This is a genomic window from Lysinibacillus sp. CTST325 (genome assembly GCF_054665055.1).
On the sequence record NZ_BAAFHO010000002.1, the window covers coordinates 346030 to 461372 of the forward strand.

A 115343-nucleotide genomic window follows, 5' to 3' on the forward strand; every position below is an offset into this window, starting at 1 on the left:
CTGAGTCGCCACAAGTGTAAACATCAACAGAAGCAAATCCGTATTCTGGCCAAGTATGAATCGTTAAATGTGATTCAGCAATTATTACTGCACCCGATACACCATATGGGTTGAAATGATGGAAGCAAGATTCTACAATTGTTGCCCCAGAATAGTCTGCTGCTTCATTCATAAACTGCTCGATTAAAGCATTTTGCTCAATAATTTCACTTGGGCAACCATAAAATTCGATTAATACGTGTCTTCCTAATGTTGATAATTCAATGCTCATTTATCTATCTCCCTTACGACTGTTATATAATTTTCTTCTTTAGTTTCATTCAAAACATTGCCAAAATTAAGAAAATAGAAGTTATATAATTCTACTACTTCCTCTGAAATAATTTCTCCGGGGATAACTAGTGGTATTCCCGGTGGATAAATCATTAATGAATCTGCACTAATTCGACCTACCGCATCATAAATTAAAATTGTTTCTGTTTCTGCATTACACGCCTGTTGCGGTGTCATTGCTAATCTATTTATTTGATTAGCTGTCACATAAGCTGACTGAATCGCTTCATTTTTAGCGTGATTAAGTTCAATATCTTTTAACGCATGTACTAATTTACCAATTGTTTCATTCGTATCAGCATGACTAATGACTGCCATTATGACATATCCTTCAGCAAGTTCTAATTGAATTCCATACTGTTGTTTCAATATTGTGTAAACTTCAAAACCAGTTAAACCGAGATCGTTCACACGTATAACAAGTTTCGTCCAATCATATGATTGATTGAAATTTTGCTGTACGTATTCAGCTTTTAATACTTCATAGCGTGAATTATTTTCAATTTCTTCAATAGCCGCAACAACAATTGACTTTAAATTGCTATAACGTTGCTGTCCAAACACCGCTAAATCCCTTCGTGCTACATCTAAAGAACTCATTAATAAATAATTTGCACTCGTCGTTTGAAGCATATTTAATACTTTTTGCAAATGCTTCGAATCGATTCGTTTTTCTTGTAGTAAAAGAAGCGAACTTTGCGTTAATGAACCCCCAGTTTTATGCATACTCATCGTTACTGCATCTGCACCAGCACTAATCGCATCGTTTGCATTAGGTAAAAATGTTAAATGCGCTCCGTGTGCACTATCAACAATAACTGTTACATTTTGTTCATGTGCGAGTTTACATATTTCTTGCAGTTTATTCATCGAACCAAAATATGTTGGATACGTCACAAGCAAAGTTTTCGCTTGTGGATTTTCTGCAAGCGCTGATTTTACATTTTCAACGGAAATTCCGTGTGCAATACCAAAATATTGATCAACTTCAGGTTGAATAAATACTGGTTTTGCTCCACTTAATATAATGCCGTTCATCACTGATTTATGGCAGTTACGAGGAACGATCAATGTATCTCCTGGTTTACATGTCGCTAAAATCATCGCCAGAATACCTACAGTAGTTCCATTTACTAAAAAGTAAGCGTAGTCTACATTAAATGCTTGTGCAGCTAATTGCTGAGCTTCTTTAATAACTGATTCCGGATGACTTAATAAATCAAGCTCCTTCATCGAGTTTACGTCCATTCTTAATGTCATTTCTCCAAGCGTCCATTTTAATGGGTTATCTTGTAGCCCCATTTTATGTCCAGGTACATCAAACGGCGTAACTTCTTGTTTAGCATAATTGACCAAAGCGTCAAATAATGGCATGCGGTCTTGAGTGACTAAAAATTCCTCTTTAGCCACTCGATCTTGCACGCACTGCATTATTGTCCCATAGCAACTGCTAATAGTTGCTGTAATTCCGAAACTTTGTCTGTTTTTTCCCAAGTCACGTTTACATCACTACGTCCAAAGTGACCATAAGCTGCAACTTGTTGATATTGTGGTTTACGTAGATTTAGCATGTTAATAATGCCAGTTGGAGTTAAGTCGAATAATTGACGAATCGCTATTAAAATTTCTTCTTTTGCTACTTTTTCTGTACCAAATGTTTCTAAAGCGATACTAATTGGTTCACTTACACCAATTGCATATGATAATTGGATTTCACATTTATCTGCCAAGCCTGCTGCAACAATATTTTTCGCAACGTATCGCGCTGCGTAAGCCGCGGAACGGTCAACTTTTGTACAGTCTTTACCAGAGAATGCGCCACCACCATGACGAGCTGCGCCGCCATAAGTATCAACAATAATCTTACGTCCTGTTAAACCTGCATCTCCGTGTGGTCCGCCTACTACGAAACGACCAGTAGGATTAATTAAAATGCGGAAGTCTTCATTCATACCAAATTGCTTCGCAACATCTTTAATTACTTTTTCTGTAACGTAATCAATGAATGCTACTCGGTCAAAATCATCATCATGTTGTATTGACATTAAAACAGTATCAATTTTAGGTTGCATACTATCTGTATAATCAATTGTTACTTGTGATTTCATATCTGGGCGAGCCCATTTGAATTGACCATTTTTACGTTGCTCAGTTGCACGTTTTACAAGCATATGCGCCATTTCAATTGCTAAAGGCATATAGTTCTCCGTTTCATTAGTCGCAAAACCGAACATAATACCTTGGTCACCTGCACCAACTTCTTTTGTATCGCTTGAAGAATCAACCCCCATTGCGATATCAGGAGATTGCGTGTGTACTAAAACTTGTACATTGCAGTTATGACCATCAATGCCGAACTTATCATCTGTGTAACCAATGCCGATTAGGGTATCACGGGCAATTTTTTCGATATCTAGTTCTGCTTTTGTTGTGATCTCTCCACCAACAATTACTGTGTTTGTAGTTGTGAATACTTCACATGCCACACGTGATAGTGGATCTTGTAATAATGCTGCGTCTAATACTGCATCTGAGATTTGGTCTGCAATTTTATCTGGATGTCCTTCCGATACAGACTCCGATGTGAATAATACTTTTTCTGACAATTTTCACTGCTCCTAACAAATTATAGATTTTAGGGCATAAAAAAAAGCTCACCCAATTTTAAGGAAAGCTTCGAATACTATCAGCTGCTGTTCCTCTTATTGTTCACAAAAGTAAATTTTGTGCTCAGGTTCGGCCCACTGGATTTAATTCATGATGAACTAAATTGTTTGGCCACCGTATCTTCGACCCCTCGTCTCAACGGTTATTAATAAGAGCTATATTATTATGCTGAGACTCATATTAAGTCATAAACATTTGAGTGTCAATTAATTTTTTAATACTTTTTCTGATTAATCGTTATGAGATATAATTCATTTATCGTTTAGCACAGAAAAATACTAAGCGTATCATTTTATATTTATTATAAAAAATGAATAATAATACACTAACGGTTTTATATTAATAATAATAGAATGAACTCCTATTAAATTTGTTAATAGATACGTCAAAAAAACATATTGTAAGCATAAAAATTTTTAGATCAGCAGAGAAAATTCAGGAATTTTTAGAGTCTTTTATTTATAGAAATTATTTAAATTTCTATAATTCTGAATATTATTTCCGGTCAATTATAGGGTTCTTCTGAAGGAATATTGATAAGTGTTATTGGATAAAGGTAATCATATTTATAAATTCATTAACATATAAATGTTTCCTCTTAGTAAGTAAACGATCTAAAAGGTGATACATTAATTTGTATCACCTCTAACTATGTTTTAAAACCGACTCTATTTATGATACGGTTCACTGCACCAAGTTCTAGCTGCATTTTTTATAAAAATTTATAAACTATTTTATGCAAAATTTCGAACATCGTTATTTCGGCCAAATTTATAAACCGAGACTAGAAAAAATACGGCGGCAAACGCTAGTAGAATCAAAAAATTAAGGTAAAGACTGACAAAATCATGTCCCTGCTGTAGTTGGCTTATAGTATCAAGTACCCATCGTTGCGGCATAAAGTTGGCAATTTTCTGGATGGTCTTCGGCATAATTTCAAAAGGAAAAAAACAACCTGACAAGAGACACGATGGTGTCAAGATTAAATTTTGCAGCGCACTCGCCATCCCGGAACTGTTAGAAAAGGAAATGAGCATTAGCGATAGACCTGCTGCCACTAAAGCAAACAAGATTAAAATGATGGACATTTGCCAAATGGACACATGCATCTCAATATGGAAGATATTCGTTATAACCAGTAGCGTAAAAATGATTTGGGCAACCATTACCAGCATACTGACAGCGATATTCGCAAGTACATACTTCCTGGCATTAATCGGCGTTGATAACAAACGGAAATAGGTACGATTTTCTTTTTCCTTCATAATGATTGTCGCAAAGTTTCCTGCTGATATTAGCATAATCATTAACAAAAAGCCGATGGTCCGATTCGTCATATTTTTACCTTTTGAGGTATCTTGCAGTGTCTCTACATGAAACTTGAAATCAGCCTGTTGATAGCGGGCAGACATTTTTTGATACGCACCTTGATCACCATTTGCAGCCTTATTTAAGGCCATAACATTATCAAGATACTGGTAAAGATATGATTTTACAAAGCCGGTAACTTCAGCTCCTTTAATCGAGGCCAGCTGTATATGATCCGGGTTTCCGGTTTGAATACTTTCCGAGAATCCTTCGTCCAAAATAATAGCACAATCAAATTGCCCTGCAGCAATTTGATCCTTCATAGAAGATTCATTGACATTGACCAGGTCCATATTTTTCAAGTGTTTTAGAAAATTTACTGTATCTCCCGCAATCTGCCCCGAGTCATGATTGATTACCCCAACTTTCAGTGCTTGTTGGCCGCTTCCTACATAAGCCATAAAGGCAATGACAATTCCAATGAGCGGCCCACCAAAGTATAGAAAAATATTTCCTTTTTTTCTAAAAGCCACACTAAGAATTTTCTTCATCAGCCAGATTATATCTTTCATCATAATCCCTCCCTTCTTTGGAATGAAATGATGGCAATCGTTAAAAATAGAAGCGAAATCCCAAGATTTAAGGTGATTGGCAGCATCGCAGCCGATAGGTCATTAGCATAGATGATTTTCGTAATCCCCTGGTTTGACCATGTAAGCGGGGATAAATCCGCTATAAATTTAAGTGCCCCCGTGGTACCTTCAATTTTGAAATAGGCGCCACCAAAGTATGACGCAACCTGAACCACCAGGATGATGATTGTTCTTGAAGCCTCATGTGTTTTTGCCACATAGCTAACACCAAGGCCGAAACTGACCGCCAGAAATACTTCCGATATTAGGATAAGAAGAATCCACCCAATATGGCTTCCCCAGTCCACTTTATACACATAGTGGCTAAAGATGATAATTACAATAATACAGATCATGTTAACAAGAACACAGCCAATAATTTTCCCGAGAAAAATCTCACCTTTTCGAATCGGGGCAGCCAATAATCGAATCGAAGTATGATTGACTCTTTCATCGCGAAGAAGTCCCATTCCATACAGCGCCGTATAAAGGGCAATCATCGTCGTCATTACTATCGCATAGTAGTCCATCGAACCGGGCTCCTTCGTTGACTGCAGTGACGTTTCTTCTATAAAATCATGCTTGGCCGGGCTTGCTAAAACAGTACTGACTTTTGCTGGATCAACACTTGCTACCGCAGCCGTAAGATTATATTTATCAGCAAATGCGGTCAGCATTCCTTGGAGAATACTTTCCTCGATGCTATTTTGGCTGCTGCCATATAATTTGAGTCCTTCATTGGTCACCTCAACAAAGGCAGTGTAGTGATTTCCTTCTACCTCCTTTTCCCCATTCACCCCGTCAGCTGCCTTCTTAAAATTAATGCCGGTATCTTTAGCTTCCTTGATAAACGCTTGAAAATAGGAAGAAATCTCTGAGCTAGCAGTAGTTCTATATAAGACATGAACATTGTCGACTTTTATTATATGATCAAAATCTTTGGATAAGGCGGAACCAAGAATCAACATCAAGACAATGGGAAAAGCCATCATTAATATAAATGTATGGTAATCCCGGAAGCTTACTTTAATTTGCTTCCAAATAATGCTAAGTACATTCAAAGAAATAACCTCCTTCTAATCTCTTAAGTTCCTTCCAGTAAGTGTTAGAAATACGGTTTCCAGATTCGGTTCCTTTTCCTCCAGTGAACTGATTTCAATCCCTTGATTCATTAAATACAAAAGAATATTATTTAAATTGTTTACGTCTATTTCCGAATTGATTTTGATCAGGTTCTCTTCCAAAAGGACAGATTTTACCCCATTGATTTCCTTGATCTTCTCTAAATCGATTTGTTCAATCGATTTTGCCTCAATCCAAATATCCTTTGTATTGGTAATAATCGCGATTAATTGCTCCTTCGTGCCTTCCGCAATCACCTTGCCGTGATCCATAATGGAAATCCGTGTACAGATTTCCTCCACCTCTTCCATATAGTGGCTTGTATAAATAATCGTGCATCCCATCTCATTTAACTTGCGAATCGATTGTAGGATATAGTTCCGCGAATGCGGGTCAATTCCGACCGTTGGCTCATCCATAATAATCAACTTCGGACGATGGGCAATGGCACAAGCAATATTCAACCGTCTTTTCATCCCGCCGGAAAAGTTCTTCGGAAACTCCTTCTGCTTATCAAGCAGGCCAACAAATTCTAATGCCTTTTGAGCCAGAGCTGTTAATTCCTCCCCTCTTAGCCCATATAATCCTGCAAAAAATTTCACATTTTCAAAAGTAGTGAGTTCTTCATAGATCGCCAAATCCTGTGGTACAATCCCGATATTCATCTTTGCAAAGCGGCTGTGTTTCCCGCTGTTTTTCCCAAGAACGTTAATTTCACCCTCGCTGCAGCGCAGGAGCCCAGCAATCAGATTTATAGTGGTACTTTTTCCAGCACCATTGGGTCCTAAAAGCCCAAAAATTTCACCTTCGCTTATGGAAAAAGATATATTATCAACAGCAAGAAAATCATCAAACTTTTTTGTTAAATTTTTCACTTCAAGTACCTTCAAATGATTTCACCCCTCGTTAACTTTCTGTCTTCATTATAAAAAAAAGGATGAAGCCGCATAAGTGCAACAATTCATCCTTTTCACATGAAAAATTTCATATTTTTTTGGTTACCTTTTTCATTGGAACAGTGGTTCAGACACCATGTGTATTTTTATTTTCCACAATTATATTGTTTATTGGATTGGAATTAACATCGTTACTGAAAAGCCATCTGTTCCGTCCACAATAATCTTTCCGTTGATTGATGCGCTTCGTTCCTCCATTCCAATCAATCCAAGCCCTTTTTTTACCTTTTGGATTCCAACTCCATTATCCTTCACTTCCACTTTGATCATCGTGTTGAGGACGTGAATTTCAATGGAAACCGTCGTCGCTTCCGAATATTTTAGGGCATTTGTTAAGGACTCTGTTAAATTTTCCTGAATAATTTTCCACTGAATCGGGGTGATCCGTTCCATATTTCCCTTATAAACAAAGGGCATATTCATCGAATGTTTGGCAGAAAACTCTTCTATGAATAATTTCATCCGATTTATGCCCATTTGTTCTGTAGATGGCTTTAAATTTTTCAGGGTCATTCGGATATTTTCGATACCCAATTTTGAAATATTAATAGCATTTTGCAGCAATTCTAGAGCTTTCACCTGATCAGATCCCACCAACCGCTTGGCCGCCTCCATTTGAATGAGTGCGCCGGTCATCGAATGGCCAATTTTATCATGAAATACTTGAGCAAGGCGATTCCTCTCTTCCAATTTAAACGTATATTCAGATTGCCTGATAAATTCATTATTTTCATTCAAGTTTTTCGTTATCTTCTGAAGATTTTTCCTCATCATATCCAATTGATCCTCTTGCCTTTGCAGTCGTGTAACAAACTGCAGAAGCATCATATAAATGAGACAACTTAGAGCTGCCACCAGTCCATATTGAAAACTTAAATCATCTTGAAGCCAAATAAGCGGCAGAAATACCAAGATTAGCATCATAAACCGTTTTTCCAGATTAATAGAAAAAAATTCGCATAGATTTAACGGCAGCAGAATGATAAAAAATGGATGTACCTTATAATAGGAAAAAAGAATTTGGACCAGTGAGAGCAATAGAACAACCTTCTTTATCCTTTGTCGCTTCACGATATAGAGCACAATATTGATGATCAAATACAGCAGAAGGGAAAAAATAATCCAGGGGATATTCTGAACCGGGAATGTGACATGAATAAACCAGAGCGACAAATATCCTAATAATATGAGTTTATTAAGAATGATGAAGAATTCCATGTTAGTGAATTCTTCCCGTTAAAAAGTAAATCGCAATTTGCGTGCGATGACTCAACCCCGTTTTATTAAAAATAGAAGTAATATAGTTGGCAATCGTTCCTTCAGAAATATAAAGTTGTTTGGAAATCTCCTTATTTGAAAACCCCTTTGCTATTAAAGCCATAATATCCAATTCCCGCTCACTAAACATGCTCGTATCTACTTTACTTTCCTGCTTATTTTCCATCAAATTGGATTTTATTTTCTCCAACACAACGTCCTGCATGATGCTATTGCCATTATACACACTAGTAATCGCTTCACGAATTCGTTCCGGGTCATTATTTTTCAATAAATAGCCTTTGGCGCCATTCTTAATGGCATCCAAAATATACTCGTCATCATCAAAAGTAGTAATAATTAACGGCTTTGTCTTTGTTTGTTAACTAATTAATTTGGTTGCTTCCACACCATTCATATTCGGCATCCGCACATCTAATAAGACCACATCGATTTCATGCTGTTTACAGTAATCCACCGCCTCTAGCCCGTCATTTACCGTAGCTACCACTTCGAATTCTTCATATGTATTTAATATTATTTTCATTCCTTCACGAATAAAGGAATTATCATCAGCAATCAGCACTTTGATTTTCATTTTCTCACCATCCTCTTCCATTATCATATGGTATCATAATGCATTAATAATGCGTTAGAAAATATTCGACTTTTAGGTAAAAATTTGAAAATAAAAACAGTTCCCATATATCGATGAATTCGACAAAATGTGAGTTAAGACAGACGCTTATAGTAGCTAAAAGCGATTGCTATAGATTAGTAGCAATCGCCTTTTATAAAATCTCATTTACTTATGGTACGGTTCACCGAAACTAATATGAAATTGTATTACCTATTTTCGATTGTACGCCTATCTCTATTGTTAAATGATAAAACAGACATCTTTCATCAAGTTACCTGCACCGTTAGCACAAGAAGCATTGCTCTAATTGAACAATCGTCCCCCTTACTTTAAGTGCATTTATTCATTGCTATTTAAAGAATAAATGAAAGTACATATTATTAATTATGCCTCGGCATTATCTCTCTCCCAAAATAAAATACCACCGTCACCTGCAACTACAAAATAATTACCACTAAATGAAAATCCATAGCAATACAAAAATCCTCTATAAATGCGAACACAATTTTTATTGTGTCCTTCGACCAAACAGTCCTCAAACGCAGGTTGTTAAATTATATCTTCACAAGAGTATAGAGGAAATACTCTTTGTAAACTATCCCCAAATTTATTACTGATTGGCAGTATACCTCCACCATATTTGCCTGCCAATTTTATTGATTTATCTTTTAAAATGTCAAAGCCTTCACAAATTAAAAAGGTTTCATCTAAGTCAAAGTCATCTGAATAATCTCTAGACTTTTTTTCTACTTTTCTAAATCTATAATCCCTCTACCATTATTAGATACGACAAGTAATAAATCGGATGATTAATCAAAGCCGAAATATTTAAATCCACCAATACTAAAATTACCCTTAAAAGTCCAACCAACCGGACTTTTAGCATAAGGTATTTGTTGTAATCTGCTATATATATTTTTTCTATGTTTCTCAAATGCCTTACTTTTAAAGTAATCCATGATAGCCTCTATTATTGAACTATTTTTTTATTAAAAAACCATCTTTATTCAAAACGCCCTTGCCTTTCAGTAAGCACCCATTTTCGTACATAACCCATCTTTTCTTGAATATTTTCTATTGTTTTTTCACTTTGAAATGCCTTTTGCATGACAGTGTAGCGCAAATCCGTAGCTCTCACATTTGTACCGATATCCTTTGACATCGTTTGGAAAATTCGCTCAATTGTTTTCGTTGAAATGGCTTTTGATTGACTAGCCTCGCTTACCCAAAGCCATTCTCCTAACTTTTCTTCATGTAATTCCTCTGTTGCTTCTTTATAGTGCGTGAGCATATCCATTAATATTGGTGAAAGCTTTAGTTCTCTACGTCCATTATTGTTAGCAATGTAAACTACAGATGCATCAAAGTTAATATGAGCCCATTTCATACGTACAAGTTCTGCTGGCTTACATCCAGTTTCCATCAGTATTTGGACGATGCAGCCATTACGTCTTGCTAGCCATGCATGCTCCATAGTTTTAGCGTACCGAAAATAGGTTGGCCAGACATTTGCTATTTGCATCAATTGCTTATTTGTCAGTAATGTTAAAGCCTCTTTTTGCCTCTTTTTTGGCTGTAAAATGCCCTCATAGTCAAATGGCTCCACCCACTCTCTTAAAAAGACAAAGTCTACAAAGCCCCGTAATGTAGCAATTTTATGATTAAATGTGTTGACATTTGTATAGGTCTCTTTCAGATAATTACTATATACATATAATAATCCTTTTAAATGATGATCCACATATAAGTAGTTATTGTCATGAGCAAACGCTAAAAATTGCTGTCCATCTATATTGTACTGCTTTTTAGTAGCAGTACTTTTCTTTAAAGAATTTAATAGTAAAAAATAGCTGTTCCATGCGTCCACTAATGTGACCATCTTGTTCCCTCCTTAGTTAACTGTGCGTGTTTTAGTTTAAGTTTACTATATTTTGGGTGCGTTCGTTTATTATTAATTTATATAAATTGTAATGTCGGATAATCTGTAGTATTCAAACACTATCCTGCTTCCACTGTTCAAATGGTCCGCTAGCAGTGTCTCATATTTTTTACTTTCTTACAATAGTAATTTCACACTCGCTGTTGTAGTACAATTTCTTTAAAATGCCATTATTCTTGTATAACAGGACTTATTTACATGAAAATTCGTATAATTTAGTGTTTATTACCGTTTGTATTATATAATAAGTGTATCAACTAAAATTTGTAGGGGGCTTTTCAAGTATGCAAGTAAAAACAACTCGACTTGAAGCAGAAGACGCAAAAATTATTTATCAAGAAACAGCCGGGCTAGCCATTATTACAATCCACCGCCCACAGGCTAAAAACGCACTTACAGCAAATATGTGGGATCAATTAGCTAAAATTGCACTACGAGTATTAGAAAATCCAAAAAATAAAGTATTGATTTTACGCGGCTCTGGCGAAAACTTTACAGCCGGCTCTGATATTAAAGAATTCAACGCCATTTCTCTTGAAAAAGCCGAAGAAGCATTTGTACATATGGAAAAAACGATTTCCACAATTGAGCGTTTACCAATTCCAACGATTGGCGTAATTAATGGTCCTGCAATGGGCGCTGGCTTAGAGCTTGCATTAGCTTGTGATATCCGTATCGGCTCTGAAAAAGCAAAGCTAGGAATCCCTGTCGGTAAATTAGGGATCACCTTAAATAACAAATTTGCACAGCGTTTAGTTCAACTTGTTGGCCCTGCTACAACAAAGGATTTAGTATTTACTGGCCGTATGTTTAAAGCTGAAGAAGCCTTCAAGCTTGGCATGCTTAACTACTTAGTAACTGAGAAAGACTTAAATAAATACATGATTCGCATGGGTAAGCTTGTTGCCGGAATGTCACCTGAATCTTTACTAGCTGTGAAGAAATCTGTGCAAGAATGCGTGGACAGTGCTCCAACATTATGGCAAGGTTCAACACCGTTTGTTGGTAAAGATTTTGAAGAGGGTTGCCGTGCCTTTGTGGAAAAACGTCAACCTCACTTTACACGTCAATCAAAATAACAAACAGGTACTCTACTCGCCCTCATGCGAATGGAGTACCTGTTTGTTAGGATTTTCTTTTTAACACTACCGATTTAATGTTGAGATGAATCGCATCTAATTCATAACCAAAATGTTGATGAAATTCCTCTTGGATCATTTTTTGTAATGCATACAATCGATCTGGTAAGGAATAATTAATGGGTAGCTTTAGCTGTAATATAATTGTTGCTTGCGCTAGATCACCTAAAACGAATTGTACGTGCTCGACTTTGTGTACAATATCTTGCTTAGCACAGCAATACGTTAGTAACTGCACGTAAACATGCTTCCCAATATCGATATACTCTTGTTGAAAATCAGGGCGAACAATCGTCGTCTCTCCTATTTTTTCACGCTTTGAAGAGAAAATCTCCATCCCTCTTTGAACGAGTCGTATAAAAAAGTTTTGTTCGACTTGTCGATACGGTATTGGCATGACGTGCTTCCCTTGAGTCTGTCGAATAAAGCGAGCTTTGGCAATTTCTTTTTGGGAACGCACTTCTTCAACATAGTAATATTGATCGATAGGACCAAGCTCTAGCTGTCGGGCAATCGTTTTTGTCATTTTATCGGATGTGCCAATCAGTAAAATTGACTGTACCTTATATGTATCAAGTGCTTTTTTTACTTCCTCGCGGTGTGTATCATCTGTAAAAATAGCTCGACGAACGGCTGTTATCGTATTTTTCTCAAATTTTGCGGAGATTCCCGCTACTTTCACACCATCGATAATGAGAAGACCATCGTCAATTAAAGCCTCTACCCCGATTTTATGAGCGAAAACTAGTGCGCTTGTACTTTTCCCTGTTCCACTTGGACCACTTAAAGAATAAACGTTCATGACTAACAGCTCCTTTCTATTTCATGATAGCAAAAACATATCACTTTTTCCGCCAAAAATTATTATTCCCTCATTATCAATTATGCCTTGGCATAATTGCGTCCGGAATCGGCTTTGTGCTTAAGCCTGCAGGATGCAGGTCAGTTAGCCGTTATCGCATGGATGCGGTGATTTTAGGCTAACATCCTTTATGAACTCCTTTCTGATTCCGTGACATCCGCTGGAGGCTTTTACTTCTTTCAGCATTTTGCTGAAAAAAGTAAATTATTTCCGCTAGCCTACGCATACATCTTCTTCAATATAGAAATATATTCTTTTTTCAGAATAACTTTCCCTTTATGTGTTTTAGTATGATAAAATGTGAACTACTATTCTGTTATAGAACTATAAGGAGTGTACTAGTTTGAAAATCGTACCATCTAAAAAAATGTCTTTATTTACACCAGCAATTTTCGGAGATTTAAAAAATCATGCCAAGTTACAGGAAGCGAAAGGCATGAAATTGATTGACTTAAGCTTAGGTAGTCCAGACCTCCCCCCTGACGCTAAAATTCGCGAGCATTTATCGTATAGAGCGGGCTTAGCAGAATCCTACGGCTATACATTAACAGGCACGCAACGCTTTTATGAAGCTGTTAGTCGTTATTATAAACGTCGTAGCAATGTAGATTTAGATCCCGCTTCTGAAATCATTCAAACAATTGGCTCTCAAGAAGGATTAGTGCATTTACCAATCGCGTTTTGTGATCCAGGAGATATCGTATTATCCACAAACCCAGCTTACGTAGCCTATGATGCAGGAATTCATCTAGCAGGTGCAACCCCCTACTATATGCCTCAAACAGCTGATAACGATTATTTACCAGACTTAGACGCTGTTCCTGAAGATATTGCACAAAAAGCAAAGCTACTAATTTTAAACTTACCAGGTAATCCAGTGCCTGCAATGCCTTCATTAGCTTATTTTGAAAAAGTAATTGCCTTTGCGAAAAAGTATAATATCATCGTCTTACATGATGCGGCATATTCTGAGTTCTACTTTACTGGTGATGGCCCAATTAGCTTCCTAGCCACTCCTGGAGCAAAAGAGGTTGGAATGGAAATTAACTCATTATCGAAAAGCTTTAGCCTTGCTGGTACACGAATCGCGTATATCGCAGGTAATGCTGAAATGATTTCGATCTTAAAACAATTAAAATCTAATTTAGATTTCGGTATTTTCGAGCCAATTCAAGATGCAGCGGTCGTAGCACTTGATAATGCAGAGGAAATTACAGCAGGCCTACGCGCCACATTCTCAGAACGCCATAAAACATTGATGAACGGCTTACGTGACTTAGGATGGGATGCTGCCCCTTCTGACGGTGGCATGTTCGTCTGGGCAAAATATCCGTACGATATTGACTGCACAGAGCTTGCCTTTAAAATAATTGAACAAGTTGGTATCGTGACAGTCCCTGGTACAGTATTTGGTTCAGCTGGACAAGGTTATTTACGTTTAGCGTTAGTACAACCAAAAGAATTGTTACAGGAAGCTGTTGATCGTTTAGCACAAGTGCAAGTTACATCACAAAAATAATTGTGTAAACAATCTGAAAACCCTTCTAACTTTAATGGTTGGAAGGGTTTTTGCTATTGCTTTTTATGTAATCTTCAAGTATTGGTCTATCAGGCGGACTAATATTTTTGGGTAAATCATCTAAAGAGAAATATTGTAGCATTGTTGCCTCATTTTGATCATGAACAAGGAGGCCACTATATTCTTTACATTCAAATGCTGTAACAACGATATAAACTTCATCACCATGCGGATATTGATAATAAAAATCTTGTCCAGAATACGTATTGATTAATTGTAGACTTTTTGCCTTCAGTCCTGTTTCCTCAAATAATTCTCGATGGGCAACTTGCTCTAATGTTTCCCCCAGCTCCATTGATCCCCCAATTAACCCCCAACATCCATTATCTTTCCGAAGTTGGAATAAAACCTGTTGACGACTATTAATGACTAATACACAAGCACCGCACATAATTAATGGTCGAGTTCCAACTACTTTACGCAAATCCTTTATATATCCCATAAAATCCTCCTTTATATGTAAGTTTCATTTATACAACGCTCTTATTCGTTAAAATTGACTGGTATTTTCACTAACAAATAGTCAACAGTCCACTTTTGTGTCGACACAATCAAGCTTTCGCCATGTCTTTCAAAGAAGAGTCCATTACCATCCTTTTGTTTGAAAATCCAACTGTTTTGATCAAGCATTTCTTTGATCATTTCATCAGCTACAGATGTATCTCTTTCCTTTATCACATACCATTCTTGACCGTTTTCGTTCGACAATTTAACCATTTGTGTCTCGGAGTCATTTATTTTTTCTATAACTGCTTTTTTGCTTATATTTTCTATAGGGAGTGATGGGAGATAGAGTTTGTTGTAAAATACGAATGCTCCAACAAGGAAAAAGATTATTCCGATTATTAAAAACACCTTTTTCATAAAGCACCTCCTTCTACAAATATCCATAAACACCTTCTCTTTCCTATTTTACAGCAGATTTAAATTGAATGGATACTGCTTCAGCATATTTTTCTTTCCTATGTGATGCAGAATAAAAGAATTTCTTGATAAATACATGAGTAAAATATTAAATCAAAAATATTTATTGGAGGCCAATATAATGTTGGGAACAAGCAGACTTTCATGGATCACCAGTTTGTGCTGATCTATGAAAGTAGCATAAAGAAATGGATACGTGGAACTGATTTACACGCTTTTGTTGTTTTTCTAATGGATTGAGGAGACGAGTCCAAAATTTTGTCTGTTGTGGATTTGAAATAAAGTTGTGATGATTTATCTATAGCTGACATAGTATTTCACTTTATTCTTAAGCATCATACTCAATAAATGTGAACATTTTCATTACCTTTTTAACTACAAAAGGTAGTAAGTTAGAAGCTAAAAATGCAACCCTGTTTTTTCATATACAACCCATTTTTATTATGTAGCATCATTTTATAAATATCAACACCCGTAGTTCAATTACTTTTTCTCCGTCGCATAATAAATCATCGCAATGGTCGGTAAAGCTATTCCTATCATTAATGTTGCTTTCCAGCCAACCATAGCGTATGCCCATGCTCCTGTCGCAGAACCTACAGCACCGCCACCAAAAAAAATTGCCATGTATAAACCATTAAGTCGGCTTCGAAACTCTGCTCCCAATGAGAAAATAGCGCGTTGACCAAGGACTAGATTAGCAGAAACCCCCATGTCTAAAAGAATGGCTGAAATTATCAAGGTTACTAATGCCAAAGTTGAGTCGCTTTGGATCATAAGGGGTAGAATTACTGAAATGATAACTAACGCTAAAGCTAATCCTGTAGCTGGTCGAACCCAACCTCTATCGGCTAAACGGCCTGCCATAGGTGCAGCTACCGCTCCAGATACTCCAACCAATGCGAATAGCGCAACTTCTTTTTGGGAAAAATGGAAAATTGGACTAGTCAATAACAAAGGAACAGTTGTCCAGAATAAACTAAAAGTTCCGAACACACAAAAGTGATAGAATGCTCTTCGTTGCAGGACTGGTGTAGTTTTGAGTAAATGCAACATAGATACCAGCAGTGTTGGATATTGTGTTGTTGTCATCGGCTGCCTTGCAGGAAGCAACTTTACTAATACAAGAGCCAGAACAAAAATTATTGCAGCGGAAAAGACGTAGATAGCGCGCCAGCCCATAAACTCCGTCATAACACTTGATATTGGACGAGCTAACATGATACCAAGTAATAAACCACTCATAACATTACCCACATTGCGGCCGCGTGTGGCATCAGGCGAAAGATGAGCTGCATACGGTACGAGTACCTGAGCAGCGACTGAGCCTAACCCGATAAACAGTGAAGTTGCAAGAAATAGCGTAGCGCTTTTTACTACAGCAGCAATCGCCAACACGACTGCAGTGAAGAGCAATAACGTAACAACAAGTTTTCGGTTTTCAAGGATATCTCCCAATGGAACGATCAATAACAATCCGATTCCGTAACCAATTTGAGTCAGTGTGACGATAAGGCCCGCTGCCCCGGAAGATAATCCGAGTGTAGAACTGATGGGTCCTACCAAAGGCTGCGCATAATAAAGATTAGCAACAATCCCGCCACAAGCTATGGCCAGAATGAGTATAATCCACGATGAAACAGGTTTCTCCATTTTTTGTTTTGCGATTGAACTCATAGTAGAATCTCCTTTATTTTATTTAGGTTATATTTATCGGAATGATCATTCCAAAAATGTTAAAAAAATTTGTCTATAGCATCTCAATTACAGTATCCATCATGTCATAAATAATTTTTTTGTTGGTTTTCACCTTGGATACTACATTGATACTATGATTAAGGTTAAGCAATAGGTGTGATAGAGCATTAATATCTTTCTTTGGGTCGATTTCTCCCGTCTGCTGTCCTTTACTTAAAAGTACATAGAAAGACTGTTCTAATTCCTCAAAACCGTCTCGTATCAAATTACGTAGTTGTTCATCCGGCGAATCCAAACCAATGGTTGCGTTTGTAATGAAGCATCCTTTGGGCAAATCATCATCAAATGCGGAAGTAATATGCTGATCAAAGTACTGCCGTATTCCAACTTTCGCAGACGGCGCATTTACCAAGAGATTGCGTTTATTTCGTCCGATTTTTTTGTAATGATGTATTGCCTCAACAAAAAGTGTCTGTTTGTCCGTGAAGGTTTCGTACAAACTTGACCTGCTTAATTCCATAGCTTCTAACAAATCCGGAATACTTGTTGCATCGTAACCTTTTTCCCAAAAAACTAACATCGCCTTATGGAGTACGCACTCCTTATCAAACTCTTTTGCACGTCCGATGGTTAATTCCCCCTTTCAATAAAAATAGTATAATATTTCCGGAACGAACAGTCCAGTATAATTATTACAAAACAATTTAGTTTTTAACATAGCACCTTATAAAAAACAGCTACTGCACGTTCGCAGTAGCTGCTTCTTATTACACATCATATTTTTGATGCATCTCATCCTCGTAACGATTATAACGCTGTTTAAATAGCTTGAATAAATGTGTTACAAGCACTTTAATAATGGCATAGCCCGGAATCCCTAAAATGACACCTGGAACGCCAAATAATGAACCAGCCGTTAATAACACGAAAATAATTGTAATTGGATGGATACTAAGTGATTTACCCATAATTTGTGGAGAAATGAATTTCCCTTCAATGAGCTGCACGACCGTCCAAACAATGGCTAGCTTAATAAGCATGAATGGCGATGTGACAAGTGCGATAATGACCGCTGGTGTAATGGCGATAACTGGTCCTAAGTATGGTACCACACTCGTGATCATAGCTAGGAATCCAAGTAATAAGGCATATTTCATACCGATAATCAAAAAGCCAATAGTCACCATGGCACCTATGCACATTGACACTAAAATTTGTCCTTGGATATAGGAACTAATTTGCTTGTCCATGTCATGGAAAATTGCGTGTACTTCTTTACGCATACGTGGCGGGCACATTTTTAAAATAAAGCTTGGTAGTTTTTCGCCATCTTTAAGTAAGTAAAATAAAATAAATGGCACCGTTACTAATGATAAAACAATTCCTGTTAAGGCTGAAACGAAGCCTGTAATACCAGAAGCCACACCTTGTGCTAAATTCGCAGCCGTATCTTTTACCGTCTCCACCATATCCGTAGTAAAATTTTTCACCATTGCGTCATAGTTTAAATTAATTTTATCTAGGTACTCGTTGATACGTGCATTATTCAGATAATCCGCAATATTTTGTGTAAACGCCATAAAATATCCCGGGAATTCCTGTGCTAAATTAGTAAACTGGTCTCGTAAAAACGGATAGACAAGTACTACTAATAACGTTATTATACCAATCAGAATGATATATAGGAAAAAGATACCCCACACTCTTGGGATCCGCCATCTTTCAAAAAGCCCTACTATTGGACGTAATAAATAGTACCCAATAATGGCAAGTACCCCTGGTAGAATAACTACCTCAAATAAAACTTTTAGCGGGGTAAATATAAAGGAAACCTTTTGAAACATAAAAATAACACATGCTAGCAATAATAAAATAATCAGTGTAAAAAATAAGTTTTTACCACCTAAAAAGCGAATAAACTTCGTTGAAAAGAAGTTCGAACGCTCTTTTGGTCTTTCTTTTTCCATCTACTCACCCCAATACAAATCCTATATCCATATAGTACAGGAATATGTTGGATTTTGCGAAAAATCACTCTAGGGAAATGCCTAAAAAATTGCGTAAAAATTCTTTGTTTTTTTCTACGTCAATAACAATTGAATCCCCTACACCTCTAATGCTTTTGAAACTATAACTACCTTCAACTGGAATAGTTGCTTTTTCTATTTTGACTTTACCTTTTGACACCAATTTCAGTACTTGTTGAATCTCCCCTGCTGATGAATAATCCGTAGTTATATAACCTTGCGCTGCACCAACGAATTTTGGTAAGTTCAACATATTTTGAGGCGATAAAATTTCATTCTTTAAGGCTTCGATAACTTTTTGCTGACGTTCCACTCGTCCAAAATCCCCTTTTTCATCGTGACGGAAACGGGCAAAGCCAAGTAATTCTTTACCGTTTAAGTTATGCACACCTTGTTTTAATGAAACGCCAATTTTTTCAGACATATCCTTGTCTACATCGATTTCAACGCCATTTGGCGCAATAATATCTACAAGTGATTCAAAATTTTTAAAATCGATAATTGCATAATGATTAATCGGCAGTCCAAACATATTACCAATCGTATCCTTTAATAATTGAACACCGTCTAAATAGTATGCCGTATTAAGCTTATAGGATTTATAACCTGGAATATCCGCATAAATATCTCGCATTAGTGACACGAGCTTAACATCATTTGTTTTCTTATTCCAAGATAATACCATCATTGTATCTGTACGTGATTTTTCTTCACCACGAGTATCGATTCCTAATAATAAATAGTTTTCAACATCGCCTTTTACTGGATCCCCGGTGAAATCCTCTTGGGCTACCTTTGTTTCGCTTGCCAATTTTAGCCCACTCCGATATTGCATAACTGCATAACCTGCAATCACAATGACACAAAGTAATAACAATGTGAACAATGTTCTCCCTTTACGCAAGCGACGTTTTTTTGGACGTTGTGAGCGTCTTGAATAATCTTGCTCTTCCATAACTGTTAACTCCTCTATTTTTTATAGTTAATGTAACGATTCCATATAAAGAAAGGTTCATTTTATATGATGTTGCGAATCCTATCAACAACTATTTATAGGTTATTTTACACCCATTTTGCCAGTTATGAACAAAATAATGCTATAATATTTTCACGAAAGAAAGGATGATGAACATGATCGAAAAAGCTACGTTTGCTGGCGGTTGTTTTTGGTGTATGGTTAAGCCATTTGTTGAATGGGATGGTATACATAAGGTCACTTCTGGCTACATGGGCGGCCATTTAGACAACCCTACTTATGAGGATGTCAAAAAAGGAACTTCTGGCCATTTAGAAGTAGTCGAAATTGAATTCGACCCTAGTGTTTTTAGTTATGAACAGCTCCTTGATATTTACTGGATGCAAATCGATCCAACGGATGCTTATGGTCAATTCCATGACCGTGGTGAATCATATACGACAGCAATCTTTACCTATTCAGAGGAACAAAAGCGCATTGCAGAAGCTTCCAAGGAAAAGCTAGCAAAAAGTGGTCGCTTTGATAAACCTATTGTAACCACAATTCGCGATGCCAAGTACTTCTACCCTGCGGAAGATTATCATCAGGACTATTATAAAAAAGAGTCTGGGCATTATCAGAAGGACCGAGCAATTTCTGGTCGAGATCAGTTCATCAATGAGCATTGGGATAAAGAGTAATTCCTTCATTGAAATGAAAATAGCAAACTAAAAAACACGTATTTTGAATGATGTTTAGTCAAAATACGTGTTTTTATGTTTATATACTACCTTATTAAGTAGCCGTCTTCCTTGTACCGCACGCTATTAATAGCCTACAAAAATAATAAAAAGGAGAGATACATAAAAATAATGAAAATTAAGAGGGAAAAAAGGCAAGAAATAATAAAAATACAACGATTTGAAGGATTAAATATACCATCCTGGATTTCTTTCCTTTTCCTTGAATATTGAAAAGTAGCCAACACTCCTATTATAAAACCAATGATACAGGCGAAGATACCAAGACATATGGCTACGATATGAATATAATGAGTCGACTTAACTTTATTCGTAAAATGCAAAGAAGTGGTCAAAAATCCTACACCAACAATAGATATGCTAGTCCGTATCCAAGCTAAATACGTTCTTTCATTTGCTAAATGCTGCTGTGCATATTTTACACTATCTTCTGTCCATTTATTTAAAGCCTCCATAAACGATAACCCTTCCCTATCCCTTTTTGAAAGTCTTGTATTCTGTGAACATAACCCTTAGATAGTCCCTTTAAAAGCTTCAGCCCTCATGAAGCTCTGATGTTATTGCTTTACTAAAAATTCTGTTATCGCTTGATAAGCATCTGTTCCTTCTGATTTAGGGGAATGATAAGAAGATAATTTTACAATGACTGTATCAGCTTTTGATGTTATATGAATTCGCTGGTCAAACTTGCCTCGAGCAGAAAATCCTCCATATCGATCATGGCTAACCCACCATTGATTATGATAGGAGAATCCAGAAAGATAATTATGGGTACTTTCCGCAAGAAATTTTGCGTTCCCCCCTTTTTGAATTTCCCTAATTATATGCTCTGGAATAATTTGTTGGTCATTATAGTAACCATCGTTACACATCATATCACCAAAACGTACCAAATCACGCAATGTAGCCCGCATACCGCCACTTGCTATATCTGTACCGATTTGATCTAAGTGCATTAAAGCATTTTCTTCTGCACCCAATTTAGACCATATAAATTCTTGAATTAATTCTGCTAAATTTTTTCCTGTTAAGCGTTTGATAATCCAGCCCAACGTTTCTGTTTGCCCATTTTCATATTTAAATACAGTACCAGGACGTATATCTTCTTTGCTTGATATCATAAATTCATATAGATTTTCAGGTCCATTATAGTTATCAGGTTTTGGCATTGAGCCAGATGCAATAAAAATTGGTGTCCCACGGCCTATTCCCATTGGCGTGTTAGCTTCCATATATTTCACAGGAACTTGCATATCAAGCAATTGCTGAACAGTTCCACCACCAAGTCCTGTTCCTTTTAATTCAGGAATATAAAAGGATGCCCTTTGATTTAAATCCAAAACCCCTTCATCAGCAAGTAAACTAACAATCAATCCGACAAATGACTTTGTAGCAGAGTTCAATGCATGAGGCTGATACGATTTATACCCATTAAAATAGTTCTCGTATATAATTTTTCCTTTATATAACACTAAAAAAGCATCTGTATTCGTTCTTTCAAGATACGCTAACACACTTTCATCCTTATTTACGTATATATTTGCCAGATTTAATGAATCGTTAGCATATGATAATGTGGTGGGTTTCTGGCTTCCTCTCCAGATAATACGGCAAGGACTCAGTTCACCGCTATGACAATACCCTTGCAAATTTTTTTTTGAAGTAAACCAATTATCCTTCGTCACGATATCCGCTGAATTTGGCGGAAAAGCTTGCATTTTTTTTGTTGTTAAATTCAGCATAACAATCTCTCCCTATTTAGAAAGATGGCTCTATAAGCACATCATCTTTTGATTCTTTACCTTTATTATTAATCGTAAATGCTGCAATTGCCCCAGCCAGTGCAGAAGCGATTAAAAACCAAAAAACAGCCGTATAAGATCCGTTAAAAATAGTAAGAACAAACCCAATTACCATTGGTGAGACCCCCCCAGCAATCTGTCCACTAAAGGAAACAAATCCTGTCACAGAACCAGTTAATTCCTTATCTGAATACTTAATAATCATCGTGTATAATGAAGTTCCGATAAACGAGATGGAAATAGCATTGAAAGTCAAATAAACAATCCCGAGAGAGACAGATGTTGCATTAAACATCAAATATAGAAAGACACTGGAAGATAGTAATCCTCCCATTGCTAAGTATTTTTCTCTTCCAGTCATATATTTATCTAAAATCAAGCCACTTACATTAAACATAATAAAGGAAGCAACATACGGGATGGCCATCAAGACACTTGCAGATAACAAGTCCAAACCTTTACTTACCAAATAAGAAGGAATCCAAGTAATCATTCCCCAATTCACGATATTAGAAAAAAATTTTGCGATAAAGAATTTCCAGAAATTATCAGTTTTAAATACCATTTTGTAAGGAATCTTCTTTTTATTTTGTTCCTTATTACTTATTCGCTGATCTTCTGGAGATTTTAGATAAATCCAACTTGCCCATGCTATAAAAACTCCTAAAATCCCAATGCTAACAAACATCCACCTCCACTCAAAGGAAACTAACAAAATACCTATTGCTACGGAACCTATCACACCACCTGCAGTTTGTGCAGAAAGAAAGAATGAACTGGCCCTTCCTCTTTCATTTTCGCCAAAGTTGTCAGAAATCGATTTCATACTTGCAGGAAAGACACTGCCTTCCGCTATACCAAATAGGAAACGTATTAAAAGTAGTGAGATAAATGACCAGGCAAGACTTGTAAGTGCCGTAAAAAACGAAAATCCTAAAATGGAAAAAACCAGCACATTTCGTGCACCATACTTATCGGTAAGCCATCCCCCTATTGGGTGCATCAGAGCGTAACTGAAAAAGAAGATACTTAAAACTAAACCTGATTCAAAAGAATTTAGGTCCAAAGCGTTTTGAATTGGAATGATGGCTACGTTCATTGATGTTTTATCAATGTAACTTAATACCATTCCAATAAATAGTAAAATGATAATAATGGATTTACGCTTTTTATTAGCAGCATATACTTGCATTTTTATTCACTCCTTTTGAAGTATCGCTATATGATTCGTACCCTTTGCGAAATTCCTTTAATGATCGTAATCACCAGCATACTAAAAAAAATTTTAAAATTTATAAATGACTCCATTGCATTCTCGATTTCACAAAAAACACCAAATGAATGAATTCTAGTAAGAGCTATTATCGGTATAACTGCTTCCATTTTGCATTTTTCTAATTTACCAAACGTGCGGTTCCTTCCCAGAAAGGTTTTCTTAGTTCTTTCTTATCAATCTTCCCTACCATTGTTAACGGTAATGACGTCTCAAAAAAGACCTCTTTTGGAACCATATAAGAAGAAGTACGTTCTTTACAAAACTCGATTAATTCTTCCTTCATACAAGTTCCACCCTTACGCAGTACAACAAATATACAGACCGCTTCACCCCAATCGTTATGCGGTATTCCTATACAAGCACTTATCGCAACCTTAGGATGCTGATTCACGATCCTTTCTACTTCAGCAGGGTATACATTAAAACCGCCAGAAATGATCAAATCCTTTTTACGTTCGACAATATGAAGATATCCGTGTTCATCCAGTTTCCCAATATCCCCCGTAAAGAACCAGCCATCCCGATATGCCTCTGCTGTCAGGTCTGGTCTTTTGTAATAACCAACGGAAACTGAAGGGGTTTTGACAGTAATCTCCCCCGGTTGTAATGGTTTCACATCTCGTCCATTATCGTCAACCAAGCGAATTTGAGTGAACATACACGGTTTTCCGCAGCTCTTTAACACATCAAGATTATTCTCATACGCAAAGAGATGATCGCTTTTTGTAAGTCTCGCAATGACAATACTGCATTCAGTCATCCCATACTGCTGTCTAAAAATAGGTCCAAAGATTTCAAGCGCTTCTTTTAGACGTTCTGAAGAGATGGGCGATGAACCATAATTTATATTACGTAATGAGCTAACGTCATAGCCTCTTCGCTTGGCCTCATCTATCAATCGGTAAATAATAGTTGGAACCACAAAAGTACTTGTAATCCGTTCTGTTTGTACAATCTGCATAAATACTTCTGGATTAAATGCCTTCATGATATATACATGACATCCAGATGCTAATGACCTTTGTAGTAACACTCCTGCAGCATGAATAATGGGTGTACAGAACAAAACCTTGTCTTGATCATCGTAAGGATATTCCATACATGAAGCCATGAGTGATGCACCAAACCCCCGTTGAGAGTGCATGACCCCTTTTGGCGTCCCTGTTGTACCACCGGTGTAAGATATGATTGCCAAATCACCTAATGAGGCAACAGGGAACGCTACGCTGCCTTTATTGTCATCTAAATCAAGACAATAAAATTCTTCTGGGTATTCGACACCAAAGCCTGGCAGACCAATAACCGTTACATTGCTTTGACCTTCCTCTATTTGATAGTTAAGGACACTTTCTACATGTTTCTGAGTTGCCATAATGACCACTTGGGGTTCTGCATCTCTTAAGATAAACTCAATCTCTTTAACGCCCAACTTATCATTTAATGGGACGACGGTTGCCCCACAACGACTTACACCAAGATTATAAACGACATTTTCAATACTATTCGGAATTATTATCGCAACACGCCTTCCGGTTTGTATGCCTAGTCGTATTAACTGGCTTGCTACCGCCTCAGCTTTAACACGTAATTCCCTGTAAGTGATCGTTTCATTTGTATCAACACAAGTAAGTGCTGGCTGGTAATCAAATTTATTTATACTATTGAATAGAAAAGCCTGAAAAGTTAATGTATCCATGAAAAATTCCTTTCTCTAGTAAAATATAAAATCTCGATTTTATAATAGAATGAATTATTCTTTTTCTTTTATTTATTCAGTAATTCCTTAGCAATCATGTTTTTCTGAATTTCAGATGTACCAGTCAAAATCCTAAACATCCGTACGTTCCTGTACATTTTCTCAACAGGGTGCCCCTTCATTAACCCTTGTCCTCCAAAGATTTGAACTGCATTGTCGGCAACTCGATTAGCAACCTCAGATGAATACAACTTAGCCATCGATGCACTTTCTCTTAGATTTTCACCGTGGTCAATCTTTTCAATCACATCGTAGAGCATGCAACGTGCCGCGTATATTTCAGTCGCCATCTCCGCTAACATGTGTTGAATGGCTTGAAAATCTCCTATTGGTCGTCCGAACTGGATCCGCTGCTTAGCATGATCGATAGATAAGTCTAATAAACGTTGTGCTACCCCAATGTATGTAGCGCCCCAAGAAGCCCGATTTTCATTTATTCTGCTAAGTCCCAACATCAACTCCTTGCCTGGTTGACCGAGAATATTGGCAGATGGCACTCGGCAATGATTAAAGATTAGCTCAGCTGTGCTCCGTTCTCCGGAAATTGGAACCTGAATGTTTCCTAATTCAAAACCTGGTCTACCCTCTAATTGTTTCTCTACAATAAAAGCAGTTACTCTTTCACTAGCTGGCTCCACAACTTCCTTCGCCAATACAATAGCCCAATCTGCATATGGAGCAGCGCTAATAAAATGCTTTTTACCATGTAATATATAGTTATCACCTTCGCGTACTGCCGTGGTTTGAATAGCACGGGCGTCGGATCCTGCCCCAGGTTCTGATAGTGCAAAACAACATCCCGCATCAGCATTAATCACTGGCATTACATATTTTGCTATTTGATCCGGAGTAAATATTTTTAACATCTGACCAATGCGTAAAGGTCCGCCTATTTCACCTAAAACATGCCCCCATAAAACCGCCCCTGATTTTGCCAGTTCTTCTTTTAAGATACATAGCCCTTTTAGGCAAAGTGACTGTCCCCCTACCTCCTTTGGAAGGTTGATGCCATAAAACCCGAGCTCCTTTGATCGTTTTCTGACCCATTTAATGTGTTCCATTGGAATCTCTTGTTCTGAATCAATTTCATGTTCACTTTCAAACGGTAACAACTCGTTGTAAATGAACTCAAGTAACCTCTCTTTTAAATGTTGAATATTCTCGATTTGTACTGTTCCATGCATACTTTACTCCTTTCCAAAACACATTCTTCCTAAATAAGAAAGCGGTTTCACTTATTTGATTTTCAGAATAGTTATAATATTCTTAATGGTTATTTTATATATGGCTACGAGTAAAGTAAAATGGTAATATATCATATAAACTTGAACCAAATTCATATAAAGAGGAGGTAACATTGTGCATTTAGAGCAATTAAAATATATTGTTGAAGTAGCTAAAACACGTTCGATTTCCGTCGCTGCCCAGAATCTTCATGTTTCTCAATCTACCATTAGTAAGGCAATTACCAGTTTAGAGCAAGAATTAAGCATTCAATTGTTTACACGTTCACGGTTAGGAGCCCTGCCGACAGCAGAGGGTAAAAACATTCTTAAAAAAGCGTATGAAATTGTCATTAAACTTGAAGAAATACAAGAAGAAGCGCACGAGCAAGCCTCATTAATAAACGGAGAATTAAATTTATCGGCAAGCCCAAGCTTTTTCCTACCAATTTTACTTGGCACGTTAACAAACTTTAAAAAAGACTATCCTACCTTTCGCATTCTTATGACAGAAAAAAAGTCACCGAATATTATTGAAGATGTTATCCAAGGAAGGATTGATATTGGATTAGCTATGCTCGATGAAATCGATTGGAATGCACATGAAGAGTTGATTTTCGAAGCCTTATTAGAGGGAAAAATCATGGTATGTGTCAGCAAACACTCTCCATTCGCATTCAGTGATTATATAACGCCTGAGGAGTTAATAAATGAAACAATAGTGATGTATGATGGGGTAATATGGAAAGATTCCATTTCTTTATTTATGAATAAATACGGACCAATGAATATTTTATTTACCTCTAACAATACCGAAGTCATTAAAAAAGCAGTTGCAGATGGTTTAGCGATAAGCTTTTTGATGGATATAGCACTAAAAGATGATCATTATGTTAATAGTGGAGATATTATTCCGATTCCATTAATAAATTTCGAATCTCATCAACGATCTTTCGGATGGGTACGATCAAAGAAAAAGCATTTTTCTTTGGCAGCTCGAGAATTTTTAAAATACCTCAAATTTAATATTTCCAAGTTAGAATAACGTATTACAAAATAATTTAATGATATTAAAACCGCATTTTTTTATGGACAGTTTCACAAAGACGAAAAAACAGCTCTATACCGATTAATGGACTTAAGATTGCAATTTAAGAAAGTAAAGATTTTATTCTAAAATGTTGACTTTCCCCCGCCATGGATTCGATTTTTTTATTTTCTTATTCGAATAATCATTAGTTTTAAAAAATAAGTCATTTATATAACCATAGGCTTTTTGCTATTTTGAAGCATTTAATTAAATGTCGCTTTTTTTATCTTTTTTAAGTCGAAACTTTTTTAAAAAAAATGTATAAAAAATAATAAGCGGTCTATACTATAAAAGATTTCACTTCCAAATCCAATGACAAGGAGGGTTAACCCGATGAGTGGGGCTGACCGGTAACTCAGAAGGACCATCAAAGCTGAATGAAGCTAAAGCACAGTTGTCTTAAAATTTAAGATCAATGCGGAAGCGAGGCAGTGTGTCATGGAGCACTATAAGTAAGTGAGAATCAGGCCCGGGAATAAAATCCCGGGTTTTTTGTTTTGGTACTATAGCTTTGAAAAAGCTTAATTGTTTGAAATAAAATTTTATTAAATCACTTCTTTAGTTATTCTTTGAGGGATTCTTTTTTAATTAACGTGTATAAAAAAGAATGAACGATCTATACTATTAAAGATTTCACTTCAAATCCAATGACAAGGAGGGTTAACCCGATGAGTGGGGCTGACCGGTAACTCAGAAGGACCATCAAAGCTGAATGAAGCTAAAGCACAGTTGTCTTAAAAATTTAAGATCAATGCGGAAGCGAGGCAGTGTGTCATGGAGCACTATAAGTAAGTGAGGATCAAGCCCGGGATTTTTTAATTCCGGGTTATTTTTTTGTTTTGGTACTGAGCTCATTAAGGTAATTTTTCAATGGATATTTATGCTAAAATTATACTTGAAGAGCCTTAACAATAAATCGAAAAACTAAAATTAAAAGACAGACAGGAGTTTGCTACGATGATTAAAGGTTTCGGAGGAATATTTTGGAGAACTAACAATCTTGATGTTATTAAAAAATGGTATAGCAAAGTGTTGAAGGTTGAAATAGAAGATTGGAATGGGACTATAATTAAACCCCAATTAGGCAATGAGACGATTTTTTCTTTCTTTACTGAAGATGACAGTTATTTTCCAACAGAACAACAAGTGATGTTAAATTTCCAAGTACATGATCTAAACGAGATGATTAAGCATCTTGAACAAATTGGTGTACCTCTTGCCAAGGAACAAGAGATTAGTGAATTTGGAAAGTTTATTTGCATTGAAGATCCTGATGGTCGACTGATCGAGCTGTGGGAGAAATAGCGGGTTGTAATACGTTGCAAATATAAAGGAAGTGCCTAATTCTTTTGAATTAAGCACTTCCCTTTTTTCTTTAGTTTGATGTTGTTTTCAAAAAAGACTGAAGAGCATCGAAGAAACGCTCACCGTATTTTTCGAATTTCACTTCACCAATCCCACTTACATGACGTAAGTCTTCTAGCTCTGTCGGCTTTTTATCACATAAATCACGCAATGTTTTATCAGAGAACACTACAAATGGTGGTACCTTTTCCTCATCTGCAATCTCTTTACGCAGTAATCGTAAATGCTCAAATAGCGGATCATTATCTACAAGCTTACGCACAGTAACAGCTTCTTTTCGCATGACCTGTCGATTCCCCAGTAGAACTTCTTTGCCTTCTTCTGATACATAAATGGTTGGAAACGTGCCATGTTTAACGGCAAGAACGCCCTCAGCAATTAAAAACTCAATAAAGGTTGAGACATCCTTTGAGGAATATTGTCCTTTTAATATTCCATAGGTAGACAGCCTTGCAAAGCCAAATTCCGAGACCTTTTGGTTTTTGGAGCCAATTAACACTTGGGCCACCATTGTCTTACCAAATTTTTGCCCCATCCTTACAACACAAGCTAACACCTTTTGTGCATCTACCGTCACATCTTTGACTTCCCGTCCATCATTACAATTACTACAACGACTACAAGGAGCCCCTGCCTCGTCGTCAAAATACGTTAAGATCGCATTTTGTAAGCAACCTTCTGTATGACAATAATCAACCATCGTTTGCAGCTTGGCTAATTCCTGTGAAATGCGTGTTTCATCCTGTGTTTGTTCAATTAAAAAGCGCTGTGTTTGAACATCACCTGATGCATACAGCAAAATACAGGCACTTGGCAAGCCGTCCCGTCCTGCACGTCCCGCTTCCTGATAATAACTCTCCATATTGCGCGGCATTTGATAATGAATAACAAAGCGTACATTACTCTTATCAATCCCCATTCCAAATGCATTGGTAGCTACCATTATGCGTGCTTCGTCTTTTAAAAAACGTTCCTGCTCAGACATACGCATGTCCTCTGACAGACCAGCATGGTATTTCGCCACAGCTTCGCCCGAGCGACTTAAAAGCTCATAGATTGCATCTACAGCCTTTCGTGTAGCTGCATAAATAATGCCCGCTTCATTTTTATTTTTCATTAAATAATTTTTAATGTAGCGCTCTTTGTGTTCACCGATTAACACAGAGAATGCTAAATTATCGCGCGAAAAGCCGGTAATTACAGTTGATTGCTCATCAATATCTAATAATTGTCTAATATCATCACAAACAGCTGGAGTAGCTGTTGCTGTAAGCGCCAAGACAGTTGGCTTTTGCGGCCACAATGTAAATAATTTTTGGATTGCTCGGTAACTTGGTCTAAAATCATGCCCCCACTGGGAAATACAGTGTGCTTCATCTACAGCAAGTAAAGGTACTGATAAATTCGATAGTACCTGTAAAAATGTTGCACTCTCTAATCGCTCAGGCGCTATATAAAGAAGCTTTAAATAACCTGCACTCGCTAGCTGCATCGTTTCATTCACTTCTTGCACGGTTAAAGTACTATTTATATATGCTGCCGGAATATTTGCAGCACGTAATGCTTCTACCTGATCTTGCATAAGAGAAATTAAAGGAGATACGACGACTGTGAGGCCATCTAGCATGAGTGCCGGAATTTGATAGCAAATTGATTTACCTCCGCCAGTTGGCATCACACAAAGACTTGATTGACCTCGTAATGTTTGTTCAATAATTGGTTCTTGTCCATTGCGAAATGAATCATAGCCAAAATGATGTTGTAGCATTTGTCTTGCTTGCTCCATCCAACTTTTCACTCCTCTGTTGTTAGGCGAATTAGTTTATACTCGCCTTGTTCATTTTTATTTATTTCATATACCATCATAGAGTTCGCAAGTGCCTCTTGACCAGCAGAATTTGTTAGTACATATTCTGATTTAGCACGCACAACAATATTTTGTCCTTTCATGCTGATGTCTTTAATCAACGTATTGGTAAAATGAATTTTCGCTTGCTTCGAGGCATAGTAGGCAACCATGTTATCCAATGTGCCTTGTACATCGTCAGTACCTACGAAAGGTTTCATGACACTAGCATCTTGAATCTCAACAGCTCCTTTTAAATGCTTATGAAATGTATCTAGAAACAGCTTTATTTCATCGGCATTATAAGCAAAAATATTCTTTCCGTATTGATCAATAGCTCGCTTGACTGCTTCTTTATCGCCTTGTTCAATATATGGATATAAGTTTTTGGATTGAGTTAGTCGATCATTTGTCTTCATATTACCTGAGATCCGTTCATCTAATAACTGTTCAATATCTTTATATGGCAATATAAACGGCTGTGAAACACCGTTTTGCTTGCGTTTAAAATAGATGCCCACAAGTTCACCATTCTCTGCTTCTAGAACCGGGCTCCCTATAAGTGTATTTTCTTCTGCATCTATGTAATAAGCTGCTACGTTGTCACTATATTTTTTTATGATGTGCGGTAAGCTATCGACATAAACAGCTAACTGATTTAATTCACCGTTATAGATGGTCGGCATCTTAACCGATGCGTTATATGGTACTTCTAAAATGGCTAAATTATATGCTGTAGATATATAGTGCACATCGGCTTCCATAAGTTTATCATTATTAAATTGTACGAGCGCAGCTGGCTTTGAAGCTACGAGCGCACCATTTGTCAAAATATAAAGTTTAGCGTCTTCTTTTTTAATAATGACTCCTGCACCGATTCCGTTCTCCCCAACTACTTTCACTTCCGGTACAATTTTTTCTTGCTGCTTCGTCACAGTTTTTTCCGATTTCACATCGGACTTTTTAGTATGAAACACCTCTGCCAATGTTTCATTTCCACAGCCCGTTAATAATAAAGCTGTTGCTCCAAGAATGAGCATCTCTTTCCGCATACGTTCACCAAAACTTTCTATCAAATCTGCCTCTGCATAAGGCACGATGTTGGTCACTCAAGCATTCACACAAGATGTGAAGTTCATGGCATGAGTTCCGCTATCTCAGCGGAAATTTGTATACCCGCCAAAAAGTAACCTCACCCCACATTTATCTTATCACCAATGCTGAATGCAAGATAAACATCTTTCTTTACTATCATAAACAAGGTTACTATACGTTTCAAGTTTACATAATAATATTATCTAAGGTTTGGTGTTATAAAAATATTGCCCTCGCCTTTTACTCAATTCGTTATACCTATAAAAAACGGCTCTTTTTTAGGTTTGCTATGAAAAATGGCTTATAATTTGCGGTTAAAATGTTATTTAAAAAAGAAGTCTTCTCGTTCATTAATTTTATAGACAATACATTGTCCATTTTGTTACGATGATTTTAGACAATGTATTGTCTAAAAGAAAGGACATCTTTATGAACAAAGACTTATTTCTAATGCAACAAATATATTCAGCCCTTTTTTCTGTTGGCAATAAAATTCAAGTACAATCCGATCAATATATAGAAAAATTAACATCTAGACAATTTATGGTTATTTTAGCTATTGCTCATTTACCTGAAGATCAAACATCGTTCAACAATATCGCAAGAAAACTAGGAACGACTAAACAGAATGTAAAACAACTAGTCACTACTATGAAAAACAAAGGATATGTTGAAATTGCCCCTAGTCAGCATGATAAACGTGCGGTCAACACTACAATTACTGAGTTTGGTAAACAAGTTGCATTAGAGGCAGGAGAAAAAGGAACTTATTTTTTAGCGGATCTTTTTAAAAATTTTTCTACTAATGAACTAGAGACAATGTGGGGTCTATTAAAGAAGTTATATAGTTTTGATGGTGAAGAACAGGATGGTTTTGAAGAGCACAGTAACTTGACAATGGATGAAAATCAAAATGACGTTCAGCTGAAGGTTTTAAAGGAATTTGAAAGACGAAGAAATCATATAGAGGGAGAATGAGAAATGAAAGATAGATCCGAGAAATTAATTAATATTGAAGAATTTGTCTCGGTTAACGGTGTAAATCATTATTTATTTCATTCAGGTACTAATTATGATAACCCAGTATTACTTTATTTACATGGTGGTCCTGGTAGTGTTGAATCCCTTTTTGCTCATGCTTTTCAAGAAAAATTAGAAGAAACTTTTACGATTGTTCATTGGGATCAGCGTGGTGCTGGAAAAACACTTACTAAAAACCCCGATAAATATCCTACAATTGATGTCATGCTAGAAGATTTATATGGAATTATTCAATATTTAAAGCAGAAATATAAAAAGGAAAAGATCGTTTTACTCGGAAGGTCTTGGGGCACTATTTTAGGAAGTATATTTATTAAGAAATATCCTGTAGACATTGCTTATTATATCGGCGTGGCACAAGTTGTCTCCTTTCTTGAAAATGAGCGTGTTGCTTATGAAAAAATGAAGGAACAAATAGTAAAGGCTAATGATAAAAAAGCTCTAAAAAAGCTAGAAGCTATAGGAACTTATCCTGGAGAAAAAATAAAGTTTGATCGAGAGTTTTTAAAGAAATGTATGAAAATCCGAAAACTTCAAGGGAAATATGGTTTAGCTGCGAAGAGTGATCTTCCTGTATTTATATCAGCATTTAAAAGTCCTATTTTTAAATTATCAGATCTTCTCGCATTTTCAAAAGGACTGAAAGCAAATAGCAAGGTCCATGAATTTTTAGAAGACTTTGACCTGACGACAGAATCCTCAGATTATAAAGTTCCCATTTATTATATTTTAGGTGAAAATGACTGGCAGGCTCCCTCCATTATTGCAGAAGAATACTTTACTAAAATTAATGCTCCCCATAAAAAATTATTTATCATTCCAAATGCCGGACATAGAATCATGACAGACGAAACGAACTTGTTCTCAGATACATTATTTCAGATATATAACAATGAACATTGTATGGAGGCGTCTAGATCTTATAAAAGCTCATAATAAAAATGAGAACTCAAAGCCGATTTTTTAATAAACAAGGTGAAATCGGCTTTCTTCATATCTTATAGGTGTAGCTTTAAAAAAAGACATGCCGTATATTCGCGCATGCCTCAACATTATTTTTTCTTCAACATAAGTGTAGTAGCTATAATGCCAATCATTAATATGATAAAAATCAAATAAGTAAATGTATGGTTTCCAGTCACATCATAGCAGTAGCCGATCAGTATTGGGATGATGGAGCTTATCATAAAGCCACCTGAAAGCACCATAGATGACCAGCTATTTGCCTCCTCGTCATTTCTTGCCTCATCCAATGGTAACAATAAACCAATTGGAAATAAGCCACTTAATACGATCCCTATTATGAATACCGCAATCCATAATAAAGTCCCTGAGCCTAACCATAGCAACACAAAGCCGATCACGCCAAAGAACCCTAAAGAAAAGAGCCAAGCGATTCGACTGGACCATTTTTCCATTAGTATAGGAACTAAAATATTTCCAATCATCTGTACAATAGACATAAAAGTTAGCATAGAGCTTGCAGCCCCAAGAGAGAAGCCCTTAGCCTGTACTATCGGTACTAGCCATGACATTATTGAAAAGAACAAAGATGTTTGTATGCCAAAGTAAATTAAAATGGTCCAAGCACGAGCATTTTTCCAAGGATTTCGTGCTGCATTTTCTGTCAATACACCTTTCTCTGGCAGCTCTTCATTTTGTATTGCTAGTAACCATATACAAAGAGCAATGATAGCAAGTATTGCCCAGCTGCCAAGCGCCATCGTCCAGCTCTCCTGAAAATGATTATAAAATGTTATGGTTAGCGCTGCACTCAATGTTGCCCCTGTTCCTATTCCAAATGAATAAATACCTACAACGGTTGTAAAACGGTTCGGGAATTTTTTCTTTATATAGGCATTTAATATAGGTCCAATAAGTGCAATGGCAAATCCTGCAGCAAAGCTTGTGACGACAAGTAGTACATAACTTTCTTTTAAAAAGCGTAGCCCATTTGCTAATGCCAGGATCATAATTAAGAGCGTAATTGCAGTTTTTGTTCCGAGTTTTCTTTGTAATGGTACTGCGAATGGTGCAAAGAGACCCATACAAAACACCGGAATAGAAGTTAAAAAACTCATTTTTGTATTTGATATATGGAGTGATTCCAAAAGTACATTAAATAGTGGTCCTATTCCTGTGACTGCTGGGCGCATATTGAGTGCAACGAAGAAAATACTAACAGCCACAAGTACCATGGAAACACGCCATTGCTTTTTCTCCATACTTTCTAAAAACCTTCTCTCTATTTTTACGGTTAAAAATTCAACTAAATTTGTCAGATCTCAGAATTCTCACTATTCCCTTTTACCATTTTTTCTAGTATCGGTCAATTTCATGGCAATTAATGATGAAAAGATGCGGCTTATACACTTACATTTTTTTAGGCGCAGCCATTCCCAATAAGGCTAACGATTCTTTTAAAACAATGGCTACACAATGACAAAATGCTAATCGTAATGTTCTCTGGTTGTCATCGACCAATATTTTATTTTGAGCATAATATTTATTAAATACACGCGCTAATTGCCATGCATATTTAGCAATTTGTGATGGATCTGCTTGCTCAAAAGCCTTGGCAATTACTTTCGGAAACTGTTCTAGTAATAAAACGACTGGCCACGCATGCTCCCCTAATGCTTCAAACGATAATTCGTAACTTTGTTCATTTGCTTTTTCCAAAAGAGATGAGATACGAGCATACGTATATTGAATATATGGCCCTGTTTCACCTTCAAAATGCATCATGTGCTCAATCGAAAACTCAATATCATGAAGACGATTATTTTTTAAATCGTTAAAAATAACCGCTCCTACACCAACCTGACGTGCAATGTTCTCTTTATCCACTAGATTCGGATTTTTTCCCTCGATATTTCGCTTCGCCGTAGCAATCGCTTCTGTAAGTACATCTGCTAACAAAACGATCTTTCCTTTACGCGTCGACATTTTTTTACCCTCTTTTAGAATCATCCCAAAAGGTACATGCTGTAAGTCTTTTGTCCAATCATACCCCATCTTTTCAATGACTTTAAATAGTTGGTGAAAATGAAGCGATTGTTCATTTCCTACAACATAAAATGATTTTTTAGGGTCATATTGTTGTTTACGATAAAAAGCAGCTGCTAAATCACGTGTAGCATAGAGCGTAGCACCATCTGTTTTAGTTATTAAGCAAGGTGGCATATTATCTATTTCAACGACATAAGCACCCTCCGATTTCACAAGCAGGTCTTTTTCCACCAACTCTTTAACAACAGCAGTCATTTTGTCATTGTAGAATGCTTCCCCAGCGAAAGAATCAAAGTTAATTCCTAGTAGTTGATAAATGATTTTGAATTCTTCGAGTGATGCATCTCTAAACCATTGCCATAAAGCTAAAGCCTCTTGATCCCCATCTTCCAATGCTTTAAACGCTGTACGTGCCTGTTCGTTGAGTGTTTCATCCTGCTCCGCTTCTTCATGGAACTTCACATAAATTTTTAACAGTTCCTCGATTGGGGCAGCTTCAATTGTTTTTTGATCTCCCCATTTTCGATAGGACACGATTAACTTACCAAACTGTGTTCCCCAATCTCCTAAATGATTAATGCGAATTGCTTGATAGCCGTTTTTCTCGGCAATGTTGGCCAATGCATTGCCAATCACAGTAGAACGTAAATGACCCATGGAAAAAGGCTTTGCTATATTAGGTGAAGAAAAATCCAACACTACATTCCCCTTCGATTTCTGCTGAGTCCCGTACAAATTTTCTTCTTTTACTATTCGGCTAAGCACTTGATGTGTAATCGTCGGTTGATGGTAAAATATATTGACATACCCACCTACTACTTGAACCTCTTGTATGAAATCACAGCTTACATTGTTTTTTATGTCGGATGCGATACTGTTTGGAGATTTTCTTAATTTTTTTGCCAGTGTGAAGCACGGAAATGCCAAATCCCCTAAGTCCAAATTTTTCGGTTTTTCTAATAAGCTTTGAATGTCATTGACAGATAACTCATTATTTAATGCCACAGCGATACTTTTCGCAATTTGTGTATGCATGTTCATTCTCCTTTCAATTTAAAATCAATTACGCCTTGGCGTAATTGCGTCCGGATTTTGAATTGTGCCCGCACAATTCATTCCTTTGAAAATCCGTGACATCCGCCGGAGGCTTTGTCTTCACTCGGTAGGTGTTTGTACATTCACTGAAAAGGGACCACATCCCCTTTTCATCTTCTAGCTTTAGCAGTAAGAGACTTCTACTGAATGAAGATAAAAAAAGCCCCCGTCTCTAAAAATAGAAACGAGAGCATAGTTATCCCGTGGTACCACTCTAGTTGCCATATCAATATGACCACTTTCCATTGTTAACGAGGTGACTCCCCGATATTCTCTACTACTAATTCGAGAACCTTCTCCAAAGTGCGTTTCATTTATGGCTACTGCATTAGGCTCACACCATCCCTAATTCGCTTTCCAGTAGCTCCATAAACTACTCTCTTTTTCATTGAATTTATCCGTAATTTCCGAATACTCTACACGAACTCCAGATCGAAGTCAACAGCCTTTTCTGAATCATCAGTCAAAAAACGTGCTAGGAAGTAACTGATCTCGCCATCATATCTTTCTACACTATTTAAGCATCTTAAAATCATACGAATGAATTGACTTTCCCCTTACCGAAGTCAATATTGCATGTAATCCCTCCAATTGAATTTCACTTACCTTTTTACCACTTTTCAACGAATACACTTCTATATAATATTTATCCTTTTTCTTAGCATCATATCTTACAACATACAGTTTATCATCTTTAAAAAAAGTGGCTTCATTATGCCTTACACCATCTTGTGAAGGATTTTCAATCGTAAATTTAATATCGATGTCATCTGTTAATTTATTTAACGTAAATACTTCTCCTAGTCCGTTCATATAATAAAATTCATTTTCATATAAGTAAGTTGAATTATTTGTACTATACGGTATTAGTGATATTAAGTTATCATGATCTTTATAAGTAGCTAGGACAATCCTTTCTTGTTCCAACGTTTCTCTATTTATACGAAAAAGTATCTCATTTTCGCTATTTAAATCTACACTATCACCCTCACTAAGAACAATATAATAATATTTTTCATCACTTACGATGGAAGACGAAGGACCATATTCCATATTTTTTTCATTTTTAAGCTGAATCATATTTTCAACTTTCACTTTATTCTCTTCAAAAATCACTTTTCTTACATCATATAGATTTTTCTCTAAATCTCTTGTCAATATTAAAACTTCATTTTCCCCTACTCCAGATGTCAATATGTAATATGGAATATTCCCTATTTCAAACCCTTCCTCATTCCCGAATATTACATTTGAATTATAGCCACCTGCATCTGTAGATGTATCTATTCCCGAATTATAAATACTAAAATATAAATTTTGCTGTTTTAAATATCCTGTTATTTCTCCTGTATGTTGATATTTCATCTCAAATTCTTGATAGTTATCCCCAATTAATCTGATTTTATCTTTACTTTCTAACAAAACCTCTTCTTCATTACCTTCAGATACCGCTATACTACCTAGCTCTAAACCATTCATTTTATATGCACTAGTCTTACCTTTATCGTCAAGAAATACGGCTAAACTTACGCCTCCATTAAACATATCTTGATCCGCTGTAGTTGAAAAATACAGGATGGCTTGCTTATCTGCCAAAAATCCTTCCCTCTGAATATCTTTCTCTCCAATATACTTACTTTGAAAATAACGATTGTATATGAATATTGCTATTACTAGGATAAATAGTCCAATAATACTTATATATATTTTCCTCATCGCATCCTCCAATTCATAAAAAGACAATGAGCTAATAGTCATAACTCATTGCTTTTTCTTTTACTTAGATATTTCGAACCAACTTTGTTTTACTAGCATCTCGGACATCTCTAGGATATACGCCTAGCCCACCATCTTTATCCAAATCTAAATTGCCATTTAACATATAAGCTGACCAAATTAATTTCGAACAATTTTTGGCACCTGTATGACTTGTTGTTCTATTTGTAGCAAAATTATATGAATAGTCATCCTTTCCTACTCGACTATATGCCCAATCCGCAGCATTATTTCTATTAGATGTTGATGTCGTGACTGATTTTACACAAGCCCCACCTTTGTCTACTAGTCTAAATTTAGTAGGAATAGTACGAACCCCATCATTCGGTACAGATTCAACGATTAAATCACTGGCATAGTACATACCAACATGCCCGTGATTTAAATAGGCTGTTTGAGAATCAGTATAAAAAAAGTTCCCTTTTGTACTTGTTCCTACAGAAACAGTCCCCCCGCTACCTCCTCTTTTTCTATTTTCTTTTAAGCCTTGTAATTCATTTTGCTTCAGTTCATCATAAATTTGTTTAGCTACGTTCTCCGTTGTATCCCCTGTATTTTCCGCAATTACATTAATCTCTGAAATTAATTCTTCGACGCTGACATCTGGTTGCATCTATAAAATTTCATTTAAATAGGGCAATTCTTCACTTTCTGCAAAAGATACATTTGGCATAAGTAAACCTATCAAACTCACTGCAAATAAACTAAATAATATAATTTTCTTCATTCAAACCTCTCCTTTACTTTTTTATAGTTTTGAGTAATATACCATAGGCTATCTGAATTTAAAAATCAGTTTTTTTTGATATTTCAACGAATTTTGATAACGCTTAAACTTGACTTTTTCGATGCAGTATCTTCGACATGGAAAACTAAACAAGAACGTCCTATATAGTTTTAAGTTTTAAACGATTTCAAACTCCTATCCTATATTAGTACGATGAAATATAAGGATATCGTGTAAACAAAAAAGGCGTCCAGTTAACGCCTTTTCCTTTTCACCCACAGCAAAAATTTAAGGTCACCTTCAAAAATAGAAAGGTGACCTCAAAAAAATTTATGGTGTCAATGATTAAGTAGAATCCGATCAGAGATGAAGGAATATGGGTTCTTAACTTTTGAAAGATAATTTTATGACCATTGATAATTAAGTATGAATCAATTGGAAATAGATAAAAAGTAAAGGTTCTTTCTATTAAAATAACTTAACTTTACTGAAATATGAGCTGTCATTTAAAGTCAACAGTCTTTTCGGAATTATCAAGAAGTAAATTGTACATTAAAAATGTTCTGCTGAATAATTAACAATAACACTTCTTTCAGCCTGCCATACATTTCGCACCTTATTTTTCTTAATGTCATAGTACAAAAGTACACTCTCTTTAGGTATTTCCAAAATACTATAACTCTTTTGTTCATCAATAAAACTAGATAAAAAATAAAACCCTTCTTTTTTTTCATCGAATTTAATGGCGCGAATTTTCGAATAAACACCATTACTGTCTAGTAAGGGCTTTACGGTGTTGGATTGGATATCTATTTCTACAACATGCGAAATAGAACTGTCTACAGCTTCATCATAACTGATTATTACTGAGCTAGCATCTGGTGACAATGATGCGCCACTAATAAATCTCTCTACATCGGCTATATGTTTTATTGGTTGACCTTCTATACTATATATATCTAAACTATATTTGGTCGGTTGTGATTTCGTTTGATTTTTATTAGCCTCTGTAAGTTTCTTCTGATCTTCGTTCTCAGAGAAAGAGACTACCATTAATTGATTATTATTCGGGTTATAATTAAAATCTAAAACACTTCTGTCCTTATTGTCTTCTTCCCAAATTTGTATTTTCTTTGTTTGAAGATTGTACGTAGCTATATGAAAATTTCTAAATTCATCTCTTAATAGTATTCTCATCAAAATAATATTTTGGTCTTTGTCTATTTGGATAAAATCAACGTTCTTAAATACAGTGGTTAACTGTTCCATCTGATTCGTGTTTAGGTCATTTTCAAATAATTGTATTGTATGATCTGATATGCCATCAGCAAAATACAATTTATTAGTACGTTCAGAAAAAGCGAAAGCAGTATAATCCGCCGTTTCTTTACTAAAGAGTAATTTACTTTTATTTTGAATCTGGTCAAAAAGATAGAAGTTAAATTTTAAAGTTTTTGGATCAAACAAATTGATGTAAAGATTAGATTCAGAGGCATTAGGATCATCAATTGAAAAAATTTTTTTATTAAAGGCAATGCAAATCATTACGATGATTATCAAAATAACTAAAAATCTTTTCAAGATCCCCACCCTTTCTACTATATAGGATTAAAAGGATTTATTCTGATAAATCCCATAAAGTTTTATAGTTTTCCCTACTATTAATAGTACCCCTCACTCTAACTATCTAGAACTCCCTGTTTAGCAAACGAATACTCACAATACACATATCACTGTTTTTATATAATAAAAGTAAAACCAGTATTATTTGGCAATCGTCTAATAAATGAACACGTAAGGAGGGACGATATGGAGGAAACAATAACAGCAGGCGACTTATCACGAGATCAGGTGATTGAGGAGCTAATGACCGATTATGGTCAAGCGATTCTGCAGCTTGTTTATACATATGTACATGATACTGCTCTTGCTGAAGATTTAACGCAAGAGATTTTCATCAAGTGCTATAAGGCTCTCTCAACGTATCAGGGGCATTCCAGCTTAAAAACTTGGTTGTGGCGTATTGCTATTAATCATTCAAAGGATTATATAAAGAGCTGGTACAAGAAAAACGTCGATGTTACTGAAACAAATGTGTTAGCGGAAGCATTGGAAACGAGTGATTTGCTTGAGCAAGTTGTGAAAAATAGTGAGGACGAGGCGTTGTTTGACTTAGTAATGGCACTCCCCGTTAAGTATCGTGAACTTATTTATTTTTATTATTTTGAGGACTATTCGATCCAGGAGATTGCTAGCCTTTTATCATTGAATAACAACACGGTGAAAACAAGACTTCGTAAGGCACGTTCTTTGTTACAAAAAGCGTTAGGAGGGAATCCATTTGATGGAAACACGTTTTAAACAAGCTATGAAAAATCAATTTAAAAAGGTGCAGTTTACAGAGACACATAAGGAAGCTGTGCGCAAAGGTATTCATGAGGAACTTTCGGATCAAGTGCTGTTACCGATGTTACAAACGCTGCGCTCAGGTTATGAGATTACGCAACTTCTTTATACAAAAAACAAAGAGGTTGTTCATTTAAATGAAGGGATGATCTATGCGACGCTTCATCGACTCGAACAGCAACAACTCATCGTAAGTGAGTGGCATGAGAACGAAAAGCGGTATGTTCTCTCGCGTAAGGGCGTTAAGTTACTAACAAAGCTTAATAATGAAACGGACAAACTCCCTGCTTTTGAGCAATTACTGAAGGAGGTACGGCTATGCGAACGATTAAAGAATTTACTCAACATGTAAAGGGACATATTCGGAACAAAGAGGCACATGATGCTGTTGAAAAGGAGTTGGCCTATCATTTAGCGAAGTCGAAACAGGCTTGGCAGGAAAAGGGCTATAACGATGCAGATGCGGAACAACAGGCTGTCCGTGAAATGGGTAATGCTACAAATCTCGGCGTATCACTCAATCAGATTCATCAGCCGAAAATCGATTGGCTACTCGTAATTCCATTTATGCTAGCAGCAATGTGTAGCTTCTTACCGCTTCTGCCAGCTGAGCTCTCGTTACGAGATTTTATCATTCGTAATATCTTTATTGTTATTGGTGGCATTGCTGTAACACTCTTCTTAATGCGACTCGATTTTCGTAGACTAGAGCGCTATTCCACACATATGTATGTAATTGCATGTCTTTTATTTCTTATTATTTTAAATGGTAACTACACAATCAATGGAGTGATCTTTTTTAAAGTAGGACCAATTGGACTTAAAGGTTGGATGACGTTGCCCCTTTTTTTAATTGCTTTTGCAGGGCTTTTCGCTAAACAAAAAAAATCATTATCATTGCTGCTCATTCTTTATTTTATCGGCGCGTTCTGTTACTTGCGATTGCCGGATATTTCACTATTTTGTACATATTCAGCGATTGTTGCCACTTTATTTTATGCGAGCAGTTTTTCTCGCAAGCAAAAGCTAGTAATTACCGGAGCATTTAGTTTCCTATTTGCAGCACTAATCAGCTACTTAATGTTGGCGCCTTTTAAATCGTACCAGCTTGAAAGAATGCAGACCATCTTTACACCAGGCTTAGATGAGAATTCTTTTGTTGCAATTAATTCAACTGTAATGAAGCAACTCACTTGGTTTGGCACCAGCACTCAACCGTTTGCTGGTGGAGCGCATACTGATTTTGCATTACTCACAATTTTACAAACGTACGGGATTATTGCTGGAGTAATCGTTGTATGCATTCTTTGCTTCACCATTTATCGTATAGCGCACACATTAGGTTTCATTCATAACGAATACGGTCGTTTATTAATTGTAGGTGGCCTCGCCTTTGTCACAACTCAAATTGTCTATCACATACTTATGCTTTTCGGGCTTGTACCCTTTATGTCAATGCCAATCCCATTCATTAGCCATGGTGTTTTCCCTATGCTACTTGGAAGCGTTGCAATCGGCTTGACACTTAGTATTTATCGAAGAAAATCCTATATTTAATATTTAAAGTGTTTGAATGCTTTTTAATACGACGTAAGTGACCTTTTACCAGTCTAGCTGATAGAAGGTTACTTTATTTTTAGCCTTAGCTATAACATAAGGCTCTCCAAGCTTTTTCTAATTGTTATTTAATTACTCTCACTCTATCGTAGCTGGTGAACCCCTGTTTACAACGTTTTTATTTTGAATAATGGCTATGTCATTTCAATGTCAAAATCAATTAGTGAGGAATGAATATCTGTTGACGAGTTTTTTGTCACCGAATCTGAAATTTAGGAGAATAATAAACTCTATCATCAATTGAAATAAGAACTTCGAATAAAAAAACATAGGGAGATTTTAGTCTTCCTATGTTTTCAATCATTTTATTTATCTGTTTGTTTTTGCTTTTTTTTCAAATACTCCGCACGTATTTTTTCTAGTTGCTGCTTTTTATCAAATTTGGCAGGCTTGTTCTTTTCATGATACTTTGTCACAGCCTTCTGACCTTTGGTATCCAATTGATATTTCCCCACTTTGTTCACCTACTTTTCTTATCTTTAAAGAGAATCTATTCAACAAATATAATATACATTATTTTACTGAAGTAAACCTTTTTACTTTATTAGTATACTGCCTAACCTTGCATATATCAGTAAAAATTGTGTACAACATAAGATATTTGAGAAATAATTTGTATGCAATGCAAGAGAGAAAAGCTTAACGCACCTATTAATGTAATTATATTTATTCGATTGTAATACTAATACCATTTATTTTATTTTTATTTGCCGAACCAGCTGAACATGATAAAAATAGCATTTTTTTACTTTTTGGTATGTTTTGTAAAATTATATCTTATAATAGGAAGTGTTTATACGCTATAAAGAAATAGATTGAGAGGTATACATATGAAAAAATTTTTAAAAATTTTCTCTATTACTATTCTTGTTATTATAATCGTGTCGTTAGTAGCTTTGCTATTATTTGGACGTAACAACCATAGTAATTTATCTGGAAGCGTTTCTGAAAAAATTGATCAATATTTGACAAATGAAAAATTTCAGGGAACCGTCCTAATTGCAAAGGAAGGTGAAGTTTTATTTACAAAAGGTTACGGATCGGCGGCCACTGATTTACCTAATAGCCCAAGCACACTCTATCAGATTGCTTCATTATCTAAAACGTTCACTGCAGTAGCAGTCATGCAATTAGTAGAAAAGGAGCTTCTAAACTTAGATCATCCAATTTCGCAATACTTCCCAGACTTTCCGAATGGAGAGACTATTACAATAAGTCATCTACTAAGTCATAGTTCGGGAATTCCTGATTATCTAAAGACGGATTTCAAATTTGACTACAGCAAAGAATGGAATCCATATGATATTGTAAATACCGTTAAAGATTCTGAATTAGAGTTTACCCCAGGTAAAAGCTTTAGTTATAGTAATACAGGTTATGTAGTGTTAGGACTAATTATTGAAAAAGTCAGCGGACAGTCCTATGCAAATTATATAGAAGAACATATTTTTGAGCCGAGCAACATGTTAAATTCTATATTTACGGTTCCCGCTGATATACCGAAAGCGGAAGGACATGTAGAGGGGGAAGTCGGACCCTTCATGCATAATTCTGCAGCGTACGCAGCTGGGGATATCATTTCTACTGCTGAAGATTTAGATCTGTTTGATAGAGCCTTGCGTAATAATGTATTGATAAGCAAAGAAACATCAGAACTGATGAGTACGACCCATGCTAAAAAGTTTCCGAATCAATATGGCTATGGATGGTATACTCAAGATGTCATGGGGAAAAAAGCAGTTGGACATCCAGGAGGATATCCGAGTGGTTTCCGTCATTATGTTACACGGCTAAATGACGAGGAATTAACAGTGATCGTTCTTAGCAACGAGATGACAGTGAATTCAAAAAGAATCAACCGTAATCTTACATCTATCGTTCTTCAGCAACCAATTTGGTTATGGGAAGAGAAACTTTAATTCCTTTTCTCAAATTTGACAAAAGATAATTTATTTTCATGTTCCTTAATCCATTCTTTAAATGGTTTCTTTTCACTAGACATACTTTACACTCCCATCCACAGCTACAAATACTGTAATCTTAATGTAAGTGTAAAGTCTTTACCTAAAAAAGCCACACTCGCAATGAGTTGTGGATTTTATGCAATATAATTCAATCTAATCGAAAGCTTTCTGATTCTCTTAATCCCTAGTCTTAATAATCCACGTCTGTTTAAAAGTTGTAATGAAGGTAGTGTAGCTAGGTCTGGTACACCTTGTACTAGACCTTTGAACTCCTTTAACACCTTACCTTTCAACAACCTTAGTTCTTCGTAATCATTAAACTCATTTCTATTACGCTTAACTGCTTATCTAACTGTTTCACATTTACTTCGTAATATTCAGCAGCCATTTGTAGAGTAACCTCTAAATTCTCACCAATCATTGAAACAGCTTTTACCTTCTCTAAAACCTCATCACGATAAACGTTTTCATTTCTCATGAATTCAATTTGTACAAAAACAATTCCATTTTCCATAATTAATCTTCTTCTTAGTTATGTATTTTCTATAATTGATTCCTTTTATTTAGCTCTTCTCTTACTTTTTCTAGTACTTTACCTAAAAGGTTTAATCCTTTCCACTTTGAAGGATTTGTAGCATTAGGATTATTACAATCCATTCCGATGCCCCAAATTTTATCGTAAGGACTAGCTTCAACCATAGTTTTATCTTTTGTATTAAGAATAATCGATTTGAGTTTTGGGCTAGAGAATTTATCTAACAACACTTCATAATAAATCTTCTCCCGATTTTCTGACCAAATATTCTCATCAAACGGAATTTGACGACTTCTTCCTAACTTTTTACATTCGTCTGGAGTTTGTGCACGGATAATTTGTTGAGCAATCTTCTCTGCACCAAACAATTTAGCTTTACGATACATTACTGCTTGTTCGCTCCATTTGAATAACTGATTTTGGTGATTGAATGGTGAATAATAAAAATTTGAAAATACATCTTGTTTACCCCAAAAGAATACGAATTCATTAGTTTCTTTCATAATAACACCTCCCATCTACCTACAATTGTAAGTTAATAGGAAGCGTTTGTCATTATAACAAAATTTAATAACTAATATTAAACTACATTTGGTTCAAACAACTGCCAATCAACATCCTCACGATTACTTGGAAACCCACCTTTATCTGACATTGACCATAACTCTAATTCTTCCATGTAATTATGAATAGCTTCTAATTGTTGTCGATACGTATTTCCGAATCACATTATCCCCCCTCTCCTATTCCACTCAAACACCTGACAACCCATAAACGTTAAACGTTGATTTAATAATGTTTATAGACTCTGGTACATATTTCATGATATACTAGTGCCATTGTGAAAAAAGGAGGAACTTGCATGATTCAAGTAAGTAATGTAGGTCTTCGCTATGGCGATCGTAAACTATTTGAAGACGTAAATATAAAATTCACACCGGGGAATTGCTACGGTTTAATCGGGGCAAATGGTGCTGGTAAATCAACATTTTTAAAAATTCTTTCTGGTGAAATTGAAGCGCAGGAAGGTCACGTATCAATGGGTAAGGACGAACGTTTATCAGTCCTTAAACAAAACCACTTTGAATACGATGAATTCAATGTATTAGATACAGTAGTTATGGGGAACAAACGTCTTTGGGAAGTAAAAGCTGAAAAAGACGCTATCTACGCAAAAGAAGACTTTTCTGATGAGGATGGCATGCGTGCTGCTGAATTAGAGGGTGAATTCGCTGACCTAAATGGTTGGGAAGCTGACTCAGAAGCAGCAACATTATTAAACGGGTTAGGGATTGGCGACGAGCTTCACTATATGCTGATGGCTGACCTTGAAGGTTCTGACAAAGTCAAAGTATTATTAGCACAAGCTCTATTTGGTAAACCAGACGTTCTATTACTAGATGAGCCTACCAACCACCTTGACTTAAAAGCAATCCAATGGTTAGAAGAATTCTTAATTAACTTTGAAAATACGGTTATTGTCGTATCCCATGACCGTCACTTCTTAAACAAAGTATGTACTCATATTGCTGACCTTGATTTCTCTAAAATCCAATTATATGTCGGGAACTATGACTTCTGGTATGAGTCTAGCCAATTAGCACAAAAAATGATGGCAGACCAAAACAAGAAAAAAGAAGAAAAGATTAAAGAGCTACAAGCATTCGTTGCTCGTTTCTCTGCGAACGCTTCAAAATCAAGCCAAGCGACTTCTCGTAAGAAAATGTTGGATAAAATCGAGCTTGACGACATTAAACCTTCTAGCCGAAAATATCCATTCATCAACTTCCAAACTGGACGTGAAATCGGTAATGATGTGTTAACAGTGGATGGCCTTACAGCAAGCAATGAAGGCGAAACACTATTTAAAGATATTCGCTTTTCAATGAACAAAGAAGATAAAATCATTTTACTTGGGAATCCAATGGCAAAAACGGCTCTTCTTGATATTCTAATGGACGAAAGAAAAGCAGATGCTGGTACATTCAAATGGGGCGTAACAACATCTCAAAGCTACTTTGAAAATGATCACGATAAATACTTCGAAGGTTCAGAGAAATCATTAGTGGAATGGTTACGCCAATATTCTCCTGATGATGAAACAGAAAGCTTCTTACGCGGCTTCTTAGGTCGTATGCTATTCTCTGGTGAAGAAGTGAAAAAATCTCCTTCAGTTTTATCAGGGGGCGAAAAAGTTCGTTGTATGCTATCAAAAATGATGCTTGCAACAGCAAACGTTATTTTATTAGATGAGCCAACGAACCACCTTGACCTTGAGTCAATCCAAGCACTAAACGAAGGACTTATGCGCTTCAAAGGTGCGATGCTCTTCACATCTCATGACCATCAGTTCATCCAAACAATTGCGAACCGTGTCATCGAAATCCGTGAAGACGGCACAATTTTAGATAAACTATTAACTTATGATGAATTCCTAGAGTGGAAAGATAGCCAAGGCTTAAACTAATGAAACAAAACAGGGTTCTCCTATTCGAAAAGGAGAACCCTGTTTTCTTATTAACGAATATAGCTATTTCACTATCTTACTTTGTCGTGGTTGTCATTGCTACTTCCACTTGAGCTTCTGACATGCGTTCATGTTCTTGTGCTTTCTCGACAGTCTCTTCATATTGAGTAATCATCCTTGTATCTGGTGAAAATACTGCAAGTAACAGCGATAACAATAGCCCCGCCATCATTAATCCGCCAAATAAATACGGTGATGCCCCATACTCTGTTGCTAAAGATGTCCATAGCATTGGTCCAAAACCGACAATTGCCGCAGCGATTTGATAGCCAAAGGATAGCCCCGTATAGCGAACATTCGCTGGGAATAATTCAGAGAAAAACGTACCTTGAGTCGCGAAAATGGCTGCCCATACGACACCAAGTAAAATGACTTGCAATATAAAGAAATAAGTTGAATTGATTGGAATCAATATGAAATATGGAATCGCTAACAGTAACATTGTGATAAGGCCACCGATATAAATTTTCTTTCGACCTATAAAATCTGAAAAATATCCAACAATGGGCATTGTTACAATCATTGTTGCACAGCTTAATGTAAGGGCAAACAATGCGACATCCCTTGTGTAGCCTATATACGTAGTTGCATACACCAAAATAAATGACATTAAAAACACATTAAAGAATCCATCCCCTATTTTTAATCCTATAATGCGGAAAATATCTTTTTTATTATATTTGAAGACGTTGACAATTGGTAATTTAACTAATTCACCATTGTCTTTTTTGCGTTTAAATTCAGGTGTTTCTTCAATCCCGCTTCGAATCCATATAGCCAGTACTATTAAAACTGCGCTAAATAGAAATGGTAAACGCCAACCCCATGCCATAAATTGAGCTTCTGTCGTTAATGAAGAAATAAGTGTAAAACTAAATGTCCCTAAAACTAAACCGATTGGTACACCAAGCTGTGGAATAGAACCAAAAAAGCCACGTACCCCTTTTGTAGCCGATTCAGTAGCTAGTAACACGGCACCTCCCCATTCACCACCAAGTGCAATCCCTTGAATAAGTCGCAAAATTACTAAAAGCGTTGGTGCGAGTAACCCCACTTGTGCATATGTAGGTAATAAACCTATCAAAAAAGAACTACCGCCCATTCCAATTAAGGTAAGCATTAGTGAGGCTTTCCTTCCGACACGATCACCCATATGCCCAAAAATTAAACTTCCAATTGGACGAGCTGCATATCCAGCTCCAAACGTAGCAAATGCAATTAAAATCGAGATTGCTGGATTAGTCGAAGGGAAAAAAAGTGTTGTAAAAACTAATCCCGTTGCAGTACCATACAAATAAAAATCGTACCATTCAATGACTGATCCTGCTAAACTTGCTAATAATATCTTCACATTTTTCATAGAATCCCTTCTCTCTATATTCAATTTTTTATGGTATTCGTTTCAACTAAAAATAGCGTTACGTAAAACGTGCTTTTGAATTTTTCCAACAGGAGTACGTGGAAAATCAGTCACAAATTCAATACGATCTGGCACTTTAAATTTTGCGAGACGTTCCCGACAATGTGCAATCAAAGCCTCTTCACTTATAGTAGCGCCAGCTTGTAAAATAACATACGCTTTAATAGCTTCATCACGCATATCATCGGGTACACCAATGACGGCTGCTTCAAATACTAATGGATGCTCTGTTAATACACTTTCCACTTCATTCGCTGCCACATTTTCACCTGAGCGTTTAATCATATCCTTTATACGATCAACGAAATAAAAATAACCATCTTCATCAATACGAGCGTTATCCCCAGTTAGTAACCAATTATCTTTAACAGTGTCGTTTGTCGCTTGCTCGTTTTTAAAGTAGCCTTTCATTAAGGTTCTTCCTAGTATCCCTTTCACGGCAATTTGACCAATCTCCCCTTGATTTACAGGGATCCCCTGTTCATCTACAAGCTGAACCTCATAACCAATGCTTGGTCTACCAATGCTCATATTTTTCCGTATTCCAAATAGAGGATTTATCAGTGGAATCCCAACTGTCTCGGTCAAACCGTACAGTTGCAATAACTCCACATCAAATTGCTCCTTAAACTGTACTAATTGGTGTTCTGCAACTGTCTGTGCGAAAAGGATGAGTCGTAAAGGATTATCCTTCGCCTCTTTTTCGTAATCTTTTGCTAAAATCATACGAATAGGAGCGGCAAATAAAGAACCAACTGTTCCGCCTAATGCCTTTGCTTGTTTAAAATAACGTGAAGCACTAAATTTCTCAGTAACTGCAATGCTTGCCCCTACCATGATGGCTGACATCGTTGAATAGTATTGGGCATTCCCATGGAAAAGCGGTAAGACAATAAATGTTCGATCTTCAGGTGTTAAAGCTATTGAACGAGCCATTAACTCACCAGTGTAAATATAATTGGCATGTGTCACTTGAACGCCTTTAGGTCTTGATGTTGTTCCAGATGTATAAAGCAATGCCACAATATCTTCTGGCGAAACTGTTGGAAAATGTACATTATTATCGCTTTCATTTTTGATGAGCTCTGAGAAATTTAAGACACCTTCAGAGCTATTTTGTTGTCTCGTGATAATAATATTTTGTATAGTCGGTGTTTTAGATTTAATACTAACAAACTTTTCTATATAGTCCTCTTCCGTAATAATGAGGACAGCTTCAGAATGAGTAATAATAAAATCCATCTCATCTGCTGGTGATAAAATGTTCGTAGGCACCATAATGCCTCCAATTTCAGCTAAAGCAAACCATGCTGTAAAAAATTCCATATTGTTTGGTAAATGTAACACAACATGATCCCCTTTTTTGATGCCAAGCTTAAGAAGAGCATTACTAAAGCGTATAATTTCCTGATAAAAAACCCCATAATTTTTTTCAAAATAGTTTCCCTTATTATCCTCAAATCGAATAAAACTTTTTTCAGGTTGTTGCTCTATTCTCTCCCTTAAAACAGAGCGCAATGTTCTATTTCCAATTAAATCCATGATATCCCCCCTCTTTAACTGTTTCATAGACTATAGTCTGTATATTAATCGGCGAGACAATTATTTGTCAATGTTTTTTCTAATAATTCAGAAAACAAGTTAATCACATGAACGAGTATTATGCTAAAGTTAAGTAGAATATCAAGTAGAAATTAGGTGATTCAGAAATGAAAAAGACAAGAAAACAGCAGGCTCAGGAAACGAAAAAACATATCTATTTAACAGCACTTAAATTGTTCGAAACGAAAGGCTTTGATCAAGTAACGGTTGATGAAATTGTGCATAAAAGTAAAAGCTCAAAAGGTGCTTTTTATGGTCATTTCTCTTCTAAATACGATATTTTCTTAGAAAAATTTAATGAAATTGATCACTTCTACGAGGAATTTACAGCTACACTGCCCGCCAATCTTTGTTTCAAGGAAAAGGTCATCTCATTAATTGATGCACAAATGAAATATTTAAAAGATGATTTAGGAATGGATTTAATGCGTTCCGTTTACAAAAGTGGCTTAATTGAAAACGAAGAAAATTTCTTTTCCAATTCTGAACGAGAATTGTATAAAATTTTAAACTCATTTATACAAAAAGCTATTAAAGATGGCGAATTATCTGCACAAATAAATATTCAACAAACTGTAATTTATATTAGTCGTTGTATGCGAGGTTCCCTATATGACTGGTTAGTCTTTGGGAAAGATTTTGATTTATTACAAGAAAGCAAAGGCTATATTGCAATATTTTTAGATGGTTTGTTAACTAAGGTGAAATCCAATTAAAAATAAGTGGCCTATAAAAAGCTACCTATTCTACTTCAAAGTAAAAATAGGCCTTCCTATTCACTTTTCAAATTAGATTGGCCTATTTTCTCGTTATATTTAATTGTTCTTCATTCTCACAACATATCTTTTTGTAGGAAATTTTTCTGCGGCGAAAGTGGCGTGGCAGCTGCAAGGGGCTCTGTCGCGAAGTGCAGTGGAGCGGAACGACAGCTGCAAGTTTTCTGCGACGAAAGTGCAGTGTACCGGAACGAGAGCGACAAAAATTTTTAAGGAGCTAGCTACAGTATTAAAATATATCGAGAACTTTTGATTGTTTATTGACCAACTTTTTTAATTTATCATCTACCTTTTTAAATTTATCACCCAACTTTCGAAAAAATCGATATCTACCTTCATGCGACACGATTTGCATCGCATAAGACATAAGCATATTTTCAAGGCAAAATTAAAAAATTTTAAAAAAAAAGCGCGAGAAATCAATGTTTCTAAATTGATTTCTCGCGCTTAAGGTTTTGAACAGTTTTGTCCCAGCCTCTTTACGTTTACTTTTGCATTTCCTTCGTTGGCCCCAATACGCCCGGTACTGGTAAACCTGCTTGACGTAGGAGCACCGTCATTTGTCCACGGTGATGTGTTTGATGATCGACCATTACACGTAATAATGCACCTCTAGCTATTGGTCCAGTGAAGCCTTTTACTTCCTCCAGCAAGTCTTCATTTGATAGCTTTGCCGCTTCCTCTTTCACACCATTTGCTACATTTTCGTAAGCAGCTACAATTTCAGCAGCTGTAGATGGAATTGGATCTTCTTGACGAATCATTGGCACCTTTAACCCTGCTAAATAACTGAAATAACCAGCAGCACCCACTAAATGCCAGCCTAACCAACCTAGTGTGCTATGACCTTCCACGATGCTTTGCTCTAGCTTGTCATCTGTGTAAGCTTTTAAGACTTCACTAGTACCTTGTGCTGATGCTGACCATTCATTTAAAAAGTCATCTACATGACGATACATATAAACGCCCCCCATTTTCATAAATTCATTTCTATCATATTAAATTCTAAACTCTCTTACAAGTTTCTAACATCAAGTTTACATAATATTATTATTTCGTAATCTGCTATAACTATTCATTTCAGTTACTTTTTACATCTCTTTCGTCAAAACAAGTATACGACTCTTTAAATTGTAAAATCATGTATAATAACTTTTATCTTAAATTGAAAGAGGTATTTTATGTTTTCCCCATTAAAAAAAGGCGATACCATTGGCATATATTCACCTTCCAAACCAGCTACAACTATTGCAAAGGCTCGCTATGAACGAGGCAAGGAACGTCTACAAGCACTTGGCTTTACTATTAAAGAAGGCTCGTTAACTGGAAAAGAAGATTTTTATCGCTCCGGTACACCGAAAGAACGAGCCGAAGAGCTGAATACCCTACTTCGTGATTCCCACATCAAAATGATCTTACCTACTATGGGTGGTACTAACGCTAATAGTATGCTGCCATACCTAGACTACGAAGCATTTAAGCAGAATTCCAAAATACTTATAGGTTTGTCTGATGTTACCGCTATACTTCTCGCAATGTATGCAAAGACTAGTATTCCTGTCTTTTATGGACCTTCTGTTGCTTCTACATTTGGTGAATTTCCACCTTTTGTCCATTATACAGAGCAATATTTTAAAGATATGTTTTTACATTCATTATCGATTCCCTACACCATGCCAATCCCACCTATTTGGACAGATGATCGACTAAACTGGTTAGAAAAAACGACTGAAAAAACTCAACATCATAATTCATGGATTACAGTACAACCTGGCATTGCTGAAGGCCGTTTAATAGGTGGGAATATTAATACGATGTACGGCTCCATTGGAACACCTTACTTCCCTCTCATAAATGAAGGAGATATTTTACTTCTTGAAGATACTTCTAAAACAATTGCGGTTGTTGAGAAAAACTTTGCTATGCTAAAACTACACGGCATTTTCGACAAAGCTTCTGCGATTATTTTAGGTAAACATGAACAATATGACGATTTAGGAACCGGAAGAAAGCCTTATGATGTGTTGCTAGAGCAGCTAGATGGACGTACTATACCTATTATCGCAGATGTTGATTGTTGCCACACTCATCCCTTGCATGCCATACCCATCGGCTTACGTGTACGTGTCAATGCAACTAGCAAAGAGATTACCTTTCTAGAAACATGGTTTACATAACAATTAAATACTTATTGGCTAAAGTGAAGAGTTTATTACAGGGCAGTTGACCAAACTATTCAAACCGTTGTGGTACCCCGATGTTAATTCGTAAAGTTTAGTTCTAAAAAAACCGAACTCTGAATAGAGACACTTTTTATAAAGTGTCCACTATTCAGGGTTCAATTGATTAAATAGCTTATTTTACGTCATACCCAATGACACACGTACAATTTTTGCAAAGAGACATTAGATAATCAATGGCAAAATCTAATATGTAACCGTCATATCCGTAACAAAAGCTGGTTTTTTATACTCATATACTTTTGTTATTTCTTTATTATCCAAGTCATACTTATAGATACACTGTATTTTAGAAATTATACCGTCAAAACTAACATCTTCTGCATTTTTAGGTATACCCGAAAAATAAATAAATCGCTCATTTTTTGACAATACCGCTAACCTTCTTTGACCAATCTCTGATAATAGCGGATTCTTACTTATTTTTATCATTTGATCTGTTAATATGGTAGTTATTGTTTTGTCTGTAAGAGATAACTGATAAATGCCGCTTCCTTCATCTTCATTTATATTTTTCCCTCCAAGAATAACAGAATTCCCATTAGATCCATATGCCATCGAATCAATATTGACGGCTTTTATTTTCGTTACCAAATTCATGTCAGAGCCATCTAAATTCATTTCATATATTGAATAGACAATTTGCCCTAAAGGTACACCAGCATCATTTGCAGCCTTCCTTCTTGCTGTATTCTCTTCCTCAGAGACAAATGCACCAATAATTTTGTCTTTAGAAGTATCATACATTTCTACAGCACGGTCAGGTTGTTTTGTATCAAATACAATAGAATTCTTCTTTTGCACATCTATTTTCGAAATCTTGGATACAGGGAATGTTGCCCCTAGTATTTCACTGTAGAGGGTGTTGTTATCACCAAATCTAGGAATAAGTTGTCCTAAAGTATCATTTGTAACTTGATAAGTTTTTTTATCGTTTCTGTCTAATAAATAAATCTCCCAAGGTCCATCACCTTTGGCACTTGTATAGGCAAGATATTGTTTATTGTCTGAAAGTGATGCATGTAACCAAACAGTTTCATTAGTAACTAACTCTTCTTCTACATTTTTTTCAACATCTAGTTCCACTATGCTACTTTTGCCTTCGTTATCAAATATAGAAACAATGAGTTTTTCATTATCGTTAGTAAGCGTACTGTTCTCTTCATTTTTTTTCATAAGCGTACTGTCGTCTTCTTTCTTTTGACATCCAGACAGAATAACTAATATAGATAAAAAAATTATAGCAGTAAAACACGTTGATTTTTTGCATTTACAAACAAGTTCATACATTATGCGATTTCCCTTTGCTAAGTTATTTTTGAATTCGAAATATGTACTCTTCATTGCTAGGTGAAAAATTACACTAAGTTATAATTATCCATTTTAAGGAAATATCTGATATAAGTCAATGTAGCTTTTATGAATGGGGGGACGTTTAGTTTCCATTCATTACAAGACGCACCTCAATGTAGTCATTTGATTCATCAATAGTTGGTATTTCTTTTTCCGGAATCATCTATTTGACTTACGTGCATGTCGATGCGACTAAATAAGAAATAGCTTTATAGATTTCTGTTTTTCCTAACATTCGTATAACCTAGGAACTTCACGTATAATGAGAGAAAATAGCTGAAATAGCTTGCCTACAAGACAACATGAACTTGTACTTTCTCTTGCACTACTCGTTGGCTATAAACAATAATGTGCCAGATCACAAAACACCAGTAGGCAAACAGTCCCGTTAATCATTAAATAAATGAAAGAGTCGAACTCTTACATGAATTTCACTTCACAGGCGTTCTGCTGGACGCCTTTTCTTTTGAGGAAGGAGGGTTTTGATGAATGATATACATAGATCAACAACAGATGAAGAATTGACAGAAGAAGAATTCATTGAACTTGTCCTCGCTGAACAGCAAAAGGCGTTGGCACAAGAACAAGAAGAACAACTGCAAGGTAAAAAGCCTAAAAAACGAAAACCAATTGTCAAATGGATTGTTTGGGGTATGGCATTTGTGTTATTTTTGAATACATTTGCACTTATCTTTCAAATTTACTCTCCTCCAGCTCTTGAATTTTTGAAAGTGTCTGCTCAGCTATCAGCGCAAGAAGATATACAAACCTATAAAAAAGCTGTAGTAGAGATCTCTACAGGTTCTAGTAAAGGTACTGGTTTTTCGATTTCTTCAGATGGACTTATCGTAACCAATGCACACGTTGTAGAAGATGCTCAATCATTATTCGTCATTTTCCCTGAAGAAGGTTTAATGGGTGCCAAGGTACTACAAAGTTTCCCAGACGTAGATTTAGCATTATTGCAGGTAACTGGTGATAAGTTACCTTCCCTTTCACTTGCAGAAAATCCTAGCTATAGCAAAAATGAGCATGTTTATTTCATTGGTAATCCACTAGCCTTTACGGGCATTGCAAATGAAGGAACTTTACTTGAGTCAACATACCTTGAAGATTGGCAGGAGCCAGTTATGATGATGAAGGCACCTGTTTATCGAGGTAATAGTGGGAGCCCAGTCATAAATGCTGATGGTGAGGTGATTGGCATCGTCTTTGCAACAGCGAAAAAAGATCCATATGGTCGTGTCGGTTTGTTTATTCCTGTTGAAGTGCTGCAACGCATACTAAGTAAATAATTCCTCGAAAAGTTGCTTGTTCTCATACTAAAGAGACAAGCAATTTATTTTGTTTACATAATAAAATTATAATTTATTAATATGTACAGACATTGAGAAACTTAATTTTTGATCTGGATGAATGGTAGTATCTAAACTCTTTCATATAGCAAGTCACTAGTAAGCATATTTTGTAACTCTCAAATGTTCGAAGCATACAAAAAAAGGCATCCTATATAAATAGGATGCCTTAATTTAACGAAAGTAATTTTAATTACTGAGAATTAAAGTTTAGTTACGTTAGCAGCTTGTGGTCCGCGGTTGCCATCTACAACTTCGAATTCCACTTTTTGACCTTCGTCAAGAGTTTTGAAACCTTCGCCTTGGATAGCTGAGAAGTGTACGAATACGTCGTTTTCACCTTCAACTTCGATGAATCCAAAACCTTTTTCTGAGTTAAACCATTTTACTGTACCTTGTTTCATTTAAGAAAACCTCCAAAAAATAAAAGTGAACAATATGTAATTTCTTCAGCGAATGAGAAAAATTCACATATTACAAAGAGTACCGAACTAACGCGATCACTTTTTGTAATATGTGAATTCATGTTTCCGGTGAAGCAATTAAATTGTTAACCTAAGTATAACCGTCATTCATAATTTTGTCAAATAAAGAAAAATGTTTTTTTTAATTTCTAAATTTTATTTCTATTTTCCAGATTTTAAAGCGATAATACCGTGATATATTTGTACATCATCATCACAGGCTTCACAAAAAACACTTTCATCTTCTGACCAGAATGCCCAAAATCCCTCTTCTTTCGTTACCTCATTGTCATATGTTAATCGGAAGTGCTGCAGTTTCGTTTGCAATGCTGATTCAAATTGCTCCTCCGATTCAAATGTTTCATTTGTTTGAATAAAAGCCTCCCAGCCTTCAAACTTCCACCAAGGCTCATAATCAGCTTTCATGTAAATAATTGTATACATATTTGCCACATTCCCTGCTGTAATAAGATATTTTCATTTTAGCAAAGACATTTGAAATGTCTATTAAAACACTCTGTTATATGCTATTATTACCTTATTATACATAATTTTTGGAGGTATTTTTTTTATGTTTTCAAGTATTCGACCTAAGGCCGAACTCGATGAATTATTAAAGCGTGGTACAAATTTAAATGCTACAGGTCGTTTTAATAAAACACTTGCATTTAACCATTTCAATGCTCAAGATGAAGAGAATTTAAAAACTCTCTACAATAAATTAAAAGATATCACGCCTTCAATGAATGCTATTTTTAATAACTATTTAAGAGAAATCTCTCTTTCCTCTCAGCTAACGATTAGTGAAGAAAATATTAATCGATACTTAAATCAATTTTTCTTAGCTACTCGCGATGATGAATATGTAGATGAAACCGTTAAATTTTTCAATTTATTCAGAAAGAATCAATATGAGCCGGGTAAGTTAATCGTCGTCTTCAATCAATTTGCATTTTATATTACTACATACATTTTACATAATTTTGGTTTAAAACCTAATAAGGCATTTGAATATATGAAATCTTTCCAATCAGCTGTTAATGTTGACCAGGAATTACTTATCGAAGTATTAACAGAACGTACTATTGAAAATGTAGTCGCTGAAATTTCCTCTTTAATGGATGTCAATGCAAAAATCATGTACATGAAAGATTTAGTATTTAGCTTAGATAAACAAAACGAAGAGATCCAGTCCTCTACCGCAGCAACTGAAGAAATTGCCGCTTCTATTAACGAGGTTGCTCGAATGTCTTCCCGTATTTCTGAAAAAACAACTGAATCTGTTGATCATGCTGTACAAGGAAAAAATGCAATTGAACATGCCCTTTCTGAAATTTTTAAAACAGAAGAGACATTTACAACAATTGTTGAATCCTTTTCAGAATTACAAAAGCGGGTAAATGATATTGAAAATGTTGTAACGTTAATAAATCAAATTGCCGATCAAACGAATTTACTTGCTTTGAACGCTTCTATTGAGGCTGCACGAGCAGGTGAACATGGTAAAGGCTTCGCCGTAGTTGCACAGGAAGTTCGAAAGCTTGCTGAGGGAACGGTATCAGCGCTTAGTGAAGTAACTGCAAATGTTCATCATTTAAAGAGCTATTCAAACGATGTGTCAAACTCAATTACAGAAACGACTGAGATTATTAAAGATGCAACAGTAGAGGCTAAAGAATCGTTACCTTTATTAAATGCGATTGTTAGTGCCATTGAAGGTATTAATCTGGATGTCACTAATACAGCTGCAATATCACAGGAACAAGCTGCAGCTATTGATGAAGTATCAGCAAGAATGATTGAAATTTCTAACCTTCAAGATGACATTCGCGAATATAGTCATAACACATCTAGTGATATTCATTCATTAGGAAAAGAAATTAATCGTTTCCGCAATGATATTATTGAGAATAATAATGTTCAGCTATCGTCTATAGCACTTTTACAATTATCAAAGGCCGATCATATTTTATGGAAATGGCGAATTTATAATATGTTCCTTGGTCTTGAAAATGTCGCGCCAAGTGATGTTTCTTCGCATACAGATTGCCGTCTCGGTAAATGGTATACATCTGCTCGCACTGTAGAACGTTTCGGACACTTACAGGATTATCGTGAATTAGACGCATATCATTTACGTGTACATGAATCGGCTAAGTTAGCAGCAGAGGCTTATAAGATTGGGAATATTCAACAGGCTGAAGTTCATTTAAAAGAAGTAGATCAAGCTTCTAAGCAGGTTCTCTATTTTATCAATAATTTAATTGTATATTTAGAAAAAGAACGTGTTATGCACTAAGCACCAAGGGGGTTTTCCCCTTTTAACTAGTAGGAGGTGTTAGCTTGAACAAGCGAGCGCTAATTAAATTTTTCGGTGATGTTTACGGCACAGGCTATCGTTTTTTCATTAAACAGAAAGCGATTGAGCTAGGATTAAAAGGTTACTGTAAACTAAATAATCAAGATCAAATTGAGGTTGAAGTAGAAGGATCAAAAAAAGCGATAGATGAATTCTTAGTATTCGTTCAAAAGGGTGTTAGCCCTCAAGCAGATTCCAATTCATTTACTTTAGAGCTTTTTGAAGATTTAAAGGGTTATATACGCATGGAGTCAGACATTGTTTAGTCTGGCTTCTTTATTTTTATAGTGCAGTATGACCAAGGTTGATCAAGCTTTTCGGCTATTTTTAACATGGAATGAATACGGTTTATCTAAAATGACCTAGTGCTGGGCAAATATATTTTTTATTCATTAGGATTGGGAATAATACCCCAGCCCTTCTTATTTTCCCCTTCTACAAAAACACCTGCCAGCCGCTACTTACACCATTCCACTGTTCTCATGCCAACATTTAAGTGATTTCATCAATTTTATCCATTAAATGAGATGTTGCCTGTTGGATAACTCTTCATTGAACTATTTGTGCAGATAAACTATAAACTTTGTTATTACTTTCTAGCACTGCTTTTTCTAATATGTGTGTGGTGCTGTATGTTCTCCCTCCTCTTTTCATCTATGTTTTATTTAGTTGCTACCGCATTTAAAAGTAATTGTTTGTTGTGATTAGACATTACACGCCATTCTTTAACCGTTACTTTCATTTGCCCCCACATCCTTTCGAATTTTCACTTCCAAACACTGTATGCAAGTGTGAGCGCATGTAGGACACTCCCACATCGATTAATCGTTCAACTCACGAAGTCCATGCGATACATCAATCGGATTTCATGTCATAATAAAAAGTCACAACTCATAATGAGTGCGACCTTGAAGTCCCGATTATAATTCTTCTAAATAGATTGTAACTATGATACTTCTTGGACTGTAAGTAAAAGCTCTTTCACTCACTGCCCTGTAATTATCATCAATAGTAACTACATCACCGACGTTCGGAATCAGAGCTGATAGAGAGTTGCTGATGTCATACGTCATAATTACATCTCCGTTTGTTCACAAAAACTGATTGTAATCTGTTCTATGTTTTCTCTCATCTTTGGCACCACCTCCCATACTAATCATAGAATATATGGAATCAAATGTCATCACCGAAAATATATAACATGATGAAAAGCCACAATAAATTAGATGTGACTTGATATCAATATATTATTTAGTCGTTAATGTCTCAATGGTTTTACTGTTAGTACAGATAAGACATTTAGCTTTAAATTTTATACTCGTTGAAAGTAACTGCAACTTACTTAAGTCGTTAGTCAACTTTTCTATTTCAACTAAACCTTCACTTTGCAAATAACTAATTTCCAACTCAAGTTGTTTTAATGATTTTTGAATAAATTCTATATCTTCCTTGTATTTCTCTAACATAATTTTAGTATCCATGAGCTCAATCTTATTGTTTGTGTTTTTTGGCATATGGTAGACTCTCCCTTTTACCTATGAAGTCATCTTTATGGCGCAATCTTTGTTACATGAGAAATTGAAAAACACCTTAGGACATGAAAAAATTTTAACAATTGGATTTAATTAACACTATTATAAAGTTGTTTAACATATTTAACAATGTTATTTTTCATTCAAATGAAAATCAATTATGCCTCGGCAAAATTATTGCTGACGCTTCGCTTCCGCTACAGATAAACAATGCGTCCGGGATCGGCTTTGTGCTTGGACCTGCAGATGTTTGCTGTGCGAAAGCGCAGCAAACATCTGCAGTCAGCATGGATGCGATGATTTTAGGCTAACATCCTTTATGAGCTCCTTTCCGATCTCCATGATTTGCTTTCGTTACATAAAACACTTTTGAAAGATGTTAAAAAGTCACACCTTGTTAGATGTGACTTCCTAAAATATTTTAATCTATATATTACTTAAATAAATTGTAAATATTCTAAGACATTCCCGAAAGGATCTCTGAAGCTAATAACTTTTCCAGGAGGACAATCCACCGGCTCATTTGTAATGAACTCAACATTATGATATTTTAACTTATTGACTGTTTGATGAATATCTTCTGTTTTTAAAGCTAAAACCACACCTAAAGAATCTTTCGGAATGGATTTAGAGTATTTTGATTCTTCTAAAACTAAAGGTAAATCTCCGTGAACAAGTGTCACGATTTTGGGTCCGTATTGTTTGTTTACTTCAAAACCTAAAACAGTCGTATAAAAATCAATTGCTTTTTCAATGTTAGGTACATAGATGCTGATAACACAAACTTGACTCATAATTCATCCCCCCAATTATTCCGGTAATTACCTTTTAAATATATATAAAATAATAGAATATATGGTAATATTTTTCAACATTAGAGGCATAATTTAGGGGTTGGTGACTAACTTGATTAAGAGTTCTTATATAATTTCTAATCATCACTTATCTCTAACTGTCTTTAATAAATTTAGCGGAAGCCAAACAGCATATGAGCCTTTTCCTTCAAGATTACCCATAGAGATCATTAACCTTAATACGTATACCCTTACTATTTATCATACAGAGCAATCTTTGATAATGAATTCACTTTTATGATTTACAATTATCATTTTTCCGTTATCAACTGTAATTTGGAGAGGAAAAATGGTAGAATATTTGTGCGAAAAAATCCATTTTCTTCCAGGGTGTGCAAGGATAATGAATATCCCTTTATCTCTTACGCCCATAAAATTTAGAAATTTTTCGTTTAACGGCTTATGGCCCCTTTCAAATATATGTGCTTTACCTAATTCTTTTCCTACCTTTAACACATCATCAACAATAAGACCAATTTCACTAATATTCAAAATACTATTGATAGTAAACGGCTCCCAGCTTTCTTCGTTTATGCCATAACGAGCTATAAATTCTACAATATTACCTGAAGGGTCCTCAAAATATATTGCATGTGCTGGTAAATGTGAAAAGTTTACCTCATCTTCTCCATCCTCTGTTAAAATTTGGACTTTGTTCTTCAACCAAAATTTCGCTTCTTCAAATTGGTTTGCTGGAATATTAAAGGCAAAATGATAAAATGGTTTGCTTACTGTATCTCTATTCGTGAACTCCAAAATACTAGTGCCTGTTTGAATTTGCAAGCTATCTCTATTTTCAGAAAGCATAGGAAACCCTAATTTATTTATATAGAATTCTTTCATAGTTTGTAAATTATCAGTTTGTAAAGTAAGTGATTTAATTTCCATATACAACATCCTCCTATTTCACATGTATTTGTAAATTAATATAATAAATACAATACCCATTTACATCAATCTTTCGGCTGAAATTAACGGTGATTTTAATGAGTTGACGGCAAAGTTATTCTTACTTACAAACTGGATAGAACTTGTATAGGGAGTTGTTGAATGAAAAAGTTTTTGATAGTTGCGTTATTCATCATGTTGCTAGACCATTTTGTACAGTACAAATCAAAAAGAAACTATATGAAAAAAGAATCAAAAACTATTTGATTGAAGTTAAGTCTTATCAGCAGAAAGCTATCCAATCTATTAAATGTAAATGGCATTTTGCAGGTCTTCCAAGTTATTGGGTAAACGTTATTTTTTTCAGATGAACTAAATGTCGTCTATATCTATTTTGCTCATGATAAAAACCATTTAGGGCAATTTGAGCATTATACAATTGATGGGACGCCTCTTTCAACAGAACAATTAAAGCATTTCCAGTCTAGGGAATGACTAAATCGACGTGTATCACTACTCGATATGTAAGCGTATTTTGAGAATAAAATCTCGAATACGCTTATTATTTTTATAAAATTTTAACGCTCATGACAAGGAATTAACAACAGACGAAAAAACAATACTAATGTTTAACCTATCTAAGAGAGAAAAAATTGACTAACAACGAGTGAGCAATTCGCAAATTACTATAATTTTGAATACAATATATATAATGAATTCGATTAATCCAAAGTGGCCATTTATTACTTACCCGGGTAAAGATGAAACAGAAATGTCGGACATATAGTTTGACTTCTTTTTCGTCTATCCCCTTTTCTTCCTAATAAAGCAAAGGATTTTCTTGTTCTAAAGTAATATCATTGAGAAACTTTACAAATAGCAGTAAAATTTATGTAAGGTTTATTATTTCATTGAAACTTTATGTCGATTATTTCGTATAAGAATATAGACATATTTAAATGCTAGGAGGAAGAAACATGCTCAGTGTCGGACAGTTTTTCTCTAGACATACCGCTAGCTTCTTAATTTCTCTCACAACTGTTTCTATCACAGCAATTGCAGCAAATCCAGGATTCTTCCTTGGTGGTTTATTGTTTGCTGGAACATACGCATCGGGTACGACGTTGTTGAAACATAGACAGAAAAAGAAATTTATGCAAATAGCAGGTATAACAAAAGAAGAGTACAAACATATTGAAACACAACTTAAAGCAGCCAATAAAAACATTCAAACATTAAGTCAAAACTACTTACGTGTACGATCTGTTTCTGCATTTAAGCAATTACTCGAAATGACACGTATTTCAAAAAATATCGTGAAAATTGTTAAAACAGATCCACGTAAATTTTATAATGTAGAACAGTTTTTTTATGCACACCTTCCTTCCGCTGTCGAATTAACGGATAAATATACGATGTTATCGAGGCAGCCTGTGAAGGATAAGGAAATCCAAATTACATTATCGAAAACAAGAGAAACACTTACAGATTTAAATGATACGATTCAAGTTGATTTAAAGGATGCACTTTCCAACGATATTGACCATCTTCAAATGGAAATCGAATTTGCGAATCGTTCCAATATAAGACGAAAAGAACAATTGGAGTGGCGAGGCGATGATAAATGACAGCAAATGATCACGCATTTCAACTAAATACAATACAAGGGCTTTCCCCACTTGTGCAATCTTATTTAGAAACAACTCCAAATAATGAGGCGATGGCGACGTATGAAACGCTATCGCCTCTTGCACAAAGTCGTGCACTTCTATATGCTAGTCAGCTTGACCTGACAAACTTCGAATCAGTACTTTCTTTAGGGCAAGGTTCACAGCGAGCGCTTTCTCAATTTGCTGATCGAATGCTTGCACAAGTAAAACAGAAAGATGTCACAAAGATTGGTCAAATGTTAGACTCTTTAATGCAAACGTTAGACCGTGTGGACCCGAACGCATTAGAACCAAAAAAGCAGTCCTTTTTTCAAAAAATGTTTGGCAAAAATGAGCCTACTGTTAAGCAAACATTAACGGAGTTTGAACGTATTAGCATCCAAGTAGAACGCATTGGTGTTCAGCTTGAACGTGCACAGCTTCAAATGATAAAAGATGTGGAAATGCTAGAAGACCTTTATGCACATAATAGTGGATTCTTTGAGGAGCTAGCGACTGCTATTGCTGCAGGACAAATGAAGAAGCAGCAAACCATTGAAGTTGAGCTTCCTGAAAAAGTGACTAGTGTACAAGCGACGAAACAACCACTAGCTATCCAACAACTTAATGATTTTGCCGCTCAAATCGAACGTCTAGATCAACGAATTTATGACTTACAAGTATCGCAGCAAGTTGCTTTACAAACAGCGCCACAAATTCGCATGATTCAGCAGTCCAATCAAACGCTAGCGGAAAAAATTGAATTTTCCATTGTTACTCTTATTCCACTGTGGAAAAATCAGTTGGCCATGATGTTATCTATGCATATGGATCATCACTACGCGCAGCTAGAGGAAAGATTATCTCGTACAAATGATCGATTTACAAGCCCTTCCTTTGAACAGCAAGTATCGAAATTCAAAGAAACACAACATGAGCTGAAGACAGCTATTAAAGACGTCTTCGCCCTTCATACAGCTACAGAACAGGAGAAACAACAACTACAGGATGTAGCTGACTTGAAGACCTTTAAGAAGGAATGATTCTGTTTTTCCAACAAAGAAGGGTGGCTCAGAAAAATCTGAACCACCCTTTTTATTTTCATTCAGCAGAAGACACCCACCTTAGAAGGTGGTGATGAATGCATATGTAGCTCCCCTTTTCCAGGGATTTCCAAACACCTACTGAATGAAAATAAAGCCTCCGGCGGATGTCACGGATTTTTGAAAGGAATGAATTGTGCGGGCACAATTCAAAATCCGGACGCAATTACACCAAGGCGAAATTGATTATACTTCGAAATAATCTTTATAGTAACCACCGATATTACCAGTATTATCAATAATAAAAATGAATTCTTCTGTTTCATTTTTCACATCATATTGTTTCCCTACTGTTAATACGTTTGAAACTAAATATTTTGATGCATTTGTATGCTTACAAGTAACTGTGCGTACTGTTGGAGCATCTTTCCATTTTAAATGTAACATAATCTCTCTACCTCTCTTTACTAGCACGAAGCTAATGTCTACTGCTTATTCTATAATATTTTTGAACTTTTGTGGAGAAAAAATCCATAGAAGACCATATTTTTTCCGTAACTATTGTTTTTTTACCATATCCATAATAAAAATTTTTACTTTGAGGTGTTACTATGAGCTTTGGTGGTGTACCGCAATGGTTTTTTATACTAGCCGTTGCATTTGCAATTTGCTTTGTTTTATACGCAGAATGGAATTCTAGAAAATAAGTGAGCCCATTAATTTGGACTCACTTTTTTTGTTATTGTAACCGAACGTTATTTTAATGTTCGTTTTAAAAACTCTTTTGTCCGTTCATGCTGAGGATTTACTAGTACCCGTGATGGTGGTCCTTCCTCTACAATTACCCCTTTATCCATAAATACGACGCGATCCGCGACTTCTTTGGCAAATTCCATTTCATGCGTAACTATTAACATCGTATTCCCAGCATCCGCTAGCTGACGCATTACCTTCAACACTTCACCGACCATCTCTGGATCCAGTGCTGACGTCGGTTCATCAAATAGCATTACATCTGGGCTCATTGACAATGCTCGTGCAATCGCTACACGCTGTTTTTGACCGCCAGATAGTTGTCGTGGCTTCGCATGTACGTATTGATCCATACCAACAATTTGTAAATATTTTAAAGCAACTTCTTCTGCTTCTAGCTTTGAACGCTTTAATACTTTCATTTGACCAACTGTACAATTTTTTAGCACATTATGATTGTTGAATAAGTTAAATTGCTGGAATACCATACCTAAATGTGTACGGTATTCTTGGATGTTATGCTTCTCGTCTAAAATGTTTTCCCCTTTGTAGATAATTTGACCGCCACTTGGTGTTTCCAGTAAATTAATGCAGCGTAGTAATGTTGATTTACCTGATCCGGAAGAACCTATTAAGCAGACTACCTCGCCCTTTTCTACTTGAAAATTTACATCCTTTAACACTTGGTTACGACCAAATGATTTACTTAAATGCTCTATTTTAATAACTGTCACTTGTTCGTCCCCCTATACTGCTTCTTTCTGTTCTTTTTGGTAGGCATCTGGTCCGTCCAGTCGTTTTTCAATATAAAGTAAGATTCTTGATGCTGTGAATGTCATGATGAAATAAAGGACACAAGCTACAAAGAAGGATTCAAAATAGCGGAAGTTATTACCTGCGATCGATTTTGTTTGGAAGTATAATTCCGTAACCCCGATAACGTTTAATACTGCTGTATCTTTAATATTCATAATTAATTGGTTACCTGTTGCAGGCAATATATTTCGCGCAACTTGTGGTAATACAACATGTAGCATAATTTGAAAATGGTTCATACCAATTGCCGATGCGGCCTCATACTGCCCTTTATCAATGGATACAATACCACCACGTACAATTTCAGCCATATAAGCACCTGTGTTTAATGAAACAACTAAAATACCTGCCGTAATAAAGTGCATATCAATGCCAAATGCCATATCTAATCCGTAAAATACAACCATTGCTTGTACAATCATTGGTGTACCACGGAAAAATTCGACATAGCATGTTAGTATAAAATTAATGAGCTTTAAGCTATAGAACTTTACACCTTTTTTACGAACCTTGATGGTATGCATAATTCCGATGAAAAATCCGATGAGTGCACCAATAATTGTACTACTAATAGAAATAAGCAATGTATAATACGTACCTCGTAAAAACATTTGCCAGTTGTTCTCAACAATAGAAATAATCCATTCAAAACTCATGATGTTCCTCCTAACAACGTCGTGATGCTTGTTCGTTACAGTATCTTGTCTTGGCTGGAGCCTTGTTTCATTTATTTTATGAAACTTTTAACTCAGACATTATTATTATTTATAAAGATTATATTTTGTAATGATTTGGCACGGACTAGCAGAAAGCCCGTGCCATCATGTTATTGTGCTGCTGGTTGTTGGTGAATGGCTTCTTCCATAATTTTTTGGCGATCATCTTCAGAAATGCCTTTTAAAATTTCATTGATTTTTTCAAGGTTTGCATCGCCTTTACGTAAACCAACTGCAATGGATGTATTTGAAATATCTGTATCGAAGCCTTTTTCAAACTTTACATATGTGAACTTATCGTTTGCAGCAGCAGCGGAAATACCTTCTGGACGTTCTGCTACATAGCCGTCAATTTTCCCAGCTTCTAATGCTACACGCATAGCTGGGAAGCTATCCATTGCAGTTTGTTTTTTTACATCTTTGATTTGATCAATAACAGTGTAGTTAGATGTATTTAATTGTGATGTGATTTTTGCTCCAGAGAAATCTTGGATAGAAGTTGCTTTTTCATATTTACTACCTTTTTTAATCACCATTACAAAATCAGACGTATAGTAGTTTTCAGTGAAATCAACTGTCTGCTTACGTTCTTTAGTAGGTGACATACCAGCAACGATTGCATCGATTTTATTGGATTGTAGCGCTGGTACTAAGCCATCCCATTCCAATTTTACGATGACTAATTCCTTTCCTAAGCCTTCAGCGATTTTTTTCGCCATTTGCACATCATAACCACCTGCATATTCTGCATTATCCGCAATTTTTACTGCGCCATTTGCATCATCCTGCTGCGTCCAGTTAAACGGAGCATAACCTGCTTCCATCCCAACACGGAATTGTCCTCCGCCTTCTTCCGTATTCGTCTTGTTTCCGTCATTACTAGATGACGTCGTAGCCTTTTTGTCACCAGCACCACAAGCTGCTAGCAAAATTGCAGTCATGACGGTCAACATTAATACCAACGATTTTCTTTTCATGTAACATTCCCCTTTTCTGTAAAAAAATAAAACAACTGTACCAAAAAAGACCTAAGTACTGAACTTAGGTCTTACTTTTTTAACAGTTGCCCAAATCCTCACTAAAATTCCATCATTCCGAGATAGCACAACCTAGTAAACCTGGAAAATAATTTACTAGGACAGTCCTGCACTTATTCACTGCAGACCCAGCATAAAAGTACGAGCTCCTTTTATACTTCGGCGATAGTTCCTTCTCCATTGCGTCTTCGCTTGCTTGTACTCAACAATGAACTAATAAATACCGCGCCTCTACCTCACAATAGATTAAATGTGAGGTTTGTATATTTAATTGATATTATGATACTACTATAAAGCTAATATGTTCGTCAAGATAATTTCATCACTTTTCTGACTAATTACAATATTAGGGTTTTTTATCCTTTTAATGCCTTATATTCACTTTTACAAAGTTGAAAATGATAAAGTCCGCTGCTTTGCCGAAAGAATCTGTAAAATTGTCCATGCTTCTTTATACGAACTTCAAGCAATTTTTATACTTGGATACATTTTAGCTCTTCTTTCGGTCGCTCTGGGTCATCTATCCGTCGCTCTGAATACTTTATCCGTCGCTTCCTTTAATTGTTCCATAAAAAAGAAAAAACCCTGCAAAACAATGTTTGCAGGGTTTTAATAAACTCAGGAATTAAGAATTTAATAATAAATCTTCTGGGTTTTCAAGTAGTTCTTTAACAGTTTTAAGGAAGCCTACAGAATCTTTACCATCGATAATACGGTGGTCATAAGAAAGAGCTAAGTACATCATTGGGCGAATTTCTACTTCACCATTCACTTCAACTGGACGTTTTTTGATAGTATGCATACCAAGGATACCAGCTTGTGTACCATTCATGATAGGTGTAGACATTAATGAACCGAATACACCACCATTTGTAATTGTGAATGAGCCACCTTGAAGATCAGCTAAACCTAATTTTTTGTCGCGAGCTTTTTTAGCTAGGTCTGCAATTGAATCTTCAATTTCAGCAAAGTTTTTGCGGTCAGCGTCACGTACAACTGGTACTACTAAACCTTCTTCTGTTGATACAGCTACACCGATATCAAAGAAGTTGTTTAAGTGAATTTCATCACCAGCGATTTGTGCGTTCACATATGGGTATTTTTTAAGAGCTGCAACTACAGCTTTTGTGAAGAATGACATGAAACCAAGTTTAGAGCCAGTTGACTCGAAGAATTGGTCTTTTTTACGAGAACGTAAAGCCATAACGTTTGTCATATCTACTTCGTTGAATGTAGTTAACATTGCTGTAGATTGTTTTACTTCAAGTAAGCGTTTTGCAATTGTTTGGCGACGACGGCTCATTTTTTCAATTGTTACACGTGATTCATCTACAGCTGCAACTGCTTTAGGTGCTGCTGGAGCTGCTTGTGGTGCTGCTACTGGAGCTGTACCATGAGCTGCTACGTCTTGTACACGTACACGGCCTTGCGGATCTACTGGAGATACAGCAGCAAGGTCAATACCTTTTTCACGAGCAAGTCTACGAGCTGCTGGAGATGCGATTACACGCTCACCAGTAGTTTCTTCTACAACTGGTGCTGCTGCAACAGGAGCTGGTGCCGCTTGTGGCGCTGCTGCAACAGGAGCTGGTGCCGCTTGTGGCGCTGCTGGTGCTGGTGTTGGTGTTGGTGCTGCTACTGGTGCCGCTGGAGCTGCTGCTGCACCTTCGCCAGCTTCTACTACTGCGATTACTTGACCTACAAGTACAGTATCGCCTTCTTCAGCTAAAATTTGAGTTAAAACTCCCGCTTCTTCAGAAATGATTTCAGCGTTTACTTTGTCTGTTTCAAGTTCAACGATGAATTCACCTTTTTCAACGCGATCGCCCACTTTTTTTACCCACTGTGCGATACTACCTTCTGTAATCGATTCTGCTAATTCAGGGACTTTAATTTCAGCCACTTTCATTTCCTCCTTTAATTAACGTGCATTGTGCACATAAAAGGGCTACTGCCTCAGCAAGTAGCCCGGCTCTCAAAAATTAATATGTGATTATTATTTAACCTTTACAGGCTCAGCAACTGCTTCTTCTACAAGTGCGGCTTGAGCTGCTTTATGAGAATCTGCATCACCTTCTGAAGTAGAACTCATTGCAGGACGTCCTACATAACGAAGCTTTTTACCTTCTGAAAGTTCATGTAATGTTTCTAATGCAAAATTCCATGAACCTTGGTTTTTAGGTTCTTCTTGTACCCAAACAACTTCTTTTACATTCGGATACTTAGCAATAATACCAGCAACTTGCTCTTTTGGGAATGGGTAAAGTTGTTCTACACGAGTAATGTGTAGGTGATCGAAGCCTTCACCATCTTTAATACGATCTGCAATGTCGATCATCACTTTACCTGAACCTAAAACAATGCGCTCTACAGCTTCTGGTTTTGAACCTAGGCCTGGTTGTTCAATTACTTCTTGGAATGAACCATTTGCTAATTGATCAGCATTCGCTGCAGCTAATGGGTGACGAAGTAAGTACTTAGGTGATACAACCACAAGTGGGCGAACGCCTTCTGTACCTAATAATGCTGCTTGACGACGTAATAAGTGGTAGTAGTTACCTGCGTTTGAACAGTTTGCTACGAACCAGTTATTTTCAGCAGACATTTGTAAGTAACGTTCCATACGGCTTGAAGAGTGTTCTGGACCTTGACCTTCATAACCATGTGGTAAAAGAATAACTAGACCCGATTTTTGACCCCATTTAGCACGTGCACCTGAAATAAAGTTATCGAACATCACTTGTGCCATGTTCGCAAAGTCACCAAATTGAGCTTCCCAAACTGAAAGTACATGACCATTCTCTAAATTGTAACCATATTCAAAGCCCACTACCCCTGCTTCTGTAAGTGGAGAGTTGTGTACTGTAAATGATGCATTTGCACCTGAAATATGGTGAAGTGGCGTAAATAAATTACCATTGTTTTTGTCATGTAACACTAAGTGACGTTGAGAGAACGTACCACGTTGTGCATCTTGACCTGTAAAACGTACTGGTGTGCCATCTTGAATAATTGTTGCATAAGCTAAAGTTTCTGCATGACCCCAGTCGATTTTTGCAGAAGCAAATGCATCACGGCGTTTTTCTAAAATTTTGCCAAGCTTTTTCTGTGGTTCGAAGTTTTCTTCAAACACTAAAAGCTCTTCATTAATTTTTCCTAGACGTTCCGCACCAACTGCTGTATCAATTTGTGGGAATTCTACTTTTAATTCTTCTGGCATTTCTATATGCTTGTGTTCATCTTTATCTGCCATTTCTTTTACATGATCATAAGCTGCTTGCATTTCAGCATAGATAGCTGTATCTAATGCTGCAACTTCATCAGCAGAAACTACACCCTCAGCTGCTAATTGAGCACCGTATAAAGCACGAACTGGCTCATGTTTAGAAACTAATTTATATGTTTCAGGGTTTGTTACAGTTGGATCATCAGTTTCATTGTGACCATGACGACGGTAGCCGATAAGGTCAACGATGATATCTTTACCGAATTTTTGACGGTAGCTAGCTGCAAAACGACCTACTAAAACTACAGACTCAGGGCTATCTGCATTCACATGCACAACTGGTACTTCGTAACCTTTTGCAGGGTCAGAAGAGTAAACAGATGAGCGAGAGTCTTGTAGTTCAGTTGTAAATCCAATCATGTTGTTAGCAATGATGTGAACTGTACCACCAGTAGTGAAACCTTCAGTTTTTGCGAAGTTTAATACTTCTGTTACGATACCTTGACCTGGGAATGCAGCGTCACCGTGCACAAGAATACCTAATCCTTTTGTGCGGTTATGAACAGCTTGCCCTGGTTTAGAAGTGTCATCTTGTGCTGCACGAGCAGTACCTAAAACAACCGGATTTCCTACTTCTAAGTGAGATGGGTTGTATGCAAGCTTAACATTCATACCAGATTCACGCATATATGAAGCACCCATGTGGTACTTAACATCGCCAGTCCAGCCTTTAGTAATTTCAAGGCGACCATCTTTTGGGATAAATAACTCATTAGATACATGTGCAAAGTCAGAGAACATCATATCGTATGGTTTATTTAAAATGTGTGTTAATACATTTAAACGACCACGGTGAGCCATACCAATACGTACTTTTTCTACGTTATTTGATTCAGCTGTTTTTAAAATTTCATCAAATAAAATGATTTGAGTATCTAAACCTTCACCAGAGAAACGCTTTTGACCTACAAAAGTTTTATGAATAAACTTCTCGAAGTTTTCAACACGAGTTAAACGATCTAATAAAGCTTTTTTCTCATTAGAAGCTAATGCTTGTTTAAATGAACCTGTTTCAATTTGTGCTTGAATCCAATCACGTTCTTCTGTTGCTACTACGTGATTATATTCAAATGCTACTTTATCTGTATAAACAGATTTTAAGAAATCGATTGCATCTTTACCATTTTTCACGTTTGCTGGCACATCTTTGAAGAAGATAGCTGCAGGAATTTCAGCTAAATCTGCAGCGCTAAGGTTGAACGCGCTCTCTTCAATTTGAGCTGTTTGTAGTTCACGGTTTTTCAAAGGATAAATATCTGCTGCTAAATGACCGTTTGTACGGATTGCATCTGCTAATTTCACAGCTGCTAATACTTTCTTGTAATCGCCAGCAGGAGCTGCTGTTGCATTACTAGATACAGCTACTTCACCTTCTACTACTACTGGTGCACCAAATTGTTGGAATAATAATACTAACTCCGGTTCTACTTCTTCAGGAGACTGTAAGAATAAGTCGTATTGCTCCATCACATATCCTAGGTTAGGACCAGAAAAAGCTGACCATGGAGAACTTACAGTTGTAACGTTGTTCGACATGAAAAATGACCTCCAAATTTTGCCTTTCGGCAGTTCCATTAATTAAATTACAATTAATTATATAATAATTTTCCGTTCTTTTAAAGGATGTTTGACATCTTATCCATTATTTAAAGAACGTTTTTTCCATCTCAATCTTACTACTCTTCACAAAAAATACAACTCTTTTTAGCAAATTAAGCAATTTTTTTCCCAAAGGATGAAATAATTAAATAAAGCATGGATTTTTCTCAATATTTCAGTGGGAATTTCAGCAAGAAAACGGTTCCAACATTTTTATCACTCTTGACTTCAATAGAACTATTGTACTTTTCAAGTAACATTTTTGTAATACTAAGCCCTAAGCCTGTACCACCTATTTGACGATTTCTTGCCTCATCAACTCGATAAAAGCGATCGAAAATGTATGGAATGTTTTCTTCCGCTATACCAATGCCATTATCTTCTATCTTTACTACCACTTCCTGTTCTAATACAGATAATGAAATTTGAATCTCAGGAATTTTTTCACAATAACGAATTGCATTCTCTATTATATTACGAACAATTTGGCTAAGTGCATTTTCTGTTATAAATAATCGCCCTATTTCTCCATCTTTCGACAGCGATATTCGAGCATCCGGATGAAGGAGTCTTGTGTCCTCTATAACCGCTTCTATAACAAATACTGCATCAGCCTCACTTTTGATGTCCTTTTCTTCACGACGTGCAAGTTCTAGTAGTTCTTCGATCATTTTACGCATCCGTGCAATTTCAGTTAATGAAGTTTCAATAGATTCCTCTAAAATTTCTGGATCATCTTTCCCCCATCTTTTCAAAAGGGACAGATGTCCTTCAATTGCCTGGATAGGCGTCCGTAACTCATGAGAAGCATCCGCAACAAATTGTTGCTGCTTTGTAAATGATATTTGCAATTCATTCATCATCGCATTGTACATCTTCAATAAATCACCAATCTCATCATGAGACGTGTAAGTTAATTGAATTGGTTCATTAAATCCTTTATCCATTACGGTTTTCATGGATGCACGTAACGCATGCAATGGCTTCATCAAATAATTGGCTAGATAATAGCCAATTGATGCTGATAACACCAATCCTCCTACACCCGCTATGAGCATGGCAGTTAATAGATAATGCATTAACGACTGAAACTTAGATAATGGATGAACAACTTGAATATATCCTTTGAAGAAGCCGAGCTGAATCGGTTCATTAATAACAAAGGCATCCTTTTTATCAATTGTCATTTCTACAACTTCATTCAATGCAGTTAAGGGCGCAGCCTGCGAAGTATTATTAATGCTTAAAATCTCAATACCATCTACATTAAACATTCTGACGGTTTGATCTCGATCCACAATGGTTTTTAATAGACCCGTGTTTTCTTGAATTTGCTGTACAGTAAGATTAGGTCCTTGTGACTCTAAAAAGGATATTAAATCAGCCCTCGTTAATTTAATCTTACTTTGCTCATCATTTATTAGCCATGTATGCAATGAAATATACACGACAATACAAATAATCGTATAGCTAAAAAATATAACAGCACTAGATGTGAGCATCCATTTTCTTTGTAATGATTGATTGACTAAATAATCTTTTAATTTTTTCATTCGCGCATCACGTACCCCACACCACGAACGGTTTCGATATAGGCATTCATATCACCCGGTAGTTTATTTCGCAAATGCCGAATATATACATCTACGACATTTGTCTCTATATCCGTATCATACCCCCAAACAGAGGTTAAAATTAGCTCTCGTGTACATACTTTATTTTTATGCTCTATCAATAATTTAAGTAAATCATATTCTGTTTTCGTTAAATCAAGCCTTTTCCCTTGTACAATTACTTCGTATGCCGCTACATCGATTTCGATATCACTAAAATGTAATGATTCCCCATTTTTTTCATCAGGCGTTATCCGACGTAAAATAGTACGAATTCTAGCTAATAGTTCTTCAATAGCGAATGGTTTTACTATGTAGTCATCTGCGCCAGCATCTAAGCCAGCTACACGATCCATTACAGCATCTCGAGCCGTTAATAATATAATAGGTACCTTTGACTGCGTGCGTATTCGACGACAAATTTCAATTCCATTTATTCCTGGAAGCATAACATCTAATAACAGCACATCAAAATGATCAGATGAAGCTAACTCCAGTCCTTCACGTCCATCAAAAGCGACGAATACATCGTAACCTTCATGTTTTAATTCTAGCTCCACAAAACGAGCAATATGCTTTTCATCTTCCACCAAAAGTATTTTTTTAGACATTTCTTCACCTTCTATTCTCAAATAACTATGAGGGGTTTCCTCTTTAATACTGTTATAGCATAACATCAAACAAAAAGTCTGTACCACAAGCAACTACTTGTTTGTACAGACTTTTTTTAACTTCTTTCAGGAAATGTTTTGATAGCGAAGCGTCAGCTACAATTATGCCGAGGCATAATTGATTAGGCGTCAGCAATATAGAGATTATTTTTTCCAGTTTCCTTCGCTTTATATAAAGCTTGATCTGCTAGGTCTAGTAATTCATTTAATGTGTGACCGTGGTCCGGATAATAAGCGATACCAATGGATGCAGTTGGTGCAAAGTGATGACTTTCGATTGTCCAACCTTTTTTTAGTTCATTACGAATGCGATTAATAATATCCATCATTTGTGTATGTCTCGTCTGATCATTCCGAGTTAAACCTGTTAGGACGACAACAAATTCATCGCCACCCATTCGTATAACTAAATCATGGTTACGTACAGCCGTAATTAAAACTTGGCCAAACTTTCGGATAAAGTCGTCCCCCGTGTCATGGCCATACCGATCATTAACATGCTTAAAGTCATCCCCATCGATATAAAGCATAGCTAAACACTCATTACGTTCTTGCGCTTCTATCAATAGTTTCGGAAATTCCTTTTGTAAAAAACGACGATTTGGTAGTTGTGTTAACGTATCGTGATAAGCTAAATATAATAAATCATTCTCTCGTTCCTTACGATGAGTTATTTCACGAGATACCATCATAATTTGTGAAACTTTTTCGCGCTCTGGATCATGAACAACTGTTACGTTTCCTTCAGTCCAAACAGGCGTACCATCCTTTGCCCTCAACAGTAGCTCAAACTGTGTTTCCGTTTGGCCCGAATAATTATTTAAAAATGTTTGCCAAGACTGCTTACTTTGTTCATCGACAATGTTACTGTAAAACTGACCTTGTAATTCTACATTTTCATAGCCTAAGAAAATCTCATAGGAAGGCGAGGCATAAATAATGATGCCATCTTCGTTTGTAATGACAATCAAATCATTTGTATTTTCTGTAATAAGGCGGAATGTGCGTTCAATATTTTTCAATTCCGTTAACATTCTTTTCTTGTCCGTAATATCATAGTTAATGGATAAATATTGTTCTGTCTCCCCGAATTCATTTTTTAATGGAACTATAGATGCTTCTACCCAAAAATCAGCATGAAATTTTGTACGGTAGCATAGCTCGCCTCGCCAAATATTCCCCGCTTTAAGTGTTTTTCGAATTAATTGTAATACAACCTCTGTATTGTCATGAGGCTCTATTAATTTATAAGGTTGACCTATTAGCTCTTCTGCCGTGAAGCCAGTCGCATTTAAAAATAAATCATTAACTTCTAGAAGGTTAGCATTAATATCCAAAACAGCAATGGCAGCTGCTGAATTTAGGGCAGCTTTAAAAACCTCTAAACCATGAGATTTTGAGCGTAACTCCGCTTTTTGTACAGTGAATTGCGTGAAATCTTGCATGAGAAGAAAAATTGCAAAAGAATTATCCCTTTGCATAACCGGAGATAGTGAAACTAAATACATACGCTCTTTTTTATCCAGTGTATGAAGCTTGATGAGTTTTTCACCAATATTTTCGCCCATAGCCGCTCTTCGTAAATAGCTCTGGATGTTCCCTACTTCATCTTTAGGAACAATTGGTAGATTGACGAATAATTGTTGTTTAACGGTTTCAGTATCTAATTTAAAGTCTTCCGTGAAGCTTGAGTTCACCTCATAAATAGCTCCTTCAGCTGATAAGATGACCGTAGAAAAAAAAGACTGATCAAACATTGAGCGCAGAAACAAAAATTTATCTTCGATACTACGATCATAGAGAATTTCTTTTGTTATAGCTAAAATATAGTCTTCATTATTATGTTTAATCGGTCGAACAGATGTCTCATATTTACGAACTTCAGATTTATAATAGGCATAATCCACATATTCAACTTGACTATGCTTCGAAATTGCTTGATTGTAGTTTTCTTGAATTACAGAAAAAATTTTTCGACTTGAGGTAAGGGTAGAAAGCATTTTCCCAATCGCCTCATGTGATAACAATGCTCGTGCTGCTTTATTTAAGCGAATATATTGATAATCGTTTCCCACTTTTTTCATTAAAAAGACAAAATCTTTGCCAATAAACAATTCATTAAATAAATCCTCGCTTAAAAGATATTCCATGCTGTCACCCCCATAGTCGTTAATATTAATATAGAATTTTTATATAGCTTTTGTATATACAAAAAAAATCAATACTACTATAATAACATAATTTAAAAGAATCACCTTTCTCGAATTGGAAAAATTTTATCCTTTTAAGGCTATTTTTTGATAATTTACCTTTTTAGATGAAATAATGTAATCCTAAAGAAATATATTTTAAATATTTCTACTCATAAAATTGATATTTTAGACTCAACACACCCCCAAATTATAAATAAACAAATTTTAACTATCTATGCAATTATTTATTTTTCAGAATTCACTGACTAATAAACTTATTTTTTGTTTCAGCGAGGAAAATGATTGCATAAAGCAGTATGATTGTTATATTATATTAAAAAAACTAGCCTTTTTTCGGTATGGTCGAAAAATCAGTAAGACAGCGGGAGATTATGGATATCATAGTTTTAACGTCTAGTTCTTTGGGTTTTAATTCCAGTACGAATTTTAGTTTTCTTCTTTATGTTTTAAAGGAATTGTTTTAACTACCCTAGTAAAGGAGGCGTTTCGTATGCTTAAACATCGAGACCTACATGAATGTACAGAGCTCTATGAGCTATTATCACACCCTTCTGTTTTCCCTTTTGTCCGTCAAAAAGCAACATCAGCTGATGAATATTGGTTTATGACAAAACAACTGATTGAAGAAGAAGCAAAGGGACTCGCTATTTCAAGGACAATTACTGATGATTGGGGTCAACCAATCGGCACCATTAGCATTCATGATGTCGAGGATGGTGCAGGCTTTTTAGGAACGTGGATTGGACTCCCTTATCAAGGGCAAGGTTATAATCAAAAGGCGAAAATGCTTTTTTTGAATGAACTTTTTTTTGACTACAACTTCCATACGGTATTTCTCCGTATTCGTGTTGAGAATATAAAATCACAGCGTGCAGCCTTAAAGCTACCTTATGTTATGAGTGCGAATGAAAGTCATCCAACATTATTAACACAGGTTAACAGCGGTAAAGCGCAATTTAATTTATATAAAATTCCAAAAGACTTGTTCTATCTTACAACAGCCAATCAAATGGCAGAAGGCGAAGAACAAGCGATGTAACCTATATGAATATTCATAAAAAAAAGCTATGTGTTCTGTCTTGATGACAGGCACATAGCTTTTTTTCGGTTTGCTGTAATTGTGATTAACTACAAGTTATGCAGTAGGCAGTTACTACGAGTAATGAAACTACTTTTTATATTGTAAAATCAATTTCGCCATTTCATCTGGCGTCTTCGGTCTTTGTGTTTTCTCCATAACTGCAACCATTTCTGCTTTACGCTCTGTTAACACATGAACCGATTTTTTGAAGGATTCCTTTGTTAACTCTTCCTCTTGTAATACTTCCGCGTAACCTTGTCTTTTAAATAAGTTGGCATTTAATATTTGGTCACCACGACTTTTTTGTGCAGATAATGGCACTAATAACATCGGCTTGTGAAGTGCTAAAAATTCAAAAATCGAATTGGAACCAGCACGTGAGACGATAAAGTTTGCGGCATGTAATAAATCCGGCAATTCAGTTGTTACATACTCAAACTGCTTGTAACCAGGCGTAGATTCTAATGATTCGTCGTAATTCCCTTTACCACATAAATGAATGATTTGAAACTGTTTTACAAGATCCGGTAAATTTTGACGAAGCGCGTCATTCAAGACAACGGAGCCTAGACTCCCTCCCATCACAAGAAGTACAGGTTTTAAAGTTGTAAAGCCACATAATGATAACCCTTTCGCTCGATCTCCCATAAATAACTCTTGGCGAATAATGGAGCCTGTGCATGTGGCCTTTTCTTTCGGTAAGTGTTGCAATGTTTCTTCAAAAATCGTAAAGATGTGTGATGCAAATGGTAGCGCAATTTTATTGGCTAAGCCAGGTGTAACATCTGATTCATGAATGACTACAGGAACACCAGCAAGTTTTGCAGCCATGACAACGGGTACAGAAACAAAACCACCCTTTGAAAAAATTACTTGGGGCTTCACTTTTTTGATAATACGAAAAGCCTGCATAATTCCAGCAAGCACTTTAAAAGGATCTGTAAAATTTTTCATCGAGAAATAACGACGCAATTTTCCACTTGAAATACCGTAAAACGGAACACTTGGAAACGCCTCGCCTATTAATTCTTTTTCAATCCCCTCGTCTGAGCCAATATAGTGGACATCATAACCTAGCTCTTGTAAAGACGGGAGTATCGCTTGATTGAGCGATACATGACCAGCTGTCCCTCCACCGGTTAAAATGATTGTTTGTTGTTTCACATTAATTCTCCTATTCCATTTGTAGCTGACACTCCGCTTTCGCTACAAAAAACATTTCGCTGAATGATGTTAAAAAGCCATTGTAGCAGTCACTACTTTTTATTTACAGTCTTATATTTTACTATATGCGAACGAAAAGATACAGATGAAGCTTTTAATTGTGTCCAAGCATCAGCTGAAAAAATTAAATTTTCATCCTTCCTCCATTTTTTATGCTATACTCATTAATTAAATATGTTATTGAAGGAAGATATACACTATGAATCAAACAACTACGTTAAAAGAAAAATATGCACTATTATTAAAAATTATCGTACCCATTTTAGTCACACAAGTAGCTATATATCTTATTTCTTTCTTCGATATTTTAATGTCGAGTCGGTATGGTACTGCTGACCTAGCTGGCGTGTCAATCGGTTCCTCTATTTGGATGCCTATTTACACTGGGTTATCTGGGATTCTCCTTGCAATCACCCCTATTGTCTCACAGCTTGTTGGAGCTAAAAAAGAGTTGGCAGCAAAGAAGGCTGTTCAGCAAGGGATCTATGTAGCCATCGTACTATCGGTACTTATTTTTATTATGTTAATATTTGGTATTGATTGGATTCTTGGCAATATGAATTTAGAAACCACTGTACATACTATTGCTAAATCATATATTTATACGATGTGTGCTGGTCTAATACCACTCTTTTTATTTTTTGTCATGCGTTGTTTTATCGATGCGCTTGGACAAACTCGCGTCACAATGATTATTACATTACTTACAACGCCTATTAATATTGTGTTGAATTATATTTTTATTTTTGGCAAGTTTGGAGCACCCGAGCTTGGCGGGATAGGTGCTGGCGTTGCAACAGCGATTACATACTGGCTAGTTTTCTTCATCACAGTGTGGATTATTGCAAAGCGCGTGCCCTTTGAACGCTTCCGCCTATTCCATGACTGGCCAAAATTAGAATGGCTTCGTTGGAAGGAAATTTTAATCATCGGTGTCCCGATTGGAATATCTTTATTTGCAGAAACGAGTATTTTTTCTGCTGTCACGATGATGATGAGTAGCTTTAGTACAGCAATTATCGCAGCTCATCAAATAGCTTTAAATTTCACTTCTCTGCTTTATATGGTGCCACTTAGTATTTCGATGGGCGTTACGATATTAGTAGGTTTCGAAATAGGCGCTAACCGAATGCACGATGCGAAACTCTACAGCTATTTATGTGTTGGTACCGCGATTTTATTTAGCTTTATTTCAGCTTGTATACTTTTTATCCTTCGTGAGCCTATTGCTAATATGTATACGACTGATGGCAAAGTGCTAGAATATGCCAGTCATTTTTTAATATTCGCAGCTATATTCCAGCTATCTGATTCTATCCAAGCGCCTGTTCAAGGAGCTTTGAGAGGTTACAAGGATGTTACTATGAGCTTTATTATGGCCATCATCTCGTATTGGATTATTGGCTTGCCTGTCGGATATGTACTGGCCACTCATACAGACTTCGGACCGTTTGGCTACTGGATTGGGCTAGTTGCAGGTTTGACTACAGGAGCGATTACTTTATTAATACGTTTAATACTTGTTCAAAAAAGATATGCAAGGACGGCTAAAACAGCAATAGCAAACTAGACTTTGTTCTAGTTTGCTTTTTTCATTATGGAAGAAAAAACAAGAATCCATCAGCATTAAATAAACTCTCTTATCAAGGCACCCAAACCCTTTATTTAGCTTCACCTTCTTCTTTTCAAGAATAATGTAATTAAAAATCCAATGAACATTAGCATCTTAAAACCTCCATTGCTAATTAGATCAATCCTATTTTTTTATTACAGGGTATGTATTATAGGTCGAAGCCACTAGGAGTGTTCTTGCAAACATATCATTGCTGAAAGAAGGTAAATCCATATAAAATTGCCCATTATTATTTTTCAAAATAGGAAGTCGACTGTTCATGACCTCTTTGTTCTTTTTTCGCAGCTTTCATTACAGTAAAACTTATCTTCTTGATTGTTATAAATACTTTTTGCTCAATCTGTTATTAATTTACCGCATTCTCCACATTTTATTAATATCATTCATCGTGCTCCTTTTCCGGTTAATTAACGATCCAAAATGACCTCGAAATTCCGCTCACTACTACAGTAAAGTCATTTTGAATGCTCATTCGACTACCTACTAAATCGCATTGTGAAACCATTTTTCTCTACATATCTAATGTATTCAGATATCCTTTCAAATGCGCTCATTTGTTATTCAGACAAAAATTTTGTCACTTTATACCTCTTATACTAACAATGGAAAATTAAAAAAGGATGTCCACCAAGCCTTTTACGACTTAGTGGACATCCTATTATTCAATGTAACTATTCAATTTATACTATTATTTTTGGATAAATTGTTGTGTCCAGTAGTTACCTGATTTCACATAGCCAACACCAATATGCGTAAATTTCTCATTTAAAATATTCGCACGGTGACCTGGTGAATCCATCCAAGCTTGTACTACTTCTTGAGGTGTACGTTGACCTTGTGCAATATTTTCACCTGCACTCTTATACGTAATACCTAAAGCTTTCATACGATCAAACGGAGAACCGAATGTTGGACTTGTATGTGAAAAATAGTTTTTAGATTGCATATCTTGTGATTTTTCACGAGCTGCTGCCATCAGTTTGTCATCCGTTTTAAATGGTGCTAAACCAGCTTTTGTACGTTCAGCATTCGTTAATTTTACTACCTCTTGTTCAAAAGCATTCACATCTGAAGTAGTTGTTGATGGTGTAGACTGTGATGGTGCAGTAGCTGTATTATCTTTTTGAGCTGTTTGTGTATTGTTATTTGTTGCTTGTGTATTGTTAGTTGGTGTTTGATTTTTTTCTGGTGCTTGAGTTTCTTTTGATGGTGCTTGTGTTTGTGGTACATTTACATACCACTTATTATTTGACCATTGGTTTGACCATTGATTTGACCATTTATGATAAGAAACTTTATTACAGTCTGATGTTGTATTCCCCTCTGTAGTATTTGCTGCAGCGGAAGCCATTTGAATTGGAGCTGCTAATAAAAATGTTGCACAAATTGCAGTTAGTGTTTTTTTCATTTTTGCAATTCCTCCTTCTCTGCAAACAATCGTAAAGTACAAATTTAATAAATTTCTTACCAGCATCTGCTAACAACACCATCGGAGACATTAATTCGCATCAAACAGAGGGTTTTTGGCAATAATTTTTAGCAAGTTTCACCAGCCTATGAAATACTTACGTTTCAAATAGGGTTGACACCCCTAAAAAACTATCAATTATTTTCAATATTCAAATAGAGAGAAGCACGAAATAAAGTCTTAAAACCCTATATATACTTCTTTTATTTTACTAATCAACCAAAAAATCTGCTGATTACTACTTTAATAAGAAAACAGAAAGAAAACTTTCATGTCTTATTAGTAGTAATTAGCAGATTATATATGTCTATATAGAGAAGCCTAATATTTTAATTTATACCTATAATGTTTAAACTACTTACATCTTCACCAATAATAACGAGTTTTGCAGGCATTTTGACGTATTCTGGAAGCCATTGGACCATGCCATACGCATATTGAAACAGCATAGGATTTTTTACACCTTCAATTGGCACATAGCCTTTCATTCGATACACGGTCTCAGGCAATGTGCGCACCCAATCCTCAAATTGCTCCTGTGTAAAGTCAACATCTTTAAATTCAACTAATCGTGAACCAAGATGCATTGATGCTATTGGGGCTTTCACAACATCTTGTTTATCCACCTGAGCTGTTGCCTTTAAATCTTCTAATAAACGTAACGGTACTCGACCATTTGTAGTTTGCAAAATAAAGGCATGAGGATTAAAGCCTTGTAGCTCATAAACAACCTGGGCCTGCTCTGCCTCTGTTAATAAATCCGTTTTGTTAGCCAGCAATAAATGTGCGTGACGGATTTGTTCCATAAATAAGGAGCGCACTTGCGGGATTAATGTTTCTCTATTTAGCCACAGCTTTGAGTCCGCAACCGTGACAATTCCTTTGACATTTAACTGTTCCGCAAATAACGGTGAGTAAACAGCGTCTAATGCTTCAACAGGATGTGCAGCACCTGTTGTTTCAATAATTAAGACGTCGAAATCACTATCTAATAGAAGAGATTGAATTTGTGCCTCTGTTTTTTCAGCGCCAGAGCAGCAAATACAGCCCTCTAGCATTTCCTTTAGCGGAATATCCTTTTCCACAGCCTGTGAGTCAAATGGTAGCTTTCCAAGCTCATTCATAATGACAGCAGGCTTTAAACCTTTTTCCTTTAGTTGTCGAATAACATCTGTTAACATGGATGTTTTTCCGCTACCTAAAAAGCCACTAAATAAGTATACGTCCTTCACAATTATTACCTCCTATAAAAAAAGCTGTCGCAAAAGGCCACTAGAGACGCCTGCTGCGACAGCTACTTTGTTAGTTTGTAGTTTACTCAGTTTTTGCTGGTGTACCAGTAAGCAGTTCTTTTGCTTTTAACAATTGAGGATCAGCTGCTTTTATTTTAGCACGTAATGCATCCATTAAAGCATACGTTGTATCGCCAGTTAAAACGCCTGTTTCTTCAAGACCACTTGCAGCTTGCAGTTTTTTCACTGCACGTTCTGTGTATTGATCAAAAATACCGTTTGCTTTACCAGGCTCATATCCTAAAACTTCTAGCATCTCTTGTGCCGCTTTTACAGAGTTAGACTGCACATCCTTTTTCATTTCCACAGATGGATCTAAGTATGGTAATGATGCATAAGATGGATATGACACTTTAACATCTGGAGCAATACCTTTTTCGTGAATCCAGTTGCCATTTGGCGTTAGCCATTTAGCTGTTGTGAATTTAAGGTTAGAGCCATCTTTTAATGGTGTGACATTTTGTACTGTGCCTTTACCAAACGATGTTTCTCCAACAATTTTAGCACCGACAGACTCTTTTAATGCTCCAGCTAATATTTCAGAAGCAGAAGCACTTCCGCTATCAACAAGGACTGTCACTGGAACATTATATTTTTTACCAGCAATAGCATTTGTAATTTTCGGCTCTTCATCTTTTTGTTGTACTTGTACAATCGGTTTACCTTCTGGAACAAATAAATTCGAAATTTCTATTGCTGCATCTAGGTAGCCACCAGGATTTTGGCGTACATCTAAGACGATACCTTTCAAGCCTTTACCTTCGTAATCTGCAAGAATCTTCTCAAATTCTTTCGCTGTATTTTCACTAAATGACGTGATATGAATATGGGCAATATCCCCTTCAAGCATTTCACCGTAAACCGTTTCAACCGGTATTTCATCACGGACAATTGTCATATTAAGTGGATCAGCGTTTCCTTCTCTTTTCACGGTTAATTTTACTGGTGTTCCTTTTTCACCGCGAATACGAGCTACCGCTTCAGATGCACTTAACCCATGAATGCTTTTTCCATCAACAGTTAAGATAATATCTTTCGGTAATAGCCCCGCCTTTTCAGCAGGTGAATTTTTAATAGGTGACACAACTGTAATAGAGCCGTTACGCTCTTGAATTTCCGCACCAATTCCTTGGAAACTAGAAGACAAACCAGTCTTAAATTGATCTGCTTCTTCCTTCACCATAAAATCAGAATACGGATCACCTAAAGCGTCAAACATGCCATTAATAGCGCCATCTACCACTTTCTCATCGTCGATATCTTTGTAATATTTGTTTTTAAGCAAATCATAGGCTTCGTACAATTTTGAAAATTCCGTACGCCCAGTCGGTCCTTTCACTTCAACTGCTTTCTTATCTCCGAATGTTAACGCAAATATCGTTAAGCCTGCAGTAATAAGGATTGTAAAGAACATCAGCATAATAAATTTAAACGGTTTCATTTGTATAAATTGTCCTGCTGGTTTTACTTCAGTAGGGGGTGTTTGTTCCGGCTGCTGTTCTATACTATCTTTTTTCTGTTCATCCATCTTGATTGTCACCACTCTCATATACACTAACTTGTTGTCACACTATTACCATCTTAACAGGTTATAGAGAAGACGAAAAGAAAAAGACTGTCAAAATTTCTCGACAAATCTTGTCCTACAACAATCTTCATAAAATCCAGCATTTCTTAATCACTTTATTGTTAAGCACATTATTCTATGTAGATGTTATTGCTTTAGAATTTGTAAAAGTAAAGGTGCCTTTGAAGCACTATCTAAAGGCACCCCTGTAATCTGCTAAGTTGAAGGTATATAATGGTACTGCTTTTATATTTTACTCGTTTCCTCGAAGCAGTCAACTAAAATCCTCATAGATATTAGAAACTTATGCATCTTTAATATACGTAACCTGCGCCAATTTAGCATTTTTTATTTTCATCTCTGCATTTTTCGCTGCATTGATTCCTGTAAAAGTTCCTGTTTTAATACGATAATTTGCACCGTCCTGTTCAATGTAAACAAGCCAGCCGAATGTTGTTTTCATCACCAGTGCTGCGCTTTCTGCTGCTTTAGGAGTACTATACGTTCCCGTGTAAATTCGATATTTTTGCGTTTCTACTGGGGGTATTTGAGTATCTCCAGCGGTTTTGACCATTTCGATAAATTGTGACCAAGGTACTTTTCCAGCACGAATATTACGAGGGCAATTTTTTCCACTAAAATAATTGTGTTGAACAATATTTTGAATTGTTATATTTTCATCTTTTATAATTTTTGCGATAAGACTCACCGCATTTTCTACAGCTTTTAAATAATCTCCATCACTATTTACGCAAATTTCCACTTGAATTCCTTGGCTATTACCAACATACGTTCCTGTTCCCCAGCACTCCCAAAAATGCTCAAATGATTGTACAGCTTCTTTGTCATCTACTTGCCAATGCCAGCTAGCTTCCCTACTGTTACCATTTATCTGTAGACGCGCATGGGCGTCAGCATCAGCTCCAACGCTCGTATTGTCGGTTTCATGAACGACAATATACTTTTTTGCATTATTTTTACCATTTGTCATTTTGATTGCTTGCGAAGTTGTTACTAGTTTTTGGCGAATTGTTACCATAGGTTTCCCCCCCTTCTTTTTGTCCTAATGTAAAAAGCGGGATGATTGAACTTTAATCATACTACCTTAACCTTTGTAGTTTAAAGATAGATTATAAGTTCACTCTATATTATGAACCTTTCGTAACTTCTACTATGTTTTTATAAGCATTAATAACCACATATTCATACCCAAAATTCACTAATGCTTATTTGGGATTTGCGCTGAGCAGTTTTTAACTCAGTTCACTTAATTTTTTTATAACAGAATGTACTGTTAGCCTATGAAAAGTAAGAAGCTGTTCCTTATAAATGACAGAAAAAATACCGTACGGAGTTGGTGACAGTTCCATCAGCTCTTCTCTATCTTTAAGATCAATAAGCTCAACTGGACTATTCAATGTATTTGCACCAGCTATAATATTTTCTGTTGCAATTTCGACATATGGACATTGGAATGACCGTAAAATTGTTAAGTTGTTAAATTTTTTTAATCTGCCCTCCCAATCATTCGGAAAATACGGATGTTCTGCTTCGTTGCTCAATGGGTAGACAAGTAATTCAAAATCATATGGGGCCGTGTCAATAAGTTGAAAATCGTTTTTCAAAAAAATATCTTTACTTGGCGCCCAAGAAGTTTTTGAATTCGTAATAACAACAACCCCTTTTTTGGCTTGCTTTTTGGCATCTTCTAAACATTTATTGATTAATCGAGTACCGTAACCCTTCCCGATCTCACTTACCCATAAACAATGAATCACTATATATCCATCTGCATGAACTACTCTTGATGAATTTTCTGCTTCTATATATTCAATAAACCCAACTTGTTTTTTATTGTCGATTATTTGCACATATTTCAAACCTTCTTCAAATCTATTGTTCAGCCATTTGTTCTTATTTAAATATCCGCTTGATTTCTTCTTACTCCTAAGACAAAAACTCCCAATCCCCTCTAAAAGCTCATTATTACATTCAACTAATTCAACGTTACACAACAATACCAATCCCCCCTATTCATAATGGTGTCATTATACCTTTTTTTGATTTTGAACATAACAAGTGGTTGATTTCCGTTCCGACTGGGCGCTTTGTTGTTGCTGACGCTTCGCTTTCGCACAGATAAAACAATTGTAGCTGCCGCTTTGCTTTCGCTACAGAAAACATTTGCTGACGCTTCACTTTCGCACAGAGCAAAGCTTCCTGGGGGCGTCCGATGAGTCGCTTGGGGCAACACGATGTTGGTCACGAAGGCGTTATCACAGGACTTGATAGTTTTAGCCTTCGTTCCTCTATTGCTGATCCCAAGGAGTCGCCCAGTCTCCACTCCAATCAACAAATTTTCATGGCATATGTTCAAATGAATATAATCATTCTGTAATTGTAATTAACTCTAATTTATGGATAAGTTATTATTAGAAAACAAAAAATCAGGCTATTTACATCTTTAGCCTGATTTCAACATGGAAAATAATTTATTAATTTTTAACAATTATTTTATTTGAAATTCAGAATTACAGCACATAACAACAATGTAAAAGTACAAATTTTTTTATTTTAAACTATACAGAAACTTATTTGTTTTTTTTACTCTGCACTTCGAGTAATTCAGAAACTGTGACAAATTTATATCCTTGCCTTTCAAGTTCAGGTATTATTTTTTCCATCGCTAGTACAGTTTGATGACGATTTCCTCCACCATCATGAAAAAGAACAATATTTCCTTCTTTGACACCGTTGAGCACCGTGTTAACAATTCTAGTCGTACCTGGACTTCTCCAATCTAAAGTATCTAAATGCCAAGACCACATAACAACTTTATATCCTTCTTTTGCAATCGCTTCAATCATTGCATCTGAATACTGTCCTTCTACTGGGCGAAATAAAGTAGGCTTAAATCCTGTGATGTTCTGAATGACGTCATTCGTTTGATTTATTTCCTTTAGTAAATTCGGAACATTCGTCCTTAAAGGATGCGAAAATGTATGGTTGGCTAGTTCATGACCTTCCTTATACATTCTTGATATTACCTCGGGATTTTTTTGCGCATTTTGACCAACAATAAAAAAAGTTGCTTTCGCATTATATTTGGCTAATACATCTAAAATCTGAGATGTGTACTTCCGATGTGGTCCATCATCGAAAGTAAGGGCAACAATTTTTTCATCCGTATTAATCTCCCAGACAATTTGTCCTGCCTCTTCATAATACTTTCTTCCTTTATTTTCATATTTCTCTGCGTCGACTTTTGCACAAAAAAAGGAGACAGTTAAAAGGCAAATAGGTAATAAAAACAGGAGTTTTTTCAAATCTTCACTTCCTCAAATAAAATATTTAGTACCTTATTATTTGAGGAATGTTAAAAAAAATGCTCTTTTTTGATTTTTTGTTGCAGTGTATACTTCAGTGATAGCAGCTAAAGGTTGTCCTTACTTGATTTTGGGATTAAAACAAAGGAGACTTTTTTATCACTGACTAATTTGCCAAAAACTGCTTATTCTTTTATCAATCATGCCTCGACATAATTGCGTCCGTCGGAGACTTTAGGCCAACACGATAGTCGTGTGTGTTGCTGTCGCTTCGCTTTCGCACAGATAAATTGCCACAGGACGTAGCGTACTTAGACTGAGTTCCTCTATTTCATCGAATTTTTGGATACTCGCTGAAAGAAGTTAAAATCTGTTTTTTCAAATGATGTTCCATATGTTCAAGGTAGTCTTGGATAAGCCACTGTAGAGTTATTAGTTGATTATTTTCAAAGCCACATTGAAGAGCAAGCTTTTCATCGGGGATATTTTTAATTACATATATAATTTTTTTATTTAAGCTCACCCATAGATTCATTACTTCATCAAAAGGTAACTCTTGGTATCCTTGAATTTTCACCCAATGAACTTGGTCATACGGAGTTAATACAAAAGGTTCCTTTTCGTATTGTATTTTAATGAACCTTTCCAGATTATTAATGGCGGAGTCGCATAAATGGCCTAATATCTCTTTTTTTGACCACTTTTGAGGCGCTGGTCGTTGTGAAATCTCTATTTCAGACATTTGACGAAATTCCCCAGGCACCTTTTTGATCCAAAAATGTAATTGATCTATAATACTTTGCACATTTTTCACACCCCTCTTGATATTTGAAATTAGCTATTTATAAAAACTCAAATAATAGTCAATTAATTTAATGACTTCGTATATTTTTTTATATTCTTTTTCTATTTTATAGGAAATAAACAATATAGCTACATTAAAACTCAAAACTGCTAGCGCGACGATTTGGACAAATGAGATCCCAATCATCAGTTTAGTATTGATGGCAGAGGCAATTATTGTAATCAATGATAAGATTACACCACACAATGTAATATAAATTGGCTTAGATCTAATAATTTCATTTGCTTGCAATTTCAAAACATCTAGTAAATATCGAATTTCTTTCAATTTATATTGTTGATCAAAAATCACGAAATATGACATATAAACATCGTTTGTTATATTTTCATTCAGTATATTTTTATGAATTTTTCTCACTAATCGATCACAAAAATCTTTATCTAATGCTTCTTCAGGTATGAATAGTTCCTCTTTATTTTCAAAAACATTTGTGCCGGGATGCTTCAAACCCCTCATCCTCTCATACTGGTTTACCTGATTTAATGACCTTATTAAGAATAGAAAACTCATTTATAGTCAAAACATAGTCACCTAAATTTTTCAGATATTTAAATTATATGAACGGATGGAAAGGTAGTATGTTATATTAGATAAAATTTTATTGTAAGTTTAGGAACTACGGGAAACATACATAAAGTTCCTTAGTCAAGTTGTTGATATACAGCTAATGCATCCGTAATATTGAACTGCTCTGTTCGTGAGTCACCTTTAGCACCTACTGTTACCAGAATATACTCCTCGCCTTTAATTGTCGCTAGACTTGCTAAACATAAGCCTGCTTGCTCTGTATAGCCAGTTTTGCCGCCAATTATTTCACCTCTCGTTTTTTCATTTGCATTCAAATTTTTAAACATTCGGCTCGTCACCGTCATGCCCTCTGGGTGAAGATTCGTTGACTTAATTGAGTATCTTTCCGCCGTATAGATATCTCTAAAGGTGTTATTAGTTAAAGCATATTGTAAAAGTATCGAAATATCTTTCACACTCGTATAATGATCCGGATGATGGAGTCCTGTTGCATTCATAAAATGTGTGTTTTTCATCCCTAGCTGTTTAGCTTTTTCGTTCATTAACTTTACAAATTTACTCTCCGACCCAGTTATGTAATCGGCTAAACCAATAGAAGCATCCGCACCTGAAGGTAGCATTGAACCATAAAGTAAATCCTCTGCTGTTATCTCCTCATTAGGAAGAAAGCCTGCCATAGAAGCATTTTCTTCATATAAATTCTTAAATATACTTTTAGGAAGTACAATCTTATCCTGTAAATTCGGGATATTTTCAATAGCAACTAAAACCGTCATGATCTTCGTCAAAGAAGCAGGATAAATGATTTCGTCACTATCTTTGTCCAATAAAATCTTATTTGTGTCTAAGTTCACTAATATAGCATTTGAGCTATGTAAATTTACATCAAGATTTATTTCACTTTTCTTTGGCATTTCCAGCTGAGGCGTATCAACTATTTCTAGCTTTGAATCTTGATATTCTTTTACAAACATGACCACTAGAAAAATAATCATCAGTAATAGTAGGCTATAAAATCCATTTCTTTTAAACATAAAAACAACTCCTTCTTTTATGCCTCTATTGAAACATAAAAGAAGGAGTTCTTTTTTAATAATCTATTATAAAATTCTTAAGGTTTCTTAAGAAAGTGTTGGAATCATAACAGTGAAAACTGTTTTTTCATCATCACTTGAAGCTGATATCGTTCCTCCATGAGCATGGACTATTTCATTGGCAATTGCAAGACCAAGACCCGCCCCACCTGATTGAGTCGATCTGGCAGAATCTAAACGATAGAATTTTTCAAAAATCATCTTTAATTTTTGTGGTGGAATTGCTTTTCCCTTATTTGTAAATGAAATAAATGTCTGGTCATTTTGATGGTGTGCGCTAATATGAATAATACTATTATCATCGCTATATGCTATGGCATTTTTTAAAATATTATTAAATACCCTCGCTAATTTATTGGCGTCCGCAGAAACTTTCATTTCTCCCTCGATATTCACAATTGCTTGCTGTCTTTTAGGTGCCAATAAGGGATAAAATTCATCTGCCAATTGCATTAACATGTAATTTAAATTGATGGATTCTTTATCTAATATAATGGACTGTAAGTTAAATCTAGTGATTTCAAAAAATTCATTAATCAACTGTTCTAGCCTATATGATTTTTCTAGTGAAATCTTCACATACTTTTCTTTTTGCTCTACAGGCATGTCCTTAGCCTCATCCAACAGACTTAAGTAACCAATCATAGATGTCAGCGGTGTTTTAATATCATGGGCTAAGTAAACAACAAGGTCATTTTTGCGCTGCTCAGCCTCCTGTGCATCCTTTGCCCGTTTTTCTAATTTATTTTTTGCGTCATTTAATTTTTTCTCCATAAAATCTAGCTCAGAAGGAAGACTTATTTCCTGATTTGATTCCTCTGAAAGCCTATTAACACTTAAGGCAATTTGGTTAAAATACTTCGTAAACCGAGAAAGTGCAAAATAAAAAATTACTAATAGCAAAATAATTAAGCCTATCGCTAACCAAAGTGACTTATTTTGTTGAAATAATATTCCATAGGCTCTCTGTGCCGAATAATAATCAAGCTGTAGCACATTTTCACAAAATCGAATAAACCAATCAGCGAATGGGGCTTGTAAGACACCATCAATAAACACATAGCTTATGAAATAGCCGACAAACAATGCTATTACTAAAATCAGCAAAATTTGAAGCATGATTGTCCTTTTTAGTTTTCCAAAGTCATTTTTCAATGGTATATCCCACTCCCCAGACAGTTGTTATGAATTTTGGGTTCTCCGCGGAATCATTCATCTTTTCTCGTAAATGTCTAATGTGGACCATTACCGTATTGTTACCGCTATAATATTTCTCGCCCCATACTTCTTGAAATAATTCTTCTGATGAAACGACTCGCCCTCGATTTACACATAAAAACCACAAAATGGAGAACTCTGTAGGAGTAAGAGACAGTTGTTTTTCATTTAACATACATTTTCGAGTTTTTTGTTCTAAAATTAAGCCTGAAAAATCAATAATCGAATCATTTTGTAATGTCCCCTGATGATTGTACTTTGTAGATCTGCGAATTTGAGCCTTAACCCTTGCAATAACCTCCAATGGACGAAATGGCTTTGTTATGTAGTCATCAGCCCCTAATGTAAGTCCCGTTATTTTATCTATTTCCTCTTCTTTCGCTGTTAACATAATCACCGGAAAATGATATTGTTCCCGAATTCTTCGGCAAATTTCAAAGCCATCGATTTCAGGTATCATTACATCAAGAATGGCAAGATCCAATTTGATAGAGTGTATACACGCTAACGCTTCCTGAGCATCATAAAATTTATAAACATTAAAATTTTCATTTTTTAAATAAAGCTCAATTAAATCCGCAATCTCCTTTTCGTCATCAACTACAAGAATATTTATATCCATACTCATAACCACCTTTATGCAAATAGCTTCATCTTTCTTCAAAACCTTGATTTAACAATATTCCTAGAGGTTCTACTAATCAACCAACATCATATCATTCCGTTAAACTTACTGTCATGCAAAGTCTTATTTTTTATCTAAAGAATTACAAAAAAACCACTCGTTTGACAACGAAGTGGTCTAAAGAATTTTTATCTTGCTTGATCATCATAATAGGCTTCATTAGCAGCCTTTTCATTATTGCCTTTTAAATAAGCTAAAATCATACCTGGTCGTTTCAGTAACATCCAGTCTCCATAATGGTCAAATCGTCTGCACGAAGTAATCATTCCATTTTTAATCGTTCCGTATTTTTTACCGTTCTTCTTGCCCCATTGTTTTAAACGCTTAGCAAAATCGGCATCTTCTGCCATTAACATATTCTCGTTAAAACCATTTATTGCCTGGAAGTCTTTTTTATAGCACCAAAAGATCCCAACAGAAATAAAACCATACTTGAACAGCAAAGGAACAATTAGCAACATGCTTGATACTACTATACCTAAGGACATTCTTTCAAAATTTCCGTTCACGCCCCCTCCAATGAATTGATTGGATGCTAAGTGCTTTTCAACCTCAGATAGCATGTGTTCTGTCATTCGAGTATCAGCATCAATTGTAATGAGAATCTCGCCTTTTGCTAACGCAGCTCCAGCATTTCTAATTTTGGATAAATTTTTATCGTTATTTTCCAATGTCACGCAATTGTAGAATTGCGCAATTTCTTTCGTTTTATCAGTACAACGATTTAACACAACAATAACTTCTACTTGATCTTTATAAGGTTGTGCAGCCTTTGCAATCGACTCTAGACACCCACCAATATAATTTTCTTCGTTATGAGCAGGTATTAGAATAGAAAATTTCACATTTCCATCAGGAACATCTTTTATAAAAGGCGTGCTTTCCGACATATAAAATCCTCCCTTAACAATTAGCTCTCGTTATTTTAATTTAAGTATACATGTAAACGCTTCCCTTAATATTTTTATTTTTGGGTTTTTATGTCTATTCTGTAACAACATTTACACTGTAGTAAAATGAATTAAGTCCCGCTTTAGAAATCACTTCCACATTAAAATTTTAGGCAAAAAAATAGAGCTGATATTGTGAACATCAACCCTTATGTCTTATTTTATTTAGGATGTTTATTCATTAGAACTTCTTTTAATTGATCTACTTGAGATGAAAACAGCCGTTGAGATAATAAATATTCCAGTACATAGCCACATGGTTATCCCATTCCATTGACCGTTGAAAATTGTAATATTTGTGAGGACGATAAATTGCATGACACAAATTGTTATATATAGAGCTAAGGGATAGTTCATGAAACCACCTCCATTTCGAAGTCATCCTTTTATTATATTATTCAACAAATACAAAAAAATCCTTTAAACAAAGAACAAGAGTACTGCAATGATTTTTTGCAGTACCCTTAAATCTTTTTTTAGCTTCCAAATGCGAAAATAAGCTCTGTTTCACAAGCTATTTCTCCGTCAACTGTTGCTATTCCACGTCCTTTACCAATGGCACCCTTTAAGCGTGTAATTTCCACTTCAAGACGCAATTGATCACCAGGTTTAACTTGTTTTTTAAAGCGACAATTATCAATACCTGCTAGTAATCCAAGTCGTCCTTGATTCCCTTCTTTTGTGAGCATAATAATGGCACTTACTTGAGCTAATGCTTCGACAATTAACACACCTGGCATCACTGGATAATTCGGGAAATGTCCATTAAAAAATTCTTCATTGATCGTTACATTTTTAATGGCTACCGCTCTCTTCCCCTCTTCTAATTCCAATACTCTATCTACTAACAAAAAAGGATAACGATGTCTAATAACTTCTTGTATTTGTTGAATATCCAGCATAAAGAAAACCTCCAAAATATTATCACCTAATTCTATCATTAATTATTAGTAGTTGGTACTATTTTTATGTTTGTTTTACAAAATAAAAGCCACATCTGCTTATATGTGGCTTGAAATAATATTTGGAATCTATTCTCTAACTTAGTACTATAATTCAAAACACAAAACGTTATACAAATATAATCAAAATGTTTTCTGAATTTAATAATAGTTATTTTCACTGCTCTTTTCAGTATTTCATTATCGACAGGTATATAGAAGATAGCATATAATATTTTTTGCATTCATTAAGTTAATTTTATTATTCTCTTAGCTGAATGTTTAGTTTATTAGAATAGGATGGGTAAACATGTTATCTTTTATTGCAATAGTTCTTCTTTTATTTTTAATTCCTGGTCCCGCTGTTATCATTACCATTACGCAAACACTGAAAGGTGGTAAAAAGAACGGTATTTTCACTGCTCTAGGTATCGGGCTTGGTGACTTAGTCCATACGTCAGCAGCTGTATTAGGGTTATCAGCAATTTTAATGAAATCAGCCACTGCGTTTGAAGTAGTGAAATATATCGGTGTTGCATACCTTGTTTATTTAGGTATTCAAATGCTACTAACGAAGCCGCAAAAATTAGAAAAACCAACTGTTGAACAAAGTCCAGCAAGTACTGCGTTCCGCCAAGGTTTTTTAGCGGAAATTTTAAATCCAAAAACTGCTTTATTTTTCTTAGCGTTTTTACCACAGTTTGTTCAACAAAATGGCCAATCTATCACGATGCAATTATTAATTTTAGGCATTACTTTTGTTGTGATGAGCGCTTTGTATACTATTTTGTTAGCTATTATTACTAGCTTTATTGGCGAAAAAATCTTTACGAAGACATCAAACAATGGTTCACGTTGGCTTGAAAAGGCTGTTGGTTTCGTTTATATAGGTCTAGGCGTTAAATTAGCACTTCAAACTCAAAGTAGATAATATATAGTTTCTTAGGGAGAACACGATAAAAATGTGCTCTCCTTTTATATTTCAAGAACAAGTCCCATTTCAACTCTTACTTCCTTTTTTTCAATATCTTCATTGGAATAACTTAATAGGTCACATCCAATCAGTTGAAATCCATGCTTTCTGTAAAATTGAATGGCAGGATAATTAGAAGTTTGCGTTTCTAAAACGATCGCCCTCACCCCTATTTCTGTTGCTCGCTTTTTCACCAAAGCCATGAATTTACTGCCAATTCCTTTATGTTGATGAGATTGATCAATATGAATATCATTAATTCTTAACACATTATGCCACTTCTCTTGGCTGATGCTAACAATCCCTATTTCTTCTTCATTTATTTCAGCAATATAACATTCAATATCCTCTATATGATCTTCAAAAATTTCTCCTTCCAAATACTTGTGAAACGGGGTTTCGAAATGTTTTAACGTAAAATCAATTGCCCAGCCATTTTCTCGTTCTTTATAAGCAACATCATAATAGTTGTTGGAGACGTATTGATAGATCATTTTTTTACCGTTAGGAAAGTGTTCTTTATAAATCCTTTTTATTTGAAACAACTTTAATCACCCTTTTCATAGTTCTTTAAATAACCTTATCGAATATGGATATAACTGTAAACAAATTATAAGATTTACAACTTGAATTAGCCAATTAAATTCACATTCGGATTCTTGGATCACTTGAATACATGAGTCCTGTTCAGTATAAACTTGTACACCTTAAAAAATTGTTTAGTTTTGTGTAGACAATCCACTTGTTATAAAATACTCTTATTACTCATTAATTAAAGTAGGTGTAAATAGATGTATGATATTACAATTATCGGTTCAGGTGTAAGTAGTGTTTTTTTAGCATATACCTTATCACAAAGTAATCAAAAGATATTAATTCTTGAAAAAGGAAAATCTATAGAGGAGAGAAATTGCCCTTTAGATCGAGGCGAGACATGCAATTGTAATTTATGTGAGAAATATTTTGGTTTTGCTGGTTTAGGTAAATCAGAAGGAAAGTTTAATTATTCAACTGAATTTGGCGGCGAATTAGAGCAAAAAGTAGGTAGAGAGAATCTTCAACAATTAATGGATGAAGTTGACGAAATTTTATGCCGTTTCGGTGGAGACTCCGTTACCAAATATTCCACAGCTAATACAGAACTCTCAAAAAGAGCCCAATTATGTAACTTACAGATGTTAACTACCGAGGTGAGGCACCTAGGTACGTCACTTTCAACAAAAATTTTCCAACAAATTTATAAAGTTTTATCAAGCAAGATAGATATTCAATTTGAGGTGGATGTGCAAGATATTATAAAAGATAATAATTCTTTCACTTTAATTACAAATAAAGGTAATGTCAATTCTAAGCAAGTAGTGTTTGCAACAGGTCGTTCCGGAACAGATTGGTTAAAAAAACAGTGTTCTAGTCTTGGAGTTAAACAAGGTAAGACTCGTTTAGATTTGGGTATTAGAGTTGAAATGGCAGAACAACAGCTACGTTTAATTTTGGAAGATACCTTTGAAACAAAACTTGCTTATGCACATGAAGATATCATTTCAAGTACTTATTGCATGAATCCTAAAGGAAGAATTATTCGTAAATATCAAGAAGGTTTAGTCATGCCAGATGGTCAAAACTTTCGAGAGCAAAAGAAAGGAACTTCTAACTTGAATTTCACTTTGTTCACTCCAACATATTTCCCTACTCTTGAAGAAGCAAATACATATGCACATAAGGTTATCGGGGAAATAAATAAAGGGACAGATCGTATTGTAGTACAACGTTATGGAGATTTAAGGGAGGGACAGTCTACAACAAAAGAAAATATGAATAATAATCGAATTCAGCCTTCGTTACAAGCTGAATTTGGGGACTTAACTAAAGAAATTCCTTTACTATATATTCAAATCATGCAGGGATTTTTACACCATTTGGAAAAATTTATTGGTGAAGCCATTGACGGGGATACATTGCTTTATGGTATGGACGGAAAATTTTATTCACCAACAATAGAAACTGACGGAGATTTCCAAACAAATATTCAAGGATTATATGTAATTGGAGATTGTTCAGGAATTACACATTCATTATCACAGGCAGCAGCTAGTGGTATTTTCGTTGGTAAACATTTAGCTAGTAATTGTTAGTTTGTTAATTGCTTTTTTTCCAAAATCATAAATATTTTTTTAAAAGATTTCATTGTTTTAACTAAACCAATTAATAGGAAGTCAATAATTTTCACTAAAACTAACTATTAGCTGGTTTAGCAGCATAAAAAGCTGTCTTAATAACAGCCATTAATCTTTGTATGATTTATTTTGAATATCTTCATACCATTCCAGTGCTTTTTGCCGGCAGATCTTTTTTGCGCGACAGCGAAGCGGAAGTAGCAACAAGATAAAATATTTGCTTATTGCCCCATTTGTGCTGTTTTATGTACAAGCTTATAGACCTTTAGCAAACCAAAAGTCTATAAACTTGATGTGGCCTATTCTATTTATTGTTTAGGTGTATTTGCGGTTAGTGGATTACTGTTTGCTACTAATTGTACTGGTGTCGTACCTTGTTGAGCAGACTGTGTCATTTGTTGTGCATTATCCATTAGCCCAAAACGTTTCAGTACACCAAAAATAGCCGCGCCGCCTATAATGCCCCATGCTAAAAATCTCACGGATGAAAGCCTCCTTTCTCATATCGAATTTTTTAAAACAGCTTTAGTATTGGAAATCCTATACGGTTTATACTGCGTTAGCTATACGAGGTTTTTGTCCAATTTGCAGATTATTCACAAAAATAGCAGAATATAGTAAAATAATATAGTATAAAATTCGAAGGAGGTAGTACATGAATATTAAAATTGCTTCATTAGAAGAAATCCCACAAATAGAAATATTGTATGAAGAACTGTTTTTAGACATGTCAAAACTACAACCTACATACATAGCACCTGCAAAACAGGATGTAGAGTTTCTTAAAAACATCATTTCGGAAGAAAAATCAGACATTTTCGTTGCTGAATTTAATAACAACATTACCGGATTTTTACTAATTCAAGAATTAGCTACTCCTTCTTATTCTTGTATCGTTCAGCATAATTATGCCTATATTATGGATATAATTGTTGGAGGCCAATACCAAAGCAAAGGCATTGGTGCACTATTGCTACGAGAGGCAAAAAAATGGGCAGAAGAGCGTAAATTAGATTACTTGGAGTTAAGCGTTTTAGCAGAAAATATTGGCGCTATTAACTTGTATGACAAACATGGATTTAATGAAACGAGCCGTACTATGCGATTAGAACTTTAAAGATATGTATGATATTAGAGCCTGCAATGAAAAAAGCAGGCTCTTTTATATTAGGTCAAAATGTAAACTTCCTCTCTTTTACTTATAACCTCTAAAGTCCATTACATAAAGTCTTTCCACGTAAAATCAATACTTAAAATACCTATTGGAAGCTCGTTAGCAATATAGTTTTTTCCAACGGCCACTTTTGGTTTACGGAAACATACAAGATTATTATAATAACCAAAAGCTCGGCAAATAGACGGACGTACCGAATGAATTCCACACCGATCATTTATTTCGTCATAAAAAATACAAGTTCCATAAAAACGTTGTTGATTTTTTAAATCTAGGCTCATTTTTTTAGGCATCGCTTTGATTTTCTTTTTTATTTTCTTTAACTCTTGTTCTGTAATTGGAACAGGCCCACAACACATCCCTCTACAGCCTTTACAAGGTAATTCTTCCATAAAACAATCATCTCCTAGAAAAAGCAAGTGTTATAATTCGTTTTTTGATTTGAATTCTCTAGTTCAGTAACTCAATTAAAGCAAAAAAATAGGACTCTCCTGGCCAGGAGAACCCTATTTTACACTTAAAATTAATAATTGTAAATTATAGCATAAATGAATTATTTTGTCAATAAAATAATCTACACATTTACCAGTATTTACCATTATATTCAATAATATTTATTTAAAAAGTCAATGATCACATTATTTATTTTTTCTAAATAATCTTCTGAAGGGAAATGGCCCATATTAAATGATTGAAAAATAGTCAAATTTGGTATGACTTGTTCAGCTCTTTTTTTGATTTTCTTTTCTGGAAAGAAAATATCCTTTTCTCCAGCGATAACCAATGTAGGAGAAATGTAATTTTTTAATTCTTTTCTACCTGTTAGTTTCGGCATTTCTTGTTCTAATTTTACGTAACGAAAAATATCTCCAATAATCTGCCGATCAAACTCTTTCATGCAATTAGCAGACATTCTATCAGCTATTTGCTCAAGATATTTGGCTGACGAAAAATTTTTAAACAGTAGCAAAGGGAATAAGATATGTTGAATCATCTCCATTTTGGAGCCAACTTTTAATCCAGCTGGGGATACAAGCGTTGCACAATCAATCCTATCTGGCATATAAGCGGCGAGCCTTAAAATGATACCCGCTCCATACGATGGTCCTAAGAAAGCACATTTCTTAATATTAAAATAATCCATCAATTCAACTATCCATTGCGCAAAGCTAAAATCCTTTGCTGAAATTCTCTTTTGCTCACTATATCCTGGGTGACCAATTGTGTCTGGCGCATATATTCTATATTTTTTTATTAACGGCTTAAACCAGGATAATGTCATCGGATTAATGCAATTCCCACCTTGAAAAATAAACAATGGCTTTCCTTCTTTCGGACCCGCCATAAGCACATGTGTTTTACCGATGGATGTATCCACAAAAGCTCTTTCAACTTCAAAATCAAAAGAATTTAAATACTGCTCATAGTGATTTAAAATTTCCAATCTACCTTTTTCACTAGTATAAATTGAATGCTTCATTAGATCCCTCCTGCATTGATTTTACAGGATTTGGCTAATTTTTAAACCACTTTATTTAAAATGTGTACTCTTCACCATCATCCGGCACAAATACATGTGCAGCAATTCCTCTCTCATTGATAAAGCTTTTTAAATCAGCCCTTGATAATGTCCAATGATTGACCGCTTCCATATGACTAACGATAATTTTTGCGTTTGGAGCAGCTTTGTATACTTCATCAATATCATCTTTCCCCATTATGAGAGAACCTCCCTCCAAAAATTGATTATCTCCCCCATTAACAACAATAATTTCTGGATGATTTTTTAGGAGCACTTCTCGAACTCCGTCATACCATACTGTATCTCCAGCGATATATAATTTTTTCTCATTTGGATGATTAAAGACAACACCACACACTTGACCAGTCAATTTTAAAATTTCTCCCCTGCCGTGTTGACCTTTTGTTTTGATTAATTGAATACCTTCAAAGACAGTATCTTCTTGCAAAACTTCGACATTGAAAAAACCAGCTTTTTTAACTTCATTCGCATCCTCTTCATTTTGAACATACATTTTAAGATCTTTCGGTAGTACTTCTTTAGCGGTTGGATCAAAATGATCTAAATGTAAATGAGTTACGATTACAGCATCGACATTAATGAGATTGTCAATGGATGTTGGTAATTCAACTAATGGGTTATGTTGATCCTGTCTCACAGAATTTTGAACAGGAGGATATGCACCTTTGTTTGCTAAAACAGGATCAACTAAAAACCTTTTCCCTGCATATTCGATTACTAAAGTGGCATTGCGGATTTGTTGAATTTTCATATTTATTACTCCTTTTCATTAAATTACATTTAGTTTATACTATGTCCAAATAGTAATTACATAGTTTAAATCAAGTCTTTTAGCGATTTGACTTGAATCATGAAAGGAGTTACTACATGTTAGATAGTACGGATTTACGTATAATAGATGAGCTTTCTAAGAACAGTCGTATTACGATGAAAGAATTAGGTGAAAAGGTTCATTTGACCGGGCAAGCTGCGTCATCGAGGGTGGCAAGACTTGAAGATAATGGAGTTATTGAGAGCTATACAATTAATGTGAATCATATAAAATTAGGTAGCAATGTCCATGCATTTATTAATATTTATACAAAAAGTCCGTACCATGAACCTTATCTGTCGTTTTTAAAAACACAGCAGCAATTTATTGTTAATAATTTTAAAATCAGTGGAGATAGTTGTTATCTTCTTGAATGCAGGTTCCCATCAAACGAAGTATTAGATCAATTTTTAGTCGATTTAAATAACCATGCAAACTATAAATTGTCTATTGTCATTAGTAAATAGTGAGATACCAGGATCTCTCCATGGATAGCCTGGTATTTTTCATTCGCTTCAATTTTCCACTTTTACATAAACGCTACCGAATAACTTCCCATCAATATAGGCATCCAGCTTCCATATGTCGCCATTTTGGAAAGTCATATTAGTTGGAGCATGGTTATCTGCGCCACTGTTCGGTCCAAGTAACTTTGCATTTGAAACAAACTCCACTTCTTTAGTTGTCAATTGGTGAGTTCCCTTGATACGAAGGAAGTCTCCTGATTTAACGCTCTCTCCCCAAAAGTGCCAACCATATTTTCCTGTTTGGCTAGCCACTATTTTCTCTTCTTTATTATGCGTAAATCCTAATAATTGCGGTTCACCGATGAAGCTTAAATTTTCAGATGAAAAATACTCGCTTTCTTGCCACTCATTTTCTTTTTCTAGAGCTTCTCCAACAAGTCTCGAACTATTATCCTGTTGCATTATGCCGTCGGATTCTTTATGTGAGCAACCTACTAATACAAATCCACAAATTGTGACGATACCTATAATTCTTTTCACGTTTATTTCCCCTTTTTATTGTGTAACGATTTTTTATCATTTTTTGTTACAAAATTTATCATGGTCATTTCCGTTATATTCTAAGAGTAATTGCACAATCTAAACTGTAACTAAACAATAACGGAGGTTATAGCAATGAAAAAATTCTTATATATCGGAGCAATGGCAGCATTCCTATTAACTGCTTGTTCTTCTCATGACGAAGCTCCTGCTAGTGAACAAGCAGAAGCAAAAGAAAAGACCGTCAATGCTGAAACAAAAGAAAATCTTGAGAAAAGTTATCTATATGAATCGGAAGATCCGTTTACAAAATAATTGAAGAAGACAGATAACTAATTAAGGTTATCTGTTCTTTATTTTACTTTTCGACTATCGTTTATAAACGATACGTCATAGTTAAACGTTTTGAGACTCCTAATGATTAAACAATAAAATCAGTCTTATCATATGGAATTTGATCAATCATATGCGTATCTTATGCTCATGTTTCATGGCTGTTGCTAACTTTATAACTGTAATAATGCTTTATTAACTGTCCAGCTTTGGTGTTCGTGGAATAAGCAATCAATTGCTTGCATTGGTTCCATCCATAATAGGAAGTGGTCAACTTCAGTTGGTTTACTTATTTGTCTACCCTTATCGCATAAATAAAAATAACCTTCGCTAAGGTAATATTTATATTCATTTGTAGAATAAAAATATCTCTGGGCACACCCTATAAAATGACCTAATTCAATATCCATTCCCATCTCTTCAAGGGCTTCTCTTTTTAAACATTCCTCGTGAGACTCATTTTTTTCAATTCCACCACCAGGAAGAAAAAAGTTACCATCTTTTGTTTGAATAATCGCTATTTTTTCTTTCTGACTATTGAACATTAGACAATAAACAGCAGGTCTCCATATGTAGTTTTCGCCTTCTTTTTTCTCACCGAATGTGATAATACCCATAATTAATCCTCCTCTGTCTCTGATTCGCTTAATCTTTATCATTCCTTATTAAACTAAATTGCTTCGATAGTTAAAGAAAAAAATCCTGCAAAAACAGGATTTTAAGCGAACTTTATTTCTTTAATTTAGGTCTGTTAAATTATAATGTTGATAATCGAATAATAACGAGTTTCCTTGATTTTGATTCTTTATGGTTCAGAAATTCCATTTGCCAACAGTAACAAAAATATCAATATTGATAACGGTATCATAAATGTAATGTTTGAAAGAATACTGAACACCTTTACAGTTATATTTTTAGACTTGATCCCTAAAATTAACGACACAATAAACCCAATGTCTATCAAAACATATAAGAAAATTGGAATCCATAGATTTATATTCGGAGACCTAAATACAAAGAAAATAAATAATGCAACTAAGAACAATACTAAAGTTAAAATGATTGGATAAACCTCTTTATGTTGTTTCAATATATTATCTCCTTTCATTTTTTGTTTCAATTGTAATAGTGAAATGTAATAACTTGGTGAATTTTCGTAATTTTCTATTTTCAAATAAGGACTATGCACTAAATTTTGTTAGTCTCAAATTATCATAGGTATTAATCATTTCAAATACTAATGATGATAATAAAAATTCTTTATTATGCTGATTGGTATTTTCGTTACTTATCGACAAACAAGAACCAAACAAGGTAATTTATCAAGATATTTCGTAGCTACACCTTTAAAACGACCTATCCATTGTTTAAGCGAGAATGGAGACCGTTGACATTTCGAATGTGATATAAGCCCTTAATAATGTGCTTTCCATCGTTTGATTTAATCCGATAATGCTCCAAGCCCTTTTCTTTTGCATAGGTTTTATAGGCTCTCCAAGAATCGGTTACAAGCACGTTTTCATTAGACAATTTAGAACCTTTTGTTTTAACAATACGCCCCATACAAGCAACTTTGGAGACAGTTGCTTTGGTTTGGCCTCTGACAACAGACTTGTTCGTTGCTTATTCCCCTATGGTTAGATTTCCCACCTATTCCGAGGCTTCCGTTCAGTAATTCCACGTTGCCCTTTTTGAGAGTATAGAAAATAGGTTTCGTCAATTTCAACAATACCTTCAAAATGCTCAACATCCATTTGTTATAAAGCGGTTAGTAGTTTATGACGCCAGTAAAAAAGAGTAACCCAAGTCACTCCAACAATTTCAGCCGATTTTCGTAGGGAATAGCCTTTAAACATACAATCAACAAAGGTAATCCATTCGTTTCCTTTTCGTGTACGATAAAGAACTATATTAGTTGTATCCGTTAAGGTCTTTCTACAACTTTTGCAACGATACCGTTGACGACCATTGACTTTGCCGAACCGTACAACGTGTTCTGATGAACAATAAGGACATTCAAACCCTTCTTTGAATCGAGTTTCTCTCATTTCATTAATTAAACAACCACCAGCCGGGGAAAAAGGGTCAACATAGCGTTAAACTCACCGATACACTTGTTCTTTTTGGGTATGTGATAATTTATCGATATGCTTTAACAAATTGCTAAACGCTTTGCTCACCTTGATAACCTCCCCGAACATTTGTGCTTATATTGATTATATAGGAAATACTGACACTTATCAAATATCAACAATTACCTTTAACAGAACCTTAATTTAAAAACTGCCCCACATTATTAAATGGAGGAGCAGCTCAATATGAATGTTCTTATTTCACCATCAATTCACACTTAAATTGCTTTGATTTTTCTTTCTTTTTAACAACAAATGATATTGATGTCCCTTGATTTAGTTTACTTGTGATGCGAAGTCCTTCACCATAATGTTGTTTTAAGCGAAGATCTGTATTAAGCAAACCAATGCCAGTTGATGTCTCCGATTTTCTTACAAGTAAACGTTCCATTGTCGCTTCATCCATACCAATACCATCATCCGACACAATGATCTCAATGTACGTGTCGTAATCTACAATGCGAATATGAATATTCCCGCCATTTTCACAAGGCAAAATACCATGTTTCAAAGCATTTTCAATTAATGGTTGGATGGTCAGAGATGGTATCATGACGTCTGTCGAAACTTCCAAATCCCACGTTACATTGATCCGCTCCCCAAAACGCTCTTTATGAATATATAAATAAGATCGAACAAGATTTAACTCATCCTGAATTGGAACAAGCTCATCAATATTTTGGAACTTAAATGATTCCCTTAAAAAATCACTCAGTGCTTCAAGTAGCTTACTAGTACGTTCAATATCAATTTCACTTAATGTGATAATGGCATTTAATGTATTGAATAGAAAATGCGGCTGTATTTGTGCCTGAAGCCAAGCTGCCTCCATTCGAAGCCTTTCTTGTGCAGATTGTTTAACATCGGTTAGTGCTTTTACTCTTGATCTTAACTCTAAAGCGTCCACAGGCTTCGTGACGTAATCATTAGCACCAGATAAAAATCCATTCTCAATGTCTTGAGACTGACTTCTTGCCGTAAGAAGTAACACAGGAAGTTCTGTTATTGAAAATTGCTGACGAATTGCACGTACTAATTCGTAGCCAGACATATTTGGCATCATCACGTCTGAAATGACCAAATCCCACTCTTGAGACTCTAATTTTCCGAGTGCTTTACTACCACTTGTAACCGTTACTAAGTCGTATTTTTCTATTGAAAGTATTGTTTCGATCACTCTTAAGTTCACTGGATCATCATCGACAACCAAAACTCTAGGTCGATTTGCTTCAATAATTGAATGGTTTTCAGTTTGATCATCGAATGGGTTTGTAGAAGTCGCTACTGCTGATTCTTCCTTCGCACTTGATAGCAGAGCCTCATGTTCTGAAGCATTTTGCTCATCAGGTAAATCTGATATAGGTAAGGTAAAAGTAAATTCAGAACCTTTTCCTACGATTGAATTTGCCTGTAATGTCCCCCCATGTAATTCAACCAAACGTTTACTAATACTAAGCCCTAGCCCAAACCCGCCTTCAATCATTGCCTTACTAAGGGTACCCTGCTCATAAGGTTCAAATATACGTTGAATGGTGTTCTCATCAATACCAATACCAGTATCTGAAATGACAATTTCCGCCATACCATTTCTCACATGACCTGATATTGTCACTTCACCTTCGTTCGTGTATTTCACCGCATTATGAAGAAGATTGAAAACAATTTGAATAACTCTATTTTCATCAGCAACTACTTTTGGAAAGTTTTCAGGGATTTGATTAATTAACTGAATCTGCTTTCCTTCCCTCATAACATAGAGCATATCTAACACACCCGATACAATTGGGTGAATCGAAAATGTTTTAAGGTTTAGTTTGGGATTATTTTCTTTTAAGCTCATAACATCTAGTAAATCATTTAACATTAGTGACATACGCCATCCGACAGACAGCACTGTTTCTAAATCCTTGACACTTTTGTCACTGAGCACACGATCTTCTCTTTCCAAAACAGCTTTTGAAATGTTAAGGATGCCATGAAGTGGATTTCGTAATTCATGAGACGTATTGGCAAGAAATTCATCCTTTAACTTAACTGTTTTTTGGAGCTTAATAGCAAGTTCTTTTGTATCCGAATGGACTTTAGCATATCCTTTAAACCATAAAATAGCCAAACAAGCTACTGTTATAACAAGATCAAATGGATACATAATTACTTTGATTCCAAAAATAAGAAGTAGTCCATCCCAAATAAGATTATTACCAAATGCTAAAATAGCAAGAAGTAAAAAAATATTACTTTTAATCTCTTTAATAGATTCACGCATTACTGTTAGGATCGTTATAACGATCGGGATTCCTAAAATCATAATGTAAATGCCTTGATTGATTACTATATAGCGAGTAGACAGCACGATTGTCAACAATGATGCTATACCACAGAAAATACTAAACAAACGAATATATTTTCTCACATGTTGAGGTAACCAATGTTTTATGCATTGAAGCATTGAAAAGCCTATGCCGACCATAGACAGATGAACTAATTTAAAGGCCCAGTCGTAACTAATCGGAAACCAATAAGATAATAATTTGTCATCGCTTCCTAATAGGAAATAAATCATACAGCTAATCGATAACAGTGAAAAGTAAAGTAATCTTCTTTCTTCCATGTTTCCAACAAAAAATAAAATAATGGAATAGATAGCATGTAGTAAAAAAACAACTGCTACTAGTTGTTGCATATTGATCGACAATTGAGTTTCACGAGCTAATATATCTTCTTTCCCAAATTTAATGGAGCGAACAATTCCACCGTTACGAGGGTCCTTAAAATTCGAAGCCTGAACAATAATGTCGATTTCTTTTTGACCGTTCGCTTCAAAAGAAGCAGTAAACGGAACATTCTTGGCAACTGTTTTTTCTGCACTTTCCCCTATTTGGCCTGATTTTGCCAACCGCCTACCATTTACATATATTTCTGAGGAACTTCGAACACTTGGAACTCGAATACTGTAAGTTATATTGTCTTCTGGATTAACGAGTAATTTTAAGCGATAAGTACCGTAACCATAAGGTGTCATCTCTCCCTCTTGTAAAGATGAACTCCAACCTTTAGGAACCTGTATGTATTTAGCATTCTTCGAGGATTCTAAATGCGGTTCTTCACTAATCAACCATTTATAAGGATAAAATTCCCACTCTCCATCAAGTGTAACAGCATGACCGTCATTAAAATCCCAATTACTTAAATCCAACTGCCCTTTTACAGCATGTGGTTGTTCTGTATTATCAAATAATTTCAGCCATAAAAGTCGTGAACCTGTTAGAAATATAATAAACAAGCTAATGATGAGAACAATTTTTTTCTTTTCCATTAAGAATAATTGTCAAAAGGTATATTGTGTTTTTCTGTTATAACACAAGCTCTTTAGGCAAAACCACACCCCCTACGATATATTATCCTATCAGAGTTACCATTACTTTTAAATCTATTTCTTAAATTATTATCCAATTTTTACAATGTATTAATATTGACCTTTTATATAACAGAAAGAAGGCTTTTTGATATCGAGTGTTTGGACACCCGCTGAAAGAAGTTAAATGTTTCTAGGCCGGCTGAATGTAACAGCTCTCACTGTTAGGCAGAGTGCCATCCAAATCAAATAAAATTGTATCCCTATTTCCTCCTAAAAATTACAATAACTTTAACTGTTTAAGAGCATAATCTGTTGTCATTGTAATGTTTTCTGGTATTTCGTCTATTGAAAACCACTGTACTTTCTCTAAAGCATGCGGTTCTCTATTTTGCACTTCCCCATTCGTAATACGAGCAGCGAAAGTAGGTGCAACAAAATGAATATCTTCTGTTTGAATAATATGGTTGGTCACACATACTAATCCTGTTATTTCGATGTCCACTCCAAGCTCTTCTTTAATTTCTCGTATAATCGCATTTTCTATTGTTTCCATATAGTCAACCTTGCCACCAGGTAAACTCCAACAGCCGGCTTCAGGTGCTTTTTTACGTAAAACAAGTAAAATTTTATTAGCCTTATTTTGGATAACCGCCCCCACGCCAACCTTTGGTAATTTTCCTTTTTCCATTATCCTTTTCCTCCTCTATTAATAACTAACCTCTATCGAAAGCTATTTGTGAATAATAAGTTTTTTTATATTATTTCTTCCTATTTTCGGGGTCACTTTTTTTAGAAAGGTCTTTTGATCTTAATTACGAATTTATTTATATAAGTTAGATAATTACTTTCTCTCCTTTTTACAGCGTTACGTATTATAGACTGTAGAAAGGAAGGATCTAGTATGAGCTACTCAGGTGATGGTTACGGCACATGGTCAGCTTTTGCCCTAATTGTAGTACTATTCATTCTTTTAATTATTGTCGGTGCTACTTTCATTAAATACTAAAATTTGACATCACCAACTTCTCTATTGCTCATATTTCACTAGAGAAATACTAACTTACCCCTATACCTTCTATATTTATTACTAAAGGTCACTTTCCTCCGGGGATCCTTTTTATTTTTGCTTTCTAAAAATAGTCATCCTTGATTAAATATGGACTACGAACGACAAAACCATGTTGATTTTGTTTGTTGAAACGGGTAAAACACACCATTCACTTGATTTAGAAATATAACCCCTTACCAACTGGCTGAACAGTTTCTAGTACAGTATCAACCATTTCTTCATTAACTAGGGTCCTTATGATCCAAGCTACTAAATCTTGCGCAGCATAACACCCTGCAGCAGTCGAAATATTTCCTTCGTTGACGAAACTTTGTTCAATTACATCTACATCAAATTCTTTAAGCTGCTCTACTACAGTTGGATATGTTGTAGCTTTTTTACCAGTTAATAAATGTTTTGCGCCTAGTAGTAGCGCACCCGAACACATAGAGCCTATTAATTGTCTTTTAGGATCTAAATGAATATTATGAAGATATTCTTGATTTTGATATAAATCTTGAACACCCTTTCCGCTTGCAAATATTACAGCGTCAGCAAAAGGGATATCAGATAGGCTTCCTGTCATCGGTATTCGTAAGCCTGACATAGATACATGTGTTTTTTCTGTTCCCAATAGTTGGACATCCCAATCTGAAATACTACCAACTAACCGTACACGATTTAATAAATCCCATGGTAAAAAAACATCTATATCTGTGAAATTATCGAAACAAACAATTGCAATTTTCATTTCCTTACCCTCCATAGTTTTACTATTTAAGCAATTCTATTATAACAACCCGAAGGAATAATATGGGTATTTAACATTTATTAATGAGAACCCCTTTTATTTCATCGATTTAACGATAAAAACCAAGACAGTAATTAAACCATCTTGGTCTAGGCCTTTTATGATGTTTTTTTACTTAATTAGAGAAAAAATATTAGTATCATATGGAACACCATTTTGGTGCATATAATTTTTTAATATCCCTTCTTTTTCAAAGCCTAACTTTGTTAATAGCTTGTTTGAAGCTTCATTTTCGGTAAAAACAATCGCCCCGATACGCATTAAATCCATCTCTTGAAACCCAAATGATATTACTCTATTAACAGCTTCCTTTGCATATCCTTTTCCCCAGCTCTCAGGAAAAAGTGCATAGCTGATGTCAGCTCTTTTATGCTCAGTGGACCACTCTTGAAAACCAATCGTACCGATAATACCTTCTTGCCCTTTTAATGCAATTCCCCATTTAATACCGCGTTTTTCATCATAATTCTTAGAAAAATTTTTAATTATTTGTTTAACTTGCTCTAAACTTGTTAATGGATTCTGCCCATAATGGCGTAAAACTTCAGCATTTGAAAAGCAATTTAAAACATCTTGGGCGTCATGTTCAGTAAGTTCTCGTAACACTAATCGTTCAGTATCTAAAATAGGAAACATCTTCTTCACTCCATTTCCAAATAAGGTATATGTTAGATTCTATATAAAAAAATGAGCGTTGCATTATTTATTTTTCAAGTAACTTCCTTCAATAAATTTCGATATTGCCATCATGGCTAAAAAAGCAATTCCTTATCAATATTATAGGGTTAAATCCCCAATCATAAGGTAATTGGCCCTGAGCTTCTTATTCAGTGCAACATAGTATAAAGATAAAAAGAAAAAATCATGTATTTGAATTCATGTTGTTGTAATAGTAATTTTTCAACAAATAGAGTATGCGATAGTTTTGGAATAATAGTGGCTTAAGATATAAATTATCAGTCTTTGATTATGGCGCTTGCTTACATGGGCCAAGATGAGGGATCCATCTTTGGAAGTTATTATCAAAATGAAAATGATGTCTATGTAAAATGGATACGTTTTTGTAAATCAAGCTTTGTAAGTGGATTGTCGCCATTAAGCCCTTCTTCGCAGTGCCCTCAACAATATAATAAAAGTGAATGTACTATAAAGGTTGTGGTGAAATGCTCCAGCTTTTTATAAAATAATACAACCTTTTCTTTCTACAACTTATCTTCTTTAAATTTTAGAAGGGAGGACATTGTTTTGAGTTATTCAGGTTATGGATCAGGCACGAATTTTGCCTTTGCTATTGTTTTATTCGTTCTTTTGATTATTGCCGGTCTTGGCTTGTTTTATTTATTAAGAACTTTAGTATGGAGCGGCGTGTAGTAATTCCCAAATACTCAAGATATAGTACGTACTTATATACCTGTTTTTAATGGGAAATTTAATAGTTTTCATAATACATTTTAATGGGCTATCAGATTATAGACGCTATGATTGGTTCTATGCTAGGGCTTGCGTGCATTAACGGAAGTCCTTTTTTCATGTTTTTACATACTAATATTCACTCTTAAATTGGAAGTATGTTTTATATTCCCCTGAAATCACCCAAACCATATAAGAATAGTCAAAGCCATTCATTAGGACTTAGTCATACTCTCGTTAAATATTTAATTTCATTTTTCTACTTACGCTCTTCATTTCAAAATGTTGATAAAAATCAATTGCTTTCTTATTGAATTCCCAAACATTTAACTCGACTGAGTCAACTTCCTTTTCTTTAGCCCAAGTTATACAAGCATTAAATAATATTTTCCCTATACCTTTTCTTTGCAAGTTCGCTTTTACACCAAAATCGTGGATGTAAGCATATTTCCTTTGAACAAGAGATTCGAAAGGTGGAGCAGCTTCAACACTTATGACTGAGAAACCCAATACAATTTCATCTTCCTTCGCAATTAGAATGTCACTCTCTTCGCTGCCAATTAATTCTTTATAATAGGATTCGGGCATTACAGACTCAACACTTTTAAAAATCGTTGGTTCCTCTAATACATGCTCTTCATGCCCTTCTTTTACAATTTCATTCACAGCGAAATAATCTTCCTCTGTTGCGATAAAAACCTCGATTGTCATCATTACATCCCCCTTATTTTCAGACTATACGAGCATTCAAATATTCTTACTCTTATTATACAGAGAAATAAGAAAACATGGTATGATATTCCATTTCTTGCATCCTCTTTTTAAAGAACTTTTTATCTTTTTAAACGGCTTTATTTTCGTGAACATAGTTGTTCCAAGAAAACACAATAAGACCAGATCTCATTTTATTAATAAGTACCTGGCCATTTTTAAGTTGCTCAATATGAAGTTGTTCACTTCCCTATTTTCATAGAAAAATAGTTCGTTGAAATTGTTGATGTAACACTGTGTTTCCTTCTTGAGGTACCCCACTATCATTAATTCCCCATGTACTCAAGAAAACAGGGTCATTTGGTACGATAGGATCAGGTGGAAGAATGGGATCCGGTGGGGCTTTAACAAGTACTTCGTAACATGGATCACTTAGTTGCCAAGCATTTTGTGGGGTTGCATGAACGACAAGAAGTTTTTTAGCTGGAATAGTAAAAGTAAGGGGGCTAGGTGTTCCATTAAAAAGTGAAGGCTGAGATTCTCCACATAAGAAGGCTTCTTTGGGCATCTCTTCTTGGGCACAATTTTGCCAATCTAAGACCGATACTGTCACTGTTTGAGGTACATCTGATTTATTTAAAAGAGTGACAACAATCGTCTCTGTCGCTGGATTTCTCCATATTGCCCCTGTCGTAAAATTGCTCGGAACTGAAGGTTGAACGGAACTAATTTGACAAATGGGGCATGAAGATACTTTATTTAAGCGAAGTATATTATTATGACAATCACAATTGC

Annotated in this window: 105 protein-coding genes, 4 pseudogenes, 1 riboswitch and 1 other annotated feature (2 of these 111 only partly in view); of the genes and pseudogenes, 30 read left to right on the plus strand and 79 right to left on the minus strand. The window is 35.5% G+C overall.

The window, feature by feature from the left end:
• The 9 genes and pseudogenes from speD to ACYQ73_RS07145 form a co-directional block, all read right to left on the minus strand.
• On the minus strand, window positions 1-271 hold the 5' portion of the coding sequence (speD, locus tag ACYQ73_RS07105; RefSeq protein ID WP_460011830.1) for an adenosylmethionine decarboxylase. The gene continues 164 nt to the left of window position 1, outside the view; 271 of the gene's 435 nt are visible here — the first part of the coding sequence; it begins with the start codon at window positions 269-271; its stop codon lies beyond the left edge, outside the window.
• Entirely contained in the window at window positions 268-1764 is a 1497-nt protein-coding gene (locus tag ACYQ73_RS07110) for an aminotransferase class I/II-fold pyridoxal phosphate-dependent enzyme (RefSeq protein WP_460011831.1), read from the minus strand. Before ACYQ73_RS07110 ends, speD begins: the two co-directional genes overlap by 4 nt.
• The gene (metK, locus tag ACYQ73_RS07115) at window positions 1764-2939 is read right to left on the minus strand and encodes a methionine adenosyltransferase (RefSeq protein WP_460011832.1); all 1176 of its coding nucleotides are present in this window, start codon (window positions 2937-2939) and stop codon (window positions 1764-1766) included. Before metK ends, ACYQ73_RS07110 begins: the two co-directional genes overlap by 1 nt.
• Window positions 2940-3734: 795 nt before the next feature.
• A complete protein-coding gene (locus ACYQ73_RS07120; RefSeq protein WP_460011833.1) occupies window positions 3735-4880 on the minus strand; it encodes an ABC transporter permease in 1146 nt (381 codons plus the stop codon).
• Window positions 4880-6001, minus strand: coding sequence for an ABC transporter permease (locus tag ACYQ73_RS07125; RefSeq protein ID WP_460011834.1), 1122 nt, complete (start codon window positions 5999-6001; stop codon window positions 4880-4882). Before ACYQ73_RS07125 ends, ACYQ73_RS07120 begins: the two co-directional genes overlap by 1 nt.
• Before the next feature lie 15 nt (window positions 6002-6016).
• Window positions 6017-6952 carry an ABC transporter ATP-binding protein gene (locus ACYQ73_RS07130; protein ID WP_460011835.1) on the minus strand — a complete coding sequence of 312 codons (936 nt, stop codon included), beginning with the start codon at window positions 6950-6952 and terminating at the stop codon, window positions 6017-6019.
• A 174-nt stretch (window positions 6953-7126) separates the two neighbouring features.
• Complete coding sequence (locus tag ACYQ73_RS07135) at window positions 7127-8236, minus strand: sensor histidine kinase (RefSeq protein WP_460011836.1); 1110 nt, start codon at window positions 8234-8236, stop codon at window positions 7127-7129.
• Window position 8237: 1 nt separating this feature from the next.
• Window positions 8238-8873 (minus strand): annotated as a pseudogene (locus tag ACYQ73_RS07140) (response regulator transcription factor).
• A 1045-nt stretch (window positions 8874-9918) separates the two neighbouring features.
• A complete protein-coding gene (locus ACYQ73_RS07145; protein WP_460011837.1) occupies window positions 9919-10794 on the minus strand; it encodes a tyrosine-type recombinase/integrase in 876 nt (291 codons plus the stop codon).
• A 344-nt stretch (window positions 10795-11138) separates the two neighbouring features.
• Between ACYQ73_RS07145 and ACYQ73_RS07150 the strand changes: the two genes are divergently transcribed.
• A complete protein-coding gene (locus ACYQ73_RS07150) occupies window positions 11139-11933 on the plus strand; it encodes an enoyl-CoA hydratase/isomerase family protein (protein ID WP_460011838.1) in 795 nt (264 codons plus the stop codon).
• A gap of 46 nt (window positions 11934-11979) precedes the next feature.
• Here the strand turns inward: ACYQ73_RS07150 and ACYQ73_RS07155 are convergent, their stop codons facing one another.
• The gene (locus tag ACYQ73_RS07155; protein ID WP_460011839.1) at window positions 11980-12795 is read right to left on the minus strand and encodes a P-loop NTPase family protein; all 816 of its coding nucleotides are present in this window, start codon (window positions 12793-12795) and stop codon (window positions 11980-11982) included.
• A 403-nt stretch (window positions 12796-13198) separates the two neighbouring features.
• Here ACYQ73_RS07155 and ACYQ73_RS07160 point away from each other — a divergent pair, with 403 nt between their 5' ends.
• On the plus strand, window positions 13199-14374 hold the full coding sequence (locus tag ACYQ73_RS07160; RefSeq protein WP_460011840.1) for an aminotransferase class I/II-fold pyridoxal phosphate-dependent enzyme: 1176 nt from the start codon (window positions 13199-13201) through the stop codon (window positions 14372-14374).
• Between the two features lie 31 nt (window positions 14375-14405).
• Here the strand turns inward: ACYQ73_RS07160 and ACYQ73_RS07165 are convergent, their stop codons facing one another.
• The 7 genes and pseudogenes from ACYQ73_RS07165 to ACYQ73_RS07195 all read right to left on the minus strand — a co-directional run bounded on the left by ACYQ73_RS07165 (window position 14406) and on the right by ACYQ73_RS07195 (window position 20038).
• Complete coding sequence (locus ACYQ73_RS07165; protein ID WP_460011841.1) at window positions 14406-14876, minus strand: NUDIX hydrolase; 471 nt, start codon at window positions 14874-14876, stop codon at window positions 14406-14408.
• A 41-nt stretch (window positions 14877-14917) separates the two neighbouring features.
• Entirely contained in the window at window positions 14918-15298 is a 381-nt protein-coding gene (locus tag ACYQ73_RS07170) for a hypothetical protein (RefSeq protein ID WP_460011842.1), read from the minus strand.
• Window positions 15299-15686: 388 nt separating this feature from the next.
• Window positions 15687-15770 (minus strand): annotated as a pseudogene (locus tag ACYQ73_RS07175) (DUF2798 domain-containing protein); the annotation flags it as partial.
• Between the two features lie 71 nt (window positions 15771-15841).
• Window positions 15842-17035, minus strand: coding sequence for an MFS transporter (locus ACYQ73_RS07180; RefSeq protein WP_460011843.1), 1194 nt, complete (start codon window positions 17033-17035; stop codon window positions 15842-15844).
• Window positions 17036-17108: 73 nt separating this feature from the next.
• A complete protein-coding gene (locus ACYQ73_RS07185; RefSeq protein ID WP_460011844.1) occupies window positions 17109-17636 on the minus strand; it encodes a TetR/AcrR family transcriptional regulator in 528 nt (175 codons plus the stop codon).
• A gap of 187 nt (window positions 17637-17823) precedes the next feature.
• Window positions 17824-19023, minus strand: coding sequence for an AI-2E family transporter (locus tag ACYQ73_RS07190; protein ID WP_460011845.1), 1200 nt, complete (start codon window positions 19021-19023; stop codon window positions 17824-17826).
• A gap of 64 nt (window positions 19024-19087) precedes the next feature.
• Window positions 19088-20038 carry an LCP family protein gene (locus tag ACYQ73_RS07195; protein ID WP_460011846.1) on the minus strand — a complete coding sequence of 317 codons (951 nt, stop codon included), beginning with the start codon at window positions 20036-20038 and terminating at the stop codon, window positions 19088-19090.
• A gap of 176 nt (window positions 20039-20214) precedes the next feature.
• Here ACYQ73_RS07195 and msrA point away from each other — a divergent pair, with 176 nt between their 5' ends.
• Window positions 20215-20739, plus strand: a complete 525-nt coding sequence (gene msrA / locus ACYQ73_RS07200) for a peptide-methionine (S)-S-oxide reductase MsrA (RefSeq protein WP_460011847.1) — start codon at window positions 20215-20217, stop codon at window positions 20737-20739.
• A gap of 134 nt (window positions 20740-20873) precedes the next feature.
• On the opposite strand, the gene ACYQ73_RS07205 is transcribed toward msrA, so the two are convergent.
• The 5 genes from ACYQ73_RS07205 to ACYQ73_RS07225 form a co-directional block, all read right to left on the minus strand.
• Window positions 20874-21254: a YidH family protein gene (locus ACYQ73_RS07205; RefSeq protein WP_460011848.1), complete on the minus strand. Its 381-nt coding sequence runs from the start codon at window positions 21252-21254 to the stop codon at window positions 20874-20876.
• Window positions 21255-21356: 102 nt separating this feature from the next.
• Window positions 21357-22541, minus strand: a complete 1185-nt coding sequence (locus ACYQ73_RS07210; RefSeq protein WP_460011849.1) for a serine hydrolase domain-containing protein — start codon at window positions 22539-22541, stop codon at window positions 21357-21359.
• Between the two features lie 16 nt (window positions 22542-22557).
• Window positions 22558-23793, minus strand: coding sequence for an MFS transporter (locus ACYQ73_RS07215; RefSeq protein ID WP_460011850.1), 1236 nt, complete (start codon window positions 23791-23793; stop codon window positions 22558-22560).
• A gap of 202 nt (window positions 23794-23995) precedes the next feature.
• Complete coding sequence (locus tag ACYQ73_RS07220; protein ID WP_460011851.1) at window positions 23996-25573, minus strand: class I adenylate-forming enzyme family protein; 1578 nt, start codon at window positions 25571-25573, stop codon at window positions 23996-23998.
• Between the two features lie 68 nt (window positions 25574-25641).
• The gene (locus ACYQ73_RS07225; protein WP_460011852.1) at window positions 25642-26817 is read right to left on the minus strand and encodes an acyl-CoA dehydrogenase family protein; all 1176 of its coding nucleotides are present in this window, start codon (window positions 26815-26817) and stop codon (window positions 25642-25644) included.
• Window positions 26818-26992: 175 nt separating this feature from the next.
• Here ACYQ73_RS07225 and ACYQ73_RS07230 point away from each other — a divergent pair, with 175 nt between their 5' ends.
• Window positions 26993-27901: a LysR family transcriptional regulator gene (locus tag ACYQ73_RS07230; protein WP_460011853.1), complete on the plus strand. Its 909-nt coding sequence runs from the start codon at window positions 26993-26995 to the stop codon at window positions 27899-27901.
• 1002 nt (window positions 27902-28903) lie between these two features.
• Window positions 28904-29251 (plus strand): VOC family protein, encoded by a 348-nt coding sequence (locus ACYQ73_RS07235; RefSeq protein WP_460011854.1) that lies wholly within the window; start codon window positions 28904-28906, stop codon window positions 29249-29251.
• A 70-nt stretch (window positions 29252-29321) separates the two neighbouring features.
• On the opposite strand, the gene recQ is transcribed toward ACYQ73_RS07235, so the two are convergent.
• Together recQ and ACYQ73_RS07245 are read right to left on the minus strand one after the other, a co-directional pair.
• Window positions 29322-31097, minus strand: a complete 1776-nt coding sequence (gene recQ, locus ACYQ73_RS07240) for a DNA helicase RecQ (protein WP_460011855.1) — start codon at window positions 31095-31097, stop codon at window positions 29322-29324.
• Window positions 31098-31105: 8 nt separating this feature from the next.
• Window positions 31106-32266, minus strand: coding sequence for a TcaA NTF2-like domain-containing protein (locus ACYQ73_RS07245; RefSeq protein ID WP_460011856.1), 1161 nt, complete (start codon window positions 32264-32266; stop codon window positions 31106-31108).
• Between the two features lie 436 nt (window positions 32267-32702).
• On the opposite strand from ACYQ73_RS07245, the gene ACYQ73_RS07250 reads away from it, so the two are divergent.
• Both ACYQ73_RS07250 and ACYQ73_RS07255 read left to right on the plus strand, forming a co-directional pair.
• Window positions 32703-33230, plus strand: coding sequence for a MarR family winged helix-turn-helix transcriptional regulator (locus tag ACYQ73_RS07250; protein WP_460011857.1), 528 nt, complete (start codon window positions 32703-32705; stop codon window positions 33228-33230).
• A gap of 3 nt (window positions 33231-33233) precedes the next feature.
• Window positions 33234-34229, plus strand: coding sequence for an alpha/beta fold hydrolase (locus ACYQ73_RS07255; RefSeq protein ID WP_460011858.1), 996 nt, complete (start codon window positions 33234-33236; stop codon window positions 34227-34229).
• A 116-nt stretch (window positions 34230-34345) separates the two neighbouring features.
• Here ACYQ73_RS07255 and ACYQ73_RS07260 read toward each other — a convergent pair whose 3' ends face one another.
• The 5 genes and pseudogenes from ACYQ73_RS07260 to ACYQ73_RS07280 all read right to left on the minus strand — a co-directional run bounded on the left by ACYQ73_RS07260 (window position 34346) and on the right by ACYQ73_RS07280 (window position 41484).
• Complete coding sequence (locus ACYQ73_RS07260; RefSeq protein WP_460011859.1) at window positions 34346-35518, minus strand: MFS transporter; 1173 nt, start codon at window positions 35516-35518, stop codon at window positions 34346-34348.
• Window positions 35519-35666: 148 nt separating this feature from the next.
• Entirely contained in the window at window positions 35667-37346 is a 1680-nt protein-coding gene (gene argS / locus ACYQ73_RS07265; protein WP_460011860.1) for an arginine--tRNA ligase, read from the minus strand.
• A gap of 231 nt (window positions 37347-37577) precedes the next feature.
• Window positions 37578-37798, minus strand: a binding site (T-box leader).
• A 115-nt stretch (window positions 37799-37913) separates the two neighbouring features.
• A complete protein-coding gene (locus ACYQ73_RS07270; RefSeq protein WP_460011861.1) occupies window positions 37914-39116 on the minus strand; it encodes a hypothetical protein in 1203 nt (400 codons plus the stop codon).
• A gap of 64 nt (window positions 39117-39180) precedes the next feature.
• Window positions 39181-39903: pseudogene (locus ACYQ73_RS07275) on the minus strand (YiiX/YebB-like N1pC/P60 family cysteine hydrolase).
• Between the two features lie 552 nt (window positions 39904-40455).
• Entirely contained in the window at window positions 40456-41484 is a 1029-nt protein-coding gene (locus tag ACYQ73_RS07280) for a hypothetical protein (RefSeq protein ID WP_460011862.1), read from the minus strand.
• A gap of 228 nt (window positions 41485-41712) precedes the next feature.
• Here ACYQ73_RS07280 and ACYQ73_RS07285 point away from each other — a divergent pair, with 228 nt between their 5' ends.
• The 3 genes from ACYQ73_RS07285 to ACYQ73_RS07295 are packed head-to-tail and all read left to right on the plus strand — an operon-like array spanning window position 41713 to window position 43866.
• On the plus strand, window positions 41713-42264 hold the full coding sequence (locus tag ACYQ73_RS07285; RefSeq protein ID WP_460011863.1) for a sigma-70 family RNA polymerase sigma factor: 552 nt from the start codon (window positions 41713-41715) through the stop codon (window positions 42262-42264).
• Window positions 42248-42661 carry a helix-turn-helix transcriptional regulator gene (locus ACYQ73_RS07290; RefSeq protein WP_460012313.1) on the plus strand — a complete coding sequence of 138 codons (414 nt, stop codon included), beginning with the start codon at window positions 42248-42250 and terminating at the stop codon, window positions 42659-42661. Before ACYQ73_RS07285 ends, ACYQ73_RS07290 begins: the two co-directional genes overlap by 17 nt.
• Entirely contained in the window at window positions 42628-43866 is a 1239-nt protein-coding gene (locus ACYQ73_RS07295; protein WP_460011864.1) for an FtsW/RodA/SpoVE family cell cycle protein, read from the plus strand. The genes ACYQ73_RS07290 and ACYQ73_RS07295 overlap by 34 nt, the downstream gene beginning before the upstream one ends.
• Window positions 43867-44231: 365 nt before the next feature.
• Here the strand turns inward: ACYQ73_RS07295 and ACYQ73_RS07300 are convergent, their stop codons facing one another.
• Complete coding sequence (locus ACYQ73_RS07300; protein ID WP_402871522.1) at window positions 44232-44381, minus strand: hypothetical protein; 150 nt, start codon at window positions 44379-44381, stop codon at window positions 44232-44234.
• A 375-nt stretch (window positions 44382-44756) separates the two neighbouring features.
• On the opposite strand from ACYQ73_RS07300, the gene ACYQ73_RS07305 reads away from it, so the two are divergent.
• Window positions 44757-45845: a serine hydrolase domain-containing protein gene (locus tag ACYQ73_RS07305; RefSeq protein WP_460011865.1), complete on the plus strand. Its 1089-nt coding sequence runs from the start codon at window positions 44757-44759 to the stop codon at window positions 45843-45845.
• Window positions 45846-46188: 343 nt separating this feature from the next.
• On the opposite strand, the gene ACYQ73_RS07310 is transcribed toward ACYQ73_RS07305, so the two are convergent.
• Together ACYQ73_RS07310 and ACYQ73_RS07315 are read right to left on the minus strand one after the other, a co-directional pair.
• A complete protein-coding gene (locus ACYQ73_RS07310) occupies window positions 46189-46404 on the minus strand; it encodes a hypothetical protein (RefSeq protein WP_460011866.1) in 216 nt (71 codons plus the stop codon).
• A 29-nt stretch (window positions 46405-46433) separates the two neighbouring features.
• Window positions 46434-46928, minus strand: a complete 495-nt coding sequence (locus tag ACYQ73_RS07315) for an NADAR family protein (RefSeq protein WP_460011867.1) — start codon at window positions 46926-46928, stop codon at window positions 46434-46436.
• Between the two features lie 359 nt (window positions 46929-47287).
• On the opposite strand from ACYQ73_RS07315, the gene ACYQ73_RS07320 reads away from it, so the two are divergent.
• Entirely contained in the window at window positions 47288-48892 is a 1605-nt protein-coding gene (locus tag ACYQ73_RS07320; protein WP_370081471.1) for an ABC-F family ATP-binding cassette domain-containing protein, read from the plus strand.
• Window positions 48893-48968: 76 nt separating this feature from the next.
• Here the strand turns inward: ACYQ73_RS07320 and ACYQ73_RS07325 are convergent, their stop codons facing one another.
• Together ACYQ73_RS07325 and ACYQ73_RS07330 are read right to left on the minus strand one after the other, a co-directional pair.
• Window positions 48969-50312, minus strand: a complete 1344-nt coding sequence (locus ACYQ73_RS07325) for an MFS transporter (RefSeq protein ID WP_460011868.1) — start codon at window positions 50310-50312, stop codon at window positions 48969-48971.
• A 42-nt stretch (window positions 50313-50354) separates the two neighbouring features.
• A complete protein-coding gene (locus tag ACYQ73_RS07330) occupies window positions 50355-51914 on the minus strand; it encodes an AMP-binding protein (RefSeq protein ID WP_460011869.1) in 1560 nt (519 codons plus the stop codon).
• Window positions 51915-52081: 167 nt separating this feature from the next.
• Here ACYQ73_RS07330 and ACYQ73_RS07335 point away from each other — a divergent pair, with 167 nt between their 5' ends.
• Window positions 52082-52690: a TetR/AcrR family transcriptional regulator gene (locus ACYQ73_RS07335; RefSeq protein ID WP_460011870.1), complete on the plus strand. Its 609-nt coding sequence runs from the start codon at window positions 52082-52084 to the stop codon at window positions 52688-52690.
• Between the two features lie 545 nt (window positions 52691-53235).
• Here ACYQ73_RS07335 and ACYQ73_RS07340 read toward each other — a convergent pair.
• Window positions 53236-53709 (minus strand): DinB family protein, encoded by a 474-nt coding sequence (locus tag ACYQ73_RS07340; protein WP_460011871.1) that lies wholly within the window; start codon window positions 53707-53709, stop codon window positions 53236-53238.
• A 222-nt stretch (window positions 53710-53931) separates the two neighbouring features.
• Between ACYQ73_RS07340 and ACYQ73_RS07345 the strand changes: the two genes are divergently transcribed.
• Window positions 53932-54927, plus strand: a complete 996-nt coding sequence (locus ACYQ73_RS07345) for a S66 family peptidase (protein WP_460011872.1) — start codon at window positions 53932-53934, stop codon at window positions 54925-54927.
• Between the two features lie 249 nt (window positions 54928-55176).
• On the opposite strand, the gene ACYQ73_RS07350 is transcribed toward ACYQ73_RS07345, so the two are convergent.
• Window positions 55177-56280, minus strand: a complete 1104-nt coding sequence (locus tag ACYQ73_RS07350; protein WP_460011873.1) for a TolB-like translocation protein — start codon at window positions 56278-56280, stop codon at window positions 55177-55179.
• A 548-nt stretch (window positions 56281-56828) separates the two neighbouring features.
• On the opposite strand from ACYQ73_RS07350, the gene ACYQ73_RS07355 reads away from it, so the two are divergent.
• Complete coding sequence (locus tag ACYQ73_RS07355; RefSeq protein WP_460011874.1) at window positions 56829-57638, plus strand: S1C family serine protease; 810 nt, start codon at window positions 56829-56831, stop codon at window positions 57636-57638.
• A 263-nt stretch (window positions 57639-57901) separates the two neighbouring features.
• Here the strand turns inward: ACYQ73_RS07355 and ACYQ73_RS07360 are convergent, their stop codons facing one another.
• A complete protein-coding gene (locus tag ACYQ73_RS07360) occupies window positions 57902-58102 on the minus strand; it encodes a cold-shock protein (RefSeq protein ID WP_004230088.1) in 201 nt (66 codons plus the stop codon).
• A 222-nt stretch (window positions 58103-58324) separates the two neighbouring features.
• Window positions 58325-58606, minus strand: coding sequence for a DUF1033 family protein (locus ACYQ73_RS07365; RefSeq protein WP_460011875.1), 282 nt, complete (start codon window positions 58604-58606; stop codon window positions 58325-58327).
• A 127-nt stretch (window positions 58607-58733) separates the two neighbouring features.
• Here ACYQ73_RS07365 and ACYQ73_RS07370 point away from each other — a divergent pair, with 127 nt between their 5' ends.
• The gene (locus ACYQ73_RS07370; protein WP_460011876.1) at window positions 58734-60461 is read left to right on the plus strand and encodes a methyl-accepting chemotaxis protein; all 1728 of its coding nucleotides are present in this window, start codon (window positions 58734-58736) and stop codon (window positions 60459-60461) included.
• A 44-nt stretch (window positions 60462-60505) separates the two neighbouring features.
• Complete coding sequence (locus ACYQ73_RS07375; RefSeq protein WP_460011877.1) at window positions 60506-60787, plus strand: acylphosphatase; 282 nt, start codon at window positions 60506-60508, stop codon at window positions 60785-60787.
• 981 nt (window positions 60788-61768) lie between these two features.
• On the opposite strand, the gene ACYQ73_RS07380 is transcribed toward ACYQ73_RS07375, so the two are convergent.
• A complete protein-coding gene (locus tag ACYQ73_RS07380) occupies window positions 61769-62035 on the minus strand; it encodes a hypothetical protein (RefSeq protein WP_460011878.1) in 267 nt (88 codons plus the stop codon).
• Between the two features lie 101 nt (window positions 62036-62136).
• Here ACYQ73_RS07380 and ACYQ73_RS07385 point away from each other — a divergent pair, with 101 nt between their 5' ends.
• Window positions 62137-62364 carry a hypothetical protein gene (locus tag ACYQ73_RS07385; protein ID WP_460011879.1) on the plus strand — a complete coding sequence of 76 codons (228 nt, stop codon included), beginning with the start codon at window positions 62137-62139 and terminating at the stop codon, window positions 62362-62364.
• A gap of 126 nt (window positions 62365-62490) precedes the next feature.
• On the opposite strand, the gene ACYQ73_RS07390 is transcribed toward ACYQ73_RS07385, so the two are convergent.
• Window positions 62491-62847, minus strand: a complete 357-nt coding sequence (locus tag ACYQ73_RS07390; protein WP_460011880.1) for a VOC family protein — start codon at window positions 62845-62847, stop codon at window positions 62491-62493.
• Between the two features lie 261 nt (window positions 62848-63108).
• Window positions 63109-63795, minus strand: a complete 687-nt coding sequence (locus tag ACYQ73_RS07395) for a VOC family protein (protein ID WP_460011881.1) — start codon at window positions 63793-63795, stop codon at window positions 63109-63111.
• 977 nt (window positions 63796-64772) lie between these two features.
• Between ACYQ73_RS07395 and ACYQ73_RS07400 the strand changes: the two genes are divergently transcribed.
• Together ACYQ73_RS07400 and ACYQ73_RS07405 are read left to right on the plus strand one after the other, a co-directional pair.
• Window positions 64773-65423, plus strand: coding sequence for a 5-bromo-4-chloroindolyl phosphate hydrolysis family protein (locus ACYQ73_RS07400; RefSeq protein WP_460011882.1), 651 nt, complete (start codon window positions 64773-64775; stop codon window positions 65421-65423).
• Window positions 65420-66487: a toxic anion resistance protein gene (locus tag ACYQ73_RS07405; RefSeq protein WP_460011883.1), complete on the plus strand. Its 1068-nt coding sequence runs from the start codon at window positions 65420-65422 to the stop codon at window positions 66485-66487. Before ACYQ73_RS07400 ends, ACYQ73_RS07405 begins: the two co-directional genes overlap by 4 nt.
• A 246-nt stretch (window positions 66488-66733) precedes the next feature.
• Here the strand turns inward: ACYQ73_RS07405 and ACYQ73_RS07410 are convergent, their stop codons facing one another.
• From ACYQ73_RS07410 to ACYQ73_RS07450, 9 genes are all read right to left on the minus strand, one after another.
• Window positions 66734-66934, minus strand: coding sequence for a DUF6501 family protein (locus ACYQ73_RS07410; RefSeq protein ID WP_460011884.1), 201 nt, complete (start codon window positions 66932-66934; stop codon window positions 66734-66736).
• Window positions 66935-67242: 308 nt separating this feature from the next.
• On the minus strand, window positions 67243-67974 hold the full coding sequence (locus tag ACYQ73_RS07415; RefSeq protein ID WP_460011885.1) for an amino acid ABC transporter ATP-binding protein: 732 nt from the start codon (window positions 67972-67974) through the stop codon (window positions 67243-67245).
• Between the two features lie 12 nt (window positions 67975-67986).
• Window positions 67987-68712 (minus strand): amino acid ABC transporter permease, encoded by a 726-nt coding sequence (locus ACYQ73_RS07420; RefSeq protein ID WP_460011886.1) that lies wholly within the window; start codon window positions 68710-68712, stop codon window positions 67987-67989.
• Between the two features lie 170 nt (window positions 68713-68882).
• Window positions 68883-69749, minus strand: coding sequence for a transporter substrate-binding domain-containing protein (locus tag ACYQ73_RS07425; RefSeq protein ID WP_460011887.1), 867 nt, complete (start codon window positions 69747-69749; stop codon window positions 68883-68885).
• Window positions 69750-69864: 115 nt separating this feature from the next.
• A riboswitch (Lysine riboswitch) is annotated at window positions 69865-70051 on the minus strand.
• A 383-nt stretch (window positions 70052-70434) separates the two neighbouring features.
• Complete coding sequence (odhB, locus tag ACYQ73_RS07430) at window positions 70435-71712, minus strand: 2-oxoglutarate dehydrogenase complex dihydrolipoyllysine-residue succinyltransferase (RefSeq protein WP_460011888.1); 1278 nt, start codon at window positions 71710-71712, stop codon at window positions 70435-70437.
• A gap of 93 nt (window positions 71713-71805) precedes the next feature.
• Window positions 71806-74631 carry a 2-oxoglutarate dehydrogenase E1 component gene (locus ACYQ73_RS07435; protein ID WP_460011889.1) on the minus strand — a complete coding sequence of 942 codons (2826 nt, stop codon included), beginning with the start codon at window positions 74629-74631 and terminating at the stop codon, window positions 71806-71808.
• 230 nt (window positions 74632-74861) lie between these two features.
• Window positions 74862-76247, minus strand: coding sequence for a sensor histidine kinase (locus ACYQ73_RS07440; RefSeq protein ID WP_460011890.1), 1386 nt, complete (start codon window positions 76245-76247; stop codon window positions 74862-74864).
• A complete protein-coding gene (locus ACYQ73_RS07445) occupies window positions 76244-76918 on the minus strand; it encodes a response regulator transcription factor (protein WP_460011891.1) in 675 nt (224 codons plus the stop codon). Before ACYQ73_RS07445 ends, ACYQ73_RS07440 begins: the two co-directional genes overlap by 4 nt.
• Before the next feature lie 182 nt (window positions 76919-77100).
• On the minus strand, window positions 77101-79128 hold the full coding sequence (locus ACYQ73_RS07450; RefSeq protein ID WP_460011892.1) for a diguanylate cyclase domain-containing protein: 2028 nt from the start codon (window positions 79126-79128) through the stop codon (window positions 77101-77103).
• A 553-nt stretch (window positions 79129-79681) separates the two neighbouring features.
• On the opposite strand from ACYQ73_RS07450, the gene ACYQ73_RS07455 reads away from it, so the two are divergent.
• Window positions 79682-80230 carry a GNAT family N-acetyltransferase gene (locus ACYQ73_RS07455; RefSeq protein WP_400731048.1) on the plus strand — a complete coding sequence of 183 codons (549 nt, stop codon included), beginning with the start codon at window positions 79682-79684 and terminating at the stop codon, window positions 80228-80230.
• A 129-nt stretch (window positions 80231-80359) separates the two neighbouring features.
• Here ACYQ73_RS07455 and ACYQ73_RS07460 read toward each other — a convergent pair whose 3' ends face one another.
• Complete coding sequence (locus ACYQ73_RS07460) at window positions 80360-81436, minus strand: undecaprenyldiphospho-muramoylpentapeptide beta-N-acetylglucosaminyltransferase (protein ID WP_460011893.1); 1077 nt, start codon at window positions 81434-81436, stop codon at window positions 80360-80362.
• Window positions 81437-81695: 259 nt separating this feature from the next.
• Between ACYQ73_RS07460 and ACYQ73_RS07465 the strand changes: the two genes are divergently transcribed.
• Window positions 81696-83066 carry an MATE family efflux transporter gene (locus ACYQ73_RS07465; protein WP_460011894.1) on the plus strand — a complete coding sequence of 457 codons (1371 nt, stop codon included), beginning with the start codon at window positions 81696-81698 and terminating at the stop codon, window positions 83064-83066.
• 751 nt (window positions 83067-83817) lie between these two features.
• Here ACYQ73_RS07465 and ACYQ73_RS07470 read toward each other — a convergent pair.
• From ACYQ73_RS07470 to ACYQ73_RS07495, 6 genes are all read right to left on the minus strand, one after another.
• Complete coding sequence (locus ACYQ73_RS07470) at window positions 83818-84537, minus strand: CAP domain-containing protein (RefSeq protein WP_460011895.1); 720 nt, start codon at window positions 84535-84537, stop codon at window positions 83818-83820.
• Window positions 84538-84926: 389 nt separating this feature from the next.
• Window positions 84927-85829: a CobW family GTP-binding protein gene (locus tag ACYQ73_RS07475; RefSeq protein WP_460011896.1), complete on the minus strand. Its 903-nt coding sequence runs from the start codon at window positions 85827-85829 to the stop codon at window positions 84927-84929.
• Between the two features lie 82 nt (window positions 85830-85911).
• Window positions 85912-87417 (minus strand): lmo1851 family serine protease, encoded by a 1506-nt coding sequence (locus ACYQ73_RS07480; protein ID WP_460011897.1) that lies wholly within the window; start codon window positions 87415-87417, stop codon window positions 85912-85914.
• A gap of 343 nt (window positions 87418-87760) precedes the next feature.
• The gene (locus tag ACYQ73_RS07485; RefSeq protein ID WP_460011898.1) at window positions 87761-88495 is read right to left on the minus strand and encodes a peptidoglycan recognition protein family protein; all 735 of its coding nucleotides are present in this window, start codon (window positions 88493-88495) and stop codon (window positions 87761-87763) included.
• A gap of 214 nt (window positions 88496-88709) precedes the next feature.
• Window positions 88710-89474, minus strand: a complete 765-nt coding sequence (locus ACYQ73_RS07490) for a GNAT family N-acetyltransferase (RefSeq protein WP_460011899.1) — start codon at window positions 89472-89474, stop codon at window positions 88710-88712.
• 16 nt (window positions 89475-89490) lie between these two features.
• Window positions 89491-89655 (minus strand): hypothetical protein, encoded by a 165-nt coding sequence (locus ACYQ73_RS07495; protein ID WP_460011900.1) that lies wholly within the window; start codon window positions 89653-89655, stop codon window positions 89491-89493.
• A 34-nt stretch (window positions 89656-89689) separates the two neighbouring features.
• Between ACYQ73_RS07495 and ACYQ73_RS07500 the strand changes: the two genes are divergently transcribed.
• Complete coding sequence (locus ACYQ73_RS07500) at window positions 89690-89854, plus strand: hypothetical protein (protein WP_460011901.1); 165 nt, start codon at window positions 89690-89692, stop codon at window positions 89852-89854.
• A 193-nt stretch (window positions 89855-90047) separates the two neighbouring features.
• On the opposite strand, the gene ACYQ73_RS07505 is transcribed toward ACYQ73_RS07500, so the two are convergent.
• The 8 genes from ACYQ73_RS07505 to fabZ all read right to left on the minus strand — a co-directional run bounded on the left by ACYQ73_RS07505 (window position 90048) and on the right by fabZ (window position 97024).
• Complete coding sequence (locus tag ACYQ73_RS07505; RefSeq protein ID WP_460011902.1) at window positions 90048-90782, minus strand: polysaccharide deacetylase family protein; 735 nt, start codon at window positions 90780-90782, stop codon at window positions 90048-90050.
• A 331-nt stretch (window positions 90783-91113) separates the two neighbouring features.
• Window positions 91114-91587, minus strand: coding sequence for a DinB family protein (locus ACYQ73_RS07510; protein ID WP_460011903.1), 474 nt, complete (start codon window positions 91585-91587; stop codon window positions 91114-91116).
• A gap of 33 nt (window positions 91588-91620) precedes the next feature.
• Complete coding sequence (locus tag ACYQ73_RS07515; protein ID WP_460011904.1) at window positions 91621-92094, minus strand: hydroxymyristoyl-ACP dehydratase; 474 nt, start codon at window positions 92092-92094, stop codon at window positions 91621-91623.
• A 194-nt stretch (window positions 92095-92288) separates the two neighbouring features.
• Window positions 92289-93209: a D-alanyl-D-alanine carboxypeptidase family protein gene (locus tag ACYQ73_RS07520; RefSeq protein WP_460011905.1), complete on the minus strand. Its 921-nt coding sequence runs from the start codon at window positions 93207-93209 to the stop codon at window positions 92289-92291.
• A gap of 87 nt (window positions 93210-93296) precedes the next feature.
• On the minus strand, window positions 93297-94388 hold the full coding sequence (vanS, locus tag ACYQ73_RS07525) for a vancomycin resistance histidine kinase VanS (protein WP_460012314.1): 1092 nt from the start codon (window positions 94386-94388) through the stop codon (window positions 93297-93299).
• 25 nt (window positions 94389-94413) lie between these two features.
• Entirely contained in the window at window positions 94414-95109 is a 696-nt protein-coding gene (gene vanR, locus ACYQ73_RS07530; protein ID WP_460011906.1) for a VanR-ABDEGLN family response regulator transcription factor, read from the minus strand.
• A 191-nt stretch (window positions 95110-95300) separates the two neighbouring features.
• Window positions 95301-96062 (minus strand): glycosyltransferase, encoded by a 762-nt coding sequence (locus ACYQ73_RS07535; RefSeq protein ID WP_460011907.1) that lies wholly within the window; start codon window positions 96060-96062, stop codon window positions 95301-95303.
• A gap of 536 nt (window positions 96063-96598) precedes the next feature.
• Window positions 96599-97024, minus strand: coding sequence for a 3-hydroxyacyl-ACP dehydratase FabZ (gene fabZ / locus ACYQ73_RS07540; RefSeq protein ID WP_132357947.1), 426 nt, complete (start codon window positions 97022-97024; stop codon window positions 96599-96601).
• A gap of 349 nt (window positions 97025-97373) precedes the next feature.
• Here fabZ and ACYQ73_RS07545 point away from each other — a divergent pair, with 349 nt between their 5' ends.
• The gene (locus ACYQ73_RS07545; RefSeq protein WP_460011908.1) at window positions 97374-97994 is read left to right on the plus strand and encodes a LysE family translocator; all 621 of its coding nucleotides are present in this window, start codon (window positions 97374-97376) and stop codon (window positions 97992-97994) included.
• A gap of 44 nt (window positions 97995-98038) precedes the next feature.
• Here ACYQ73_RS07545 and ACYQ73_RS07550 read toward each other — a convergent pair whose 3' ends face one another.
• Complete coding sequence (locus ACYQ73_RS07550; RefSeq protein ID WP_460011909.1) at window positions 98039-98581, minus strand: GNAT family N-acetyltransferase; 543 nt, start codon at window positions 98579-98581, stop codon at window positions 98039-98041.
• A 246-nt stretch (window positions 98582-98827) separates the two neighbouring features.
• On the opposite strand from ACYQ73_RS07550, the gene ACYQ73_RS07555 reads away from it, so the two are divergent.
• A complete protein-coding gene (locus ACYQ73_RS07555; protein WP_460011910.1) occupies window positions 98828-100168 on the plus strand; it encodes an NAD(P)/FAD-dependent oxidoreductase in 1341 nt (446 codons plus the stop codon).
• Window positions 100169-100518: 350 nt separating this feature from the next.
• Here the strand turns inward: ACYQ73_RS07555 and ACYQ73_RS07560 are convergent, their stop codons facing one another.
• Entirely contained in the window at window positions 100519-100692 is a 174-nt protein-coding gene (locus ACYQ73_RS07560; protein WP_323653585.1) for a hypothetical protein, read from the minus strand.
• Window positions 100693-100865: 173 nt separating this feature from the next.
• Between ACYQ73_RS07560 and ACYQ73_RS07565 the strand changes: the two genes are divergently transcribed.
• Complete coding sequence (locus ACYQ73_RS07565; protein ID WP_460011911.1) at window positions 100866-101327, plus strand: GNAT family N-acetyltransferase; 462 nt, start codon at window positions 100866-100868, stop codon at window positions 101325-101327.
• Window positions 101328-101428: 101 nt separating this feature from the next.
• Here the strand turns inward: ACYQ73_RS07565 and ACYQ73_RS07570 are convergent, their stop codons facing one another.
• From ACYQ73_RS07570 to ACYQ73_RS07580, 3 genes are all read right to left on the minus strand, one after another.
• On the minus strand, window positions 101429-101776 hold the full coding sequence (locus ACYQ73_RS07570) for a YkgJ family cysteine cluster protein (RefSeq protein ID WP_460011912.1): 348 nt from the start codon (window positions 101774-101776) through the stop codon (window positions 101429-101431).
• 212 nt (window positions 101777-101988) lie between these two features.
• The gene (locus ACYQ73_RS07575) at window positions 101989-102864 is read right to left on the minus strand and encodes an alpha/beta fold hydrolase (protein ID WP_460011913.1); all 876 of its coding nucleotides are present in this window, start codon (window positions 102862-102864) and stop codon (window positions 101989-101991) included.
• Between the two features lie 55 nt (window positions 102865-102919).
• Window positions 102920-103678 carry an MBL fold metallo-hydrolase gene (locus ACYQ73_RS07580; protein WP_460011914.1) on the minus strand — a complete coding sequence of 253 codons (759 nt, stop codon included), beginning with the start codon at window positions 103676-103678 and terminating at the stop codon, window positions 102920-102922.
• Window positions 103679-103794: 116 nt separating this feature from the next.
• On the opposite strand from ACYQ73_RS07580, the gene ACYQ73_RS07585 reads away from it, so the two are divergent.
• Window positions 103795-104205 carry an Lrp/AsnC family transcriptional regulator gene (locus ACYQ73_RS07585; protein ID WP_460011915.1) on the plus strand — a complete coding sequence of 137 codons (411 nt, stop codon included), beginning with the start codon at window positions 103795-103797 and terminating at the stop codon, window positions 104203-104205.
• A gap of 48 nt (window positions 104206-104253) precedes the next feature.
• On the opposite strand, the gene ACYQ73_RS07590 is transcribed toward ACYQ73_RS07585, so the two are convergent.
• Window positions 104254-104745, minus strand: a complete 492-nt coding sequence (locus ACYQ73_RS07590) for a hypothetical protein (RefSeq protein WP_460011916.1) — start codon at window positions 104743-104745, stop codon at window positions 104254-104256.
• 135 nt (window positions 104746-104880) lie between these two features.
• Here ACYQ73_RS07590 and ACYQ73_RS07595 point away from each other — a divergent pair, with 135 nt between their 5' ends.
• A complete protein-coding gene (locus ACYQ73_RS07595; protein WP_460011917.1) occupies window positions 104881-105060 on the plus strand; it encodes a hypothetical protein in 180 nt (59 codons plus the stop codon).
• Window positions 105061-105251: 191 nt separating this feature from the next.
• On the opposite strand, the gene ACYQ73_RS07600 is transcribed toward ACYQ73_RS07595, so the two are convergent.
• The 4 genes and pseudogenes from ACYQ73_RS07600 to ACYQ73_RS07615 all read right to left on the minus strand — a co-directional run bounded on the left by ACYQ73_RS07600 (window position 105252) and on the right by ACYQ73_RS07615 (window position 111256).
• Window positions 105252-105695 (minus strand): NUDIX hydrolase, encoded by a 444-nt coding sequence (locus ACYQ73_RS07600; RefSeq protein ID WP_460011918.1) that lies wholly within the window; start codon window positions 105693-105695, stop codon window positions 105252-105254.
• Between the two features lie 564 nt (window positions 105696-106259).
• Window positions 106260-107258 (minus strand): annotated as a pseudogene (locus ACYQ73_RS07605) (IS1595 family transposase).
• Between the two features lie 148 nt (window positions 107259-107406).
• Complete coding sequence (locus ACYQ73_RS07610; RefSeq protein WP_460011919.1) at window positions 107407-110526, minus strand: hybrid sensor histidine kinase/response regulator; 3120 nt, start codon at window positions 110524-110526, stop codon at window positions 107407-107409.
• A 319-nt stretch (window positions 110527-110845) separates the two neighbouring features.
• Window positions 110846-111256: an NUDIX domain-containing protein gene (locus ACYQ73_RS07615; protein ID WP_460011920.1), complete on the minus strand. Its 411-nt coding sequence runs from the start codon at window positions 111254-111256 to the stop codon at window positions 110846-110848.
• Window positions 111257-111469: 213 nt separating this feature from the next.
• Here ACYQ73_RS07615 and ACYQ73_RS07620 point away from each other — a divergent pair, with 213 nt between their 5' ends.
• Window positions 111470-111574 (plus strand): YjcZ family sporulation protein, encoded by a 105-nt coding sequence (locus ACYQ73_RS07620; protein ID WP_460011921.1) that lies wholly within the window; start codon window positions 111470-111472, stop codon window positions 111572-111574.
• Between the two features lie 220 nt (window positions 111575-111794).
• On the opposite strand, the gene ACYQ73_RS07625 is transcribed toward ACYQ73_RS07620, so the two are convergent.
• Both ACYQ73_RS07625 and ACYQ73_RS07630 read right to left on the minus strand, forming a co-directional pair.
• The gene (locus ACYQ73_RS07625; RefSeq protein ID WP_460011922.1) at window positions 111795-112367 is read right to left on the minus strand and encodes a DJ-1/PfpI family protein; all 573 of its coding nucleotides are present in this window, start codon (window positions 112365-112367) and stop codon (window positions 111795-111797) included.
• A 171-nt stretch (window positions 112368-112538) separates the two neighbouring features.
• On the minus strand, window positions 112539-113063 hold the full coding sequence (locus tag ACYQ73_RS07630) for a GNAT family N-acetyltransferase (RefSeq protein WP_460011923.1): 525 nt from the start codon (window positions 113061-113063) through the stop codon (window positions 112539-112541).
• A 609-nt stretch (window positions 113064-113672) separates the two neighbouring features.
• On the opposite strand from ACYQ73_RS07630, the gene yjcZ reads away from it, so the two are divergent.
• On the plus strand, window positions 113673-113798 hold the full coding sequence (yjcZ, locus tag ACYQ73_RS07635; protein WP_460011924.1) for a sporulation protein YjcZ: 126 nt from the start codon (window positions 113673-113675) through the stop codon (window positions 113796-113798).
• Window positions 113799-114074: 276 nt separating this feature from the next.
• Here yjcZ and ACYQ73_RS07640 read toward each other — a convergent pair whose 3' ends face one another.
• Window positions 114075-114548 (minus strand): GNAT family N-acetyltransferase, encoded by a 474-nt coding sequence (locus ACYQ73_RS07640; protein ID WP_460011925.1) that lies wholly within the window; start codon window positions 114546-114548, stop codon window positions 114075-114077.
• A gap of 256 nt (window positions 114549-114804) precedes the next feature.
• Window positions 114805-115343, minus strand: partial view of a hypothetical protein gene (locus ACYQ73_RS07645; protein ID WP_460011926.1) — the 3' portion only. 13 nt of this gene lie beyond the right edge of the window; only the last 539 of its 552 coding nucleotides appear in the window; the start codon falls outside the window, past its right edge; it ends in the stop codon at window positions 114805-114807.

Bases quoted from the DNA above. Each gene is read 5' to 3' on its own strand.
- ACYQ73_RS07110 (WP_460011831.1), bottom strand. From the start codon at position 1,764: ATGCAGTGCGTGCAAGATCGAGTGGCTAAAGAGGAATTTTTAGTCACT.
- ACYQ73_RS07120 (WP_460011833.1), bottom strand. From the start codon at position 4,880: ATGAAAGATATAATCTGGCTGATGAAGAAAATTCTTAGTGTGGCTTTT.
- ACYQ73_RS07135 (WP_460011836.1), bottom strand. From the start codon at position 8,236: ATGGAATTCTTCATCATTCTTAATAAACTCATATTATTAGGATATTTG.
- ACYQ73_RS07145 (WP_460011837.1), bottom strand. From the start codon at position 10,794: ATGGTCACATTAGTGGACGCATGGAACAGCTATTTTTTACTATTAAAT.
- ACYQ73_RS07150 (WP_460011838.1), top strand. From the start codon at position 11,139: ATGCAAGTAAAAACAACTCGACTTGAAGCAGAAGACGCAAAAATTATT.
- ACYQ73_RS07155 (WP_460011839.1), bottom strand. From the start codon at position 12,795: ATGAACGTTTATTCTTTAAGTGGTCCAAGTGGAACAGGGAAAAGTACA.
- ACYQ73_RS07165 (WP_460011841.1), bottom strand. From the start codon at position 14,876: ATGGGATATATAAAGGATTTGCGTAAAGTAGTTGGAACTCGACCATTA.
- ACYQ73_RS07170 (WP_460011842.1), bottom strand. From the start codon at position 15,298: ATGAAAAAGGTGTTTTTAATAATCGGAATAATCTTTTTCCTTGTTGGA.
- ACYQ73_RS07180 (WP_460011843.1), bottom strand. From the start codon at position 17,035: ATGAGTTCAATCGCAAAACAAAAAATGGAGAAACCTGTTTCATCGTGG.
- ACYQ73_RS07185 (WP_460011844.1), bottom strand. From the start codon at position 17,636: ATGTTAGTTTTTTGGGAAAAAGGTTACGATGCAACAAGTATTCCGGAT.
- ACYQ73_RS07190 (WP_460011845.1), bottom strand. From the start codon at position 19,023: ATGGAAAAAGAAAGACCAAAAGAGCGTTCGAACTTCTTTTCAACGAAG.
- ACYQ73_RS07195 (WP_460011846.1), bottom strand. From the start codon at position 20,038: ATGGAAGAGCAAGATTATTCAAGACGCTCACAACGTCCAAAAAAACGT.
- msrA (WP_460011847.1), top strand. From the start codon at position 20,215: ATGATCGAAAAAGCTACGTTTGCTGGCGGTTGTTTTTGGTGTATGGTT.
- ACYQ73_RS07205 (WP_460011848.1), bottom strand. From the start codon at position 21,254: ATGGAGGCTTTAAATAAATGGACAGAAGATAGTGTAAAATATGCACAG.
- ACYQ73_RS07210 (WP_460011849.1), bottom strand. From the start codon at position 22,541: ATGCTGAATTTAACAACAAAAAAAATGCAAGCTTTTCCGCCAAATTCA.
- ACYQ73_RS07215 (WP_460011850.1), bottom strand. From the start codon at position 23,793: ATGCAAGTATATGCTGCTAATAAAAAGCGTAAATCCATTATTATCATT.
- ACYQ73_RS07220 (WP_460011851.1), bottom strand. From the start codon at position 25,573: ATGGATACATTAACTTTTCAGGCTTTTCTATTCAATAGTATAAATAAA.
- ACYQ73_RS07225 (WP_460011852.1), bottom strand. From the start codon at position 26,817: ATGCATGGAACAGTACAAATCGAGAATATTCAACATTTAAAAGAGAGG.
- ACYQ73_RS07235 (WP_460011854.1), top strand. From the start codon at position 28,904: ATGATTAAAGGTTTCGGAGGAATATTTTGGAGAACTAACAATCTTGAT.
- recQ (WP_460011855.1), bottom strand. From the start codon at position 31,097: ATGGAGCAAGCAAGACAAATGCTACAACATCATTTTGGCTATGATTCA.
- ACYQ73_RS07250 (WP_460011857.1), top strand. From the start codon at position 32,703: ATGCAACAAATATATTCAGCCCTTTTTTCTGTTGGCAATAAAATTCAA.
- ACYQ73_RS07255 (WP_460011858.1), top strand. From the start codon at position 33,234: ATGAAAGATAGATCCGAGAAATTAATTAATATTGAAGAATTTGTCTCG.
- ACYQ73_RS07260 (WP_460011859.1), bottom strand. From the start codon at position 35,518: ATGGAGAAAAAGCAATGGCGTGTTTCCATGGTACTTGTGGCTGTTAGT.
- argS (WP_460011860.1), bottom strand. From the start codon at position 37,346: ATGAACATGCATACACAAATTGCGAAAAGTATCGCTGTGGCATTAAAT.
- ACYQ73_RS07270 (WP_460011861.1), bottom strand. From the start codon at position 39,116: ATGAGGAAAATATATATAAGTATTATTGGACTATTTATCCTAGTAATA.
- ACYQ73_RS07285 (WP_460011863.1), top strand. From the start codon at position 41,713: ATGGAGGAAACAATAACAGCAGGCGACTTATCACGAGATCAGGTGATT.
- ACYQ73_RS07290 (WP_460012313.1), top strand. From the start codon at position 42,248: ATGGAAACACGTTTTAAACAAGCTATGAAAAATCAATTTAAAAAGGTG.
- ACYQ73_RS07295 (WP_460011864.1), top strand. From the start codon at position 42,628: ATGCGAACGATTAAAGAATTTACTCAACATGTAAAGGGACATATTCGG.
- ACYQ73_RS07305 (WP_460011865.1), top strand. From the start codon at position 44,757: ATGAAAAAATTTTTAAAAATTTTCTCTATTACTATTCTTGTTATTATA.
- ACYQ73_RS07310 (WP_460011866.1), bottom strand. From the start codon at position 46,404: ATGGAAAATGGAATTGTTTTTGTACAAATTGAATTCATGAGAAATGAA.
- ACYQ73_RS07315 (WP_460011867.1), bottom strand. From the start codon at position 46,928: ATGAAAGAAACTAATGAATTCGTATTCTTTTGGGGTAAACAAGATGTA.
- ACYQ73_RS07320 (WP_370081471.1), top strand. From the start codon at position 47,288: ATGATTCAAGTAAGTAATGTAGGTCTTCGCTATGGCGATCGTAAACTA.
- ACYQ73_RS07325 (WP_460011868.1), bottom strand. From the start codon at position 50,312: ATGAAAAATGTGAAGATATTATTAGCAAGTTTAGCAGGATCAGTCATT.
- ACYQ73_RS07330 (WP_460011869.1), bottom strand. From the start codon at position 51,914: ATGGATTTAATTGGAAATAGAACATTGCGCTCTGTTTTAAGGGAGAGA.
- ACYQ73_RS07335 (WP_460011870.1), top strand. From the start codon at position 52,082: ATGAAAAAGACAAGAAAACAGCAGGCTCAGGAAACGAAAAAACATATC.
- ACYQ73_RS07340 (WP_460011871.1), bottom strand. From the start codon at position 53,709: ATGTATCGTCATGTAGATGACTTTTTAAATGAATGGTCAGCATCAGCA.
- ACYQ73_RS07345 (WP_460011872.1), top strand. From the start codon at position 53,932: ATGTTTTCCCCATTAAAAAAAGGCGATACCATTGGCATATATTCACCT.
- ACYQ73_RS07350 (WP_460011873.1), bottom strand. From the start codon at position 56,280: ATGTATGAACTTGTTTGTAAATGCAAAAAATCAACGTGTTTTACTGCT.
- ACYQ73_RS07355 (WP_460011874.1), top strand. From the start codon at position 56,829: ATGAATGATATACATAGATCAACAACAGATGAAGAATTGACAGAAGAA.
- ACYQ73_RS07360 (WP_004230088.1), bottom strand. From the start codon at position 58,102: ATGAAACAAGGTACAGTAAAATGGTTTAACTCAGAAAAAGGTTTTGGA.
- ACYQ73_RS07365 (WP_460011875.1), bottom strand. From the start codon at position 58,606: ATGTATACAATTATTTACATGAAAGCTGATTATGAGCCTTGGTGGAAG.
- ACYQ73_RS07370 (WP_460011876.1), top strand. From the start codon at position 58,734: ATGTTTTCAAGTATTCGACCTAAGGCCGAACTCGATGAATTATTAAAG.
- ACYQ73_RS07380 (WP_460011878.1), bottom strand. From the start codon at position 62,035: ATGCCAAAAAACACAAACAATAAGATTGAGCTCATGGATACTAAAATT.
- ACYQ73_RS07390 (WP_460011880.1), bottom strand. From the start codon at position 62,847: ATGAGTCAAGTTTGTGTTATCAGCATCTATGTACCTAACATTGAAAAA.
- ACYQ73_RS07395 (WP_460011881.1), bottom strand. From the start codon at position 63,795: ATGGAAATTAAATCACTTACTTTACAAACTGATAATTTACAAACTATG.
- ACYQ73_RS07400 (WP_460011882.1), top strand. From the start codon at position 64,773: ATGCTCAGTGTCGGACAGTTTTTCTCTAGACATACCGCTAGCTTCTTA.
- ACYQ73_RS07405 (WP_460011883.1), top strand. From the start codon at position 65,420: ATGACAGCAAATGATCACGCATTTCAACTAAATACAATACAAGGGCTT.
- ACYQ73_RS07410 (WP_460011884.1), bottom strand. From the start codon at position 66,934: ATGTTACATTTAAAATGGAAAGATGCTCCAACAGTACGCACAGTTACT.
- ACYQ73_RS07420 (WP_460011886.1), bottom strand. From the start codon at position 68,712: ATGAGTTTTGAATGGATTATTTCTATTGTTGAGAACAACTGGCAAATG.
- ACYQ73_RS07425 (WP_460011887.1), bottom strand. From the start codon at position 69,749: ATGAAAAGAAAATCGTTGGTATTAATGTTGACCGTCATGACTGCAATT.
- ACYQ73_RS07435 (WP_460011889.1), bottom strand. From the start codon at position 74,631: ATGTCGAACAACGTTACAACTGTAAGTTCTCCATGGTCAGCTTTTTCT.
- ACYQ73_RS07440 (WP_460011890.1), bottom strand. From the start codon at position 76,247: ATGAAAAAATTAAAAGATTATTTAGTCAATCAATCATTACAAAGAAAA.
- ACYQ73_RS07445 (WP_460011891.1), bottom strand. From the start codon at position 76,918: ATGTCTAAAAAAATACTTTTGGTGGAAGATGAAAAGCATATTGCTCGT.
- ACYQ73_RS07450 (WP_460011892.1), bottom strand. From the start codon at position 79,128: ATGGAATATCTTTTAAGCGAGGATTTATTTAATGAATTGTTTATTGGC.
- ACYQ73_RS07455 (WP_400731048.1), top strand. From the start codon at position 79,682: ATGCTTAAACATCGAGACCTACATGAATGTACAGAGCTCTATGAGCTA.
- ACYQ73_RS07465 (WP_460011894.1), top strand. From the start codon at position 81,696: ATGAATCAAACAACTACGTTAAAAGAAAAATATGCACTATTATTAAAA.
- ACYQ73_RS07470 (WP_460011895.1), bottom strand. From the start codon at position 84,537: ATGAAAAAAACACTAACTGCAATTTGTGCAACATTTTTATTAGCAGCT.
- ACYQ73_RS07480 (WP_460011897.1), bottom strand. From the start codon at position 87,417: ATGGATGAACAGAAAAAAGATAGTATAGAACAGCAGCCGGAACAAACA.
- ACYQ73_RS07485 (WP_460011898.1), bottom strand. From the start codon at position 88,495: ATGGTAACAATTCGCCAAAAACTAGTAACAACTTCGCAAGCAATCAAA.
- ACYQ73_RS07500 (WP_460011901.1), top strand. From the start codon at position 89,690: ATGAGTCGCTTGGGGCAACACGATGTTGGTCACGAAGGCGTTATCACA.
- ACYQ73_RS07520 (WP_460011905.1), bottom strand. From the start codon at position 93,209: ATGTTTAAAAGAAATGGATTTTATAGCCTACTATTACTGATGATTATT.
- vanS (WP_460012314.1), bottom strand. From the start codon at position 94,388: ATGCTTCAAATTTTGCTGATTTTAGTAATAGCATTGTTTGTCGGCTAT.
- vanR (WP_460011906.1), bottom strand. From the start codon at position 95,109: ATGGATATAAATATTCTTGTAGTTGATGACGAAAAGGAGATTGCGGAT.
- ACYQ73_RS07535 (WP_460011907.1), bottom strand. From the start codon at position 96,062: ATGTCGGAAAGCACGCCTTTTATAAAAGATGTTCCTGATGGAAATGTG.
- fabZ (WP_132357947.1), bottom strand. From the start codon at position 97,024: ATGCTGGATATTCAACAAATACAAGAAGTTATTAGACATCGTTATCCT.
- ACYQ73_RS07545 (WP_460011908.1), top strand. From the start codon at position 97,374: ATGTTATCTTTTATTGCAATAGTTCTTCTTTTATTTTTAATTCCTGGT.
- ACYQ73_RS07555 (WP_460011910.1), top strand. From the start codon at position 98,828: ATGTATGATATTACAATTATCGGTTCAGGTGTAAGTAGTGTTTTTTTA.
- ACYQ73_RS07565 (WP_460011911.1), top strand. From the start codon at position 100,866: ATGAATATTAAAATTGCTTCATTAGAAGAAATCCCACAAATAGAAATA.
- ACYQ73_RS07570 (WP_460011912.1), bottom strand. From the start codon at position 101,776: ATGGAAGAATTACCTTGTAAAGGCTGTAGAGGGATGTGTTGTGGGCCT.
- ACYQ73_RS07575 (WP_460011913.1), bottom strand. From the start codon at position 102,864: ATGAAGCATTCAATTTATACTAGTGAAAAAGGTAGATTGGAAATTTTA.
- ACYQ73_RS07580 (WP_460011914.1), bottom strand. From the start codon at position 103,678: ATGAAAATTCAACAAATCCGCAATGCCACTTTAGTAATCGAATATGCA.
- ACYQ73_RS07585 (WP_460011915.1), top strand. From the start codon at position 103,795: ATGTTAGATAGTACGGATTTACGTATAATAGATGAGCTTTCTAAGAAC.
- ACYQ73_RS07595 (WP_460011917.1), top strand. From the start codon at position 104,881: ATGAAAAAATTCTTATATATCGGAGCAATGGCAGCATTCCTATTAACT.
- ACYQ73_RS07600 (WP_460011918.1), bottom strand. From the start codon at position 105,695: ATGGGTATTATCACATTCGGTGAGAAAAAAGAAGGCGAAAACTACATA.
- ACYQ73_RS07610 (WP_460011919.1), bottom strand. From the start codon at position 110,526: ATGGAAAAGAAAAAAATTGTTCTCATCATTAGCTTGTTTATTATATTT.
- ACYQ73_RS07615 (WP_460011920.1), bottom strand. From the start codon at position 111,256: ATGGAAAAAGGAAAATTACCAAAGGTTGGCGTGGGGGCGGTTATCCAA.
- ACYQ73_RS07620 (WP_460011921.1), top strand. From the start codon at position 111,470: ATGAGCTACTCAGGTGATGGTTACGGCACATGGTCAGCTTTTGCCCTA.
- ACYQ73_RS07625 (WP_460011922.1), bottom strand. From the start codon at position 112,367: ATGAAAATTGCAATTGTTTGTTTCGATAATTTCACAGATATAGATGTT.
- ACYQ73_RS07630 (WP_460011923.1), bottom strand. From the start codon at position 113,063: ATGTTTCCTATTTTAGATACTGAACGATTAGTGTTACGAGAACTTACT.
- ACYQ73_RS07640 (WP_460011925.1), bottom strand. From the start codon at position 114,548: ATGACAATCGAGGTTTTTATCGCAACAGAGGAAGATTATTTCGCTGTG.